Genomic DNA, 113,577 nt, shown 5'->3' on the forward strand with positions numbered 1-113,577 from the left:
ATTACCCCTAGGACCTGCAGCGCTCGCGTCCGTCAAACAAGGCGGCCTTCAATGGAGGCATACGAACGAACTCAACGCATGGGACCGCGATCACTTCTTTCACCCAGCGACGCATGCCGGAGCGCATGCGCGAGGTGAACATTCAACGCGCATAATCGCTAGGGGGGATGGGGTCTACATCACTGATACGTCCGGCCGAATTAGCCTCGACGCCTTCGCAGGCCTTTTTTGCGTGAATGTCGGATACGGCCGCCAGAAGATAGCCGAGGCGATTGCGAAACAAGCGAAGGAACTCGCCTACTATCACGCTTATATTGCCAACGGCACGGAAGTCTCCATCAGGTTATCGAAGATGATCATAGACCGTGCGCCGGTTGGCATGAGCCGGGTCTATTTTGGTCTCTCGGGCTCTGATGCGAACGAGACCACTATCAAACTGACCTGGTATTATAACAACGTGCTCGGCCGACCGGAGAAAAAAAAGATAATCTCTCGCTGGCGCGGGTATCACGGATCAAGCGTGATGACGGGGTCTCTGACGGGGCTTGAACTGTACCACAACGCTTTTGACCTACCGCGTGCGCCGATTCTGCACACTGAGGCACCTTGCTATTTCCGCCGCGCCGACCGGACCTTGACCGAGGAGCAGTTCGCCCAAGCATGCGCGGACAAGCTCGAAGCCCTGATCCTGGCCGAAGGGCCCGATACAGTCGCTGCATTCATCGGGGAGCCGATCTTAGGCGCAGGTGGTATCGTTCCGCCCCCCACAGGCTACTGGAAGAAGGTCCAGTCGGTGCTAGACAAATATGACATTCTGCTCATCGCGGACGAAGTCGTCACCGGGTTCGGCCGTCTTGGGACCATGTTTGGGTCCGAACACTACGGCATTCGGCCGGATCTAATCACCATCTCAAAAGGCCTCACCTCCGCGTACGCGCCGCTATCGGGCGTCATCGTTTCTGACAAGATTTGGCAGATGCTCGTGAAAGGCTCCGATCAACTCGGTATGATTGGTCACGGCTGGACCTATTCCGCCCATCCGATCTGCGCGGCGGCTGGCGTTGCAAATCTCTAGGTGATCGAAGAGATGGGCTTAGTAGCCAATGCTCGCGATACCGGCGCCTATCTCCGCGCGGCACTAACCGAAGTGCTCGGCAGCCACGAAAACGTCGGGGACGTACGCGGGGACGGGCTGATGGCTGCGGTGGAATTTGTTGAAGACAAGGATGACCGCGCCTTCTTCGATTCAACCAAAAAAGTTGGTCAGCAGGTAGCCGCAGCTCTGCTCGAGCGCGGCGTCATCGGCCGGGCGTTGCCGCAAGGCGATATTCTCGGCCTTGCCCCGCCGCTGTGCTTAACAAGGGACGAAGCCGATATCATCATCGAGAACGCCGCGAAGGCAGTCAATGCCGTATTTGCTAAACGATCAGTGGTCCGGTTGAATAGAGACTAAGGTCCTAAGGATGCGAGCAGCCTTCAGAGCATGAGCGTAAGCATGGCTTTACGCGCTGTTTTCATCGGCGCTTGACGTCTATTTTGATCGCAGCTTATGGCGGCGGCATCCACTTTTCGTAGAATGCGTTGGCGGCGCCGTCGAGCGCCGCCCGGTCGATGACGTACGGATCAAACCGCTCGGGACCCGAGAGACGCAGTTTCCGTGCTCCGGAATGCCTTGGAGAGCTTTTGCCCTCATTCTCTCGAACAGTGCGCGTGCAGCTTTCGTCTGATTCTGCTTGACGCCCTGCAATCTCAGGGACTTGCAGGAAGCCCTCAAAGCGTCTTGAATCTGACGCTGCGGTCCAGATTGCATATCTTCTGCCAATTCGCGACAATCAGCGGTCGCTCCAACACTCTCCTAGGGCAGTAAGAAACTCGATTGTCTCAACCCCTCAAGGTCCGCCGCTCGCATCGGTCACGATGATCGGGGCTCCTGGAGCGCGCTGCTCGATATCGAGCTCGAGCCTAAGACGTTGAAGACACCTGTTCCGACCGATCCACGCGCTCCGGCGCAACCGGCATGCTGAACTGGAAGACGGCCCCTCGAGGGTCATTGGCGCCCGCCCACATCCGCCCCCCATGCGCCTCAATGATAGAATGGCAAATGGCCAGCCCCATGCCCATGCCTTCGGACTTGGTGGTGTAAAACGCCTCAAACACGCGATCAGCGCCGTTCGGATCGAGGCCTGGACCCGTATCCCGAAAAGTGACCAATACGTTATTCGAGCCATCTGTCCGCGCACTGATCAGTAACTCGCGGTCACCTTCGTTGATCTCGCTCATGGCCTCGATGGCGTTCATGATCAGGTTGAGAATCACCTGCCGGACCTGGACACGATCTGCCCGGACAAGCGGCAACGCCTCAGGTCGTCGCGTTTGCACCCATACATCATTCTTTGCAAGTTCCGCGCGAACTAGAGCCAGCACCTCTAAGATCAATTCGTCAATAGCGAGAAGCTCCGTTTGCACAGGAGCCTTATTCATAAGTGCGCGGATCCGGCGGATCACGTTCCCTGCGCGCATACTGTCACGGATAATCAAACCGAAGGTCTGCCGAACTTCTTCCAAATTTGGCGGTTGGGCACCGAGCCAATTTAGCCCTGCCCCCGCATTACTGCTGATCGCGGCAATCGGCTGGTTGACCTCATGGGCGATTGAGGCGGCCAGCTGTCCCATTGTCGTGATCCGATTGGCGTGTGCAAGCGACAACAGAGTCTCGCGATACCGTCGTTCGCTTTCACGGGCTTCCGTTTCCGCTCTCTTTCGCTCTGTCAGGTCCAGGACGAAGCCAACACCTTGGTCGTGCCGCGCATCGAATACGGCGAGGCCAATTAGCACCGGCACGCGGCTGCCATCCTTGCGGACATACTCTTTCTCGAACTGTTGAACAGCTCCGGTCCTTTTTGCTTCTGTTCCCGCATTCAGTGTGCGCTCGTGCCATTCTGGCGGTGTCAGGTCGAGACCGTTCACTCGCCCCGCGACGAGATCCGCTCGGTCGTATCCAACCATCGTGAGGAAGGTTTGATTTGCCTCGATGATCTCGCCTCCTTCGCGAATGATAAATATTCCGATGATGTTAGCGTCGAGTAAGCGCCGGATTTTCGACTCCCGTTGCTGAACTTCGCTGTACAACCGGCTGTTTTCCAGCGCTGTTGCAGCTTGCGAGGCAAGCATTTTCAGCACCGAGTTGCGAGCAGCCGAGAATATGCGTGCGGCGAGATTATTCTCCAGATAAAGTACGCCGATCAGCTTGCCCTGCGTGATCAGTGGCAGGCAAAGTATAGAACGCGCTTTGCGGTCGCGGATATACGGATCTTCCGCAAATGAAGGCTCGGCGGCAGCATCTTCGAGAATGACGTTTTCGCGGACACGTAGGACGAAATGCAGGACGGACTCGGGAAGTGCCATCGGAGTTACGGGCAGTTCATTCACCTTTACAAGCAGCGCATCCGCTACCGTTGTGGCTTCCGCCTCGATCCGTGGCTCGCCTCCATGCAGCAGAATTAACAAACCTCGTTCGGCGCCGGCCTGCTCAATGGCAGTCCGCATAAGCGTGTCGATTAGTTTTTGAAGAACAATCTCGCCGGAAATCGCCTGCGACACTTTTGTCACCGTCGCGAGATCAAGATGCTCAACGGGAGCTCCGATCCTCATTCCATTCACGGCAGGAGTGGTCTCCTCATGGGTGAGATGGGGATTCAGCTCCTCAAGCTGACGCACTTTGCCATCTGCTCCCCAACGAAGGTAGCCGCGTCGCGCATCCTGCAGGTAAACCCTGGAGATTCTGCCAAAACCGCGCGCAGCATAAAAGCGCGCTGCAAGTTCGCAAGCGATTCCCTCGTGGTGGGCGAAACCGTTACGTGCTGCCGTCTGGATTGAGTGTTCATACAGTCGCATTGCGTCTGCATCGCGGTATTGGCGCCTTGCAATTTCAGCGCCGACCAAGGCAACCCGATTCTCAAAATTTTCCGGGCAATTCGTCGCCCATATCTCCAGCTGTCTGTAATGGGCATCAATGATATCCCAATGTTGCTGTTGTTCGCTTTCGCCTAGGTTGTCGCAATAACATGAGTGAGACAACGCACCATAGAAGTGAAACTCCGCGGTCAAGGACTCTGTCGGTATAGTCCATAATTTGGGCTCCGCCTTGGAGCGAGCATCAACAGCCGCAGCATAATCGCCGGCTAGAAATCGCGCCTGAAGTTTGCGGATCCAGTAGACGGGTTCGCTAGGTGACAGCTCCGTGCTCCGTGCCAACGATTGCTCGACGTCTCGCTCGTCAAATTCTTGGTCATCTAAGCAACCGAATGAGCGCGTGAGGCCTCGCATGCTTCTAACGATTGCGAGCTGAGCCGCTATCACATCAGCCGCAAACCGGGCCTTTCTATTCCGTACGGTAGCAACGCTTTTCTCTATCTCGTTCTGCACCTCTTTCAGGGGATCTCCGGCCATTATCATATTTGAGGTTAGATGAACCAAGCTGTACGCCTCATAGATGACATCGCCGCTGCTGACCGCAGCTGCGAGCGCTAGCCGAATCAAAGCTCGGCCATCTCTTAGCGGCTTCGTCCAGGGGATCACGTTGCCTCCGAGGGCCAAATAGACAGGCGCCCGAAAACGGGAGTACTCACCGCGATCAACCAGGCCGCAAGCAAGAAGACCTAATTTCTCTGCTGTTTGGTAGTCACCGAAGCGCCCGGCTAAAATTCGACCTAGCCACGCGTAGTGGGCGCAAGAAGCATCAGTATTGCCGTATTCGAGGCTGATGGTGACAGCTCTGCAGATGACCGAAGCGGATAAATTGGCGTCCGTGAAACCTGCGGGCGGAAGAATCCGCGTCAAGACGGCAAGCGTGCCAAGCGAGGTCTGATCTGTCATTCCAGGCAAACTAGCAAGTTCCTCGATTGCGTCGGGCAGCTGTGACCACATCCGCTGATATTCGGCTAATGTTTCCTGGTCCGTCGGATGCTGCGACCACTCGATCCCGACATCGTGAAGATATTCGAGGCCTGTGAGAACTGCCCGCCCGTGCTGACCGAGCGTCAAGTAAAGATCGACCCGCAAACATGCGACCGTTGCTCGTTGGGGCGCGTTCAAGGCGCGCTTCGACAGTGCGGACAGGAGGCTCTCTGCAACCTCCAGTTGGCCTACCAAGAATTCGCATTCGGCCCTGCTTGTCTCCAGTGCGAACGCGAGTTCGTGGCGCCTTCGCCAAGAGTGCTCCGCGAGCAGCGCAGCACCGAGGGTGAAATATGTGAGTGCCGAGGCGTAGGCCGCCGACGCCCTGGCCCGCTGCCCTGCGACCAAATTCAGCTCTGCGAGCTGCTCACGCTCCTGACCGGAGGTAATTAGCGCGACACCTCGATTGAGTTGACTGACGACGTCGAAGATAGCCTCTTCGCGTTTGTGCGCAGGGATGTGTGCCGCGAGCATCCGACCGATCCGCAGATGGGCAGCAGCGCGCGAGGATTCCGGCACCAGGAAGTAGGCCGCCTCTTGAACGCGATCGTGGAGGAAGCGGTAGGCTGTTCCGTGGCGCGCGATCATTTCCTGCCGGATCGCCGGCCACAGGGTGGCATGCACCTGCTCCTGCGAAATTTCGAGCACGATCGCAAGCTCCGCCGTTCCGGCGATGTTGCCGAAACAGGCCAGCTGTTGCAGCGCGTTCTGCGTTTGCTCGGGCAGGCGGATGAGCTTGCCGAGCATCAGATCCACGACGTTCTCGGTGTACGCTTTGGCGTGAATGCGCTCGAGATCCCATCGCCAGCGCGCCGACTCGTGATCGAACGTCAACAGCTGCTCTTCGGCCAGTTCAGAAAGGAATTGAATGGCGAAGAACGGATTACCCATCGTCTTCTGATGCACCAACTTTGCAAGCGAGGCAGCGCGTTTTGGTCCGCAGCGAAGGGTATCCGCGACCAACTGCGCGACATCGTCTGCAGTGAGCGGCGAGAGCGTGATCTCTTCGAAATTTACGTCGGCTCTCCTGATGGAGTCGAGCTTGCGTTTGAGTGGATGGCCTGCATCAAGTTCGTTGCTGCGGTAAGCTCCAATGAGCAGCAGGTGCAGATCCGACTGGGTCAGGAGATCCTCGATCAAGTCGAGCGTTGCGGCATCATGCCACTGCAAATCGTCGAGGAAGAGCACCAATGGATGGGTTCGCCGGGCGAACACGCCAATAAAGCGGCGAAGCACCAGCTGGAAACGAATTTGCGCTTGCCGGGCTGGAAGCTCGGAAACCGCGGGCTGCTCACCAATGATCAGGGTCAGATCGGGGATCAATTCGACCATCAGTCGTCCATTCGCGCCGAGTGCCTCCCGGAACGCTTGCCGCCAGGTGGCGAGTTCGCCCTCGCTTTTGCTTAGAAGAGGACGGACAAGACTCTGAAACGTCTGCACTAGCGTCGCATAGGGAACGTCGCGCTTCAGTTGGTCGAATTTGCCTGACACCAACTGCCCGCGCGAGGGCACCAGTACTTTGTGTAGCTCCTGGACAAGCGAAGACTTACCGACACCGGAGTAACCGGCGACGAGCACCAACCTCGGCGCGCCGCTCTTCACAGCGCGATCGAAAGAGGCAAGCAAAGTCTCGATCTGAAGGGCTCTGCCATAGAGCTTCTCGGGGATGAGCAACCGATCAGGTGTGTCGTCTGCGCCGAGCTCAAACGGGTCGATGCGACCGTGGTTGGCCCATGCTGCAAGACAGTGTTGCAGATCGCGCTCAAGGCTAGCGGCAGTCTGGTAGCGTTCCTCGGCGGTTTTCGCGAGGAGTTTCATCACAATCTGAGATATCGACTCGGGGAGGTTTTGCGATTTCTCGACGGGCGGTATTGCTTTTCTTGCAATATGACAATGGATCCAATCCAAGGGATCTGAGCCCGTGAACGGCAGCGCGCCGGTCAGCATCTGATAGAATGTCACGCCAAGTGAATAGAGATCACTGCGACAATCGACCGAGCGATTCATTCGTCCGGTCTGTTCGGGCGCCATGTAGGGCAGCGAGCCGGCGATGAACTCGGCAGGCTCAGGCGGCACGCGCTCGCGGGAAAGACGGGAAGCCAGACCAAACCCAGTGAGTCGCGCCTGTTCGTCAGGACAATTGACCAGAATGTGAGCGGGTTTTAGGTCCTTGTGGACCAAGCCGTGCCGGTGAAGCTTGCCCACGGCCCTCGCGATGTCAACAGCAAGGCGCAGGAAGCGCTTGGGCTCCATACGGAGCCCAAGTAAATTTAGCAGTGGCTCGCCGCATGGATCCTCCAGGATCAGCATAGTCCGACCAGCTTCGCGGATGAGTTCCAACGGCCGCACCGCCCATGCCTCGTCTAACTCCTCCCTCAGCTCATACTCATGGGCGAGGCGGTCGAGCGTCGCTGGGTGTTCCGCGATGGGCCGCACAACAAGCACGACAGCCCTGCTGCCGTGGATTTGCCGGCGCCACGCACGGCAGAACGCGCGATCACCGTCCTCCCACAGGGGCTGGATGTCACTGTCGAGATTCGAGCCGAACAAAGTTCGGCTGAGGGGGTCCCGCGGCATTTGCCCGCCCGGTCAATAAGGACTGAGCCAAAACCTGACACATATGGGGCGAGCTTGTGAAGGGAATTCGCAAAACGGCGCGAGTACCGATCAAGGCCGCCAAAGAGTGGACCGCGGCACGCCAAGGTGCGACTTGCCTTCCAACCAAGCCGCGCTAGCTACGGCGCTATTTGTGGCGCGCGTCGCGCGGCTTGGTTGGAAGGGACAGCCCGATCGTGTCGATCCAGCCCAATCCCGCGCGCCGGCCGCCTGCACAGCATCGGCGGCGGGCGCTCCCGACTAGCGCAGTGTGTGGGCGAAGGGTTGTATTTGATAGAGCGGCTCGTGGCCCGTTGCGGGACCACCAGCGGCCCACTGCCCAACGTGCAGCAGGGCCCAGATCGCTGCTACCGCTCAAGCAGACAATGACATGTGAAAGCTGATCGGTTTGCCCATGATCGGCACAACGCGTGAGGCCATTGGGCGCCGGCTTCTGACGGCTGCATCGGCCTGAGCGTCCGGGGCGCGATGCGCAATGCCATCCTATGAGCCAATTGCGAGATCTCCTGGCGCGAACTGAAGCCCCGAGCGCCACAACTCGCTTCGTACAACGTCGTCCGAGTATGTCTTTCGAGCAAGCGGCCATACCATTGACGCGCTCAGTCTTCAGCACCAAACTAACATGGCATTGGGCCGAGAAACGTGTCTTCACAAGCTTCGAAGCCGTCCCGGTGCGCGCTGTCACGGCGTTAACGTGCGCCCGGTCCGTCCCGGTATTATCTGTGAAATGTTGATTATGCTGTCCCGCGAAGCGAGCAGCGTGGCGACACTGAGATCGCCGTACCGAGCTAAGGAAGCACAGAGTGAGCATCCGCACCCAGTAGAACTACGGCCAAGATGATCAGCCCCAGGACCACGTGCAGCAGGTGAAAGCCGGTCAAGAGGAAGTAGAGCGTGAAGAAGGTGCTGGTCTCCAGCCCCGCGCCGGAAGCGACCTCGGCCGCGTACTCGGTTAGCTTGATCGCGACGAACGCCGCTCCGAGCGCCATCGCGAGAGACAGCCAGCGCCGGCAGTGGGCGCGCCGCCCCTCGCGGGCCGCCTTGCCGCCCCGCGCGGCCGCCCAGCCGCTCGTCACCAGCACCAGCGTGTTCAGGCCGGCCAGACCGGGATCGAGCAGCCGCTGACCGTCCGCGAAGATCGACGGGCTCACGGCTCGAGCGACCGAGAAGGCCCCGAGGAAGAGGCCGAAGACGGCGAGCTCGCTGAAGATCAGGACCCACATCATCGGGTCGCCGGGCAATTCGGCAAGTATCCCCCACCCGCCTTCTTGTGCGTCTAACTCCTGAGGCAACATCGACTTCCCAAAGCGGATTCCGTTTACGAACCGGTATCCAAGATCTCGTCACCGCTCTTTGTCCCGCGACAAAGACGGACACCGGCCGCCCGAATTAGGCTCCGGTGGTCGCCGCATATCGTCCGCGGGATCGGAGCCTCATGAGCGAAGCGCAGCTAGGCCTTCTCACGGCCACGCCCATCATCATCGTCTTCGCCGGCGCGCTGCGGGCTATGGGCGTGCTGTCGACCGTGGCGACGGTCTCGGCGATCCTGCTGTCGGTCGCGATCGCCGTCGTCCTGTTCACGACTCAGTAAACCCGGGAAGGTCCTCCGCCATGAACGCTCTCAACTTCGACGTCGACGACATCCTGTCCAGCACATGGGACCGCAAGCTCGCGCAGGATCTCGCCATCGAGATCGAATCCGGCACGGGGGACCGCCGCGGGACGTTCAGCGAGATGCGTCGCTTCCTCGCCGTCAAGGGATATCGCGATCTGCGGCCCCGGCTCGAAGCCGCTCGCGAGGGCGCGGTCGCCGAGAACGCGCTGATCGCGGTCGCCCACGAGATCCGCCGCTATGCGCTCGAACGGCCGGCCCTGTCGGCCGCCGCTTTCCGGACGGCCCCCGCCGACTGCCCGGAGTGGCGCGACGCGCACGAAAGGCTTCACTCTCTCATGATCGGCATTCTCGGAGAGTGCGGCCTCTTCGGCGACGCCGCCGAAGGCGCGCTCACGATGCTCCGCAGTCTCGTCCGCGGCTACGTGCTGCACGAAGTGATGCACACCGTCGTCGGCGTCCAATCCTACGACGACGCATTCGACAAGGCTCTCCAGGTCTTCGTCGCCGGTTTTCCGGCATTCGCATCACCTATGGTCCGCGAAGGCGATCGGGCTCGTCGTTCCCGGACGAAAGAGACGCAAGAGCCGCCGTCACCGGCCGGAACGCGCCAGCGGTCGGAAGAATTCGAGGTAGATGCGGTCTCGATGCCCATGACGAGGGAAACCGCGGGCACGACTCTCGCTCCCGAGGACTTCGGAAGCCTCGGCGACAGTCACCGTTGAGGTATGGCGTGCGATAAGAGCCAAGACGAGCTTGGCTTCTTCAGCGACAAGGGTTGCCCGGTCGTTGCCAATCTCAATGTTGTATTCGTCGCCTTATCGGGGTCGGAAAGCCTAGACCTCTCCCGAGTCCGCTCGGGCCCGGGTCTCGGACGGTCGCTCGCCGAAGAGATGCCGATAATATTGAGCGAACCGGCCCACATTTGCGAAGCCATGATGCACCGCCATGTCCGCAATCGTCTCGCGGTCCGGACGACCGGACCGCAGTGCGCTATGTATCGAACAGAGCCGGCGATGACTAAGAAAACGCGATCGGTCCGACACCAAGTGCGTCGTGGAAGGCCCGATGCAAGGTCCGGCGCGAGATTCCAAGATGGACGGTCAGTTCGGAAACGTGCACAGGCCGCCGGCCCTGAGCATCCAAATATTCTTCGGCCAGTCTCACGGTCTTGAGGGCTGAGAGCAGGGGGCCGTCCGGCCGCTGCGGAAGGCCATCGAGAACGTTCGCCATCATCGCTTCGATGATGGCGCGCTTCCAGAACGCGGCAGCTTCTTCCGTCAACGCGGAATTATGTTCGATCAGCCAGGCGATCAACGACCGCATCTTGGGGATGGTCCGAGCCGTCTCCGGCGTTGCCTTGAACTGCTGCCTCTGTCCGAACGCGGTTTCGCACAAGGCGGGCTCGGCGCTGAAGACCTTCTCCACGTCGGCCAACGACGGAGCGATGACCAACATCGAGGCGCCGCCGTAGAATCTGTTCTCCTGCTCCGAACCTGGGGGCAGCAGCATCACGTCTTTCTGCTGTGATTGGTACGAAGAGCGAGTCACGCGGTCGGTGGCGTGGGTCAGCATACCTACCATCAGCCTGGTGGCGTCGGACGAGCCCCGGGTTCTGATTCCGACATTGATCGTCGCGAAGTCGAGCGGGAGATCTCCGATCCTGGTCTGAATCACATTGCCTTTGAGGCGGCCGCGGCCGATCTGAACGATCTCGCGTCGGACGCCGGGAACGATCTCTCTGAGCTGGTCGATGCTGTCGACGCGGACCCGGCGCAGCGCCGTGGATCGACCCATATCGTTACCTCTCTGTGCGCCCCAGTTCACCACCGATGATCAGCGATTACCAGTTTAGATCATTTCTAATATTGGACGGTGGCACAATCCGGACATCACAACCCGGAGAAAGGAAGGTACCGTAAACCGGCAGCACCCGGGTGCGAATCTAGCCCGGAAAGGAGCGGCATCGTCCCTTCGGTGCCATATGTGAGAGCTTGATATGCTCGATCTCGGATCTGGATACGGAGGCAGAGCCGGTTGGCCACCTGCGCGGCAGGAATTGCACTTTTACTGGCCGCTGCGCCACCGGCTTCCGCGCTGAACTTGGGGGCCGCTTCGGGCTATGGAAATCAGGCAAAAATCCCGAAATCCGATATCATCGAAGCCTGAGCGGTCGCACGTCGCGGCGGAGTTGCGGTAGGGCCGCGAGGGGGAGCAGTCGACTATCGCAGCCGCACCGTCGTGCGCGGACCGGTGGCCCGACCTGGGTATCATGGCGGCGGAGTCCGCTGGGCGCGTCCCGCGCACTACCGCTGGCCTCGAGGCGGCGCCATCGCGGCCGGTGCTGCGATCGCCATGGTGACCGCAGCGACGGCTGCGGCCTGGGCGGGCGCCGCTCCCGCGCCGGGCATGTGCTGGTACTACACTGATCCATCGCGCACCCAGGGTTTCTGGGACTACTGCCGCTAGTCGCGGGCCGATCTCGCAATGACGAGCACACCGAACCGACGGATCCCGAATGGTCACTACGGCCCGGCTCCCGGCGGAATCTTCCGCATGGGATCACGACGCCCGTTTTCCGACAAAGCGCCTATCAGCATTCCTTGACTTCAACGGGAGCAGCGAAATGTACCGACTAATCCTGGCTGCCGTCGTATGCGTCTCCTGCTGCTCTGCCGCGATCGCACAGGAACACTCGAAATCCGCGCTAAAAAAATGGCGGGCCTGTGCCGATGCCGCAGCGACGCGATACGCAAAAGGTACGGAAAGCGCTCCAGTGGTCTCGCGCTACGCAATAATGTCCTGCCGCGCGGAGAAGCAGGTTGACCTTACCGACACTGTCTTTGATGTAGACTTCGCTGACCCCGATGTCAGCGGCGATTTTCTTCAACGCGACCTTACGTGCCGCTGTTGCTGATCTATCCACCGCGCGGTGGATCGCGTTCACTAGACCGCGCGTAGAGAGCGCAAGCGCCCACTTCTCAAGCTTGCTCGTGTCCACGCTCACGTTGATTGTAGACATGGTTCAGTTATTACCTGCTTGTTAGTTGAAAGTTCTGCCCGCTGTGCTAACAGCGCCGCTCATCGAAGACTAAGGAGACGCACCAGTTGAAACGTCCTGCCAAGAAGAAGCCAACGCGACGCGAGTGGACACCTGCTGATTTGCGGAGTCTCAAGAAGCATTCGAAGGATCGAACGCCAGTTCTGAAAATCTCGAAGGAGATGAAGCGCACCATCGGTTCCCTACGTCAGAAGGCCCTTGTATTGGGCATCGGCTTGGGTCACCAGCGCTGATCAGGCGAGAGCTGCGCAGCTATGCGGCGCGGCTACTCTTCCCACGCGATCAGTTCGGTGGGCTCCACTTGGTGGGCTCGCTCGGCTCCGGCATAATCTCGCGCCACCGTTCAGCTTGCTCGATAAGAATCGCGAACGGAGAGCCCGGCACGACTTGCGGCACGGCATGGCGCAGCGTATCCGCGATGCCCGGAATGCGGCTGATGGCATCGAGCTTTTCGGAAGCTTGGTTGATGAGATGGGCGAGTGCGTTTAGCTCGCCCGTAAGCGCTTCATTGTCCATCGTCGTCGCCCGATTTGTCGGCGTCGCACGCAAAGGGCTTCGACCCGTCTCCGCTTCGCAAGTAGTTCAGGGGGACTTCGTGCCCGGCGCGCTCGTTCTCGCCATAGCACCGCGCGGAGCCTACTCCGACGCAGCTCGCGAGTAAGCCCGCCAACACTTCCACAGCATCCCCGATACGGGGCGCGGCAGCGGCGATCTTTTCAAGTGCTTCGGCGGCACGCCCCAGGCGGGCGTCTTCAGAAAGCGCCAGCAGGTCGGTCAAACTCATTGTTTGGTCGGATTGTTTGGTCATCAGCGGTTCTCTCTAAGTGGGGCGGGTTTGCGAGTGTGAACGCGGCGCTGCCCGGATAGGCCCGCGCGAGTGCGGGTTTTGTGCGCTGCACGATAGTAATTGCCCGCAGGTGTGAGTAATCTTCAGCGTCTGCCAAAGAGACGGCTTCAAGTGCCGCGCACAATCAGTTCCCAAGGATGGAAAGGCCGCTCCTCGGGGCGGCCTTTCTGTCAGCACAGGAGGAAAATCAAATGCATCCGAAAGCGCCCGCTTGCCCTGACACCGAAAGGTCGCGTTCGAGAGCCATTTGGTTGCGTCAACTCGCAGAAGGTGCCGGAGACTCGGATTCCCGCATAGACTCGAAATTTTGACGGACGAGTATGACGAGCTTGCGAGGTCAATCGGATTTGAAGACAGCGAAGTTGATTAGGACAGGTGTTCAGCGCAGCGCTCCTAGCCGTGGCATGGGCCATCTACGCTCGCAGCGCAGCGCTCACCGCTGCCGCCCTCGCAATCGCAACCTTGTTTGTTGGTACACCTGTTGAAATTCATGAGGACGCATCGGTAAATGCAGTTGCAGTCTATATTGACCTGTCCGCAGTGTGATCACCGCTCGGCTGAGACAATGCCAACTGACGCCTGCCAATTCTTCTATGACTGCCAGGGCTGCGGCATCCGATTGAAGCCTAAGCAGGGCGATTGCTGCGTGTTCTGCTCTTTCGGTTCAGTTCCTTGTCCGCCAGTTCAGAAGAACGGGAAAGGCGCCTGCTGTAACTGAGCCCTTGTTGCGACCGCGCGGCCTAGTGGAGCGTCGCGCGAACGCCGCGCAGACCCGGGACCGGGTAGACCCGCGCGGCGCATGCCCCATCTGGAAGGACAAGGGCCGCGCGCCCGCACACGCGGCCCTCACCTATGGGTGAAATCGTCCCCGTAAGATTGCGATTTGTTGCGCGGCCTGTTTTCCCCGTCCTCTGTCGCTTCCGCCTGACGGCCTGAACGGCTGATAGCCAAGCAGTCGGTCGGTCAGTGCGTATCTCTATATACGCACTAACCGACCAACCGACCTGCGAGGGTCGGTTAGTTAGGGCGGTCGGTCTGAGATCAGCTAAGTAATTGTGAAGTCGGTTAGTCCGGTCGGTCGCTCTTCAGACCGACCGACCACACGTAAAGCGACGGACTGCAAAATCGGACCAACCGACCAGCTAATTTATTGTTCTTGCGATTAATTATGACGCTGCCGCCTCCGAGGTCGGTTTGTCCCGAAATCAGACCAACCGACCAAGCGGGCCGCTATCGCATACGACAAAGGGCGGCCCACATGGACCGCCCCCCATGTGACACCGCACGACCTCCGCCTGCGCTTCTTTGCACCGATGAAGGAATTCACTCACGAATTTATCGCGCGCCTGAGCCAGCTCGACTATGCGCGTGCGATGGCCTTTATCGCGTTCGACGAGGCGACCGGCGAGATGGTGGGCGTGGTCCGCCTCCATTCGGACTCGATCTACGAGAGCGGCGAATACGCGATCCTGCTGCGGTCCGACCTCAAGGGCAGAGGGCTTGGATGGGCTCTGATGGAATTGATCATCGACTACGCCAGAGCGGAAGGGCTGAAGGCCATATCGGGCGACGTGCTGAAGGAGACCACCGTGATGGTCGAGATGTGCCGGCAACTCGGCTTCGAGGTCAGGCCGGATCCGACCGAGCCTGACATCTGCGACGTCCGGCTCAAGCTATGAGCGCGCTCGCGCGCTTTAGGAGCCCGCTTCGGCGGACGTTGCGGCGGACTTCTCCGCCGTCGTTCGCAAGTTCTTGGCGACGATCGCGACCAGCGGCACGAGCACCGGCACGAGCATGCTGAGCGGATGCTGAACCGCGCCTGACACTTGAGCCTGAAGCGCGCGCGCCTCAAGCTGAGGGGCTTCGATGGATGCGCCGTGATTTTCATTGGCAAGCTCAATGTCGCGGCCGGACGGGGCGCACCCGGCGATGACGAAGAGGACCGCCGCGAAACGCTCGATGGCGTGCGTCACGTCTCCGGGTTGATCCATCGCAAGGAAGCGGCGCAGACTTCGCCATATTCTGCGGTTTAGAAAACAAATTGGGATTGGATCAATGTTGGAAGACGTCTTCGCTTTTGCAGATGAGGCATTGCCCGGCACAAAGGTAATGCCGCCATACTCCGAGGCCCAATTTCTGGCCGAACTCGGAAACCGTGTGCGCAGCGCGCGTATGCATTGCGAAATGTCGCGCCGGGAACTTGCTCGCAAGTCCGGCATCTCCGAGCGGTATATTGCACAGATCGAGGGCGGCAAAGGCAATGTCTCCATCGTCCTGTTACTCCGACTTGCCTCGGCGATTCACCACACCCAACCGAAGGCGCGGCGGAATGGAGCTTAAGAGAGACGTGTCGACGGCACCAGTTCCGACTGTTCGAAATTCGCCCAGGTCTCAAGAAAACATCGGTTGTCCCACCTTTCGTTTTCGACGCAGCTCAACGTCGCCATGCCCCCCTCGTCGCAAAATCGGGCCATGAACTGGATTGCAGACTTTTGGTCGCGACTTCCAAGTCCGCTAGGGTGGCGGGAAATTGCGACGGCGCCGTTTGATCGCGAGATCGAGCTGGCCGTCATCAGCGATCACGTCGCCCCGCTGAAGCGAGCGTGCCTGCGCCACGGTAACGGCTGGCTTGATGCCGAAACACTGAGACCCGTAACCGTGACCGCGACGCATTGGCGCTACCGGATGCCAACCACGCTGCCGATGAGCTGCTGCTGATGAAAGAACCGCTGTTTATCAAACGAATAGCCATAGTCTGGTTTGCGGGATCCCGATTCGGTTCTCGGCGTAAGCGCCCGAACTGGACGCTGCTGATATTATTCACCGCGATCATGTTCGCGTTGCTGCTGCTGGCGCGCTGACCGCGGCCCACGGCGCTTGCAGGCCACCGCGAGGCACAAATACCGCCGCATCAGATGCAGCGGCGTCCGCTCTAGATAATCTTGGTATTTGGCAGTTCAGCCGGTATCAGATCACCGCCTGTTGTTTCCAATTCTTCGCCCAGTCGCGCCTGCGCCGCGTCTCGGATGCGGGCCGCAATCTGCGGCTCCCGGTCCATCAGGCTGTGCAGGTCGGAAGCGTCGAGCGCAAGCAGGCGGGTCGTTTGCAGCGCAATCACGGTTGCCGAACGGCGCGATTGCCGCAAGGCGGCGATTTCGCCAAAGAAGTCACCAGCGCCGAGATGGACATGCTTGTGGCGCAGCCTGATCTCCACCTCTCCATCCAATATCAAATACATCGAATGCGCAGGCTCGCCGCGACGGGCAATAGTCGTTCCCTTGTCCACCTTCTGCGCGCGGAGAATCTTCATCACATCTGCGATCTGTGCAGCAGTTAATTCGCTGAACAAGGGAACCCTCGCCACCAACCCCCAGGTGACGACAAAATCCCTGCGATGCACTTCGTTGGCAAATGCCGTCGCCACGATACCTACTGGCAGCGCCACCATCAGCAGCCCGACGAAGATCGTCAATCCGGCTATCAGCCGGCCACCCGTGGTTATCGGTACGGCGTCGCCATACCCTACCGTTCCGAGCGTCACGATCGCCCACCACATCGCGTCGGGGATGGTGCCGAACCTGTCCGGCTGGGCGGCACCTTCGGCGAGATGCATCAGTGCAGCCGCCATCAGCGTCGCGCCACATAGAATCACAAAGCAGCCGACCAGCGCCCGACGCTCGGCATAGAGCGCCTCCAGTAACGAGCGCATCGCGGGAGAACAGCGGGTGAGCTTGAAGAAGCGTATCAGGCGCAGGACCAGAAGTGCTTTAAAATCGGCCGCTATGAACAGGGGCAGCCAGAATGGCAGCACCGCAGCGAGATCGATCAGCCCGGCTGGACTTGCCGCCAGACGCACGCGTGAACGGATTGCGCCGAACCGTCGCCACCTCGGATGTTCGATCGCCGTCCACAGCCGCGCTGCATACTCGATCGTGAAGGTGAGCAGGGCAGCATACTCGATCGCCTGAAACGCCTTGGCATACTGGCCTGCCAGCCTCGGCACGGATTCCAGCACGGTCGCGGCGAGCGTGACAACTATGAGCCCGATCAGTGTCCAGTTCACGACCGCACCGAATCTATCGACGCCGGAGCCCTGATCGAGGATGCCGTATAGACGTTGACGAAATTGCGTTCCCTGATGAAGGCGAGACACCGTTACCTCTCCGCCGACGACGGCTTCAGACCGAGCGGTCCTGCGGCGGATCATCATCAGCAATTGCGCGCCAGGCGGCGCCGTCGAGATCGTCGTACTGACCGCTGCGGAGCGACCAGAGGAAGGCGACGAGGCCGGCTCCGCCGAGGGCCAGCGCCAGCGGGACCAGGATGACCAGGATTTCCATCACACGATCTCCCGCGAGCCGCTGCGCGCCCGCAGCGAGTTCAGCATCACCAGAATTGAGGATCCGCTCATCGCCGCAGCCGCGATCAGCGGCGTTACCACGCCGCTGATCGCAACCGGCACCGCCAGCACATTGTAACCGATCGCAAGCCAGAGATTTTGCCGCATCAGATGCAACGCCTTGCGTGCCGAATCGATGGCGGCGACGACCGGCGCCAGCGGCCGGCCGAGGAAGACGAGATCGGCGGTGGCCTGGCTGAGATGCGCGGCCGAGATCGGCGACATCGAGACATGGGCCGCCGCGAGCGACGGCGCGTCGTTCATGCCGTCACCGACCATCAGCACCTTTGCGCCGCGCTGCTTCAATTCCTCGATCCGCGCGATCTTGTCGGCCGGCGTGACGCCGGCCCGCCACTCGGCGATGCCGAGCGCATGGGCTGCCGCAATCACCGCGGGCTCGCGATCGCCGGAGAGGATCTCGATGCCGATATTGTGCGCCTTCAATGCCGCGATCACGGCTGGGGCGTCCGGGCGAAGGCCCTGCCGCACGGAGAAGATGAATTTTTCGCTTCCCCTGCTGAAGGCCACGATGGAGGCCTCGGGATCGAGGTTGTTCCCGCTGACCAACGCTTCTGCGCTGCAGAAGGTTGGACGGCCGAGGCGGATCTCAACGTCGTCAACTGTGGAACGCACGCCCTGCCCGGCCTCTTCGACCGCATTGAGGATCGGCGATTTGGCACCCGCGGCCTGCGCGACGGCAGCCGCGACAGGATGATGGCTCGACAACGCGAGCCGGCCGGCGAGTTGGAAGATATCAGCGGGAATGTCGGCCGCGTTCGTGACTTCGAGAGCCGGCAGCGTCAGCGTGCCGGTCTTGTCGAAGATGACATGGTTGACTTCGGCCAGGCGCTCGATGGCATCGCCGGAATTGAGCAGCACGCCGGACTTGAACATCGCGCCCGAGGCGATCGCCTGCACCGTCGGAATCGCAAGCCCGAGTGCACAAGGACAGGTGATGATGAGGACCGCAACGCCGGTGATGATCGCATCATGCCAGCTCGCGCCGGCGATGACCCAGCCGAGAATAGTGATGAGCGCGGTCGCATGCACCACCGGTGCGTAGAGCCGCGAGGCACGATCGGCGAGCCGCATGTAGCGCGAACGGGCCTGCAGCGCGTTGTCGAGCAGCCGCGTGATCTCGGCGAGCAGCGTCGCTTCCGACGCCGCCGAGACCCGCACCCGCAGCGTGCCGGAGATGTTCATCGAGCCCGCATAGATCGGCGTGCCCTGCTCCGCAGTGACATAGAGCGTCTCGCCGGTGATCAGGCTTTGATCGATCTCGGAACGCCCCTCGATTACGGTGCCGTCGATGGCGCAGCGCTCGCCTGGCCGCAGCAACACGATGTCGCCGGGATGGATTGCAGCGACAGGCACCTGTAAAATCTCATCAGACCCGACGAACTTGGCCGCAGTCTCCGCCTTCAGCGCCGCGAGATTGCCCGCGACCGCGCGAGTCCGCCGCCGCATGTTCTGGTCGAGGAAGCGGCCGACCAGCAGGAAAGTCAGCAGCATGATCGCCGCATCGAAATAGGCGTGCTCGGCGTGGCGGACGGTCTCGACCACGGACATGCCGAGCGCGAGGCACACGCCGATCGAGATCGGCACGTCCATGTTGGTGGTCTTGTTGGACAGCGCGCGCCAGGCCGAGCGGAAGAACGGCTGGCCGGCATAGGCCACCGCCGGCAGTGCGATCAGCGCCGAGAGCCAGTGGAAGAAGTCGCGCTGCTCGGGCAGCATGTCCGAGACGTTGCCCGACCATACCGGGATCGACAGCATCATCACGTTCATGGTGGCGAACGCCGCAACGCCGAGGCAGCGCAGCAGGAAGCGCGATTCCGCGATCTCGGTCGCTTCCGCGCTCTCGGTCTCGTAGGGATAGGCCTTGTAGCCGAGTTCCTCGAGCCGATCGATGAAGCGGACAGGATCGAGCGTGCCCTCTTTCCATTCCAGCGCGACGCGCCGGTCGGTGAAGTTGACCCGCGCCAGCGTGACATCAGGAATGGCCGACAGACCGCGCTCGATCTTGGCCATGCAACCCGCGCAGTGAACGCCCTCGACCGCGAGGTCGATGTGCTGAAGGCCAGCGCCCACGGCGCGGACATAGTGAGAGAAATCGCGTGTCACCTGCATGGTGGGATCTCAGTTCAGGATCACGCGGTTACGCGACAGGAACACGCGGTCGCCCTTGGCATCGCCCTCGATGACGAGATCCCACTGACCCGGCGCGACCGATGCGGCATCGCCGCGATAGATGCCGCTGCCCGCCTCGGATAGCTCGACCGCGAGGTCTGCGCGCTTATCGGTCGGCCGCTCCAGGCGGCCCTCGAATTTCAATCCGGTCACCGGCTGGCCCGCCGCATCGCGCGCGTCGAGCTGGAGCACGGCGTGGCCGTCGGCGCGCCGCTCGATATGCGCACTGACTTTCCAGTTGCGCGCGACCTGGTCCCGTGCCGCCGAGATCTCGCGATCGTAAGTGAGGCCCGCGGCATAGGGGCTGTCGACGTCGGTGCCGGGCAGCGTCGCGATCGCGAGCTTCATCATGGTGACGTTGACGCCGATTACGACGCCGAAAAAGGCGACCAGCATCAGGAACACGTTGGATCCGGTCAGCGGCTTGGTGGCCATGGCAGTCTCCTGGTGTTACGGCGAGACGAAATTGTCGGTGGTGGTGGCAACCTCGCCGAGCCCGATATCGGTGACGTGGAAGCGCACGGGGATCGATTTCTCCGGATTGCTGTCAGCTGGCGCGGTGACGAGCAGCCGCAGCTCGCTGGTGGAGTCGCGCGGGATCACGATCATCGGGCGGTCCGGCGTCACGGAATCGGCACCGACGACATGTATGGTCAGATTAGCCGGGCCGTCCGCATCGATCGCGACGACGCGATCATATCCGCTCTTGTTCAGAAGACGTACCGTATAGGCGTTTCGAATCGAACCGTCGCTGAGCTTGACCGCGACCGGGTTGCGGTCGTGCAGCACGTTGAGGTCGAGCAGAGTGCGGGTCGCCAGCACGTAGAGCATGATGCCGCCGACGGCCGCGATGATCGCACTGTAGGCGATGGTGCGAGCGCGGACGATGCGATAGATCGGCGCCTTTCCGTCCAGGCGGCGCTGGATGTTGATGTCGTTGTCATAGCCGATCAGCCGCTTCGGCCGGCCGATCTTGGTCATGACGTTGTCGCAGGCGTCGATGCAGAGCCCGCACTGGATGCATTCGAGCTGCGGCCCGTTGCGGATGTCAATGCCGGTCGGGCAGACCGCGACGCATTGATAGCAGTCGACGCAGTCGCCGACATGCGCGCCGAGTGCGCGCAGCTCCGCGGCCTTCTTCACCGAGGTGCGCTTCTCGCCGCGATCGTAGCGGTAGGTGACGTTGAGCGCCCACTCACCGGTGAGCGCGGCCTGGATGCGGGGCCACGGGCACATATACGTGCAGACCTGCTCGCGCATGAAGCCGGCGAGCACATACGTCGTCGCCGTCAGGATGCCGATCCAGATATAAGCGATCATTGGCGCCTGCAACGTGAGAAGCTGCTTCACCAGCGTCGGCGCATCGTTGAAATAGAGCACCCAGGCGCCGCCCGTCCACCAGGCGATCATCAGCCAGATCGCATGCTTGAGGGCGATCTCGGAGGCGCGCTTGAGCGTCAGCGCACCGCCCGCCTTGTCCTTGCGCATCCGCTCGCGGCGGTCGCCTTCGACGAAGCGCTCGACGGCGTAGAATAGGTCGGTCCAGACCGTCTGCGGGCAAAGATAGCCGCACCAGATGCGCCCACCGACCGAGTTCATCAGAAACAGCGCCACCGCGGCGACGATCAGCAGGCCCGTGAAGTAATAGACCTCCTGCGGCCACAGCTCGATGAAGAAGAAGTAGAAGCGGCTGTTGGGAAGATCGACCAGCACCGCCTGGCTGGGCGCGCCGACGCCGCGGTTCCAGCGCACGAAGGGCAGGAAGTAATAGACCCCAAGGCAGAATGCCATGAGGCCCCATTTGATCCGGCGGAAGGTCCCGGAGATGCTCTGGGGATACACCTTCTTCTGGGCCACATAGAGCGGTCCGTTATCGTCGTCCGATGTGAGCTCGTTCGGGTTCACGGTCTTGTTCATCGCCTGGGACTTCTCAAGGTGCGATTCAACCTAGCCCCGACCACGCCGCGTCAGTTGATCCAGCTCAAGCGGAGGCGTTTCTGTTCGCTCCCGCCCCTCAACTATTTTCCGCCGCCCAGGGAGTGGACGTAGACCGCCATCGCCTTGATGGTGGAAGGATCAAGCCGTCCTTCCCAGGCCGGCATGACGCTGGCGCGGCCCTGGCTAATGGTCTCGATCAGGGTCGCCTCGTCAGAGCCGTAGAGCCAGATCTTGTCGGTCAAATTGGGAGCACCGAGCTCCGGGTTGCCCTTGCCGCCATCGCCATGGCAGGCGACGCAATTGTCCGCAAAGATCTTCTCGCCCCTGGCGGCGTCATAGCCCTTTCCGGTTGAGAGGCCCGACAGCGACCTGACGTAATTGGCGACCGAAACGATCTCGTCGCTCTTCAGCACGCCGTCCTTGCCGAAGGCGAGCATCTGGCCTTCATGGGTCTTGGCATGACCGGAGCGGGCACCAAACTGGATGGTCTGCATGATCTGGTCGAGCGTGCCGCCCCACAGCCAGTCGTCGTCGTTCAGGTTCGGATAACCCGTGGCGCCGGCGCCGCCGGAGCCGTGGCACGGCGCGCAATTGTCGCCGAACACGGTCTTGCCCTTGGCGCGCGCGAGCGCCAGCAAGGCCGGATCCTTCTCGATGTCGGCGAGCGAGGCCGCGCCCAACGCCGCCATCTTGTCGCCCCTGATCTTCTCGAGATTGGCGAGCTCGACCGCGACGTCGGCGCGCGTCGAGTAGCCGAACAGCCCTGTGGTATTGCTGGAGATCAGCGGCCAGGCCGGATAGACGATCCAGTAGCCGATCGCCCAGACGATGGTGAGATAGAAGGTGATCACCCACCAGCGCGGCAGCGGCGTGTTGAGCTCCTTGATGCCGTCCCATTCATGCCCTGTCGTGGATCTGCCGGAAACGGAATCGAATTCGCCATGATGTTCGGTCATGATGTCTTACTCCTCCCGCAGCGGCAGCTGTGCCGCTTTGTCGAACTCAGCCTTGTTGCGGGGCCAAAGTGCGTAGGCGATGATCGCGAGAAAGATCGCGACGAAGACCGGCGTCCAGATCGTGGTCACGAGACCCGAGGCGAGATTGTCGAGTGTCAGAATGGCTTTCATCGGTGGTGCCTTCTCAGCGAAGATTGGCTTTCTCGTTGTAGATCTTGAAGTCGACCAGCGTGCCGAGCATCTGGAGATATGCGATCAGGGCATCCATCTCGGTCGGCGTGCCGGCCTTGCCGTCAAAATTGCGCACGACCGCCTTGGCGTAGCGTTTGGTGAAGGCGTCGGTGCCGGCATTATCCGGATCGGCCTGGGCCTTCATATCGGCGGCCGCGCTGGCGATCTGGTCGTCTGTATAGGGAACGCCGACCGTCCGCAGGGTGCGCATATGGTCGCCTATCGTCCCAGGATCGACTTCTGTCGAGCTGAGGAAAGGATAGCCCGGCATGACCGATTGCGGAACGATCGCGCGCGGATTGCTCAGATGAGTGACGTGCCAGTCGTCGGAATACTTTGCTCCGACACGAGCAAGGTCAGGACCGGTGCGCTTCGAGCCCCATTGGAACGGATGGTCGAACATGCTCTCGGCCGCGAGCGAGAAATGACCGTAGCGTTCGACCTCGTCGCGCAAGGGACGGATCATCTGGGAATGGCAGAGATAGCAGCCTTCGCGGACGTAGACGTTGCGGCCCGCGAGCTCCAGCGGCGTATACGGCCTGATGCCATCGACCACCTCGATCGTGCTTTTGAGGTAGAACAGCGGCGTGATCTCGACGAGACCGCCGATCGCGATCACCAGCAAAATGCCGACGACCAGGATGATCGAGTTCTTTTCGAAGACTTGGTGACGTGTCCAGAACGACATGGGAAGCTCCTCATTCCGCCGCCTGAAGAGCGACGGGCATCTGGACTTCCTGTTCGCCTGTGCGAACCGTCATCCAGAGATTGTAGGCCATGATCAGCGCGCCGATCAGGAACAGCGCGCCGCCGGCGGCACGGATGACGTAGAAGGGATGCATCGCCTCGACGGTCTCGATGAAGGAATATTCAAGAAAGCCGAGCGAGGTGTAGGCGCGCCACATCAGGCCCTGGAGGATGCCGGACACCCACATCGCCGAGATGTAGAGAACGATGCCGAGAGTGGCGATCCAGAAATGCCAGTTGACGAGCTTCAGGCTGTAGAGGCCCTTGCGATTCCAGACCCACGGCACCAGGCAGTACAGCGCGCCGAAGGAGACGAAACCGACCCAGCCGAGCGCACCGGAATGCACGTGGCCGATGGTCCAGTCGGTGTAGTGGCTGAGTGAATTGACCACCTTGATCGACATCATCGGTCCCTCGAAGGTCGACATGCCGTAGAAGGCGACGGAGACGACGAGCATGCGCAGCACGGGATCGGTGCGCAGCTTGTCCCAGGCGCCCGACAGCGTCATCAGGCCGTTGATCATGCCGCCCCACGAAGGCATCCACAGCATGATCGAGAAGGTCATGCCGAGCGTCTGCGTCCAATCCGGCAATGCCGTGTAGTGCAGATGGTGCGGACCTGCCCAGATGTAGAGGAAGATCAGCGCCCAAAAGTGGATGATCGAGAGCCGATAGGAATAGATCGGCCGCTCCGCGCGCTTCGGAATGAAGTAGTACATGATGGCGAGGAAGCCCGCGGTCAGGAAGAAGCCGACCGCGTTGTGGCCATACCACCACTGGAACATCGCATCCTGGATGCCGCCCCAGGCGATATAGGATTTGGAGCCGAAGAACGACACCGGCAGCGCGGGGTTGTTGCCGAGATGCAGAACCGCGATCGTCACGATGAAGGCAAGATAGAACCAGTTCGCCACGAAGATGTGCGGTTCCTTGCGCTTCAGGATGGTGCCGAGGAAGACCAGCAGATAGGTGACCCAGACGATGGTGAGCCAGAGGTCGGCATACCATTCCGGCTCGGCATATTCCTTGGACTGCGTGACGCCGAGCAGATAGCCCGTGCCGGCGATGAGGATGAAATAATTGTAGCCGAGCACGACGAACCAGGGCGCGAGATCGCCGACGAGCCGCGCGCGGCAGGACTTCTGCACGACGTAGAACGATGTCGCGATCAGGACGTTGCCGCCGAAGGCGAAGATCACGGCGGAGGTGTGCAGCGGCCGCAATCGGCCGAATTGAATCCACGGCAGGTCGAAGTTCAGCGCGGGCCAGGCCAGCTGCGAGGCGATGATGAGCCCGACCAGGAAGCCCGCGATGCCCCAGACCATCGCCATGACGGCGGAGAACTTGATCGGGCCCATGTTGCAGTTGGGACGACCATTGATCTCCGCAGGCGGCAGCGCCGCCGGACGATCGTAATAGCGGTTGATGATGAAGAACACCGCGGCCAGACTCGCCGCCGCACTCAGTCCGGCGTGAAAGGCGAACGGCGCGTCGAGCGCCTTGGCCGAGGCGATCAGGCACAGGAAGGCAGTGACCGCGAACAACGCCGCCAGGCCGCTTTCACCTGACGTCATGGACTTGGAGATGGAGGGCTGGGGCATCGCGGATTCTCTCTGAAAGAACACGCCGCCAGAAACCACATTCACCCTCGCCGAGAATTGATTGAGATCAAGATTGGTCTTTGGTTCTTCGTATGAGCGGTATTTTGGTAACGGCCCCGTCCATTTAGGGCGCAGCCAGATGAAGTGCTCCTGCTGCCCCCGCGCCGTCATTGCGAGGAGCTCTTGCGACGAGGCAAACCAGGATTTCGCCGTGGCGGCAGTCTGGATTGCTTCGCTTCGCTCGCAATGACGGAGGCTGCAACCCTACCGCTTAGCTTGAGACACTCACGCGCTCGCGGTCGCCTTCAGCGCCGTGATGACGTCCTCGCGCGCGACGATTCCGACCAGCTTTTGAGTGCTGTCGAGCACGATGATGCTCCGGATGCGGTGCTCGACCATGATCTGGAGCACGCGAGTCAAGCGCGTGTCGGGACTGACATAAATGAACTCGGGTGTCATGACGTCGCCGACCTTGCGGCTCATCAGGTCGTGATAGCGCGGCAGCATCTGGCTCGGCGTGAAGGCAAAGCACTTCAGGATGTCGAACTTGGTGACGATGCCGACCACCTGACCGTCATCCTCGACAGGATAGGAGTTGAAATCGTCCTGCTCGAACATCTCGCTGAGCGCGAGCAGGTCATGGTCGCGCTTCACCGTTTTGACGTTACGCGTCATGTAGCCGCCGACGGTCTGCTCAAGGAATTTGTACACGGCGCGTCCTCATCGATTCGTCTTGAGTTCGAAGCGTCAGTGCGACAGCAGCACACATCGGGCGGTTTGCGTGACTAGATATTGCGTGACGCCGCCGAGGATCAGCTCGCGGAAACGCGAATGGCCGTAGGCGCCGGCGACGATCAGCCCGGCCGCGATGTCGTCGGCAACCTTCTCCAATCGTTGGGCGGCAGTTTCTGCTCCACCCGCTCCCGAGACCCGCGCTGTCGCGGTGACGCCGTGGCGGGCGAGCCAGGCGGCAACGTCGCTGACCCGCCCCACCACGGCCGAACGGTCGTCATCGTCCTCCGGAATTTCTACGATGGTGACGTCCCTCGCCTTTCGGAGCATCGGCAGCGCATCGGCCACGGCGCGGCGCGCCTCGGGCGTGTCCTTCCAGGCTACGAGAACATTGCGCAGATCGAGCCAGGTGATCCGGTCAGCCACGGCCAGAAGGGGTCGGCCGGCCTGCATCACCAGATCCTTCGGGCTTACCAGCGAAAACGCATCGGAGAAGGCCGGGCTCTGTCCGCCACTGACCACGATGTCGGCGCAGCGCGCCTGCGCCAGGACGAATCGCGCGGGAAAATCTGCGGAGCTGCGCCATTCCGCGCGCCCGGCGCGGGTCCTGGTGGCAGCGTGGAATTCGGCCTCCAGATCGGCAAGACACCTCTTGACCGAGACCTCCTCCTGATCGATCAGGCGTTGGGCCGCAGCGCCATCGGTGAAATAAATCGGCGGCGCGAACTTCACTGCGGCGACCCCGACGAGTGCGGCCTCGTATCGTTCGGCGAGCTCGCCCGCAACCTGAAGGCGCGCATTGTTGGGCTGATTCAGCGCGAGGCTCACCATCACGGTCGCGTATGTCATCGGGCGTCTCCGCTGGACTGTGCTTTGACGAAAATTGTAGCCCCGCGGCGATCCGGCAGGATGAGCTAGATCAAATCGCCCTCGCCGTGCCGCGGGAAATCCGCCAACGGAATCAGACATCGGAACTTGCCACCGGGGCTTCCTTGGGCGAAATTGCCGGCAGCTCGCGGCGGTTCGCCCCCGGACAGCAGAATAGGGAGCAACCACGTGTCGCCGACCCGCGTAACGCATCCGCCACACGATCATCGCGGCGAGCATTTCCGGGTCCGGATCGAAGGATTCGGCGTCGGCACCTGGGATCTCGACCTCACGACGCGCGAGCTGGAATGGTCGGAAACCGCGCGGATGCTGCTCGGTATCGAGCGCGGCAGACCTGCGACCTACGATCTATTCCTGTCGCGTCTCGAACCCGACGACCGCGCGCGCGTCGAGACCGCGATCAAACAGGTCTCCGAACGCGGCGGCGGTTTCGACGTCTCCTTCAGAATTGCCGGGACGTCCGACCGGGGCAAATGGATCAGGGCCCGTGCCGGCCTGATCAGGGACGATGCCGGTGTCGCGCGCCATCTCAGCGGCATCTTTCTCGACGTCGACGCGGAGAAGCAGGTCGAGGAAACCCTGCGTACGCGCGAGACCCACCTCCGTTCCATCCTTCATACCATCCCCGACGCCATGATCGTCATCGACAGAGGCGGCATCATGCAGCTGTTCAGCACGGCGGCCGAACGCCTGTTCGGCTGGTCCGAGCAGGAGGCGATCGGCCAGAACGTCAGCATGCTGATGCCGGAGCCGGATCGCACCCGCCACGACGGCTACATTGCGCGCTATCGCTCGACGAAGGATCCGCACATCATCGGCATCGGCCGCATCGTGACCGGCAAGCGCCGTGACGGCACCACGTTCCCGATGCATCTGTCGATCGGCGAGATGCAGTCCGGCGGCGAGCCCTATTTCACCGGCTTCGTTCGCGACCTCACCGAGCACCAGAAGACGCAGGCGAGGCTGCAGGAGTTGCAGTCGGAGCTCGTCCATGTCTCGCGACTGACCGCGATGGGCGAGATGGCCTCCGCGCTCGCCCACGAGATCAACCAGCCGCTGGCGGCGATCAGCAACTACATGAAGGGATCGCGGCGGCTGCTCGCCGGCAGCACCGATCCCAACACTGCGAAGATCGAAACCGCGTTGGACCGCGCCTCGGAACAGGCGCTGCGCGCCGGCCAGATCATCCGGCGCCTGCGCGACTTCGTCTCCCGCGGCGAATCCGAGAAGCGGGTCGAGAGCCTGTGGAAGCTGATCGAGGAGGCAGGCGCGCTCGGCCTTGCCGGCGCGCGCGAGCAGAACGTGCAGCTCCGCTTCAATCTCGATCCCGGCGCCGACCTCGTCCTCGCCGACCGGGTGCAGATCCAGCAGGTTCTGGTCAATCTGTACCGCAACGCGCTGGAAGCGATGGCGCAGTCGCCGCGGCGCGAGCTGATCGTCACCAACAGGCGCGTCACCGACGACATGATCGAGGTCGAGGTGTCGGACACCGGCTCCGGCTTCCGGGAAGACGTCATTCCAAACCTGTTTCAGACCTTCTTCACCACCAAGGAGAGCGGCATGGGCGTGGGACTGTCGATCAGCCGCTCGATCATCGAAGCTCACGGCGGCCGCATGGTGGCCGAGAGCAACGCATCGGGCGGCGCGACATTCCGCTTCACTTTACCGGCAGCCGATGAGACCTGAGCAATGACGACCAAGGGACATGTCTACGTTATCGATGACGACGAGGCGATGCGGGACTCGCTCAACTTCCTGCTGGATTCCGCAGGTTTTGGCGTCACGCTGTTCGACAACGCGCAAAGCTTCGTCGACGCCCTGCCCCGCCTCGCCTTCGGCTGCGTCGTCTCCGACATCAGGATGCCGGGCCTCGACGGCATCGAGCTGTTGAAACGGATGAAGGCACAGTACTCGCCCTTCCCGATCCTGATCATGACCGGCCATGGGGACGTGCCGCTCGCGGTCGAGGCAATGAAGCTCGGCGCCGTCGACTTCCTCGAAAAGCCGTTCGAAGACGACCGTCTCACCGCCATGATCGAGACCGCGATCCGTCAGGCCGTGCCGGCGGCCAAGAGCGACGCCATCGCCCAGGACATCGCTGCTCGCGTCGCTTCCCTGAGCCCCAGGGAGCGGCAGGTCATGGAAGGCCTGGTCGCGGGCCTCTCCAACAAGCTGATCGCCCGCGACTACGACATCAGCCCGCGCACCATCGAGGTGTACCGCGCCAATGTCATGACCAAGATGCAGGCGGGCAGCCTGTCGGAACTGGTCCGGCTGGCGATGCGTGCCGGCATGCTAAAGGATTGAGGCAGGTCAAAACGGCTCCCCCCCGTCCGTGCTACGCGATCGGAATGATCGAGATCGTCTCGCACCAACGGCGGCCAATGGCATCATCCGCACAGCCTATCGTCTACGTAGTCGACGACGATGAGGCCGTGCTGGGATCGCTGCGCTTCCTGCTGGAAGCCGATGGCTTTGCCGTGCGGACCTTCCGGAACGCCACCGCGCTGCTTAACGCGACGAGCCTGCCCGGCGCGGATTGCTACGTGATCGATTATAAGATGCCCGATATCAACGGCATCGAGCTCGCCGACCGCTTGCGCCAAACCGACGGCGCCGCCCCGATGATCCTGATGACCGGCGATCCCGACCGCAATATCTCGGCCCGGGCGGCAGCGGCGGGCGTGAAAGACGTGATTTTGAAGCCGCTTCTAGATGAAAACCTGGTCAAGCGCATCCGCCGCGCTATCCAGGAACGGCACGAAAACTGACTTACGGGATTCTACGTAAGGGCACCTCCCTAAGATATCGCTCGAAATTTTCAGGCTGCGCAACCCCGCGTAGCAATGCGTCATCACAACGGAGATGACGCAGATGCTGACCCAGATACTCAACACCAAGACGATGAACACCCGGATCGGCGGCCAGATTGCTCCTGCCCATTCCCTCACCGACCAGTTTGGCGCGATCACCGGCCACGTCGGCCTTCTCGCCACCGAGTTTTCCTACTGCAAGGACGAAGAGATCTACGGGGAGGACGAGCCGGCCGAATACGTCTATCAGGTCGTCACTGGCGCTGTCCGCAGCTATAAGCTCCTCTCGGACGGTCGCCGCCAGATCGGCGCCTTTCATCTTCCCGGCGACGCGTTCGGCCTCGAATCGGTGCCCACCCACCGCCTCGCCGCCGAAGCCATCATCAACACCACCCTCCGCCTCGTGAAGCGTGCGAGCCTCGAAAAGGCCGCCGGCACCGACGTGCAGGTCGCCCGCAAGCTTTGGGCGATCACCGCAGGCGAACTTCGCCACGCCGAAGACCACATGCTGCTGCTGGGCCGCAAGACCGCGATCGAGCGTGTTGCGACCTTCCTGCTTGAAATGGACCGCCGCCTCGCGGTTGCCGGCATGATGGCACTGCCGATGTGCCGCCGCGACATCGGCGACTATCTCGGCCTCACGTTGGAGACCGTGTCGCGCGCGTTGTCGCAGCTTCACGCCCAGGGCATCTTGGGCTTCTCCGGCGCCCGCCAGATCGTCCTGCGCAACCGGGCGCGCCTGCACAATCTCGACGCCTGATTTCTTGTTTCTCGCCACCTGTTTGGCCGGCTGAATTCGTTCAGCCGGCCGTTTCTTTTGTCGCGACGCCTAGCCGGCATCGGCTTCCGCCGTATGCACGCGAACTTCGTGCTCGCAGCGCGCACCGCGTTTCCTGAGAAAATCGGCGACATCCCCGACCCTGCCACACGCCCCATCCTGTTCGTTCGCCGTGCAGACCTCGACGATCGGGACCTGCGATGCTCGGGTCAGGAAAGGCAGCGCCTCCCGAGCCGCCAGGTGCGCTTCCCTTGTGTCCTTCCAGCCCACGAGGATGCGATCGACTGTCCGGCGTGTCACGCCGTCCGGCACCAGAAGCGCGGGACGCTCCATTCGAATCGCGCCGACAGGATCGACGTTGTGGGGATGAGCGTCGTCGAGCTGCTGGCGCTTGAGGACGACGAGATCGGCAGCCCTGGCCTGCTCGACCAGACTCCGTCGGAAACTCGATTGCCGAGCGCCACTCCACCATCTCGGCCGGCGAACGGACAATCTGCCTGAACCACGCCTCTTTGGCTGCAGCGCTGCCCGAAAGCGTTCGAGGTCCTCCGACGCCATCTGCTCGATGATAACGCCCTCGACCGCGAATGTGGGCTCTACGGCGATCGCCGAGGCGGCGAGGATGAACGTCCCAAAGCTGCTCGTGAGGCCTTCCGCGATCGCAATCTGCCCTTCTTCCTGCTGTTTCGGTTCAAGCTAGACCATGACGCTGACGAAAACATGCATGTCCTTCCTCCGTGCATTGAGGCAGGAGGGCACTGTACCCCTGCATCAGCCAGCGCCGGGCTTGACACATATCAAGCGAGCCAGTTCTTCCCTGCCGAGACATCGCGCGAGATCGAGAGCGGATTTCCCTCGCGCTCGGCTCTACGCTTCCATGCGGTGCTTTGCGATATCGCCGACCGGATGCCTCGTGAGATCCCCGGTCAGCTCCGCCACGATCCGCCGCTTGACGCCGGGATGAAGCTCCGAGCAAAGTGCAGCCAGCGTCCGCGGCGGCGCGACGACGATCAGCGCGATCGATCGTTCGCTGCGGACTACGCGCTCCGCGGCCGCCGCCACGTCGCTCACGAAAGGCCGCTCTTCAAAGGAACAGCGACCTTTCCTGCGGTCGCCGAACACAACTACAAAATGCGGCTTTTGATCATTACACGCCCTCGTTGCTGATAGTTTGCGGCTTTGGCGTTCACCCCGGAAGATGCTTGATCCCAATCAAGGTCCGAGCACCCACAGTGCGACAGGATATTGAGCGGCCTGGGCAAGTAAGCGAGACGGAGACATGTCCCGATTTATCGTTCGTTTCCTCAAGAACATCGTTGGCGACAGAGGTCAACTTTTTGAGGCATGCCAACACACGACAGACGTCGACGCACATGACGAAGCCGAGGCTTTGCGATTGGCCAAGCAGCAGTTCTGCGCGTTGCGGGCGGTGGGCGACTGGACGCTGCATGCGGACCGCGTTGAGGTGAAGTCGGCCGACTTTCCGTCCTGAACCCGATCTGATGGGCAAACAGAGCGGCACGCCTCTCGGGCTTTACCCCCCGGTCACCGGCTTGCGGTCGTGACCGTCGCATCCGAGGCGCTGGTCAAGCCCGGCGCGACGCGTCAGGAAGTCGAGGAGACGCATGGCGTGGCCATCTACATGGGCGGCGGGCCCTCGCTGATGTATGCCGCGGAAAGCAGGCGTCGAAGATCCCACGCGGGCCGGCACCTAATTTTGTCGAAGATTAGATCGTTTCTCCTCGGCCTTAAGGCGATTGCGTTGCATTCCCGTCGGTATCCTGACGGAGCAACGGTCGACGCGCGGATCACCTTCCGTAGAAGATTGCATCTCAATCAGCAGTTGATGCATGGCTTGGCCCAAGGTCGTACGCAGCAGAGCATGGACGACCGTTGCGGCATCGGCCGTCCCCGCGCTCTTCAGCTATTGTGGTGGTTGATGACATGCATACGCCTGGACGACGTTGCCTTCGGGACATCGACGCAAAATGAATGAAGCCGAGCTATCTTCGCATCGGCGCCTCGGCTGTCCAATTGATCATTTCCTCTGCGATCCGGGCAAACGCGGCATCGAAAGCCGCAACCGCGGCTGTCGGTTCAATCCTGTCGAGTTTCTCGCTCGTTTCCAGCAGCCTTGAAGTGATTACCTTGCTGTCCTTATCGACGATCCTCACCGAGAATTCGATCTCTACGCGCGGTTCACCTCCCGTTGCAATGCGAAAGCGCCTGATATCAATGAGTAGCTGGTTATCCGCCTGCCCCAAATCAGCCGTACGCAGCGGGGCATGGGCCATGTCGTAGTTTTCAAAACTGTCGATCAGCCGCGCCTGCACCAGCTTGGGAATGCTGTCGGCCCACAGGAAGTCCGCAAAGCCCGGATTATCGCCGCCTGATGCAAACAGCATGCGCTGGGTCTGGAGCATCGCGACCGCGGTCGGCTCAGGAATGGCCAGTGACGCCGAGAATGTCTTGCCGGCCGGTCCGAGGTTTTGTGGCGCATGCAAATCATAGGTGATCTTTTGTGCCGGCGCGCCGCCACCGGTCATCTTTTCGAGGCCCGCCAGAATACCGTCGAGCTTGCCGGTATTGCGCGCGAGGCCGTCGGAGAAGGTCTTGAAATTGGCGATAGTATCTTTCAGCGGACCGGAATTGTCCTGCAGCACCGAATCGACGCGCCGCAACGCATCGCGCGCCGCCTGCGTCATGCTCTGGCCTGCGCCGGCTTCGGCCGTCAAGGTCAAGGTCTCACTGGATTCGCCGACGATCATGCCGCCCTCCAACGTCACTACAGGCACACCAGTCAGCCCTTGGAAATCGAGGCCGACCTCGGTATCGGCGCGCACTGGTGTGGTCGAAGCGACCGATATCGTCGCATTAACGAAGCGCGGATTGTCCGATGCAAGCCCGAGCTGGGTGACCTCACCAACGCGGATGCCGTTGAACAGAACCCCGGCGCCGACCAGAAGCCCGGGCACCGGACCGTGGAATTGCACGTGATAGCTCGCGCGGGGCCCGATGCCGCCAGTGTTGTTCAGCCAATAGACGAAGCCGAACACGGCGAGGATCGCGGCCAGCACGAAACTGCCGATCAGCACGTAGGGAGCGCGGGTTTCCATGTCTCATCTCATCTCGTGTTGAAGCATCTGCGAGCGCTTGCCGTGGAAATAGGCACGCACCCAGGGATGCTCGGATTGCAGCAGTTCGCGCATCGGGCCGATCGCCACGATCTTGCCGTCGGCGAGCGCGGCGACGCGGTCGCAGACCGTAGTCAGACTCGCAAGGTCATGAGTGACCATGAACACGGTCAACCCCAGCGTCTTTTGCAGCGTCCCGATCAACTCGTCGAAATCGCCGGCGGCGATCGGATCGAGCCCGGAGGTCGGCTCATCCAGGAACAGGATCGGCGGATCGAGCGCGAGCGCGCGGGCCAGCGCCACGCGCTTGGTCATGCCGCCGGACAGCTCGGCCGGATATTTGTCCGCATCCTGCGCCCGCAGTCCGACCATCTCCAGCTTGGCGATCGCGATCTCGTCCATCAGCTCTTTCGACAGCACGAGATTTTCGCGCAACGGAAACTGGACGTTCTGTCGGACCGTGAGCGACGAGAACAATGCCCCCTGCTGGAACAGGATGCCCCATGTCGTGGCCGCGCGTTTCGTGCGGCCGCCGATCGGCTGGCCCATGACTTCGATGGTGCCGCTTCGGCGCGGGATGAGGCCAATGATGGTTCGCATCAGAACCGACTTGCCGCCACCAGAGGCCCCCACCAGCCCGAGGATCTCGCCCTTGCGAACATCGAGCGACAGATGGTCGAGCACGGTCTGGCGGCCGAAACCGACCACGAGGTCGCGGACGCGGATCGCCAACTCTTCTTGCGATTCGCCCATTGTCACATTCCGATCGAGGCAAAGAAGATCGCGAACAGGCCGTCGAGCACGATCACCAGAAAGATCGATTTCACCACCGACGTCGTGGTCTGCCGTCCCAGCGACTCTGCGCTGCCCGTGACCCGCAATCCTTCGCTGCAGGCGACGATCCCGATCACCAGCGCCATAAACGGCGCCTTCAGGATGCCCACCTCGAAATGGGTGACGGAGACGGCCTCGTGCAGCCGCGCGATGTAGATCGCCGGCCCCATGTCACCATAGAACTGAGCGACCAGGCCGCTACCGTAGAGCGCGGCAATCGAGCCGATGAAAGCAAGGATCGGCAGTGCGATGACCAGGGCCGCGACGCGCGGCAGGATCAGGACGTCGACCGGATCGAGCCCCATGGTCGAGAGCGCATCAATCTCCTCCCGCATCTTCATGGAGCCAAGCTCGGCGGTATAGGCGCTTCCCGAACGGCCAGCGACCATGATGGCGACGATTAGCACGCCGAACTCGCGCAGCACCAGGATGCCGACCATGTCGACGGTGTAGGACTCCGCGCCGAACCTCCGGAAATGGAACAATCCCTGCTGGGCGATGATGGCGCCGATCAGGAAGGTGATCAGCACGACGATGGGGATGGCCTGCCAGCCGATGCGATAGAGCTGGTAGATCAGCGATGTCAGTCGCAGCGAGCGCGGCCGGCGCAGCACGCCGATCACGGCGATGAACAACGCGCCCAGCATTTGAAGAAAGATCGTGATGTCTTCGCGCGCCCCGACCGTGGACTTGCCGAGATCGCTCAGCCTGAGCAAAATCGGGTTGGGTGCAGGCGTCGGCGGCGGCTTATGGCGGTTGACCTGACGCACCTCGTCCATCAGGCCGCTGAAATTGTCGGCGACACCGACGAATCGGGCCGATCTGCCTGACGATGCCGCCCTGCGCGATAGCTTCTCCAGGACCCAGGCGCCGAGCGTGTCGAGCGCGCCGACGCCCGACATGTCCAACGTCACTGCCCTGGATCGATCGACATCGGCGCCGACCGAACGCGAGAGCGTTTCAAGCGTAGTCACATTCGCTGCGGTCCAGGGCCCTTCCGGGCGCAATTTCAGCACATCGCCGGATGGCGTTGCCAGCAACAGCGGTTCGGAGTTCACGCTTCCACCTCATCGGGACAACCGGGTCCGCATTCAGCTGTCAGTTCTAGGCCAGCGTGTGGCGGCGGGTTTGACCTGCCTCAAGACCGAGACGACGCTGCCTGCTTGACGCAAATCAAGCGCGGACGCGCGGGCGGACCTTAGGTTCACTCCATTCAATGGAGAGATCAAATCGATGCTCGACAGCGTCAGGATGCCCACCGGACCTACATGACCGACTTCATCCGCGATCCCAAGACCGGCGGCTGCGCCCAAGGCGTTCCGCCCAGCAATCTGGGCTTCCGACTTGTGATCGAGCCGTCGCAGCCCGCCGTCGCAGGCATCGCCACCAGCGTCTCAAGGCTCCTCCGCAGGAGCTGAACTCTCGCTATCGACTGCTTGCGCCAGAGCAACGTCTTTCGCTCACGGCTCCGGTAGACGATCGGGATCAGAAGGAGACAGAAGATGCGATCGGATCTGGCGCAATCGTACGGACAGGATAGGCTTCCCCGCTACACCAGCTACCCCACCGCGCCGCATTTCTCACCGGCGATCGGCGAGGCCGACTACCGGACCTGGCTCGGATCGCTTTCGCAACGGCAACCGGCCTCGATCTACCTGCATGTACCGTTCTGCCGCTCAATGTGCTGGTACTGCGGTTGCCATACATCGGTGACGAAGAAGGATGACCCTATCGCGGTCTACACCTCCGGACTACGTACGGAAGCGCATCTCGTCGCCGAGGCCATCGGGCACCGCCTTCCGATCTCGCATATCCACTTCGGCGGTGGCACCCCCACCATCATGACGCCGGAAACGTTCGCCGACCTGGTCGGGACGCTGCGTTACTCCCCGACGCCGAGGTCGCCGTGGAGATCGACCCGCGCACGCTGACGGAGCCGATGGCGGAGGCGCTCGGCTTCAGCGGCGTCAACCGGGCAAGCCTTGGGGTGCAGAGCTTCGATCCCGAGGTCCAGCGCGCGATCAACCGCCTGCAGAGCTTCGAGCAGACGGCCAGGTGCGTCGAGCTTCTGCGGCGGGCCGGCGTCAGCAAGCTCAACTTCGACCTTCTCTACGGTCTGCCGCTGCAGACGGTGGATTCCTGCCTCGATACGGTGGCCAAGTGCATCGAACTCCGCCCCGACCGGTTCTCCGTGTTCGGGTATGCGCACATCCCCTCCTTCAAGAAGCATCAACGGAAGATCAACGAGAACGCCCTACCGGACAGTGTCGAGCGACATCTGCAGTCGGAGACCATCGCACAAGCGCTGATGGATGCGGGCTACGTCCGGATCGGCTTCGACCACTTCGCCTTGCCTCATGATAATCTCGCAGCGGCCAAGCGCGACGGTCGGCTGCGCCGGAACTTCCAGGGTTACACGGATGACACCGCCGAAACGCTCATCGGCTTGGGTGCGAGCGCCATCGGACGGATGCCTGATGGACTCGTGCAGAATGCCGTACCGACACGCGATTACCTCACGCGCATCGCCGAAGACCGACTCGCCAGCGTCAAGGGCTATGCTTTCACCGGCGACGACCGCTTCCGTGCGGATCTCATCGAGCGGGTGATGTGCGACATGGCGGTGGACCTTTCACGGATCGCGCGGTCGCACAACCAGGACCCCAAGACGGCCGTCATAGACCGCGCTCGGCTGCTCAGCCTGATCGCGGACGGCGCCGTGACGATGAAGGACCGACCGGATCACGGTCCGCGGCGGCGCCGAATTCCTGGTACGGAGCGTCGATTCCGCGTTCGATGCCCACCTGGCGCGATCGACTGCCACGCACAGCCGAGCGGTTTGAACAAGTCCACTGGATCCAGAGTGCTCGCGATCTGCGCCAGCTCAAGGGGTGTCGGGATCTCGATCGGTCTCGGACGGCTTCTCCGGAGGGACTTGCGCCTCCGCAGTCCACCATCCGCCGGCGCGCGTGCGGATCTCGGATCTTCGAGAACGCCCGCAGCAATCGCAGCGCTTGCAGATCTTCACGAATGCTCATCGTCACGACCAAGTACCAGCGAAGCCATCATGGGCTCTCATGATGCTACTGCGTGCCGGTATATTGCAGGCGGAGCCGCCGGCAGGCGCTTGATGTTGCCCACGATGGATCGTTCTCCCGTCGCCGATCCCGTCAGTTCGGTGCAGTACCGCCCTGCGGCCCGCAGCGAGCCCGGAGAGAACCTCGGCCGTCCGATTGTTGCGGTGGCCGATCTGAACCGGACGGTTTTGGCGCGCCCGCTGTCGTGGGCATAAACGGCCCACTGGTCGCCCTTCCCGGAATAAGGCGCTTATCCGGACGTACAACGCGTCGGCGGCGCTCCAGATGGTGACGTGGACGACCACCCACTAGTCGTGGCCAAGCAGGTCCAGCGTCTCGGACGGGTCCACGAAGTCGATGGTCACTCGCACCCGCTGCTCCTCGATCCCCAGCGCCGAGACCTTCAGGAATCCGGCGGGATCTACTCGCACCAGTCCCTGATGGCTGACCGCCCCAGCCGTCGATCCGGACGGGCGCTCCGACCTTGATCTGCACCGCATCGGTCGAGACCCGATCCGCCACGACCTCCAGGTCAGCTGGCTGCCGATGTAGACCAGCGGCGGGCGCGAGCACCCGGACGCAGCTGGCCGGCTCCGCGGACGGCCGGGCGTTTGCCGGGTCCATCAGCCGCGCCGCCAGGGTGCCCGCTGGTCTGCCTTTGGCTTGGCCTGCTCCTGCTTCTGGTCGGGTGGTGCCCTTCGTGTTCCGCGGCCGATTGCGCCCAGTCGGCGTGCCGGAGCGTCGTGACGAGTAGCGCGGCGGCAAAGGTGAAAGCGCTGGCAAGCTCCTGATCTGAGGATCCAACTCTTGGATGAGCGCTCCGGCCGCTTGATGCACGTCGATCCGGCAAACGATGCGCTCGCGGCCCGGCTGCGATCACTCGTTGCGCTGTGTCAATACTACCTCTGCGGTTCTCTGCTCCGATGTGCCACATTCACAGGGAGAATGGACATGATCACCAGAACGCTGATTCCCATCGTAGCCGCCGCCGCGCTTGCTGCGCCCGCCATGGCCCAAAGCACGGACGGAAAAGAACGGTCATCACTATAGCGGCCATCGTTCTCAAGTCCCTGACGGAATGCGCGCCGGCCAATTTCGAGGCAAATTCCGCAAAGAGGTGCATTTCGGTTTGCGTTCGATCGAGGAATTCATTGCCGAGGATAACACACTCCTCGAGCATCAATTTCTGGGCACCAAACAGGAAGCTCGCGGCACGCTCTTTCGCCCTCGCCATTTGCGCTTCGGCCTCCGTCGTTGCCTGCTTCGGGTTCGCAGTAGCCGCTTCGGAAAATTCTGGCCTGGACATGTTGACCTTTGGTCTTGGATGCACCTGATTTCTACGTTCTAGCGCCCAACCACACATTGAGCTGTATCAAGTGGAGCTCCGATGATCCCGCGGGCAATCACGTCATAAATTGCCCTCCATTGATTGAAATCGTGGATCCCGTGATGAAGCCGGCTTCCTCGGCAACGAGGAATACCACCGCGCGGGCGATTTCCTCGGGCTCGCCGAGGCGGCTGACGGGGATCAACGGCAGGATGTTTCTCTCCAGCACGTCCTTGGGCACCGCCTGCACCATTTCGGTATTGATATAACCGGGACAGATCGCATTCACGGTGATGCCGCCCTTGGCGTTCTCCAACGCCAGGGCCTTGGTGAAGCCGATATCGCCGGCCTTTGCCGCCGAATAATTGACCTGGCCGAACTGTCCCTTTTGGCCGTTGATCGATGAGATGTTGACGACCCGGCCGAATTTGCGGGCGCGCATGCCCTCGATCACCTGTCGGGTCATGTTGAACAGCGAGCCGAGGTTGGTGTTGATGACCGCATTCCACTGATCGATCGTCATCTTGTGAAACGCACCGTCCTTGGTGATGCCGGCATTATTGATCAGCACGTCGATCGGACCGAGGTCGGCTTCGACCTTCTTGACACCAGCGACACAGGCATCGAACGAGCTGACGTCCCATTTGTAGACGGGAATGTCTGTCTCGGCCTTGAATTTCTCCGCCGCCGTGTCGTTGCCGGCGTAGCTTGCGGCAACCCTGTAGCCAGCAACCTTCAAGGCCTTGCTGATCGCTGCGCCAATGCCGCGCGTTCCTCCCGTTACCAACGCTATCCGTGCCATCATCTCTACCTCGGTTATTCGTCACGCTCAGGCTGCACGAGAGTTCGATAGAGCCATTGATCCAGCGCAATGGCGGGCGAATTGCTCTCGTCGCGATCGTTCAACTGAAATCTGGTCGGAGGAGGTTGCCGCCTTCACGTGGCTAATCGCGGCGCACGATAGCCCAATTGAGGCACATCAACGCAGTGCACCGCTGGGACGATGCGCGCGGGCAATGGGGGCGCAAAGACGGTCGGGAAGCCTGGGACGGCTAGCGCTGCACTTCGCATCCCGCTGGTGGCGTGATGCGCCGCAGCCCCCCGGCGGAGGCGTGTCACGCCACCATGCAACACCAACTGCCTTTTGGCGAACCGGTTCCCGCCTCTCCTTCAGATTACGCCGCCTCATGTTGGGGTGCGAGCGTCGTGAAGGAAGCAACGACACGAACGCACGTAAGCGCCCCCCCAGCAGCTCGAATTCGAGCATCTTTCCTACAAACATGACGGAAAGGACTTGAATCGCACCCTTGCGTCAGGTTGTGCGAAGTCGGTGCAAGGTGCTTTCCCCAACCTCGCAAAGAGCAACTCACAGGCGCTCTGACGACGCAAAAAGAAGAGTTCGTGGGCTGATGCCGCTGCTACTCGTTCTAATGTCTATTTTCCTTAGTACGGGTGCGATAGTCTACGCCGCTTGCCGATCTCAACGCCGGCGAGATCGGCGCATGCACAGGCACAATCGCGCCAATTCGCTCAGCTCGCCCCCCGCATTCAACTACCAAAGCGACGGGCATTCTGATCCTTCAGCCGTCCGCTGCAGCCTCACTCGTGAAGGCCAGGCGACACGCGCCGCCGCTAAAGCGAGCGCCTCAAGTTCTGGATTCGGTGCTTCTCGATCGGCTGCTGATCGATTTGATCGATGCCGCGTGGCCGATCCAACGCGACGGCGGACAGATGCGAAAGGCAGTCTCGACCGGTCGGGCGGTTTTTGCTAGACTTTCCTGTAATGCGTCACGCTGGCGCGAATGGCTGACCAGTCACATACCTGGAACATTTCAAAGATTTGCACTGCGCAAAAGTCCTCGAAAGCCTATGCGATCAATCAAAGGTCGTAGTGAGGCAGTAAGTCTACTGTAAATCGTACAAGTGAGGCTCTTATCGTGACCAAGCGCTCTGAACCCCGGAAGGAAGCCCCAAATGTCGTCGGGCCTGAGGTGAGGCCGAGCGTCTTCGTTGTCGACGATGACCTCTCAATGCGCGAATCGCTGGTCAACCTATTTCGTTCGATCGGTCTAGATGTCGTTGCTTACGGATCCGCCCGGGAAATGCTCCAGAGCGAGCTCCCTGATGTTCCTAGCTGCCTTGTGCTTGACATCAGGCTGCCGGGATTGAGCGGCCTTGAGTTCCAGAATGAGTTAGCCAAACTGAAGATTCACATTCCCATCATTTTCATCACCGCTCATGGCGATATTCCGATGACCGTCAAAGCCATGAAGAGTGGAGCAATCGATTTTCTCAGCAAGCCGTTTCGCGATCAGGAACTACTCGATGGCGTAGTCGCAGCCATCGAACAGGATCGGAAGAGACGAGGTGTAGACAAGGTGGTCAGCAGGCTGCAGTCCTTGTTTGAGGCACTAAGTCCACGAGAGCAGGATGTGTTGAAACTGGTCGCCGCCGGCCTATTGAACAAACAGGTAGCCGCGGAACTCGGGCTCGCCGAGATTACAATCAAAATCTATCGCGGCCACGTGATGAAGAAGATGGGAGCTCGATCGCTAGCCGATTTGATCAGGATGGCTGAGAGGCTGGGAATTGGGACCGACCGTTTCAGGGTACAAACCTAAGTATGATTTTACAATTTCGTCGTACACGCGCACCCTTCTGCTGGCCGTCATGCTTCGGCCAGCGCCTTCGCCCAACTAAGAACAGGTCGTCTTGTCTAGGTATTCAGCTGTTTCCGTTGTTGACGACGATCCTTCGATTCGTGCCGCACTGAACAACCTTTTGAAATCGCAGGGCCACATCGTTCATACGTTTGCATCGGCTGAGGAATTCTTGCGGTCGTCTCAATTGAACGACACGTCCTGTGTCATTGCAGACGTGCAGATGCCCATGATGAGCGGCTTTGAACTTTTGGAACAGATGCGAGCCCAGGGCCATGCTGCACCATTCATCTTGATGACTGCCTTCGCAGATGATCGCACGCGAGCCCGCGCGTTGAGCGCGGGCGTAACCGGTTTTTTTGTCAAACCCTTTCCCTACCTGGAGCTGAGCTCCTGCCTCGATGCATCGCTTCGCGAGCATCGGGGTGGAACGAACGCGTGAAAGATGGGGAAGCAGTCTGGACCAAGCCGCAGCCGCGCGGCGCTTACGATGTCGATCAATGCGCGATTGCCCGTGCTTACCGCGTGCCAGTGGCGACCATCGCCTTTCTTGCCGCATTCCTGTCGTTGTTGTTGCATCTGGTTAAAGCACTTGCAACGTCGGGCTCCTGACAAAGCGCCTTTGGTATGATCGCGCAATCAGACGAGGCGAGGCCCTCATCGCTTTAATGAAGGAGCGCCCTACCTTCACTGCTAAGATCCTTGCTGAGCTTAGCGCGAAAGTGCCACGGCAGCGGCTTGCCGGCAGGACCTCGTTAGAACAAAGAATTCACCTGAAACTTGTGCGGCCGCTCCAGATAGGTCGGGCACCGGAGTTTGTGGGAGAAGGACGCAACGATCGCGGCCAAAATCCCGCAGTCTGTCGAGACGATCGCTTCGGAATTCACGGAAACCGCAAAGACACCGCATTTTGGATGTTGGGCTTTCGAAGGATCGAGTGGTGTACGCCAAACTCGCCAACTTGCGTTCGCTCCCAGCAACCCTTCGGCGGGCCGAAGCACCCGAAACCTACGCATCCGTTGCAAGGGCAACACAAATGCCACTGGTCGAAGCGATCTCAAGCCACGCCTTTGCTGCCGAACGCATCCACGCCGACCACTTTCCGGCGCCGGTCACGGCCCAAACGCATGGCCCAAAGCGGCGGCTCTGGACGCGCGATAAGCCCGCGTGCCGGGCCAGATCCGCGGCGGCCGTGTCACTTCTACTCGCCGCGAGTGAGCGTGGGGAAGCAACACACGCTTCCGGCTGACGGGCTCCGCCGTCGTCGGGAGCGCATCGGCCCCTCTGGTCGCGATGAACTTTGTCAGCCCACATACTTCCCCATTTCCAAGCTAACCGCGCAGTGTGCGCAAATTGTTCGATCGCGCGCGGCTAGCCGCGAGCGGTAACCGCTTTTACCGCAAAGCCAGCAGTATTCCCTTATCCGGCACAACGTTCATGCCCTATGATGGGTATTTTGGCTCCGCTCACAGTCCGGCAGATTGCGTGCGAAAGGTATTAATGGACGAGAGCAGTGGCACTGATCTTCCAGCCGCCATTCTCGTCGAAACCGTGCAAGGAGAGGGAGGCATTAACGTCGCTGGTAAGGAATGGTTGCAGTCCATTGAGGCTTTGGCAAAAGAGGTCGGAGCTATTTTCATAGTTGACGATATCCAAATGGGCTGTGGCCTTACAGGCAAGTTCTTCAGTTTCGAGTTCGCCGCGTTGCCGCCAGACATTGTTGTAATGTCGAAATCGCTGAGTGGGTACGGTTTGCCACTATCGATGCTCCTGATCAAAGAAGCGATTGACGCATGGGAACCAGGCGAGCACACGGGGACGTTTCGAGGAAACAACCTTGCACTCGTTTCTGGCAAAGCGGCTTTGAATCTGTATTGGCGCAACCAGACGTTCTCGCAACAGGTCCGACGCTTGGGCGCATTTATGCGGCGTCGACTCGATGCTATCGCGCACCAGCACGGAAACAAGTTTGCTGTTCGTGGACGGGGCATGATATGCGGATTCGATTGCAAAACGACCGAAATCGCAGAGGCGACGTCACATAGAGCGTTTGAAAAGGGATTGATTATCGAGCGATGCGGACCGACCGATCAGGTTGTAAAGTTCTTGCCTGCACTTACGATCGACCAAGAAACGTTGGGACAAGGCCTAGACATATTCGAGGAGTCATTGACCGAAACGTTGAATTCAGCCCGAGCAAGCCAAACTTGTAGGCACACGAGAGAAACTGTTGCTAGCGACCGCATCGCCGCACAAGTCACTGGCGTGTGTCCTCGCTTGCCGCCGAAATGGTCAGGAGTTTTGAGGCCATGATCATGAAGGTGAAGCCTGAAGGCCAACGCTATCTGTGATCCGCCGAGTCGGCTGATCCGCGGAGAACGCCTGCTGCCCTCCTCGGTCCACAACACGTGAGTGCGAGCAGCACCTTTGACCGTAGAAGCTCGCAGTCGCGAGCGACTCTGGTCGAGCTGGCCTATCTAAGTTTCCAGTCTGAGGTCTGCCGAAGGTGAGCTCGCAGCGGAATGGAGTCAAATGGTGTGGTATGGCTTCTTGGTGGCCACGTGCCCAGCCGCACGGGTGCGGACTTTATTAGGACCGTAGATTGTGCAGCAGCGATCCAGCCTGAGCCGTTTACAGTATAGGTGCAGCAACAATCACTCCGGCGGCCGGCTTTGCGACGAAAGCCGTCAAGGAACGAGCGGTGGGGATGTCCCGGGTTCGTTGAATTTCTGAAGAGGTCGGCGTTGCCCACCTTGAGCCGGTAGGCTCGGGGTGCTGATTCCAAAGGAGAGCAACGCCATGACGAGAGATATCACACCGGCTGGTTGGCCGGCGACCGGCGCTGTGGACGGAGCATTTGCGGAAGTGCAGGCGAGTGCCCGAGTTCAGCTATCAGAAGCCCCTATTTGGCGTGAGCGCCTCGACGGCAAGCGAAGGTGACGGACCAAATGTCAACTATGCTGGGCCAACCGAAGAAGCCCGACGCATCTGCCGGGTCCGAGATGCGTCGGGCTGAGTGGGAGACTGAGCGCGACAGTCCTCCTCCCAGAACCGTGTCTGCAAGTAGTATGCCGTGCCCGTACTGCTACACCAATATATCAAATTAGATATCTGCCCTGCCACAAAGTTCCGCGAGGCATTCAAAGACGCTCGGCCAGCTCCATCTTCAAGGCCTGACTATTCCCGTTCCAAAAACTACCGCCATCACCTTTCGTTTGGATCAAAATTGAGGCAGAAGAAGCGGACAACGGGCCGCCGGCTCATCAACAACAGATATCTAGATGTTTGATGCATTGCTACGCGGGACTGGAACGATCCCCCCGAGTTCGCGCACGACAGAGGCAAACGATCGAGATCTAAGCTTAGATTTCGCGAAAGGTGCGCTCATTGTTTTGGTGATCGTTGGGCACCTGATTCAGTATGTCATCTACCGAGACGACGGGTTTTGGTATTCGCCGTACTACAAATCGATCTATATGTTTCACATGCCACTCTTTATGGCGATAAGCGGATATCTTTCTTCTCGATCGCTGCTGCAAAAGTCGTTCACTCGAGCCGCCAGCGACCGTGCGAAGCAGCTCTTGCTGCCGATGCTGTTTTGGTGGACGTTCATGGAGACAGCTAAGCTGGCGGCATTGTGGCGCGCAACCAGCGTAACGAGCGGACTTTTGGAATTTGTAGACGATTTCGCTGGCACATACTGGTTCATCTGGGCGACGTTTGTTTCCTATCTTCTCCTCAAGATTTCTACCAAGCTCAACCACCAATCGTGGGTCATATCTGGCTTGGCCATACTGGTCGCACTCGCGCCTCTGACATTCTCCATATCACCCCTGATCAGATTCACTTACCCGTTCTTCTGCTTCGGCTTCTTGCTTGCTCAATCGAGAGAACGATGGACGAGTACATCGCGACATCACAAGCCGCTCCTGATCTTATTTCTCTCGATAGTGACTTGCGTATGCTTTCTAGCATGGGACAAGGACACCTATGTCTACAATAATCTTGGGGTAATCCACGATTTTCGGTCGGCTAAAAACGTGCTTCTGATGTTTGTTGGCTCTGCAGCGGCCTCAGCAATCGCTATCGAACTCCTGCTGCAATGCTGGAGCATTGGCCGTTCAAATCGAATGGCCCGCTTTATCGCTGTGGAGTTGGGCCAGACCACGCTGCTGCTCTACCTGGTCCAGGGTACCGTGTTCCGTCTCATGGATTTCGTACAGTTCGGAAACCTTTGGGATCTCACGACCCGGTCGATCATCGCGGGTATGCTCGGGGCAACGATTATTGCGATCGCGCTAACGGTGCGCTCGATTGTTCGCGGCGTTCCATATCTATCGCAACTCGTCCTTGGAATGCCGCCACGCTCAGGTCTTCCGCAAGCAAAACCTGTAATGAACTAGCTGTATGCATTTGTACGGCAGAGTATTGCGATAGCATCGACTTGTGACGCCGCAGGAATAACGTTCGAACCCAGATCCGGCGGCGACGGCGTGCCGCCGGTCGAGCCGGTCATCGGCATAAGAGCAACCCCATCGAAGCGTGCATTGGTGAGGGTTTGCATGGCACCGGCGAACTCAGCCCATTGCGTCCATCCAAATAAGATCGACTGCCCTGAGATTAGCTTCGCTGCACCAATCGTCTAGCCGCCGGGTTTCGACCCAGATCTGGCGATCGAACCTAATCCAATCACACTCGGCGAGATGTTTTTTCGAGTGCCGTACTGAACCCGAGACGTAAGCGCTGTACGCATCCGGTGACGGCCCCTGGTCAGGTCGCCTTGGGCGGATGGCTGATTTGCGCTCAAGCAGCGTGGGCGACGCTCTGGGGGCGCCAATTCCAAGGTAGAAGTTCATGGATGCGCTTGGCGGGTTGATCCGGCAGGCGGGCCAGCACGTCGGCAAGCCAAGCCTGTGGATCAATGTCGTTGAGCTTGGCGGTGGCGATGAGGGTGTAGATCGCAGCCGCACGCCGGCCGCCCTCATCGGAGCCGGCGAAGGTCCAATTTCTTCTGCCGACGGCGACAGTCCGTAGCTCGCGCTCGGCGGCATTGTTCGACATGCACAGGCGCCCGTCATCAAGGAAGCGAGTAAATGCATCCCAGCGGCTGAGGCAGTAATTGATCGCCTTGGCCGTATCATTGCTCCTGGAGAGCTTGGCGCGCTGTTCGCGCAACCACGCCTGCAGCTCGACGATCAGAAGGCGGCGGCTACGCTCCTGGCGCACGCGCAGGCGCTCCTGCGGAGCAAGACCGTTGATCTCACGTTCGATGGCGAACAGGATATCGATGCGCTTGACCGCTTCGGCCGCAATCGGCGCCTTGCTGAGCCGTGCGAGATCAAAGAACTTGCGCCTGCCATGCGCCCAGCATGCGGCCTCGACGATTTGGCCTCCTTTGCGATTGGGCTCGTAGAGCCTGCTGAACCCGGCGTAGGCGTCGGCCTGCATCAGTCCGGCATAGCCCGCCAGATGCTGTTCCGGATGTTCGCCGCTGCGATCCGGTGAGTAGAAGAACACGGCCGCCGGTGGATCTGGCCCGGCAAACGGGCGGTCGTCCCGTACATTGTCCAGAGCCGGCCGGTTCGCGTCTTGCCCTTGGCCAGGACCGGCACCGTGGTGTCGTCGGCGTGGACGTGCTCGGCCGCAAAGACATGGCTCCGGATCGCATCGACCAGCGGCATCAGGGCTGCCGCGGAGGCACCCACCCAGTCCGCGAGCGTCGATACGTCGAGGTCGATGCCTTCACGTTGGTAGACATCGCTCTGACGATTGAGCGGCAGGTGCAGGCCGTACTTGGCGAACAGGATATGGGCGAGCAGCTTCGGCCCTGTACGCCCCCGCGCAATCGGGTGCGAGGGAGCCGGTGGCTGGGTGATCGCTTCGCAGGCCCGGCAGACGAACTTCTCACGCACATGCTGGATCACCTTCCACTGGCGTGGAACGAGCTCCAGCGTCTCGGTCATGTCCTCGCCGAGCTTGCGCAATCGGTTGTCGCCACAGCATGGGCAGGTCGCCGGCACCGGATAGACAATGCGCTCCCGCAGCAAATGCTCCGGCAGCGGCCGGCGCGCCGGCTTGCGGCGCTCGAACGATGGCACCGTAATCTTGCCGGCTGCCGCCATCTGCACCGCTGTCTCGGCTTGTGCGGCGTTCGCCTCGAGATCGGCGAGCTGCAGCTCGAGCTGGTCCAGCAATGCGCCGCGCTCCGAGGACTGTCCGAACTGCTCGTGCCGCAGCTTCCTGATCGTGAGCTTGAGCTTCTCGATCAGCAATATCTGCGCCTGGGCATCCGCCTCTGCGGCCAGGCGGGCCGTTCGCTTGGCGCGCAGCATCGCCTTCAGCGTGGTCACATCGTCAGGGAAAGAATTATCGGCGCCCATGCCAACCAGAGAATCATAACTTGCCGTCGCTGTCCGAACCGCCGATCGTGGTATCGACTCAAATCCTGGCGATCAGCCGGCCGCCTGCGGCCGCCACGTGTGTTGCGGCATCCGCCAGTCAATGCCCTCCAGAAGATAGCCAAGCTGGGCCGGGGTGATGGTCACCACGCCATCCGCCGGCGACGGCCAGAGGAAACGGCCGCGTTCCAGCCGCTTGGCGTAGAGCGACATGCCCAACCCATCGTGCCAAAGGATCTTGATCAGCTTGCCGCTCTTGCCGCGGAACACATAGAGGTCGCCGCCGTGCGGGTCGCGCCTGAAGGCTTCCTGCACCAGCACGGCCAGCGAGTTCATGCCGCGGCGCATGTCGGTGTGGCCAGTCGCAATCCACACCCGCACGCCCGACGGAATGGGGATCATCGCGGCCGCCCATCTGCCAGCGCCGCGACCGCGACCTTCAGCGTCGCCGCATAGACCGTGCCCGTGATCCGTATCCGAGTTCCGGCCGCAAACTCGATCTCGATCGTTCCGCCGTCGGCCGACCGGACTGGACCAGGCATCGCTTCCGCGACCACCATCGCCGGTACGAAGCCCGTTTGATCGGCGGCTTCCTTCGACTCGGGGCGAAACGACCGCCGCCATCGCAGCAGCAATGAGCGCGAAACGCCATACCGCCGCGCAGTCGCCGCGACTTGCCGCGGCGCCTGCAAGCTCTCCATGACGATCTTGAGCTTCTCGTCCTCGGACCAGCGCCGCCGCCGGCCGGTGTCCACTACTTCGAGCCGTTCGATTTGGGCACTGCGCCTATCACTGTCCATAAGGACAGTTCTCAACACCGCGCCTCACTTGGCAAGGCGGCCTTCAGCGGCTTTCAATTACCCACATTTAGTCGAACGGGCTGAGGGAGCGCACAAACATTGCAACGCAGGAATCGACCGTGATTCCTTGTCTGGCACCGATTCGCAGGGGGCGGTGCCGATGGACGAAGAAGCCGACGCATGGTTTGATCGCGAGCTCGCAGGCTGCAGCCTTGCCGACGAGCGCCTGAACAAGCGGCTCCGCAAACTGGTAGCGCAGATCGGGAGCGCCATGGGCGAAAGTATTCCGCTGGTGTGCCAGGACTGGGCCAACACCAAGGCTGCGTATCGTTTCTTCTCCAACGACCGGGTCAGTGAGGCGGACATTTTGGCCGGCCACTTTCAATCGACGCGTGAGCGCACGATTGCCACCGCCGGTCCTGTTCTAGTGCTCCATGATACGACCGAGTTCAGCTATCAAAGAGAGAACTCAGACGCGATCGGGATCACCAAGAGCATAAACAGCGGCCGGGGCAAGGCGGGCCGCCTGAGATCGCACACGGTTTGCGGCATCCTGATGCACTCGAGCCTGGCGGTGACAACCGATGGGCTGCCGCTTGGACTGACGGCCGTCAAATTTTGGACTAGAAATTCAAGGGGACCGCCGCACCTAAGAAGATGATCAATCCGACCCGCGTTCCCATCGAGAAGAAGGAGAGCATTCGGTGGCTGGACAATGTCCGGCAATCCACGGAGTTGCTGGGCGATCCGGGACGATGCGTTCATGTCGGTGATCGCGAGAGCGACATCTATGAGCTGTTCTGCGCGGCTCGAGAAGCTGGAACGCATTTCGTGATTAGGACTTGCGTTAACCGTTTGGCTGGGGATGGAGATCACACGATCGCCGACGAAATGGACGAGGTCGCCGTCAAAGGACTGCATTGCATCGACGTCAGAAACAGCAACGGTGATCCCGATGAAGCCGTCCTCGAGATCAGATATCGCAAGATTCGCGTCTTGCCGCCGATCGGAACGCAGAAGCGCTATCCCGCGCTGACCTTGACCGTGATCCATGCCGAAGAGCGCGTGACGCCGAAGAACAGAAAGAAAATCGAGTGGAAGCTGATCACAGATCTGCCTGCTAGCGCCCGCACCGACGCCATTGAGAAGCTCGAATGGTATGCTTTGAGATGGAAGATCGAGGTGTTCCACAAGATCCTCAAATCAGGCTGCAAAGCTGAGGAGTCGAAGCTTAGGACCGCCCAGCGTCTGACCAATCTGATCTCGCTCTTTTGCATCCTGAGTTGGCGGGTCTTCTGGATGACGATGCTCAACCGTTCCGCTCCAGACGCGCCGCCAACCCTCGCGTTGACCGCGACCAAAATCGGCGTGCTCGATCGCCTCGTCAACGACAAACCCAAAGCGAGACAGAAGACGCTTTCGCACTATCTCATCAAGATCGCCCGGCTCGGCGGTTATCTCGCCCGCGCCAGCGATCCGCCTCCCGGCAATGCGGTCATGTGGCGCGGGCTGTCGCGCCTCACCGACATCGCGTTAGGCGCCTTGGTCGGAGGAGAATTTGTGGGTAATTGAAAGCTTCAGCGGACGGATACGTTCGAACCCGATAAGCCAGCGATCCATTTCGAGGACGCGCTTCTAACACTTACCCTGCTTGCGGCGCATTCGAGCGAGGAGCACGTGGTTTAAGGGCCCGGGTCGACCTCTCCACGAGCAGCTCATCCGACTTCTTTCTGCCGAGGGGCTGCAAATCAAATGTGATAATGAGGTAGAACGCAGTTGATCCGTCAGCTCAGGCTGGTGTCCCAGAAAGCTTGCTCAAGAACCGGGACTTTGTCGCGGGCATCGATAAGAGAAGGGCGCTCGGGACCAGCAAACCACCAGTTTCAACGGCTCCGGCATCTGCTCAGGCGGCTTGTTCACGCACATGCGGGCTTTGCCCGGTCATAGCACCGCCAATCCAAAGACATGCTTGCGAGCGCGGAAAAGACCGCGGCGGAATGGTCGCCGAACCGAGCCCCGACCTTCTGAGCCATATCGTCGGCGCGCTAGACACACCATTGTTGTTGATTCCGTGACCGAGCAATGAACCGCCAGATGCTTTTCTCTACTGAATTCGTCGTCCGGGGCATATGGCGACAGTGATCGCCGCGATAATCTTCTTCAGGTCCCATATAGCACTGGCCTCATTCATGCAGCGTTTTTTTGTGAACTCAAACAGCACAGAGTCAACATGCGGGCCTTCACTTTTGCTTGCCAGATACCAACTTGATTGTCGACAAATGGATCAATGATGATAAGTACTGCGCGACAGAGAAGGACTTTCAATGCTTTGTTTGCCCGGCTTGCTCGCGGTTGCACTGGATGAACAGCAAGACTGGAACACTCCTAGGCAAGGACACGAAATGAGGGAAACTCGCTGGCTCACTGCGCGAGTTGATCACGCGGTCACTGTGGAACGCTTCTCGGCCAAACGGTTCTGCTTACCTCCGCTCCGCGCCGCAGTTTCATTAGTCGCACCCACGCAATAGAGAAACGCCTGACGAAGGCTGAACGAAGTCTCCCGGACTACAAACTTTCGTATAGTGCTTCAAAACCCTTTCGATGTGGAAGGTTTACCTCCGTACAGTTGAGCGATTGATGCAATGCCTATACAGAGTCCAGAACTCGGCAGTTCGAGAGCGTGACGCTTCCGCATTCGAAAAGGCCAGACGCGATTGACGTCGTCGATCGGGGACCAACATTAGCCTGTGCAGAGCAACGATTTGTCAAACCAAGAGAGCAAACGGCGGGTCGCTCTAGTTACCGGCGTGACTGGACAGGACGGCGCTTATCTGGCCGAATATCTGCTGTCGCTGGGCTATGTCGTGCACGGCATCAAGCGGCGCTCGTCCTCGTTCAACACCGCGCGGGTCGATCATCTCTACCAGGACCCGCATGTCGGCAACGTGCCGTTCCTGATGCACTATGGCGACATGACGGACTCGACCAACCTGATCCGTCTGGTGCAGCAGATCCGGCCGACCGAGATCTACAATCTTGCCGCCCAAAGCCACGTCGCGGTAAGCTTCGAAAGTCCGGAATACACCGCCAATGCCGACGGCATCGGCGTGCTGCGGCTGCTGGAAGCGATCCGCATCCTCGGCATGGAGAAGGAGACGCGGTTCTACCAGGCCTCGACCTCCGAGCTCTATGGCCTGGTGCAGGAGGTCCCGCAGAAGGAGACGACGCCGTTCTATCCGCGCTCGCCCTACGGCGTCGCCAAGCTTTACGGCTACTGGATCACGGTGAACTACCGCGAAGCCTACGGCATGTTCGCGTCCAACGGCATCCTGTTCAACCACGAGAGCCCGATCCGTGGCGAGACCTTTGTGACCCGCAAGATCACCCGCGGCGTCGCGCGTATCGAGGTCGGGCTGGAAGAGACGCTCTATCTCGGCAATCTCGAAGCCAAGCGCGACTGGGGCCATGCCAGGGACTATGTCGAGGGCATGCACAAGATCCTGCAGGCCGACAAGCCCGATGACTTCGTGCTCGCCACCGGCGAGACGCGCTCGGTGCGCGAGATGGTCGAGCTGTCGTTCGCGCATGTCGGCCGCCGCATCGCATGGCGCGGCAAGGGCGTCGAGGAGACCGGCGTCGATGAGAAGAGCGGCAAGACGGTCGTGAAGATCGATCCGACCTATTTCCGCCCCACCGAGGTCGATCTCCTCGTCGGTGACGCCGGCAAGGCGCGCGAGGTGCTTGGCTGGAAGCCGAAGCGGAGCTTTGCAGAGCTCGTCGCGGAGATGATGGCGAGCGATCTGGCGGACGCAAAACGGGAAGCGGCGAGTGGCATACGCACCGTTTGAGCTGACAGGCAAAAGCGTCTACGTCGCCGGCCATCACGGCATGGTCGGCAGCGCGATTGCGCGCCGGCTCGAACGGGAGGACATCAAGCTCGTCACCGTGGACCGGCGCGAGGTCGATCTCTGCAACCAGGCCGCTGTGTTCGACTGGTTCGCTAAGACGCGGCCGCAAGTGATCTTCCTCGCCGCGGCCAAGGTCGGCGGCATCGTCGCCAACAACACGCTGCGCGCGGAGTTCATCTACGACAACATCACGATCGCGGCCAACGTGATCCAGGCCGCGCATCAGAACGGCGCCGAGAAGCTGATGTTTCTGGGGTCGTCCTGCATCTATCCGAAACTGGCACCACAGCCGCTGCGCGAAGATTCGGTGCTCACGGGTCCGCTGGAGCCGACCAACGAGCCATACGCGATCGCCAAGATCGCCGGGATCAAGATGGCGGAGGCCTATCGCAGCCAGTACGGGTGCGACTTCATCAGCGTGATGCCGACCAATCTCTACGGCCCCGGCGACAATTATCATCCCGAATTGAGCCATGTCGTTGCCGCGCTGATCCGCCGCTTCCACGAGGCGAAGGTTGCTGGCGCAAAGAGTGTCGCCGTGTGGGGCACCGGCACGCCGCGGCGCGAGTTCCTCTATGTCGACGACATGGCGGATGCCTGCGTGCACCTGATGAAGAGCTATTCGAGCACGGAGCTGATCAATATCGGCACCGGCCAGGACATCACCATCGCCGAGTTCGCGCGGGTCGTGGCCGAGGTCGTCGGCTACAGCGGCGAGATCGCCTTCGACAGCTCGCGCCCCGACGGCACGCCACGCAAGCTGCTCGACGTCAGCCGCCTCGCAAGCCTCGGCTGGCGCGCGAGGACTTGGCTTGTAGATGGAATGCGACAGACCTACCAGGACTTCTTGGCGGTATCGGGTACATCGGACAAAACGAGAGACTCATGCAGCTGCTAACTGCTGACGGCGCTCATTGTGCGATTGCCGGAAAGTTGCTTTAGGATCTCCCGGCGGATTCGACAGGGCTCCACGCGTTGCTTGGAGCTCGCGCACCTCGGGGTGCCGCGTGCCCGATGGAGGGCAGGAACGGCTAGACTGGCCGATAACTATAGTGAGCGAATTGGTCAGGCGCGCCTTGCGGGACGCTCTGTTCTGAACTTGAGGTAAACTGATTAAATGTGCGGAATTGTCGGCATCTTGGGGCGCGGTCCGGTCGCGGATCGTCTCATCGATTCACTGAAGCGACTGGAATATCGCGGCTACGACTCAGCGGGCATTGGAACGCTCCAAGGAAACCAAATCGAGCTTCGACGCGCCGAGGGCAAGCTGAGGAACCTTGAGGCACGCGTTCGCTGCCATCCGCTCTCAGGCCATGTCGGGATTGGGCACACGCGCTGGGCTACTCATGGCAAGCCGACGGAGCACAATGCTCATCCGCATGCAACGGGCAATGTTGCAGTCGTCCATAACGGCATAATCGAGAATTTCCGCGAGCTGCGCGCGGAGCTAAAACGGCATGGCGCCTGTTTCGCCTCTGAAACAGACACCGAGGTGGTAACGCATCTCATCGACTTTTATCTGAAAGACGGCTGCTCGCCGCAGGAGGCAGTAAAGGCGTCGCTGCGGCGGCTAGTCGGCGCGTTTGCGCTTGCAATCCTGTTCAAGGGTCAACACGATCTCATGATCGGTGCGCGCAAGGGCTCACCACTCGCGATCGGGCATGGCGAAGGCGAAATGTATCTCGGATCGGATGCTATCGCGCTCGCGCCCCTTACCGGCTTGATCACCTACCTTGAGGACGGCGATTGGGCTGTGCTCAACCGCAACTTCAGCGTGGTCTACGACGCACAAGGCACAGTTGTCCGCCGGGAGGTGATGAAATCTGGCGCGTCGTCGGTTCTCGTCGAGAAAGCAAACTACCGCCACTTCATGGCGAAGGAAATCCACGAACAGCCAGAGGTGATCGGGCAGACGCTGGCGCATTACGTCGATATCGCCACCGAGAGCGTGGCACTGCCGCAGGAGCTTCCGTTCGACTTCAACGAGATCGGACATATCTCGATCACGGCTTGTGGTACGGCAGGCTACGCCGGCCATATCGCCAAATACTGGTTCGAGCGGCTGGCTCGTATTCCAGTGGAGCTCGATGTCGCCTCCGAATTTCGCTATCGTGAGGCGCCGATGCGCAAGGGAAATCTTGCTATCTTCATCTCGCAGTCCGGCGAGACGGCCGATACGCTGGCCGCGCTCCGCTATGCCAAATCGCAAGGCCTGCATACCCTCTCGATCGTGAACGTACTGAGTTCGACCATTGCGCGCGAAAGCGGGACAGTGTTGCAGACACTCGCCGGACCTGAAATCGGCGTTGCCTCGACCAAGGCGTTCACATGCCAGCTGGTCGTCCTGGCGGCGCTTGCGGTTGCTGCTGGCAAGGCGCGCGGTGAATTGCCGGAGAGCGACGAGGTCGATCTCGTGCGAGCGCTGATCGAAATTCCGCGGCTAGTTACAGCGGCGCTTGCCAGCGAGCCGCAGATCGAGAAGCTCGCACGCGACATCGCCAAATCGCGTGACGTGCTATATCTCGGTCGCGGCACGTCGTTTCCACTGGCCCTGGAGGGGGCGCTGAAGCTGAAGGAGATCTCCTATATTCACGCCGAGGGCTATGCGGCCGGTGAGCTCAAGCACGGCCCGATCGCCTTGATCGACGAGAGCGTTCCCGTAATCGTCATTGCTCCCTGCGACCGGGTGTTCGAAAAGACCATCTCGAACATGCAGGAGGTTGCCGCACGCGGCGGCAAGATTATCTTGATAACGGACGCTCGGGGAGCCGCAGAGGTATCCATGGATTCACTCGCGACGATTGTGCTGCCGGAGATGGGTACGACATTTACGTCGATTGTCTATGCGATTCCGGTGCAGCTTCTGGCCTACCACACGGCCATCCTGATGGGCACGGACGTCGACCAACCCCGAAATCTCGCGAAATCGGTAACCGTCGAATGAGGCAAGGTGACCACCCCGTCAAGCCGATTGACAGATAACGCTCGCACTTTGCGGTTACTTCAAACTCGGCAGAGCTCCCGCGAGGGAGATATATCCCTCGCGCGAGCCCACGTGCGCTGTCAAGAAAACTGAACGGGGCACGTCTTGAGGCTGCATGAATTCCCCAGGTGGACCTGGTGTATCGCAGCTCGCCAAACCTAGCGAGCGGTTGAAAAGATTGAATCGTGCCTGGTGCACCGAGCGACGGGCCAATGCATGACCACGGCCCAGGCCATCGATGCCTCCGATCGATCAGCCGCGACTTCACGCACCGCTAGTTTGCGCGGATGAGGTACCGCGCGCAAGCTGTGCGAGCTCCGTCTCGAGCGTAGGGTTGCGCTTGAACATGGCGTCGATCAACGCTTGCGCCGGCTGCTCGGCCGCTTCCACCCACGTGGCCTTCTCCGCTCGTGCGGAGGGCGCGAAGACACGCTTGACGACGGTCGGCGACCCCCTCAGACCGCATTTGGCCATGTCATCCACGCGGGCAGTTTGAGCGCTCCATTTTACGATTGAGGCACGGGCCGCACGCAAGGCATCGATCATTGCACCGCGACGAATTTGATTGCTTGCCTCTAACATGCTGACGAGACAAGGAAGCTTGGAACGCAGCACCTGGACTCCTCCTTCGCAGCGCCGTTCCGCATCGATCGTGCGTACTTTGAAGTCTAACGCTTTGATTGTGAAAACATATGTAAGCTGCTGGACCCCGAGCCTCTTCGCAATGCCAGGTCCCACCTGCGCCGTATCGCCATCGATAGTCTGCTTGCCGGTGAATATGACGTCTGGTGGGCCATATTCCTTGCCGATATTGCGAATCGCGCACGCCAGCGCGTAACTCGTCGCCAGCGTGTCGGAGCCCGCGAAACTACGATCAGTGAGCAGGACAGCACGATCGGCACCAAATGTCAGCGCCTTTCGGAGAGATTCTTCGGCCGATGGCGGCCCCATTGTGAGAACAGTGATTTCGCCGCCGAACTTGTCTCGTAGCTCGAGCGCAGCTTCCAGTGCGAACAGATCATATGGGTTGATGATTGTCGGCACGCCCTGACGCATGATCGTATTCGTGACAGGATGCACGCGGATTTGTGCGGAGTCGGGCACCTGTTTGATGCAGACGATGCTGTGCATATGCTTCTCCTAAGATGTTGAGCAGGCTCCCCACGAATAGCAACTGTCATACCACCCCAGGCATTTCGCCCATGAGACGAATGCAACGGCTGGCGACTGACGGTGAGACCGTTGTCGGGACTGCGACGGGCTGCGCAAAGCGGACGTGATCTCTCTCTGATCTGAGTCGCGGCAGAAACGGCGCGGCCGCGATCTTGCGCTAGTTCGACACCTAATCACTTCTCATCGGGCGAATACATTGCAAGCCGATGACTAGCACGCGGCTGACGCGAAGAGGGCTTACGCTCCCGGCATGGCCACCCCCAAGCAGAGCACATCGGTTTCGTATCCGCTTCATGGACCAGAGTACCGCCTCTTGCGCACGCTCTCCTACCGCGCCCGACGATCGAGAGAGACGCGAGCCGACTTTTTATTCAGAAGCGCTTGATCTCGATACCGTGCCTTCTCAAGGCATAGCCAATCTGGCGCGGCGTCAGTCCAAGCAGGCGCGCCGCCTTGGCCTGTACCCACCCCGACCTTTCCATCGCCGCGATTACGCGCTCGCGATCTGTGACCTTGGCGGCACCTATGCTAGGTCGGCCGGGTGACTCTAGCGGCGTCAGTTCGCTACCGACCGGCTGAACGTGTGCCACAGCTTGTGTCGGCGGCATGCTCAGCCTCGCGGGAAGTGAGATTATCGGGCTCTGCTGTCGCGCCACTTGCTCCGGCCCGGGCTTCCATAGCGTGGCGGACAGGCATTGCCCGTGCCAGCAGGCAAAATCGTCTCTTGCGATCGACGATCCGTGCGCCAGGGTCGCGGTCCGCTGCACACAGTTCTCCAGCTCGCGGACATTACCGGGAAATCCGCAATTCATAAGAACGTCAATCGCACTTGAATCGACGACCAGAGCACGGCCGTTCTCATTGTTGAAGTTCTTCAAGAATCGAGCGGCGAGAAGCGGAATATCAGTGCGTCGTTCGCGCAGCGGCGGCAGTAGCAGAGGAACCACGCTAATGCGATAATAGAGATCGGCACGAAAGTCCTTCCTTGCCACCGCCTCTTCAAGATTCTTATTCGTGGCTGCAATCACGCGGACGTCGACTTTGATCGTCTGATTGCCGCCCACCCGCTCGAACTCCTGCTCCTGAAGCACGCGCAGGAGTTTCGCCTGAAACGAAGCCGAGATCTCGCCAATCTCATCCAGAAACAACGTTCCCTTGTCGGCGAGTTCGAAGCGACCCTTGCGCGCGTTGAATGCGCCCGTAAACGCCCCCTTCTCGTGACCGAACAATTCGGATTCCAGCACCGTCTCGGTGAGGGCTGCGCAATTGAGTTTGATAAAGGGGCGTTTGGCGCGGCCTGAACGCTCGTGAATAGCCTTCGCGACCAGCTCTTTGCCGGTACCCGATTCGCCACGCAACAGAACGGTGCTATTCGATTTTGCGATCAGCTCGATCTTCTCAAGCATCGCGCGCAGCGCCGGACTGTCGCCGATAATTCCCTCGACTTGGACCTTCTTACGCTCCCGCCCATGAGGCATGAGCTCGGACGACAGCTGCTTCTGCATCCGGAACTCCTCATCCATAAGCCGCCCGCGGTCGCGCACAAAGGTGCAATGCAGCTTCGCCGTCTGGCCCAGAAGGCTTGCGACCATCGTCAGCAGGCCGAGGTCGTCCTCGAGCTGCGCACGCGTCCCGTTGTCTGCGATGCGGTCGATGCTCAGCGCACCCACAACTTTCTCGTCAATCTCTATGGGAACGCCGATGAACGCAACACACGTATTACCGGCTGCGTCTAGCATCTCGACGTCCGAAGGACTGAAGATCGAATGCAGCGCTACGTTCTCGACGACGAGGGGCCGCCCCGTCGCCACAATTTGATCGATTGCTCCTTGCGGCAAGCGGCCCCCGCAACGCGCGTCGCGCCCTTCGCTCCGGACGTCATCTACGATGATCTGGGGCATCCCGTCATGTTCGAACAGACATACGATGCCGCGCCGCATCTGCATGAGCGAGGGCAGACGCTCGATGACGCTCGCCAGCTTGGCTTCGAGCCGGCATAGGCCGGTGAGCGTGTGCGCTATTTCAACGATCGTGCTTAGCGATTTCTCTTGCGACGGCAGAATAGAAGCGGAAGGGTCCGCGTCGGAGGTTGACTTTGGTCTTTCGCGCAGGGAAACGCTGTCCAGCATAATGACTTCTCCGTTCCTATCTTGATCCTCCCCATCACCTCGATCGGACTTGTTAGACTCGTGTTGCATGCCTGCCTCGATCTGACAACCAGTTCTCAGGGCGGGGGCGAGAGATGACGCCTCTTCATGGCACCCCGGCAGCACTTGCAGTGACTAGATCTTCCGCCTTATTCTTTCCAACTCACTGCGCGGATCAGCCCCGGCCAACATGGCTTCCATCGATGAAGCTCAGTTAGCCGGGTTCGCCAGGGACGGATTCACTCACAAGTGTTGCCCGCCATTGATCGGCACTTCGGCGCCAGTGACATAACTTGCCGCATCTGAACATAGGAAGTAAATGACCTTGGCGACCTCTTCGGGTGTACCCACCCGGCGTAGTGGGATCATTGGCACAAGATGCGCTTCCGTGTCAGGCGACAAAATGTCCGTCTTGATTTCGCCGGGCGCGATTGCATTGACGCGAATGCCATGTGAGGCGTAATCGTGCGCCATTTCGCGCGTGAGACAAGCGAGCGCAGCTTTCGACGTGGCATATGCCGTGCCTGCAAATGGATGCACCCGCGCTCCGGCGATCGAAGTCACATTGACGATCGAGCCTGAAGCCGCTTTTAGCTCATCGAACAGACCTTGAGCGAGCAGGATCGGCGCCACGAGATTGAGGTGGAACACGCTCATCCAGGTATCGACTGAGGTCGCCAGCGACGTAAGCCGGGCACCGTTTGGCGCTTTTGGTGAGTTTCCGGCATTGTTTATCAGTCCCTGCAGCGGTGCGCCGGCAAGGCGCTCCTTTATCTGGGCAATCACGCGCGGTAGCGTCCGATGATCGCTTAGGTCGACTTCGATATAGCTATCCCCCTCTGAGTCCCATGGGCAGCGCACCGCGTCGAATGGTTGGCGCGCGCAAGAAATGATGCGCCAACCAGCTTCCGAGAACAATCTTCCGGTGGCGCGACCGATACCGCGCGATGCCCCGGTCAATACCAGCGTCTTCCGCTCACGCAGCGGACGGCCCGCTCCATCGGCGTGAATTGGACCACGCGGGTCCGTTTCCGACGATTTAGCTGCGACCGCATTGTCATCCGATAGACCTGGATTCACACGCGACTCCCTTCCGCTCCCCTCGGCTGTGCACCTGTGCAGGATCCGGGCCAGAGCGACGCAGGGCACAGGTGGCGCGCTTTTAGGACGCAAATGGCAGGTTCCGAACATCGACCTGTTTGCTTTTCGACACCGGCAACGCCGCAGCAATGGCTGTCGTCGAGCTCCCGCGTTCTGCCCACTGCGTGCGCCACGCCTTCGAGACCGAGAGGCTGGGGTTTCCATGGCGAGCTCACTGCGTCACCACTCCACGAGTGGTCTGTGGCTCATGCGCGCTGACGAGATAGATTAGCTGCCTTTGGCGGAGATCAGGATTCAATGGCCGGTTCGTCCAAGTTTGTCTTCGTCTGGTCACGCGCGGCCGCACATACGGCTCTTGAGCAATATCGATGGGCCACCGGCCGCGCGGTTCATCAGACCTCCGTTCGAAAGGACTCTGCGAGCGAGCATGAACAAGACCGTCGTCCAGAAAACGAGCTGGCTGCAAAAGGGTTGCCCAGCAAAGGCAATCCATCTACCGGCTGCGCCTCCTTGCTGCTGGGACATTCTGACGTGACTGTCTGTTACGTCAGATTTCCTCGGCGACCCGGACCGCCATTGCCGTGCTTTTCACCGTCTGGCCAGCGATGGCGCATTTTGGCCGGAGGATGACAGAGCCATAACCTTTCTGCGCGGCCTTCGACTTACACCGGAGGGCCCGAAGCATTGCGGGGCAAGGCCGCCGGCGCCCGCTGGCATTGGCCTTACGCTTCTGAGTCATTCGCCCTCCCACCGCACCGCATCCGTGGTAGTGCGCCGGTCAGCCGTCGCTTGCGGGACGGAAGTCGCCATCCAACGTTCCTGCGACACGTTGCGAAACTCGACGGTTTCGAAGCAAGCAGCATCAGACCGATGATCTAGCCCGCCATTGTTCAGGCCCACATTCTGGCGCTTCAGCAAGCCGCGAAATGCTCGTTTGGATTATCGATCATGGTCAAGCGCTTCGGATTGCTCTGGTCGAATTCAATAATCCGTGGCACGAGCAGACGGGCATAGCGCGTGAAGGCGCTGGTGGGGGGAAAGCGGATCACGGTAGCGCAGCGCGCAAGAAGATACATGTCGATGAGAGCGGAAGCTCCACCTTCAATTCCCATTTCCGCACTATGCAACGGCCCTGCCCGATCGGCCTGGAAACGTTTTGGTACGGCGAAGACATCGGGAAACAGACCCGATAGGCGATCGAGCACCTGTGCACTGTCCGTGCACAGAAAGACCTTTACGGGCTTTGGATATGGCAAAGCTTTGGCTTTACGGATTGCCATGCAGACCTGACTAAGGGCGAGCTCCGAATCAGCCCAGTACGGCGCATGCTCCATGATATCTTCGCCATTGCCGTGCCGAACATGAACGCCAATGATGCTATGGCCGCTAAAATGTTTCTCATACAAGTCGTCGATCCGCGCTTGTATCTCAGACCTGAGCTTGATGTTCCGAAAGATCAGTCGTTCGGCTTCCTCGCCACAACGCCACATCAGGCAGGCGTCACAGACAATGGTGTTGGCTTCGTTATCTTCTCTTGCTTGGAACAGCTCGGTCAGTTCGTCACGTTCTCGGAAGATCTGCTCATCCGGACGATTGATGCAGTCGACCGATGGCCTATTCCACCACCGCGGGAAGAACGGTCCGGGAAACGAGAGCTGGTTGATCCGGTCATCGCAAATCACCGGTACCCCAGCGATGTCCTCAACCGGCTCGAAGAACACCGGAAAGGCGTTGCTGAACGGTCGGTCGATGTAGCAGGAACCGCGCCAGTCAACGACGAGCGTCCGCCCGGTCCGCTGCGCGTACGACCAGGCTGACGCCAGCGACCAGAGGCAGTCACCAAAGCCGGTACGCCTCCGAGAAATAACAAAGCGTTCCTTGGTCAAGTCATCAAACCCTTCTCGTTGCGCAAGATCAGTTTTGTGTGGCGCCACCTACTCATCTGCGATTCCGATCCACGCCAATGGACGGCTGGTCACCTGGGCGCAAGGCAATCAACCTGCAAGCCCTCCTCCACGGCACCGCGATTGGCAGGTCATGCAAGAGGCCTCCAAAGAGCCCTCTTCCGCATTGCTCACCTTCTACGATCACGCAGTCTGTGACGGATGCAGCCGAATACGGCGCAGATCCCAGAGCCCGCGCAGTTCGTTCACGAGAGCTTCTCGCCTAGTCCTGTCAGAGGTGACCCTGGCGAGAAGATCGGCAAGAACAGCTTCCTTCTCAATTTGCATCAGCATGTCGAACAGGTCATGCGAGATGCGCACGCTGTCCTGGCTGGAGTGACCCATGCGGATCTCGCAGACTGTCTCGTGGCGTTCTCGGCCCGCATGAGCGCGAACTCGGTAAAGAGATACATGGGGCGGCAGTGATACAGCAAGTGCTGTCCAGCTTTCGAGCATTGTTGCCCGCTTCTTGACGAGGAATGAACCGACCACAAGGCCATCAAGCTCGGTCGACAAAAACGCCGTAATCGCATCGGCAACGGAATCTACGATCGGTTCGGCATTGTTGTTGAACGACGTATTAAGCAAAATCGGGACGCCTGTCCGGCTCTTGAACGCGTTGATGAGTTCCCAATAGGAGGCATTGTTCGTGCGGGAAACCGTTTGCAGCCGAGCCGTACCATCAATATGCGTGATCGCGCCCAGCAAAGCACGCTTGGATTCACGCACGCGAACGACGAAATTCATGAAGGGGTATTCTGCGCGACCATCCGGCAGCTCAAAGAACGCGCCCGCATCCTCCTCCAGAACCGATGGCGCAAATGGTCGATAACTCTCGCGCTTCTTGACCATCGCATTGATCCGGTCCTTGTTCGCCGCGGGCCTCGGGTCCGCAAGAATACTGCGGTTGCCGAGCGCACGAGGGCCGAACTCCGACCGGCCCTGTACCCACCCGATCACGGCGCCATCAGCCATCCACTCGGCTGCTCTGGTTGCGACGTCAGCGGTCCGCTCAATCTCGAGGTGTCCGGCCCATCCCTTCAGTTCCTGTTCGATGCTGTCGTCGCTGCCGACATCTGGCCCCCAATAAACCGACTGTAATCGCTCGCGGGGCGCAGGTTGCCCCGCCTCGTTCGACACCATCAGTGCCGCGCCCAATGCGCATCCGGCGTCATGCGCGGCCGGCTGCACGAAGATGTCTTCGAACAGGCCTGAATACAGGAGTTTTCCGTTCAGCGTGCAGTTGTGGGCTACCCCGCCAGCGAGGCACAACCGTTTCATTCCGGTCGACTCACGGTAATGCCGAAGAATGTGAAACACGATCCGCTCCAGCGCCTCCTGCAACGATGCGCTCACGTCTCGATGCTGTTGGGTGAACGGCATTCCCTTTCGCCGGATCTCGATACTGCGCAGCAATGCCGGGCCGATACGTTCGAGGTGAACGCGGTAGCCACCGTTTGCGGAGAGCTCATAAAATTGCGAAAAGAGCTCGCGATAGCGTGCGGGATCTCCGTAAGGAGCCAGTCCCATAACCTTATACTCGTCGAACAGGCCGTAGCCGAGATATCGGATCGTCTCCAGATAGAACAGTCCGAGAGAGTTATTCTCTGGAAACGTCATAAGCTCGGTCATTTCGCTGCCTGACCCGACAGCCAAGAGACCCGACAGGAAGTCGCCACAACCGTCGATCGCGAGGACCAGACTTTCTTCAAAACCCGACATGGCCAGAGCGCTCACGGCGTGGGCCTGATGGTGGCCTACGAATGACACCCGGGAAGGATCCACTTGGGTACCGAACTCCGTGGCTAGAAGGTGCCGTAGCAGCAGATTCGCGTCTAGGGGAATTGAGATTTCCGGTTGTGAGATGAACAACCGTTCGAGCATTGCATTGCAATAGGCTTCAGTAGCGTAGAACGCAATACGATCGACGTCGCGAAGCTCCACACCCGCGGCTGCAAGACAGTATTCGATCGCACTGCTCGGGAGCTTGTTTGAATGTTTGATCCGGTTGAGGCGCTCCTCTTCCACGGCAGCGATCACGCGCCCGTCCTTGACAAGTACCGCGGCGCCGTCGTGCAGAAACGTGTCCGGTAGTCCAAGGGGGTTTTCATAGACCTTGTCGAGGCCGCCACTCAATCCTAGACACAGCATCTTGTTCTCCGTTAATCCTGAGAGGCCTGTCGGCCTATTTCGTATCGCTTGCTTTGGGAGTAGGCCGCACGTCCCCGCGGGGCCGAGCAGGCATCGCTAGCTGACGAGACGCATTTAAGCGTCGCACGCGATTGGAAGTTCGCTACGCCCGATATCTCCTCTCGCACACGCGATGCTTCGCTTTAGGTCTTGTTCGTCTCACCGCATCAAGCGCTGCCGAAGCAGCACGGCCGAGACGAGGAAGGGAAATGCTGCGAAGATGCAAAGTGCGCCCACATGCAATCCGACGCTCTCGACCGGCCGACCGAGCATTGCTGGACGAATGAGATCGACCGAATGAGTCAGCGGCAATAAGGCCGCGATGCGTTGAAATGAACCGGGCAACTGGCTCATTGGGAAGATCGTCCCGCTCAAATACATCATGGGCGTGAGAATGAGCGACTGGTAGAAGATGAAGTAGTCGTGGCTCGGTGCAAGTGCTGAAACGACCATTGCAAGGCTCGCGAAAGTAACGCCAGTGAGGGCGATGGCTGGTAACGCATAGGGGATGGATGACCACTCTGCGTAACCCAGCGCGACGGCGACAATCGTGATCGCCGTCCCGGCGAGCAAGGCCTTGCTCGCTGCCCATGCCACTTCACCAAGAACAATGTCGCCGAGCGTAAGGGGCGTACAGAGCATTGCCTCCCACGTGCAATTTGTCTGCATGCGAGCGTAAGCCGCATAGATCGTTTCGAAGGTTGCGGAGACCATCGCGCTTGTGGCGACCATGCCAGCCGCCAGAAACGATATGTATGAGGTCCCCTCAACGCCACCTATGATCATTCCAAGGCCAAAACCGAGACCGAACAGAGAGCTCATCGGCTCGGCCAGATTCCCAAGAATCGATGCCAGAGCGACTTTCCGCCAGACCAGAAAATTGCGGCGCCATACCGCGATCCAGTTCCATGGATTAGCAGGGAGCGCCGGCGCAAAACGTTGCCACATCGTTCAGTCCTTTATCTCTCGCCCGGTTAGCCGCAAGAAGACATCCTCCAGATTTGGAGGACGCTGCAGAAGGCGGAGATCCGTGCGGTTGGCAAGCCGGAGGCGCACCTGCTCTGGATCCGTGACATAGCAGAAGAGCGTCTCCCCGCTCACCTCAGCGCGCTGCACTTGGGGTCTGACCAGCGGCAGCAGTTCATGCGGATTACCGCCGTAAATCTCGATCACGTGGCAGCCGATCTGCTGCTCGATCAGCGCGTGAGGCGCACCTTCGGCGATCTTGCGGCCGTGCTCAAGCACGCACAGGCGGTCGCACAATCGCTCCGCCTCTTCCATGAAGTGGGTGGTGAGAAGGATCGTTTTGCCGCGCCCTAATAGCGAGCGCAAGCGTTCCCAGATCAGGTGACGGCCGTGCGGATCGAGGCCCGTCGTCGGCTCATCAAGCACCAGGAGCTGCGGGTCGTTAATGAGGGCCCGCGCCAGCGTCAGGCGTCGCTTCATGCCGCCGGACAGTTCGGCGACGCGGGCATCCGCCTTGTTCTCCAGGCGCGCGAATTCGAGTAGGGACGGCGTGACCGCTTTCACCTCAGCCGCGCTCATGGCGAAGTAGCGCCCGAAAACGAGCAAGTTTTCGCGCACCGTAAGCTGAAGATCAAGGTTATCGAACTGTGGGACAACCCCGATCCCCCGCCGCGCCAAGCGCGCCCGTGCCGGCACTGGCTCCCCGAGCACGCATATCTTACCTGCGTCGGGCGACGCAACACCCAGGATCAAACGCGCAAGCGTGCTTTTACCCGCGCCGTTTGGTCCCAGCAGACCGAAGCACTCTCCCGGCGCGACCGTAAACGAGAGAGCGTCCACGACGAGCCTGTCGTCGTAGAACTTGCTCACCTGGAAAAGTTCGACTGCCGCGGCTGACATTTGTTTACGCCATCGCGACGGACGTTGTTCGCGCCGCTTTCTCGCTCGCGCGCTTTTTTGTCCAAAGCAGGCCGTCACACCATACGTGATCGACGCGTCCCCACTGGCACGCGGCGGCAGCATCCGGGAAAAAGCCGCGTCCATGCAGATTGGCGCTGGTATTGCAAAGCAGCGGAATGGCTGTGAGCTTCTCGTACTCGACGAGAAGCTCGGCCACTTTATGCTGAGAGGTTCTGGAAACGGTCTGTAGACGAGCAGATCCATCGAGATGCACGACGGCGGGAATTTTCTCGCGCCATTCCGGTCGGGTCTGGTGATCGAACAGCATGTACGGATCGGGTATCCCAGGGCTAAAAATCTCCGCCGCACGATCCTCCAGGCATATCGGCGCTACCGGCCTGAAATGCTCACGAAGTTTGATGTCGTTGAGATGATCTTTCATTCCTTCCCAGCTTGCAGCCGCGAGAATGCTTCTGCCACCCAAGGCTCGTGGTCCGAGCTCGGCACGCCCGGCAAGGAAGATCACGGGCTTGTCGCAAGCGAGGATTGCCGCAAGTTCGCCCATAGTGCAGGGCGCGCCCTCCCATTCGGGCGGGACTTCGCTGGGACGAAGGGCCGGTCCACTGTAGACCGACCATTCCAGAGCTCTAAAGCCCTGCTGTGCCGCCAGTGCAGAGCAAGCAGCACCAATGGCTGAGCCGCTGTCGTTCGGAAAGGGCGGCACCCACACGATATCGAACAGGCCTATCGCACGAAATGCACTATTCCACTTAATATTCAGGCCACAGCCGCCGGCTATGCAGAGGTTACGCGCCCCCGCAAGATCCGAATGCCGCTCCACAACATCAGCAATGGTGCGAACCAGCAGACGCTCTAGGAAGACGTGAAATGACGCAAGGACGTCTTCGGCTTGCTTTCCCTTCAATCGCACTGCGCACGCATCGAAGAAGTCGTGCAGAGCTTCAAGTGGCGATTGTGAGCTGTTGATCTCTTCAGGCTCAGGACAAGCGCCCTCAGCATCCGCGGCAAAGTGCGCCTCATAAAGTTCCTGAAACGTCTTAATACTGTCCTCGTCGGGGGATCCCAGGGCGATATAGGCCATCAGCTTGCCGGCAATACCGAGATCCCAGCTGGTCCGGTCTGCCCGCCTGTAAGGTCCAAAGTGATGTCCTGCCGTCGCATAGGCGTGACCTATCATCGGAAACAGGCACTCGATGAACCGGATGCCGTGAGGCTCGACATAGTAGAGGCGTGGAAACATGCAGCCGTCCCACACCAAGCAAAAAGCAGATTGTGCGGATTTGGCAAACGAGCTGGCGCAGTATGCGGATGCTACGTGCCCGGTGACATGGGGATAGCTTTGATAGGGATATAGCTTCCCGTCAAGCATGAGGCCGATGCGATCGCGGGACGTCAGGGGGCTATCGCCTTGCCGTTCGACATACGGCGCGCCCTTGAGCTTGATCGTCGTCGTCCCACTAAGGACTTCAAACTGGGACTCGAACTCTCCATCCCAGCCATCAATGACGAACTGATCAACATCGTTCGGATCCAGCCCGTGCTCCGCCAAGGCGCTAACAACCGCATCCAGGTTTTCAATGGTTTGATAACGCGGATTGTTGTTCAGCTTCTCCTGTTCGATACAAAACACCACCCGGCCGTCCTCGATCAGAGCGACTGCCCCGTCATGCGTCAACTTGATACCGCAGATACGCATAGTGGCTCCTTTTCAAGCTCGGCCGTTGGGAGGGATCGAAGTTCGCTCCGGATTGCGAAAGCGGACCAACAAGCAGTCTTCGTCAGTCGACTGCCCCTGGCACTGCACGCGTTCGACCTCAATGAGCGCTTCAGTCAAAATCGTGATGACTGTCTCGGCGCCAGCGACATGCCCCCATCGCCTGCAGGTCGCATCACGTGCAGATCCGAAGACCAGATGCCCACGTGGAGCAAGCATCTTCACCATCTTGTCGATTGCGGTACGCATCCGTGTCATGTCTTCGAGATAGTAGAGAACTTCGGCCACCACGATCAGATCGAACAGCTCTTCGGTCGAGAACTGCAGAATATCGGTCGCCGCCCAGCTGATATGTGACCACCTCTTGGTCCGCTGGACCGCTCGACCGATCGCTCGCGGCATAACATCGATGACTGTGAGCCGTTTGCAGTGAGGAGCAAGCTTGTCTGTGAATGCACCGGCCGCGCACCCGATCTCGAGGCCGGCTGAGACGGCGCCGTTCGACAGCGATAGCCGTAGCAACTGGGTGTGACGCTCACGTTCGAACGGATTGTCGTCAAGCCGCCACGGGTCATCGTTTGCCAGCTCCCGCTCCAGCGACTGATATGTCTTGTCCACGCTCACCACTGAATCCCCCTACAAAGCTGCTCAGTCAGTCTCGGCCACAATGCCACCAGGCGCGATCAGCTGCGAGGGAGCGCGCGAAAGACCTGCCCCGCGAATTGAGCCAGGCGTTTCCGATGCCTGGTTAAGGCTTGGTCCAGTTGTCGCGTCTGCGATCGAGACCTTCGATTCATCGACGTCTGACGATTTCGCTACTTTGCGCGAGAGCCAGTCGCTGTTGCTCAAGGTACAGAGCGCATAGGCTTTCATCGGGAGCAGGAGGAAGATGTTGATCGGTGTGTGCAGCGAGAAGCCGATAAATCGAAGCTCACGGGCACGAAGGGCCGCTACGCTGCATCGAATCATGGTCATCGCGCCGATGGTCAGACCGGTCCACCAGGGCACGGTGCCGGTGAGCGCGAGCTGAGCGAGCGCGGCAATCGTTGAGATGGCGAGCAGCAGCGGCCCGAGGTTCTGTCCGAGCACGTCGAGCGTAAGGTACCAGTCCAGGCTGGGCAACAGGTGCAAACCGAGCAGCGTGTCGCGGTAAGTGCTCCGCGCCCAGCGGAGCTGTTGCCGCAGATATGGCAAGAGCCTGTCCGGGACCACCGTGGCGGCGATGGCGTCCGGAACGTACTCGGTTCGAAACCCTGCCTTGAGCATGAGGATCGTCAGATGGCGGTCCTCACCGAAGTCGCTCGGCTTTCCCCGGAAGAACTGCGTCTCGTACTGGTCGAGCAGCAAGAGCAGCGCGGAGCGGCGGTACATGGCACACGGCCCGCAGCAGCACATGACGGCGCCAAAGCGCGTCTGCGCCGCGCGCTCTTCGTTGCAAGCCAACCAGTACTCCATGTCGATCAATCGGGTCAGCCAGCTGTCGCTCCGATTGCTGGCGGTCAATTGCCCCATGGCCGCGCCGATGGCTGGATCCTGCATCTTGCCTACGAGCTTGCTGACCACGTCACTGGCGATTTCCGTGTCGGAATCGACGTTGAGCACGAGATCGCCGAACGACCGGCGTATCGCTGCGATCTGCGCCTTGCGCTTTCCAACGTTGCTTGGCAGCAGAATGACCGTGAACCTCGGGTCATACGCGTAGCTCCCATGGACCGGGGCCACTGCACCGACATTTGCAGAGCCGTCATCGACCACATAGACTTGCAATCGGCCTGGGTAATCCTGGCTTGCGAGAGATTTCAGGCAGGCCGCCAGCGTCCGCGGATCCTCGTTGAAGCAGGGCACGATGACATCCACGCTGGGCAGAGCTTCGGTGTCGACGAGGTCGTACGGCGGCAGTGAGGCGTCGGTTCGCAGCGCATAAAGCGCCTGCGCGCTCTTATGGACGCTGGAGAGCAACGCGTAGGAGGCAACAGCAGCGGTGCTGATGGTGGCAAGCAGGCTCATGGGAATTGATCTATTCAGTGAGTTTGAGGAAGCGACCGGATTGCAAATCCAAGGTCATGCAGTGCTGGAATAAGCTGGGCGAGCGCCGTCACAGTCTGGTCGCGCCGCCCAGAGTGAGGGGAGCGTTCCAACTCGTCGGGAGGGCACCCGTCGTGCAGGAGCACGATTGCCCCCGGCCGGACCGAGGCCAGCACCGCGGCAACAATCGCCTCGCCGCCAGGACGAGACCAGTCTTGCGGGTCCACTGACCAGTGCAGGGCTGCCAGTTCGGCCTTCGCCGACGCGGCGAGGGCCTCCTTGGTCCAACTCCCATACGGCGCACGCATGTGCCGCACAGAAGCTCGGGGGCAGGCCATCACGATGACCTTGTTCGTCGTGAGGATCTCATATTCCACCTCATCCGGCATGCATTTGGATAAATCCGGGTGCGTCATTGTGTGGTTTGCGAGTTCGTGCCCTTCTGCAATGATGCGCTGGATCAGCTCCGGCTGGCCCGCTGCATATGCACCAATCACGCAGAAAGTGGCGGGGGCCCGATGCTGCGCCAGCACATCCAGGATAGCCGGCGTGCAATGCGGGTTGGGACCATCATCAAACGTCAGATAGACACAGCGCTCTCCGCCCAAGTCGGCGCAGTCGCTCCGCGCTTCAGTCTCGTTGGCTGCGGTGGTCACAGTTCTGGCCCGTTCCGTTCAATCATCTCACCGGCCGGCCATTCGCTCATTGGCCTCGCAATCGGCAGAACGAGGCCGACCACGTCCTCCACGCGCGTCGGAGGCACAGTGAGATAGATATCCGGACGAGCTGACCGGACACGGAGCCCTGGCAGAACAGTCGCCAATCCCTGTCGCCCGAGCAGCCTGGTAATATGTTTCTGCAGGGCGGATCGGACCGTGCCAAAGCCGAACGGCACCCCAAGGTCTCGCAACACGGGATACATCACGCGGATGGAGTGGCTGATGCCGAGCCCCTCGAGATCCGGGCGTACCCCGTACAATCCGAGTTCAGCCACAAGCAGGTCGACCTCACCCACTTTTATGAAGCGGCGCAGTGCGCCGATGTGAATCGCGATGCCACGATCATCGTAGCCGATCGCCCGAATCTCAGGCCTTGCGCCGGCCCAGCTTCGATGACCTTCAAAGGGTTTTGCATTGAATGCCCCGGTCGGACCATAGGTCTTCCGGAAGAAGTCGGACAATTCAATATGGTCAGCAAGTTGAAGCTCATTCTCCCAGCACAGCCTCCAACGAACTGGAGGGCGCGCCGAAACACCTCGTGTGGATCCGGGCGCGATCATTTCCATAGAGAGTAATTCCTGTTCATTATCTGGCTCCTGACGCAGGCCAACAGTTCGCTGCGCTCGAAAGGCTTGCTCAAGAACTGGAGTCCAGCTTGGAGGGGTCGACTCATATCGTCTTCGGAGTTGTCTGTGAGCACAACGGTGGGAATCACGCCTCCGGATCCAGCCAGATGATGGAAAATCTCACAGCCACTCATCACGCTCGACTGCATGTCCGCGATCAAGCACGACGTGATCAAACGGCGGCCCGATTTCAAGAACTCGTCTGCGCTCTCGAAGGGTTCGGGTACGTAGCCCGCGGAAAACACCACATCTGTCAGAGCTTCACGCACTGACCGATTTGCATTCACAATGGATACGACGTCGAGCGTGTGCGCAACTCGCATCAGATTCGCCAAGGACGCCTTCGCTTGCATGTTCCGCACGATTTCTCCGCAGCAACGACGCAATCGGATGCGACCAAACCTCGTTTGGTACCCGCAACCGAAGGGGTCCAACTGGAGGGAAATATACGACCAGCTTGAGCCTTGGCTCAATTCTACGGCGGTACACGGCCGGTATAGAATGGGTTGGCGAAGCCATACGAAGGTTTGCTCGTCCTAAACGCCGACGCGCATTTGCGGATCCCCCACCGTGCTAGCTCGCCGAGATATGACTTGCGCAACACGCACGAAACTGCGACCGCACGCTTCAGATGTCTTGATCGATCCCTGGCGCTGGGCTGAGACGCGCTACGATATGTAACCATTCTGATAGATCTGACATCTCGCTAAACTATCCTTTGCTATTCTCATTCGGTACAAGTGGTAAAATCGATTGTATCGATAGAACACATTCATACCGTGGATCACTCAAGATTATGCGTTTCAAGGGACTCGATCTGAATCTCCTCGTCGCGTTCGACGCCCTGGTGACGCAAGGCAATCTCACTGCGGCGGCAAGAAGCATCAACCTCAGTCAACCTGCCATGAGTGCTGCCGTCGCGCGGCTTCGCACTTACTTTCGCGATGAGCTATTCACGATGAGGGGCCGGAAGCTTGTCCCAACACCGCGGGCTCAAGCGCTCGCTGCCCCGATTCGCGAGGCTCTCGCTCACATTCAGCTCTCGATCATTTCTCCGGACGGCTTCACTCCGTCTCAATCGAATCGGCGATTCAGGATTATCCTGTCCGACTTCATGACTGTCGTGTTTCTTCGACCTATCGTGGACCGCGTCGCGCGGGAAGCTCCGACAATCAATTTCGAGTTGCTGCCGCCGGTGGAGGAACCCGATGAACTTCTCCGGCGCGGCGAGGTCGATTTTCTCATGTATCCCGAGATGTTCATGTCGAGTGCGCATCCCAAGGCGGCTCTGTTCGAGGACACTTTCGCTTGCGTGGGCTGCCCGATGAACAAGCAGCTGGCGCCGCGACTTACGTTCGAGATGTACACGTCGATCGGGCACGTGGAAGCCCAGTTCGGGCGCACCCTGAGGCCCCTCTTCCAGGAATGGCTCTTGCTCGAGCATGGTTTCAAGATACGCACCGAGGTCGCGGTGCAGGGTTTTGGTATGATTCCGCCTATGTTATTGGGCACCAACCGTATAGCGAGCATGCCCTCAAGACTGGTCAGCCATTTCGCAAACACGATGCCCCTGCGGGTCATCGAACCTCCGCTGCGACTTCTCACATTCACCGAGGCCGTCCAATGGCCGGCCATTCATAATACTGATCCTGCAAGCATTTGGATGCGCAACATGTTCTTGCAACAGGCATCCTTGATGGTCTCTCGGACCGAGACCAACCAACGTCACGGCCTATTCTAGGATTGTTCGGCCGAACCAGATCTACGCCAGCCTCGAAGCTCCAGAGCTCGCTGGTGTTCGGCCTTTCAACCTTGGCGCGCTTGAGCGTAGTTTGATCGCGTCGACGGCGCCGTGGATCCCGCGCTGCGGTGACGATCGTGCCAGGAACAACCTGGATCCACTCGCCAAGAGCTCGCGACATTGTCCCGCTGCGCGCGTGCTTGGAGGATGAGTTTTGATGATGAGAGGACGGCAACTGTGCCAATGTATGGCGCACGGAAGCGCTCGCCGCTCCCATTTGCCAAGCCCTGCTCCACCTGCAGCTCTTGATCATCTCGGGCGACATGATCAATCCAGCCACATCGGATCGTGGGACATCCTTTGGGATCTGGCGACAGTCGTGTTACTTTCGAAAGTGTCGTGGCGGGTGGCGCGCGGGATGCCGCCGCCGTCAGTTCCGAATTACGGCCCCTGCCGCTGACCCGGAAGAGCTACTTCGGTGCGATAACATGATTTGCCTATCTTACCCCAAAGCATCTATGTCCAGCGCACGCACACCAAAGCGATCTTGTTCGAGAATGAAAGTGAGTGAGCTTCCGGACGAGCAAGCCATTACCCGCGACAGCTGGACGGCGCTCGCAACACTGATCCAGCTCACGTGTGGATATGCGAGCTATTGCTGTAGGAGCTATGACACGTCCTTGTTTTCCCAAGGCGGTGGCTGCGCGGCGCCGGCGCTCGTTGACCCGTTTTGAGCGCCTCCACGTTCAACGGATACTCGAGCGTCCTTCGAGGCTCGGTCCTCATCGCGAGTAACGTTTCGCCAGCCGCGCGGGGTGCGCTTGCGTTGAGAAACATGCCGGGAATGGTTTTGCGGCGCGCCTTATCCGACGCTTTGCGTCGCAGACTTGCCCGTTGAAGAGTAGCCATCATCTTGGCGCATTCCCAAACCCGATGTTGCCACGCGCGAACAACTCCATCGCGCCCACAAAGCCATCTCAACAGGACTAGCAGCGTGTCGAAAACGGTGTTAGGCGCCGAGCGGGCGGCCACGCCACGATGTGGTGGTAGGAATACTCTGCGTGATTGACCAATCAACATTTGGCTCGACGATAGATCACAGCAAGGATTGCGACTGAAAGAGGCCATCTGATCAGATCAGTCCTGTGTCCGGCCGCAATTCCTTAAACTGTGTCGCAAGAGCAAGCGGAGCTGCATGTACCTGCTTTCGCTTCGCGTGGCGATCAGATAGCAGATGGCCACTGCTGCGGCAGCGTCCAGCAAAAATTGCACGGTTTCGGTTAGGCAGCGTTGGACAAAAGGGAAGCAAACGCCGTGTTGCACAGCGGCACCACACGAACGCACCTGTCACATTCTTTCGCCCAAGTCGCCGCTCCGTCTACTTTTTGCCCCACCACAGCCAAACGGCTTCGTCACGTGCAGCGAAGGTGCGGCAAATCAAAGGAGCTTACTGTTGGAGAAGCCAAGCGGAGTCTACGACCCCGAGGATCTCGCGAGCTTGGGAAACCTTTTTGATCGAGCAATCGCGTCTTTACCGACATGCATGCGAACCAGCGAGAATCGCGTGGCGATCGCCAGACTTGTGATGCACCGCGCAGCGAGGGCCGAATTGGCGTCGCTGGCGAACTTGATGCTTGCGCTTGTCTCGGCTGGTTGATCAACAGCTTGCGCTCAGTGCTCCTGGGGTTCGCAGCAAGAGACCATCATCTAGATCGTTGAAATAACTTGATTCTCACGTGACGTCAGGTTGTAGGCTTGCAAATTGAGGACCATGACAAACGCCACACCACGACGGCGCCGATGGCGCATTGGAGAACTTGCAGAGGCGACCGGCGTAACGGTACGCACTCTGCATCACTACGAACATACCGGGTTGTTGACGGCCGCCGAACGTACCGATGGCGGTCACCGCATGTACGATCGTGAAAGCCAACAACGCGTCTCTCAGATACGGGCGCTACGTGAGCTCGGCTTCTCGCTTCCTGAGATCCGCAAAGCCATCGAGGGACAGACGTCTCTCACGGACTTAGTGCGCAACCATCTGGAGCGAATTGAAGTTCAAGTCGCGCGGGCGACATTATTACGGGATCGATTGCGCAATATGACGACGCAAGGTGAGACAGAAGTTAGTGTCGACGAGCTGCCGGCCACGTTGGATGCAATGTCGCGGATTGAGGAGCGTACCCCCTCGACCATCTGCACGTGCGCCTCTAACGCCAGCCGCGAAGATCGGTGGCGGAAGATTCGGGACGAGCTACGAAGCTGCATGGTTCGGGGCGAGCCGCCATGCAGTGAGCGACCAAATGCGGTCGCGCGTCAGGCCCGTTCGCTGCTGACTGAGATCGCAGGAGTTGACTCGACTGTCTCGATGATACTGAAGGTGCTGACGCGATTGACCGAACCACACAATCTCGCCGGCTGGGATGCGAGCCTCATGCGATACCTGGATCTCGCCCTCGCCGCGCTGGAGAACCGGCTCGGAAAGAATTGACGCGCCGGCTGCTCGAACTCGGTTGCTCGAATGTCTGTAACTGAATGAGCTGATGCTGATCCTTGTCTGACTGAGGATCGTTGGCCCGCAGCAATTCGCCTGCGAATGTGCGTCGTCGGCACTCTTTGGGGACTTTCGCTCTGCCAAGCTCGACGAGCACGCTTCGAAGTACTTGATTCGTACGTAGCGTCAAACTGTACCTTCTAAAAGCATCGACGCAGCGGCGGGGCGAGCGACAGCGCGCCGGCTAGCCCAATGGAGACTCCAATGATCTGCATCACTTTCGGAAGTTCCCGGTGAGAGCGCTGGGCGAGAACAAGTCAGTGGACGAAGTCTTTGGCCATTGCCGGTGACTCCGCAAATGGCACGCTCTTTACCTTCATGCCGGACTCGACGAAGAATGCTGCAGGGGCAGCCGCTGTCGCCAAGCTCAAGGGTGCAAGCCAATCTGCCGCAGGTTGCACGCTACGCTTATGCCGCAGTTCAAGGATGGGCAAGCTCCGTCAGACGGGCGGGCACCTTCGATGCCAGGCGGGTCGCTGCGGCCGAACCTCGGGCTCAATCGAAAGGGCTATTGCCACGGTTCGATTCGACTCAAAGGGAGACAATGCCGCTCCTGGTCCATCGTTTACCACTGGCGCGACAATACCGTCGAAGCGGTCGCCGAGACCTGACCGCACGCACTAACATCGCACGGAGCGTTGAATGATGAACCATCGGCGGCCTGGCGATTACGCGCTGGTCACGTGCGTCGCAGTCGCCGCAGTCGCGGCATTTCTCGCCCTCGCGGCAATGCTATCACGGCTGTCGTGCACGCCCGAACGGCCGCCCGAAGAGTACGTTCCCATTCGTCTGGTACCACTGGAGTGAGCATCACTTCCACAATCGTAAGGCCGACGAACATCGGCGGCTTCTTCCACTTAGTGAAACTGACGCGCACCTCGCTCTCGGGAGTGAGCTGCCACGTCTTTAGAAGGAACGTAACTTTTGGCAAGATGTCTGTCTGCGGATTACGCGAGTTCAAGCCATTGGCAGCGCTGTTCGGCCGAGTGGACGTGGCGTTCCCTCCCCTCATGAAACAGGTATTCGCTGGGATAACGCCGTGCGCCCGCCTGATCCGCGCTGATCGCTGCCGGACTCTGATCCGGTGCGGCGCTTAGATCTGAGCCCGCCTATGGCAGCCCACCCTCACATTGATGCACGCCTTGCGCTTTCCGGCTCCGAACACAGCGAGCGCATCACGTAGGCTCGATGAAGTCCGTCAGCTGCTCTCGTCGACAAAAGGGAGAACATCAAATTGGATGCAAAACTGAAAACTATGCTTTCCTCGCTCTCGCCGGCGGCTCGCGAATTGGATGCTCTGCCGTCCGGGCGGCCCACCCCCGACAAGTAAGCGCGATTTTCCCCGCACGTTGACGCCGTCGTTTTTGATGGGTTGTCTTAGGTATCGGGCGATACCGGGCCGTTCAGACAGTGGCGGCTTTGTGGAAGTTGAAGGGCAGCAGGTCGACAATATCGGCGTCGCCGGCGCGCTGAGGCAATTCGGTGAGGACGCGGCGCAACCACGCTAACGGCTCGACACCTGAGGCGCGGCAGGTCAGCATCAGGCTGTAGACGATGGCACTGGCCTTGGCTCCGTCTACGGTATCGCTGAACAACCAACTCTTCCTGCCAGTTGCAAAAAGCCTGATGTCGCGCTCCAGAAGATTGTTGTCGATCGGCATGCTGCCGTCACCGGTGTAGCGCGTCAGATATTCCCATTGGTTTCTGGTGTAGGATACGGCGTCGCCGAGCTTGCTGTCAGGCAAGACCCTCGGTGTCATTCGGCCTGCAATATTGACCCCCTAAGCCGGGGGATCGGCGTCCAAAATTGACCCCCTACAGGTTGGTCTGTTGCGCTGCCTGCTTCGTCATGAAGCAGGTGGTCGGGGATGCTGATCGTGGAGACAATCGCCCGGATACGGCGCGAGCACTTCATCAAGGGCAAGACGATCAAGGAGATCGCCCGTGACCTGAAGGTGTCGCGGAACACAGTCCGGAAGGTGCTGAGATCGGGAGAGACCTCATTCGAGTATGAGCGTGTTGTCCAGCCGCGGCCGAAGCTGGGACGATGGGCAGCAGAACTCGACGGGTTGTTGTCAGGGAACGCGGGCAAGTCCGCTCGCGAGCAACTGACATTGATCCGGATCTTCGAGGAGCTGCGTGAGCGCGGCTATGACGGCGGTTACGACGCCGTGCGGCGCTACGCCAGGCGATGGAGCAAGGAGCGCGGACAATCCACGGCCGCTGCCTACGTCCCGCTTAGCTTTGCGCCCGGAGAAGCTTACCAGTTTGACTGGAGCCACGAGGTCGTCCTGCTCAATGGCGTGACGGTGATGGTGAAGGCCGCCCATGTCCGGCTCTGCCACAGCCGGATGCTGTTCGTGCGTTGCTATCCGCGCGAGACACAGGAGATGGTGTTCGACGCCCACGACCGGGCGTTCGCCCTGTTCAAGGGCACCTGCGTGCGCGGCATCTACGACAACATGAAGACGGCGGTGGAGACGATCTTCGTCGGCAAAGGGCGTCTCTACAATCGCCGCTTCATGCAGATGTGCAGCCACTACCTGGTCGATCCGGTTGCCTGCACGCCAGCGTCGGGCTGGGAGAAGGGCCAGGTCGAGAACCAGGTTGGGCTTGTCCGGGAGCGCTTCTTCACGCCGCGGCTGCGGTTCAAAACCCTCGACGAGTTGAACGCGTGGCTGCTGGACAAGTGCATCGCCTACGCCAAGGCGCACCGGCATCCAGAACTGGCCGAACAGACGGTCTGGGAGGTGTTCGAAGCCGAGCGACCGAAGCTCGTTCCCTATGCCGGCCGGTTCGACGGATTCCACGCGGTACCGGCATCGGTCTCGACGACCTGCCTGGTGCGGTTCGACAACAATAAATACTCGGTCACGGCCAGCGCTGTCGGGCGGCCTGTCGAGGTTCACGCCTACGCCGACCGCATTGTGATCCGTCAGGACGGACGCATCGTTGCCGAGCATGCTCGCTCGTTCGGCCGCGGCGAGACGACCTATGATCCCTGGCATTACGTGCCGGTACTGGCTCGCAAACCCGGTGCCTTGCGCAACGGCGCTCCCTTCAAGGACTGGGTGCTTCCGGCTGCGATCGAACGTGTGCGGCGTAAGCTTACCAGTGCCGACGATGGCAACCGGCAGATGGTCGATATCCTCAACGCGGTTCTGACCGACGGCTTGCCGGCCGTCGAAGCAGCCTGCGCCGAGGCGATCGCTCACGGCGTTCATTCCGCCGATGTCGTGCTCAACATCCTGGCCCGCCAGCGTGATCCTGCGCCGCCAGCCAACATTCTCACCCCGGCCGCACTGACATTGCGCCACGCCCCGATCGCCGACTGTGCCCGTTACGACAACCTCAGGAGAACCATCTGATGGAACGTACTCAACTCTTCGACCTCATGGGCGAACTCAAACTCTAGGGCATGAAGGCTGCCTTCGACGAGATCATGGCGACCGCTGTCAAACGCCAGCACGAACCCCAGCGCATTGTCGGCGACCTGCTCAACGCCGAGATCAACGAGAAGCAGGCCCGCTCGATCAAGTACCAGCTCACCATCGCCAAGCTGCCGCTGGCCAAGGATCTCGAGGACTTCCAGTTCGAAGGCACACCCATCAACCAGACGCTGGTCAATGATCTCGCCGGCGGCGGCTTCATCGCCCAGCAACGTAACGCCGTGCTGATCGGCGGTACCGGCACCGGCAAAACACATATGGCCATCGCAATCGCCAGAAGCTGCATCCGATCCGGTGCCCGCGGCCGCTTCTACAACGTGGTCGACCTCGTCAACCGTCTGGAGATCGAGACCCGCAATGGACGGCAAGGTCGGATCGCCGAGCATTTGACCCGGATGGACTTCATCGTCCTCGACGAACTCGGTTATCTACCGTTCGCCCAATCCGGCGGCCAGCTCCTGTTCCACCTCGTCAGCCGGCTCTACGAGCGCACGTCCATCGTCGTCACCACCAATCTCGCGTTCGGTGAATGGCCCAGCGTGTTCGGCGACGCCAAAATGACCACCGCGCTTCTCGATCGCCTGACCCACCATTGCGACATCGTCGAGACCGGCAACGACAGCTGGCGCTTCAAAAGCCGCGACGACGATCACGCAACCCGCGCTCGCACCGTCTCCGCAACCCCGACCAGCTCCGACGGTGCGAGCGCTACCGCCAAAACCCGCCGCTCGAAGGGGTCAAAATTGGACGCCGATACGGGGCGCATTGCCTCATCAAGAATGTTACTGGACAACTTCTCGCCGATGACTGCAGCGGCGCCACCAAATTGCTTCGGTGGCCTCTATGGCGGGAAAGATCAGCATGGGCGCGCGGCGCGAGGTGTTGTCGGCGGTGACGGAGCGTTACCGGTCGGCCAAACGGGCGGAGAAGGGGCGGATCCTCGACGAGCTGTGCGCGACGACGGGTTGGCATCGCAAGCATGCGGTGCGCGCACTCCGGCGGCGCGCACCGGTTGGGCCCGGCGCGGTCGAGGCAGCTCGAGAGCGCAAGCGTGGATATGGTGCGACGATCAAGGACGCGATGACCGCGCTGTGGGAGGCGTCGGATCGGGTGTGCGGCAAGCGGCTCAAGGTGATGATCTCGACCTTGCTGCCGGCGCTCGAGCAGCATGGTCGATTGCAGCTTGGCCAAGCGGACCGTGATCGTGTTCTGGCCATCAGCGCCGCGACCATCGATCGCCTGCTCGTCGATGTGAAGATCGCGGCGAGCGGCGGCAGGCGGCGCCGTGCTGGATTCTATTCGGCAATCCGGCGCGAGGTCCCGATCCGCACGTTCAATGACTGGAACAGCCCGCCGCCGGGTTTCTGCGAGGTTGACATGGTCGCCCATGGCGGCACGTCGGTGGCTGGCTCGTTCATCCAGACCCTGACGATGGTCGATGTCGCCACGGGCTGGACGGAGTGCCTGCCGTTGTTGACGCGGGAAGGTTCACTCGTCGTCGAGGCGATCAACCGCGCACAGAGCCTCTTCCCTTGGCTCTTGCGCGGGGTGGACTTGGACAACGACAGCGCCTTCATGAACGATGTCGTGGTGCCATGGTGTCGCGAACAGAAGCTCGAAGTCACACGCTCGCGCGCCTACAAGAAGAACGATCAGGCGTTCGTCGAGCAGAAGAATGGTGCCGTCGTCCGTCGCCTGATGGGCTACGGCCGCTTCGATGGCGTCGAGACGGCCCGTGTGATGGGCCGCCTCTACGCGGCGGCACGGCTCTACATCAACTTCTTCCAGCCGTCGTTCAAGCTGAAGGAGAAGCGCCGCGAAGGGGCTAAAGTGATCAAACGCTATCATCTCCCATCGACGCCCTATGAGCGTGCATTGGCCCATCCCAAGGTGCCCGCGGCCGTGAAGCGGCTGCGCGATCAGTATCGCTCGCTCGATCCAGTCGCGCTGTTGGCCGAGATTCGCGCGACCCAGGACGAACTCGGCAATCGCGTCGATCGTCGTGCCGGACAGGCGCGCGGCCTGCAACGCGCCAGCACGAGCACCGCGCCAGCGACCGCAGCCAGTTTTGCGAGGACGCTCGGCAAGACGACGACATCCGGCGAGCCGCGTGCCACGCACCGGCGCAGCCGTCGGCCCTATAAAACCAGGGTTCGCATGCCGTCCAAGCTCGACCCGCATATTGCTGCGATCGAGGGCTGGCTCGCGACGCAACCGCAGCTAACTGCACTCGCCATCGTCGGCCGGCTGAGCGAGAAACACCCCGAGCAGTTCGGGACGAGACAGCATTCGATCGTGCAGCGTCTGCTGAGGGCGCTTAGACGGAAGACGGCCGAGCAGTTGGTCGCGGAGGAGCCGCTCGGCGAGGCCACCACCGCTGCCCCATTGCCCGGGGCTGTGGACGGCTCGGGCTATGTAGGGCCCGACCCGCCCACAGCCCCTCTCGTCGAGCAAGCCGGAAAAGCCACTTGGCGCGGCCGATCAGTCGAGGTCGCATCGACCAGTCCAATGGCGCCATCAGGGTAACATTCGCTGATGCGGCAATACGCGGGGTCAAATTTGAACGCCGATTGACAACCCTCGGAGCCATGTCATCAAGCCATACCTTGAGAGCATTGAGGATGGGGACACTATGTTGCTGGCGGAAGCGGCGAATGCAGCCGGCCTGTGTTTCACCCTTCTCCGGTATTCCGTCCCGCGCCTGCCTTTCAACCCGGTAGAGCTGGTCGAAGAGCCGCAGCGCCTGCTCCGGCGGACCGCCGCCTTTCTTCCTCGCCTTGAGGGCATCGACAAAGCGTCGCCTGGAGTGGGCCATGCATCCAATGTGGGTGGCCCCTTCCAGCGTACGCCATGCGGTATAGCCGTCACTCATCACAATGCCACGGTAATCGCCGAGGAAGGCTTGCGGGTGGATTTGGCCGCGGCCCGGCTGATAATCCAGAAGAACGATCGGCTCGTGGCTGCCCTTGCCGCTGCGATAAGCCCACATATACGATATGCTCGTGGCCTTTTTGTCCTTCTCCTTGAGAACCTGAACCGTCGTCTCGTCGCCATGGATGAGAGGTTGTGATCTGAGCCGCAGCTTCAGGGCATCGTAGACGCGATGCAGATGCTTCTCGCTCGAGCCAATCACCCAGTGGCCCAAAGCGCCGCGGCTGACAGGAACACCTGCACGTTCGAAGGCCTGCGCCAGGCGGTAGAGCGGCGTGCCATCGACATATTTGTGAACCAGCGCGAACGCCAGCGTTGAGGCCGTGGCAACGCTGCCCGGCAACGGTTGCGTCGGCATCGGCGCGGTCACGACAGGGGCGTTGATCCCGGTGCGATCGCAATGGCGGCACGCATATTTGAAGCGCACATTCTGTAAAACCTTCGCCTTCACCTCGATATGAAGTTGCTCGGTGACGGCCTCGCCCATGCGATGCATCTGGCCACGGCAGCAAGGACACGCCTTCTGATCGTCGGGCAGGTCATACTCGACGCGCTCACGCGGCAGGTTCGCCGGCAGCGGCCTGCGGCCGCGCTTCTTTCCCGTTGTGTTTTCAACGGGAGGCAAGCCCGTGTCCGGAAGTTCGGCGTTATTGTTCGTTTCACTGCCGGCGTCATCCTCATCGGCGGCCTGCTCGGCTTCATTGAAGAGACGATCGACGTGCTTTTCGCTGCGCGGTGCAAAACGATGCAGGCGTGCCAGCGCCAGTTCTTCCTCGAGTTTGACGACGCGGTCGACAAGCTGATGGTTCTCCGCCTGCAGCGCAGCAATGCGCGCCAACAGCACTTCAACACTCGGATCGCCGGCTCGATTCATCGGATTCTTGAATCTGAACCGTACCGACGCGTCAACCGCTCAACTCGAGAGCTCAGCCGGCAACCTGATATTGCCGCACCGGATGGCGGACCATCGCATCGATATCGATGCCGTCAAGGATCCAGTGCAATTGCTCGGTCGTCAGCGTAACGACCGCCTCCTGACGGCGCGGCCATCGGAACTTGTCCTCAGTCAGCCGCTTCAGGACCAGCACAAAGCCGGACCGGTCGAAGAACAGCAACTTCATCCGGTCGCAACGGCGATTGCGGAACGCAAAAACCGCTGGAGTGAATGGATCGAGCGCCATCGTCTCCTGGACTAGGACCGCAAGGCCGTTAATGCCAGCCCGGAAGTCGATCGGCTCACGGTGCAGATAGACCTGCAGGTCACCGCCCAGTCTGAACATGGCCCAGTGCTCCGATGATCGCCGTCAATGCATCCACATCGCCGCATTCGAGCGCGAGCTTCACGCCGTTCGGCAGCGACACGCTCACTTTGGCCGGAGAACAAAAAGCTGCAGGCCCTTTGGGTTCCGATCCACGCAATTCATCACAAGCCGGCAAATTAACCCTCGCCACGCTGTCTTGCCGCGACGGGGCTCGATCGGCGGCCCCCTCAAGCTGAACCGGGACGAAGGCCGGGCGTGAGGACGGCGGCAGCGACATGGCCGCGGTGTGCTTCTTGATCCACTTCCGAAGGAGGTTCGCGTTGACGCCATGTTCGAGTGCAAGCCTCGATACCGAAATCCCTGGCTCAAGGCAGGCCGTGACAAGGCGCTCTTTCGATGCCGCCTCGTAGCGCCGGCGACCGTTCCGGCCAACAAGCCTGACCCGCAGTTTCTGATCATCCACTGCCATCACAAGGTGTCCACCTATTTTTGGTGGACACCTCATGCATCAGAGCACTCAAAAGCAAAAGGTGCAGAGAAATTCGCGCTTACCCCGACAATACTTGCGTGAAACTAAATACGAATGAGAATCCATTTCCTTTGCCCGCCATCGTGATGCGAAGCGCAATTGCAGCTCTTGAGGTGCAATATCGCTATCCGGAAGACGACAATATCAGCTTGAGACAAGCGGCCGCAGCGGCCTACGGGATTGCCACTGATCGCGTGATGGCTGGCAATGGATCGTCTGAACTCCCCAGTCTCATTTACAGAGCCTTTCTTGCCCCGGGCGACGGCATCGCGATGATGTCGCCCGGCTTCTCGTTCAATCGCAAGCTTGCCATGCTGCAAGGGGCCCGGTTCATTGAAATTCCCTGGTCTGAACCCGACTGCTTGCCGATGGACGAGCTGCTTTTCGGTCCGGCTAAACATGCTAAGTTCATTCTGCTGGCCAATCCGAACAATCCGACCGGAACCTTTGTTCCGCTCGCTGAGATCGAGCGTCTCGTTATTGATGATGAGGCATGGGAGTTGTGGGCGCAGTGCCTCTCACCCACTGAGCGGCTGGCGTATATTCGGAAGCATCGCTCTCAGTTCCCGTTCGCAGATTACGATGAAGTGATAGCTGTTGTACGAGGTCGGCGCTTCACCGGTTGCTCATCGGAGCTCCTTCAATGGCGTCACAGGATAAGAGCAAGGACCTGGCAAAGCGCTTTGCTCTTCTCGGTTGCGGTGTGGCTGGGCGCCATATGGCTTGCGGTGCGCTTCATCCGCTGAGATCAGCAGCCCGCTTTTCGCCCAGGCCTATGCAATCTGGTTCGCACGCGAAGGTGCATTGCGAGGCGTGATTCGCAACGCCGCAACCTGACGCAGGGTTCGGTTCAAGCATTCCTTTCGGCCCAAATGTTGCGATGCAGTTACAGCTATTCGTGCGGATGTTGTTAAGACGCGCGAGGCTCGGGGGCACTCAAGACATGAGAGTAGAAATGAAGAACTTGTTGCTTGCGACTGCAAGCATTGTGGCGCTCGGCGCGGTGGCGCCCGCATTCGGCGCGGATCTTGCTGCGCAGCCCGTCCAGCCTCTCTATGCCAAAGCCCCGCAGCCTGTTGCGGCTACGATCTACGAGTGGAGCGGCTACTACGTCGGTTTGAACGGCGGCCTGGGCTCAAGCTCGAATTGCTGGGACTTCAATGGCGGCACGCCTGAGGGCTGCCATGACGCGACCGGCGGTACCGTGGGTGGCCAGATCGGCTATCGAGGGCAGATCGGCCAGATCGTGCTTGGTGTTGAAGGCCAGGGGAACTGGGCTGATTTGAGCGGGTCGAATGACAGCGTCGCGTTTGCGGATAACAACCAGACCAAGATTGATGCGTTCGGCCTGGTAACGGGGCAGATAGGTTATGCCTTCGACAACGTACTGCTTTACGCCAAAGGCGGCGCCGCAGTGACGAGCAACACGTATCAGATTAGCTCGACCCTCACCGGCGCGCAGCTTGGGAGCAGCCAGCACGTTCTTCGGGGGGGCGCTTTGGGAGCCGGCATCGATTACGGCTTCGCACCGAGCTGGTCGGTCAGCCTCGAGTACGACCACCTATTCATGCAGCCCGCAACGGTGCACTTCCCCGCGCCCGCAGGCGGAATCGATCGCATCCGCCAGGATTTCGATCTTGTGACTGCACGGCTCAACTATAAGTTCGGCGGGCCCTTTCTTCTGAAATATTGATCAGCAGTACGAACGGCGGATCGAACGCCCCGGCCCAAGGCCGGGGCTTGCTTTTGCAAGGGCGGGCTTGCTGGATCAAGCAATACCGTTATCGCAGGCGACTAGGTGGTCGCAATCCAGGCCCAAAAACCGCTCCCATCTTGGTCGAGCGGCGGCATCCACAACGAAGCACGCTTGCGAAGATCACTGTCATCGCGCGCGCGTCAGCGATGCGCCGAATAGTCTGCCGTCATGCCCAGTCCACGTCGGATTTAGGCGATCGTGCGAACTTCTCCCGCCTCGAAAACACGACCAACCCTCGGCGGGATGCGCATCTATGCCCCCCAAGACAATCGCGTGATGACAGGCTTGTCAGCTATTCGCCGCAACAGCATCTTCTCCACCTTGGGCTGAACATGTCCTCGCTGATTTTGTCATGTTGCCACGCTGATCAGATCGCTCGCTCGTGACTTCGGCATAGGTCGGTACGGGCCAGCGGCGCCGAAACGTCAGATAAGATCGAGGCGAATCGCCTTGGCAAGGCAATGGGTACGGCTGTTCGTCTCTAGCTTTCGCATCGCGTTCTTCAGGTGAAAGTTCACCGTATTCTCGCTGACTCTCAGGATGGCTCCGATTTCCCAGGATGATTTCCCCTCTCCCACCCAGCGGAGGCAATCCTTTTCTCGTTCGGATAGAACCACTTGCATATGGCATTTCCCCTTCTATGACGGCGCGATTTCTGTGAATGCATGATGAAACTGCCAAGCCAATGCGTTGAAACGACTGAGGCGATACTGAGGGTCAACATCGTCGAACCTGGATGCAAAGGATACGAGGGATAGCTGTCCAAATGGTCCGAACAGTGGTACGGTTACGCCGCGCTTCAGACCGGCCTCTTTGGCCTCGTTCAACACACGCATTTTGCCGGGTTGCAATTGATATTTGTGAGCGAGTTGATCCCATAGAAACTGCGCCGACTGCATCGTCGTACGCCGAACCACAGGATCGATGGCATTGTATCGGCGTTCAGCATAGCGCTCGCACCCCGCGGAAGGAAAGTTCACTGTCACGGCGGCTGGCAGATACTCTGGCCGGCGGGTCGGCTCCGCGTCCGTCAGCGCCCCGTAAGGGACTTGACTGAAGCCCTGTTCGCTCGAACAGCTCACAAGCAGAGCGAACAACACCTCGGGAGATTGACTCTGTTTTGCGCATTCGATGAAGCAAAATAGGTCCATTTGGTGCCTCGCGCCACCGACTTAGGCAAACCGGTGCTGCGTCTTTTGAGTGGATCGACTTGGGCAGGGGCCCTGCGCCACTTCAGCCTCCTCTTGCTTGGAAGTGCTCGACCGAGCGCGACAGTCATACTTCTCGTCATGAGCTGCAATCGATTGGCTGAGATCGGATAGCTGCTCGATAGAGAACATTGTGCATGCGCCTCTTCGGGAGGAGGCGGACCTCAAGCATCCAGCAAATGTCGTACCAGCTGGCGCGCCAGGAGCGCTGCCGCAAAGCAGGAGTGCTGGAGAACTGGCCGCACCACGTTCACTGCTAGAATTCGGACATTCGTCGCAAGAGAGACAACCTTGTTGGGGCTAGCTGAAGAATATATGCTGCATCGGCAAGTACGCGAACGATCGTTTACGAGTTGGCCAGCCTCCCGCCTCTGTTCCGGGGGTCAGCCGAGCTAGCGTAGACCCGGCGCCCGCGTCATCAAGCGAACGGCGAAAGCATTTGAAAGCTGTCATCGCAGCAGGTCATTCCGAGCGCAGGCGGCGGGTGCCTCCAAAGAGCAGTTCATCCCTACCCTATCACTGCAACTCGCCATAGAGTTTCAATCGCGCCCGTGGAATTTCGAGATCTACACTGGGCTATCCCTGCGTCCCAGCACCGAAGCCTCCGCCAAGCGGCAGACCGCACTCAGAATCAAGCAGTCAACGCTCAGCCGCTGCCTACGCAATCTCGAACACAAGCTCGGCAGCACGCTCCTCCGAGCGCACCAACGGCGGCACGCGACCGACGATCCAATGTCAGGAATTCCTCGGTGCCGCCCGACGCATCGTAGCTGATAGTGAGGCAATGGCGGCACGCCTCAAGATTAGCTCGCGTGGCGAGAGCGGCGATTGGTCATTGGCATTCACACCTCCTCTCAACGGGCTACCCTCCTCGAGCACCGGAACCGCTTCCCCGACGTCGAAAGGCATCTGGTCGACGGATCGAGCGACCATCTAACTTTGACCTCACCAGCTCCGCCATGACCTAGCCTTCCTGGCTGGGCCGAACCCAAGATGGAGTGACAGGTCTGGACTGCCCGCTTAAGTGAGACACGTTCGAGGATGATGTGTAGCAGCACAATCGCCCCTCTGCCGGCGCTCGTACTCGCATTGCCACGCGGTCTTCAGTCCTGAGACCACGGCAGGCGACAGGTTGGGACTGTTTGCCCCGCAACGCCGCCACAGCGCCTCCCGGAGTGATGCCGGCCTGGATCGTCCGCCGGGCCATGACATGCCGGACGACACGGGCGCGAACGTCTCAAGTCCTTCAGCGTGGCAAGAAATGTCTCAACTTCGATCTCAATACCGTGTGCCAGAAGCTGCTGCGCACGACACGCACCCTAACATTATGAGTTCGAACATCGTGAGAGGCATTTCGTGCAGCTCCCCTTCCTACTCCAACGTGATGCGCAACTTCGGGAGGACTCCGCGCCTTAAGCCAAGCCGATGCAGCGTATCGAGGGCGATTCAGGACGCCACCTTCTTCCCGTCGCAGCCAGCATGGATTTGTCGCGTCTGCAACAATGAGCCTGTCTTGGGAGGTTGCCCACGTTCGTTGCTGTCGCATCCAGTTGGACACTGGAGATGGCTGTCTTTTCCATCCGCACGCCACACGCGTCCTTCGGCCATACCGCACCGTTAGTCGGCTCATGGAGCAAGTGCCCGCACTCCTTCACTAAGCGCACAGCGCACTCCTCAAGCCCGCCTCAATGGGTTGCGGCTAAGCGCTAACGACAAAGCCCATCATCGGGAGCGATAAGAGGAACGCCGTCCAGAGTCCTATGCGCAGCGACTGCCGTAACAAACCCAGATGATCCGCCCCAAATTCTTGTGCGATAAAGGGGGCGACGGCCGCCAGCAGAGTGACCCAAAGCCGAGGCTGAAGACATAGACTCTGCCGGCCAACTCTGCCGCGGCGATCGCCTCAATCCCGATGCGTTTAACAAAACCATGATCGGTCGTCATCATCGCGGTTGCCCAACCTGAGTCAGCACCATCGGCCACGCAAGCTTCGCGGTCTAACAAATGAGGTAGGCACATCCCACGCGGCGTCCCGGCGACATCATGATCAGTAGACAATCTCGGCCGTAAGACGAGGCTCTTCGCCTCATCAGCTGCCGCACCAACCATCGAAAACCGTACGTGAAGTTATCGGACAGATCCTCCACGCATTCGCGCACAAAGACGTTCACTCTACGGGGACTTATACTGCTCATGTAGGGCCCTCGCTGAACCACCCACCAAGCCGATCGCGCGCGAGGAGCTCACCTATTGATTTATGGCATCTAGGCCAAGCAGCATAACGCCTCATCTTCGAGCGAATGCGAAACGCGGTTCTGGGTGGCGGTCCGCATCATCTTCTTCCTCCTCGTGCGACCGATGCTCGATTCTAGAGGCTGATGGCGAAGAGCCGACACAATTTGTTGGGCCGCTCCCTAGGTAAATTCTAGGGCGCGCGTACCTGGTCAAGCAAGACCTAGTCACTGTGAGCAAAATGGCACGCCTATTGCTTTGAGGTAAACGAAAGAAGTGTAGCGAAGGCAGAGGGAGCCTTTCAATCACTTGCCGACAACTGTTTGGCGAGTGATTCGGATGAATGTGCGGCTTCAGGACAACTTTTTTAACAGGCAGATCACAGCAACTGCGCGGTCCCGGCGCTTTTCTCGGCCTGACATGGGGGAGAATCGAGTTGCTTGTCTACCAACGTGAGCTAAATGTAGCAACGACTGGGGGTTTTGCGGCTGGCACGGGGATGCCACTCGCCAAGTCAATCCGTTGCCGATGCTTACCGCAGGCAGCGTCCACTCTGGTAAAATCGGTAGGGACCGGACTCGAATTTATGCGTGATATGCCAGTATTCCACCGCAGCGCGCTAACGAGTATGCAGCTACCTGATGGACGCGCCCTTCGAAGCTATGACACACAAACTAGATGAGGGCCGCAGACCATCGGTCGTCTTTGTTGGCAGGAATAGCCGTGGCAACTGGGTCGCCCGCGAGCAGAGCGGTATTTTTGGAGGCCTCTTCCTCACCCGTGCCCAAGCGCTCAAATACGCCTTGGCGGAAAATAACCATCATCCAGAAGCCATTGTCGAGATTTCAGTCGAAATGGATCTGGATATCCCCGGAGAGCGGACGGAGGCGGTTTCATATGCCCCCCCAATTGGTCGCGATTCGAGATTGTCTTGCCAGTAGACGGAGATCATCGACAGGGATCACCTCACGTAAATTGCATATTGCGAACAGGCTGACAGTGTCTCGTGTCTTCACGCGCTGTCGCCCCTACCGCAAGAACGATCAGGCCTTTGTCGAGAAGAAAGATGCCGTCGTCCGTCGCCTGATGGGCTACGGCCGCTTCGATGGCGTCGAGACGGCGCGCCCGATGGGCCGCCTCTATGCGGCGGCACGGCTCTACGTCAACTTCTTCCAGCCGTCGTTCAAGCTGAAGGAGAAGCGCCGCGATGGGGCTAAACTGATCAAACGCTATCATCTCCCATCAGCGCCCTATGAGCGTGCATTAGCGCATCCCAAGGTGACCGCGGCCGTGAAGAAGCGGCTGCGTGATCAGTATCGCTCGCTCGATCCAGTCGCGCTGTTGGCCGAGATTCGAGAGACCCAGGACGAACTCGGCAATGACGTCGATCGTCGTGCCGGACAGGCGCGCGGCCTGCAACCCCCAGCACGAGCACCGCGCCAGCGACCGCAGCCACTTTTGCGAAGGCGCTCGGCAAGACGACGACGTCCGGCGAGTCGCGTGCCACGCACCGGCGCACCCGTCGGCCCTATAAAACCAGGGTTCGCATGCCCTCCAAGCTCGACCCGCATATTGCTGCGATCGAGGGCTGGCTCGCGACGCAACCGCAGCTAACTGCACTCGCCATCGTCGGCCGGCTCAGCGAGAAACACCCCGAGGAGTTCGGGACGAGACACCATTCGATCGTGCAGCGTCTGCTGAGGGCGCTTAGACGGAAGACGGCCTAGCAGTTGGTCGCGGAGGAGCCGCTCGGCCAGACCGCCACGATGGCGCCGCAACCGCACGGACAGAGCCTGCTCGCAGGCTCGATGATCCGTTCCACCCGAGGCAGATGGGCAGGCAAGCAGCCGCGATTGCGATGAGACCCTTGATCCGGCGCGCTCCGCGATCGGCCCTGGATCACAGCCTCGGCTCTCTCCTGCGCCGCGTCCAGGATGCCTTGCGCGATCTCCACGTCTTCCAGCGGCAACTGATACTGATTTGGCCGCAGCTTCTCGGACTTCGCGCCGAACTTCTCGCGTCGCAATTCCCCGAGAATGACCTCCAGCCGACGTCGCGCTTCCTCCGATGCCGCCAGTGCCTCCTGATGCTCGCTCAAGGCTGAGTGCGTTTGCGCCAAAATCGCCTTCAGGCGTTCGTTCTCCGCGCGCAGCGCCGCAATGCTCATGCGCCATTTCGAGCACATCACCACTGCGCGTGCCACGTTCAAAATAGCTCCCGAGTCAATCTGCCGCAGTTATCCGGCCGCCTGCGGACGCCGCGCTTCTTGCGGGCGAACCAACCTCCAATCCCGCCCTTTGAACAGGGCTGCGAACATCGCTGGCGATATGCGCATCACGCCGTCTGCGATCGTTGGCCAAACGAACCTGCAGCCTTCGAGGCGCTTATGAACTAACACCAGGCCCGTTCGATCCCAGACCACAATCTTGATCCGGTCCGCTCGTTTCGAACGGAACACGAAGGCTGCGCCGCTGAACGGGTCGAGGCGAAGCATCTCCTGCACCTTTGCCGCAAGTCCATCGTGGCCACAGCGGAAGTCGATCGGCCGCGTCGCGATGTAAATCTTCAGATCGGCACCGGCTGCGATCATCGTGACGCTCGCATTGCGCGGATCACCCGCGGTGCGAGGCGTCGCAGCCGACATTCGCGCCGCTGGTCGTGGAAAGCGCCTTGGAGGAGGGTCACGTTCCGGCGATCAAGCTTGAGATCGCGATCGGCGATGTGGTGCTGCGGACCGACGCAGCCATAGATGGCGAGCAGCTGTCCCGCCGCTCCGTGCTTGCGCGCCACCTCGGACACCTGGGCACCGGGTGGCAGACTCTCGGCGACGATCCGAGCTCTCTCAGCCTCCGAACGCACGCGGCGTCCCGACGGTCCTTCAAGGACCTCCAGCCGGCTCACCGGCCTTACCGATGAGCCGTCCAAATGGACGTCCTTTTTGCTGTCCAATCGACAGTCGGTCGATCCACAGCCGGCCATCGGGATTGAGCATCACCTCGACGATTGCCGGATCTTCTAAATACCCTGCGATGGCGGGCCCGAACGCGTACGCAGCATACGCGCTCCGCGCAAGTTCGCCTCTGAATCAGAATGGATCGCAACGATTTGCCCCAAGCTGCTGATGCCGCTTCGGTGCCCTCATCTGAAGGCAAATAAAAGATAGATCGCGTGTCACCGCAACAGAGGGAATATGCCGTTCGTAGTGTAGCGTAGAGAAAGGAAAATGTGAAAAGAGCGCCGGCTTGACGCGCCGACCCCTCGAGGGCGAGGCGAGAAATCAGTAATGAGCAATGGTCTGGAGCTTACTATTTTTACGCCTCTCCCGGTCGCGGTGTTTACTCGGGCTCCATTGGTTCTCCTGAACCACTGTCGCTCCCTCGCGTGGGCACGATTGAGGTCCCACTTTTTGAGGAAGCTCAACCCGGGGCTAATGAACCACATCAGCCGGCGGGCAACCGCAGGCACCAATGCCGACACTGGTCGGGTGCACTACCGTGAGCCTAGTGACCCTGCACCATTCCCCCTGGGATCAGGGGGCCCAGTACTGCACGACGATTGCCAACGCAGAATGCAGGCATTCAAAGGTGATTTCTAGTCCGCAATGGCCGAGCTAAAATCGCAGATCTACTTGAGCTGCGCGTGTAGCGAGACATGGTCGAGTTCACCTTCCCACCACGACACAAATACCGCGGCAATACCGTTCCCGATGATGTTGGTAAGCGCGCGCACCTCGCTCATGAACTTGTCGATCGAGAATACGATGGCAATGCCCGGGACGAGGTCAGGACTGACCACGGTCAAGGTTGCGGCCAGGGTGACGAACCCAGCACCGGTAACACCACTTGCGCCCTTCGAGGTGAGCATCGCCACAACGAGTATCGTGAGCTGCTGGCTGAAGTCGAGATCGACCCCGAGCGCCTGCGCGATGAACAAGGTCGCCAACGTCATGTAAATGTTGGTCCCATCCAAATTGAAAGAGTATCCTGTCGGCACCACCAGGCCCACGACCGGCTTGGAACAGCCCAGCCGTTCGAGTTTTTCCATCAACTGCGGCAGCGCGCTTTCGGATGACGACGTTCCGAGCACGATCAACAGCTCATCCTTGATGTAGATGATGAACTTTAGAATAGAAAAACCGACCAAGCGCGCGACCAGGCCGAGCCCAATGATCACGAAGAGCCCGGCTGTCACATAGAACAGCGCAACCAAGCCGATGAGTTTACCGAGCGCGGACGGTCCGAATTCGCCGATAGTGTAGGCCATGGCGCCGAACGCCCCGATTGGCGCTGCCTTCATTACGATCCTAATGACACCAAACACCGCGTGTGCAGCATCGTCGACCAGGCTGCGCATCCGCTCACCCCGCTCGCCAAGCGCCATCAGCGAGAATCCGAATAGGATGGCAAACAGCAGCACCTGAAGCACGTCGCCTCGGGCCAGAGCGCCAACTACGCTATCCGGAATAATATTGAGGAGGAAATCGACGGCCTTCTGCCCTTCCGCTCTTTTGACGTAGTTGGCTACCGCCGCGGCATCAACCCTGGGAGCGAGCCCATGGCCTACCTGAACGAGATTGCCCATCACGAGACCCAAGATCAGCGCGAAGCTTGACACGATCTCGAAGTAAAGCAGCGCCTTGACGCCGACACGGCCGACCTTTCGTGCATCCTGCACATGCGCAATTCCGGACACAACAGTGCAGAAGATGATCGGCGCGATCACCATTTTGATCAGCTTGATGAATCCGTCACCAAGCGCCTTGACCCAGCTGCTCGTCCCCACAGCAGGCCACAGCCAGCCAACGAGAACGCCAATCAGGATCGCGATGACTACCTGGATATAAAGAACATTGTACCAGGGGCCAGATGGCTGGAGCGGGGCGGCGGCTTTGACAGAGCGGCGCTGACGGTGATTGTACATCACGCTCGACCCAGCGCCGTGGTACCAAAGAGTGGTGACAATGAAGGCTCGGCCCCGCTCAGTGTGCCCTTAGCGCGGCGCGCACAGGGCACTGACCGCTTTAAACAGCCCGGTCCGTTCCCGCGGTTTGCCGCCTCTCCCGATTCGGCTTGCCGCCAACGCGAAACGAAGTTCTGAATCTCGCCTGAAACCAGCGGTAAAAGCTTGAGAAAGCTTGCTTGAGAGTTGGAATGCATCAGCGTCCCCATTTCTATCTTTTTACTCCAAGAACCCACCAGCATCTTATAAGGCGCCACAACTCTAGCACCGAGCACCACTCTTCACCTGGACAGGCATTCTCGGCGCCATCGCGCCGGAGCGCGACGTACCTTTAAGAAACATTCACCCTAAAGAACTTGTGGTGGTGCAGCTCGCCTGCGTTCACCCGATTACTCGTCCTATCCTCACTTCAGGTGAATGCCCCGCTATCCTTAAAGACATCGACTTGGATCGCAAAAGCACAAAGGCCGAGAAGACATGGCAATCAAAATTGCTCACGCTGCCCTTGGCGATCTCGGTTGCGGCTTTTCAGAAGCTGCGTTTTTTCCGTTTCGAACAATCTCGTTCGCGCTTTTCGCGTCGAGCTCTGTTTATCCTCTCCGCATCTAGGGCTTTGGCTTCGTCGCTCACTGCCCAGGAGCTGTTCAGAATTTTCGGCAGCACGTTCTCGAGTTTCGCCGTATGGCCGATAAAGGCCAAGCGGCCCTCACGATCGACCACGAATGACGAGGGAATGCCGAAAGAAAAGCTGGGATCCATCCAAAGCTTGTTCATTTCGCCGGCGTAGTCGAATGCGATCGGGAAGTTCAGGTTTGGCAAGCTCTTCGTCAACCAATCGTCCAAGCTGGCTCGCGCTTCATCTGCCGACGAAGCTTGTTCCATAGCCGCGATGCCTACCACCTCAACTCCGTTACTCCTGTATTTGCGTTGCAGGGTCACCAAACCCGGCATCGAGGCGATACATGGTGGACACCACGTCGCCCAAAAGTCGATGATGTATACCTTCCCAGGTTCGAACTTTGTAACGGGCTGGCCACGTAGCCAGTTCTCAACTTTGATGGAGGGAGCCGGCGAACCGACTGTCAGCACATTCTCCTCACCGACTTGACTTGCGCTCTCAGTCAGACTGGTCATTGCTCAAACTCCCTTTACCTGGCTCTGCGGAGAACAACAGCAAGCCGCATGCCAGCCAGCACTCATTGATAATGCGCATTTTCCTATCATTCCTGTCGAACCTGCGACGCATGTTGCATATCCGACCAGCTGTTTGGAGCTTCTCAGCCAATCTGTCGGCCGCCGTGCGGACGTTCTTGACGCCTGTAGGCCGAGAGCCGGAGGTCAGGCGGAAGGCCGAGTTCACCACTCCACATCTTGAACGGTTTCCAGGGTGACCATTTCGGCGCTCCGGATCACGACGTGAACTGACCTGCTTTGGCCCGTCGAGTTGCGCTTGACGGCGATCTCACTCTCCAATTCAACTCTTTGAGCCAAGGGCCAATGAACCAGACCGGGGCGACCAGCTGCAGCACAACTTGATACCGAACGCCGTCTGATGCGCGCGATTGAGGGGTAGTGTCCGTCCTTTGCCGGCCATTGCTCGAGAATTAACCCCGTCCCGTACTCGACGAGGAAAGCCGACCCGAAATGCAGAACGTTGAGCACACCGTTTCTTGCGCGCGATCATTCGGGCGGAAAGTAATCTCTGATGATCGCATAGCTGAGGACGATTGGCTGATCCGACCACCGTCACAACGATCCACGGCAGCGACAGGAATGGCCGATACAATATCAGCGCGAGTCCGACTGCAATGAACAGAGCAGCTATGATTGCGAGCAGCTTTTGCATGTTCTTGCCAAGCCGGCGCAGCGAATCGGCGAGCGCGCCGAGCAGCAATGCGGCAACGCTTAGGGCGATCGCCATGACGAGACTGCAGGGCCCACGCGACCCGCTACATGTTGAAGAGATCGGCGCAATTTCCAGAGCCGCCCATCCGCATAGACGATCTTCAGGCTGACTGTCCCTGGGGCTCTTCGCAGTTGCCTCTTGCTGTGGAACCACAACTAGATCGAAGCGCCCGGGAAGGCACTGGATGCGGCAAGCACCTGAAATAGACCGCGCGAGCCTATCCATTTAAGCAATGCCTCGGCTGGTGCGGTTGCCGTTACCGCGCCCAGTGCACCCAGCATGATCATATAGCCGTGATGAGCGCCACGCGCTCTCTCGGAAACCAGAGCACGAGGTCGCCGACGGACGAGCGACTTCGCGGACCGTGCGTGCACCCTTACTTGAAATCGAGAAAGTTACCGATCCAAAGAAGAGGCGCAGGTGCAATCTAAATGGCGCCTTCGCGCCGCCACATCGCGAAGGACCCCCGCGCACGCACCGGCCTTATTTCTGTGGGGTGATGGGCCTCATATGAGGTGCAGCAGCTCGTGCGCGCGTGACCGAATACACCTGCGCCTCACCGATTTCCGGCATGCACCACCAGCGTGCGATATGACTAACAACCGTTCGCCTGCCGCGCGTTGAGCGCGGCTCGCGGCCGTTGAAAAGTATCTGCTTGCCTTGTGCGACCACTCGCTTGTCGGGAGCCCTCAGGGAGACTGCCGGCCGCACTGGCAGGCGGCGTGATCCCGTTGTTTCGCGAGAACGCCGCGACCTGCCAATGCCCTGCGCGAGCCTTCAACCAAATTTGAATAGCACACCGTAACCGCCGCGTGGGTAGCTCCACTCGATATCACCTCCTTCTTCGCAGATCACCCTGCACGTGCCGCACTCCATACACCCGTCGACCGTCACCTCAACATGACCTTTATCGCTGAGCTCGTAGCACCGTGCAGGGCATGCCTTCAGCATCGATAAGAGCCGCGAAGATGGTGTGCTGTGCGGCCGGACCTTGATATGGGCGCGGCCGGAATCCACGAGATAGCGGTTGTAGAATAGTTTGTCCTCGACACGTCGGGAGGGCTCGCTCGACATTCTTTCTGGCTCCGTCGTTGGTCGTAGTCTTTGGTTTGTGATCACCGCCAGGCCCGGGCAATGCGCAGGGCATCGCTGAACAGTCCACTCCACGATCGCGCCTTGATGAACGAGCTCAGTATGAGCTTCTCTTTCTCAAGCTTTGGTGTGCCGTCCACGCGCACGTAATCCTGCATCGCCTTGGAGAAGAGCTGCGGATATGTGAGAAAGAAGTTCTGCGAGTGGGTATGCATCAGTGCCGGCATATCCTTGTACTTCTTCAGGTCCTTAATCACGAAGGAATCATTCAGTAGTTTTTTGTAAAGCGAGAGATTTTTGGCCGTCATCGGATCATTTCGCGATTTGACAAGGCAGATCGCTTCCGCGGCGATACGGCCTGACGTCATCGCCAGATTGGACCCCTCCCGATGGATGGCGTTGTTGAGCTGGGCGGCGTCTCCGACAACGACCCAGCCCTCACCACAAAGCTGCGGGATGGCCTTGTATCCACCTTCGGGGATCAAATGCGCGGAATATTCCTTTACTTCCGAACCCTCGATCAACGGCGCGACGGACGGGTGACGCTTGAAGCTCTCGAGCAGGCCGTAAGGCGTCTCGCCGGTACGCTGGAAGTCGGCAACAAGACAGCCGATGCCGAGCGAGATGCATTCCTTGTTGGAATAGATGAAGCCCATACCGGTCATGCCGCGGGAAATGGTTCCGGCGGCTTCGATGACGAGCCCCTCGTCGCCTTTGAGATTGAAGCGAGCATCGATTGTCTCACGCGACAGGAAATGCATCTCCTTGACCGCGAGCGCGAGCTTGTCCGGTTTCGGCCGCCCTCTTAAGCCCGCACCCGTCCCGAGCACTCCGTTTACCCCCTCGGCCAGCACGACGACATCTGCATGGATTTCACCCCCATCTCGGTCAGTGCGCACCCCGACGACCCTCCCATGGGAATCCTGGAGGAGCTCGGTCACTGTGGTCTCGCACAGCACCGTAGCGCCGGCCTCGCGGACCTTCTGCGAGAACCATTTATCGAACTGCGCGCGGATGATGGTGTAGCGGTTCGGCTTCTCCTCGTTGAAATCATCGGAGCGATAGTGAATCCCCGTGTGCGAACGCTCGTCCACGATCCAGAAGCGTTGCTCGACGAGATGCCGCTCAAGCGGCGCATCTTCTCGGAAATTTGGGATTAGCTTCTCCAGCATATCGGCATAGAGGATGGCGCCTTGCACGTTCTTCGACCCCGAATACTCGCCGCGCTCCAGCTGCAGCACTTTCAGGCCCCGCTCGGCCATGGTAAGCGCTGCCGCATTCCCGCCCATGCCTGCACCGACGACGATCGCGTCGAATCTTTCCTCGATCATGAACAAGCTCCCCTAGCCAGCGATGCGGTCGTGCGAGTGCGGCGACAGCTGCGCGCGGAATGCAGAGGTCAATGCGGGCAACAGTCGAATAGCGTCGGCGACGATGCCGATATGGGCGAAGTCGAAGATCGGAGCGTTCTTGTCCGTGTTGATCGCAACGATGAGGTCGCCCCCCTCCACGCCAACGCGATGCTGGATCGCGCCGGAAATACCTGCCGCGATATAGAGCTTTGGCCGAATGGTTTTCCCGGTCTGGCCGATTTGTCGGTCCGAGGTGACCCAGCCCTTCTGGACCAGCGGCCGCGAGCAGCCATATTCGGCGCCAAGCACGTCCGCGAGCTGCTGTACCAGTTGGAAGTTCTCAGGCGATCCCAGACCGAGCCCTCCAGCGACGACCACGTCGGCATAGGCAAGGTTGGACTTTGTAGAATCGCGGTCCGGGAGGAACGACAGCACTTTTGTGACGATATCTTCTTCTGCAAGCCCGAGCGGATGCGAGATGACGCGCCAGACGGCGCCGGTCACGCGCTTCGGCATCGGCATCACGCGCGGACGGACGGTTGCCATCTGTGGACGATAGTTCAGTGTGTAGATCGTGCACAATAGTGAGCCGCCAAACGTCGGCCGGGTCGCTGCAAGCGAGCCGTCGGCATCGACATCGAGCTCGGTGCAGTCGGCAGTTAGCCCGGTGAGCAGTGTGGTGGCCACTGAGCCGGCGAGATCGCGGCCCAGTGTAGTTGCCCCTAGGAGTAGGATTTCCGGCTTGTACGTACTGACCAGCTCTGACAGGGCCTTGGTGTAGGATTCATTGCGATAATCGGCCAAGAGATCATCCGCGACGATATAGGCGACGTCGGCGCCGTAGCAGAAGGATTCGGCGATCGCCTGCTGCGTTGTCTCACCCACCGGGCCGATGACAACCGCGGCGAGGTCAACGTTGAGCTTGTCGGCGAGCCGGCGGCCGGCACCCATCAGCTCCCAGGAGACGGGGTGCACTATCCCGCGTTCCTGCTCGATGAAGACCCAGACGTGCCTATGCGCCTTGAATCGTTCGGGCAACTCCCTCTTGGTCGCCGCGCGACCACCACCCGCGGCCGGAGCGGCGCTTTTGGGCGCGGTGCTCATCATCTGTACTCCCATCCGTGTTCAGTAGCGGCTCGCCAGCGAAGGGTGCTCCGCCTGTTTGAATTCGCGCGTGAAGATTGCTTCAGTTAAGAGTTCGGCCGCGTGCCCGCCGCCATTTTTCAACACCGCCTGGCAGCAGCGCGGGGCCGAGGCACCCATTGCTGGACCTTTGTCGACGAGCCCCGAAGCACGCGCTTCGGGTTCTTGCCGGGTTCGGCATTCTGGGGCCACCATTTGGCAATGGTACTAGTGAGGCACGCAACCGCGCGGTAGTCACTCGATCCGATCGATTGGTCCCCCTCATCTTCGAGATGCAACCAAGTTGGAACAGATCGAGGACCTGCCAGGGGTGCGGCTGGTGCCATTGTCGGCTGCGAGCTTGCCGGTGAAAACGCGATCCATTACTCCGAATGCCCTCGCAATATTTCCGATTGCAGCGACACGTCCGCAACTCTTGGCGAAGGCACGAGGGTTGGCGGTGAAGCCGCCCGTCAACGGCACCGTGAGACCGGCGCTGGAGAGCAAGGGCTCCCCCCCGCGAAACCTCGGCCATTGATCGGCCAATGGGAGTGATTTCGTCGACGAATCTTTGGCGCGGATCAAGCGCAGCTTTCAACTCAGCCAGGCCGGAATATGCAAGCGTCACTTTGGCGTCGCGACGCATCATGATGCCGACAGGCAGCGCGCGCGAAACTGCGCGGCGTCCAAAATAAACTCGATGCGGACCAAGATGTGCATTCGCTTCTCCACACTAGCTGAGCATATCTCAGCAATTGTCGTACCAATTGCGCAGACGATAAAAATTGACCGCCAATACAGACTCTTACTGAAGGAAATCGGATTGGCAGCCTCTCACGAGGATCGGAACATTCGATAGCCGTGCTGCACCCGTGTCCGGAATGCGACAGACGACATTCATCCGAATCTTGCTGCGCTTTCCTCGTCAAATATGCGCTCCCCGGCTGCCGGCGTACCATTGCAGGAGCTAGGTGCACCATGAGCACCAGCTTGAATCGATGGAAATATCAGGGCTGAGCCGTGATTACCTTCAGGAGCCGAGTGCCCAAGCTGCGGATCCGCGAGGCCGTAACTGCAACTTTCATTTGAATTCGACGACCTGGGAGGGGGGCAGGTTCTCTGAACCTTCACGCTCCAGAGCACGAGATACAAACTCAATTCACTCCAAGGAACTGAGCTGCACCAATGCTGGATGCTTGTTCGATTGTGGTGCGGCCGCATCCTTCAAGACTTTGAACACGCGCTGTTCGATCGGGGAGGACGTGACGAAATCGGCATAGGCGCGCTCAAGCGTGGCCTTGCAACGCGAGGCGATGTCAGGATCGGATGCACCGGTAAACTCCTCGCCGGCGAGATATTCACCCATGCGACGCAGAATATGAAGCCGCGCCACGTCGATGATTTTCGCATCGTACTCGACGCCGAGCAGTGCAAAAAACTCCTCTGCCGCGGAGGCCTTGTTCAATTGCGAAAGGATCCCGTCCATCGTCATTCTCAACCTCCATCTAGATCCGCGAACAGAAACCGTCCTGGCTTGAATGTTCCAACCTGATCGCGCGAAGCGCATGGCTGACCACCTGATCGCCCTCGGTTGAAGAGCGAGCTCTCGCGAATGTCGCGCCAGATCGCCACCACCGTTTCCTGGGAAACCGGGCCTTTGTGCTCGACGGCATGCTTACGGACGCGCGCGAGAATCGTCCCGGTTTGGTCGGCAGTGACCGAAGGCTGCAATGCTCGCCGATCACAATGCGGTGGGAGCGGCCGAGCAACCCCGGGTCCAACGCTTGGTAGGCGGGCCGGTCTTTTAAGAGCCCATCGAGGTCAAGACATGCCCGCCGACAAGCGCTTGTTGAGCGGAATGGTGGGCACGCTGCGGCTGCACCGGCGGCCGCGACTTTTTCCAGTTCGGAGAGCAGCACGTCGGTATCACGGCCGTAGATCTGGCTGAGTGCGACGGCAACTTCCTCCAGCGGCGCATTGCCGGCTCGCTCTCCCAATCCAATGACCGTCAGAGGGGCGTGCGTCGCACCGGCCTTGATCGCCGCCAGCGTATCAGCCGTCGCCGGGGCAAGATCGTCTTGGCCGTGGAATTCGAACTCGAGATCGGTGCTGGCGCGCAGTGCGGCCATGAGCGTTAAGGATGCGTCAGGATTGAGCAGGCTCAGCGTATCTGAGAGACGAAAGCGCCGCGCGCTGGCCGCCTTGGCGCTTGCGATCAGCTCGATCAGGAAGTTGAGATCGGCACGCGAGGAGCCTTCGCCACCCAGCGCTACATCCAGTCCCTTGTCGCGAGCGTGGGCCACGACGCGCTTCATCCGCTCCAGCGCGGCCAAACGGCCGCCACCGAGTTTCGCGCAATCTGCACGTCGGACGAGGGAATCGATAGGATTACCATCGAAATACCGGCCACGATGATGCAAACGGCAGCATCGCGCCAAACTCAAACGTTCGCGTATGAGTGAGGCGTAGCTCCGCTTCAGCAGATTGCCAGCAGGAATAGCCCTGCGGTTTGTCGTCCAATGATGGATTGGATTGAGAGATCAGGTTTTTCAAGTAGTTGGAGGCGGTATGTGCGGACGTGTGCACCGGGAGATCAAAGCAAATCTCATCACAGGTAGCATGAGCATGTCCTCTGAGTTGGAAAAAATGCGTTCGGCGGGCGCGGGCACCGTTGATTGGTTGCGCCAACGTGAAGCGCGATGTGAGCGCGCGCCACGGAATTCGATCAGAATCAAGATATTGAATCAACGGTCGCTGTTATACCGATACGGGCGGCACTTCGTTTCACGACTTGGAGAGCAGCAGCTTGAGCGCGCTGATATACGCGTTCCAGTCCGTTGACGTCGCCGTCGAAGCGCAGGCCTTCCGCGCGATCGCTTCCGGATTGCTGGAGACGATCTCGTTTGGCTTCTTGCGCCCGTTCGCGATCAGTGGACCGTAGATTTTCCAGCTTCCCCATACGCATGCGAGTGAGCCCGTCCTCAGACGCGTTGGCGACCCGCGCATCGACGTACATCGCATAGGTTAGGATACGGGTCGCGAGCTGCCAAGCGTAATCCGATGGCGTGCGGTTCACGATCTCGTCCTTGGTCCAGAGTGCGCGGCACGTCAGGCGCGTCGCGGCCGGTGCCGACGCACTGGCGCCGACCCAGCTCGAGCAACGGATCGTCTCCTTTGTCATGGCGTAGCCTGGCTCGATTTCGCCGGTCACTGGATTTTCGACATATTTCATGTTGTCCCAATCGGGCACCCACTGGCCGGTAAGGTCGACGTTGCCGGGATAGGTCTGGGCGCAAACGCCCAGCCGTGCGCGCAGGCCGTTCGCTTCGCTGCCCGGCGACTGGGCGCCGTGCAGCGCCTCGACCGCTGTCCCCATGTGCAGCCCGAAATAGAGGTTCCGGTTCCAGAGCTCGGTCATGAACCGAGGATCCGGATTGGCGTGCGCGGCAAGGTTACTTTGCGTCGCCTTGTCCCCGAGGATCTGCACGCCGGCCGTGCAGCTACTCGACGTCACCCATACCGGCATGCTTGCATGGGTCTTCTTCTGCTTCGATAGATAGGTCGCGTCGAGGTTGTTCGGCGACGGTTGCGCGTCGTGCAGCCGCCAGAGCCCGGCGATGGTGGCGAGTCTCCGGTCGACGGCATCGCGCGTCGCGCGCCCACTGGTGCCGGTGAAGGGCTCCACCTCGACGCCGTCATTGTCGGTGATGCGTTTGCGGATTTCGCCGGCCAGGGCGTCACCCTTGGCGAGAATGATGGTCTTTGCCCCCAGGTCATGGGCGCCGAGCGTGATGGTGTCGTAGGGCGTGGCGGCCCACAGTTCGCTGTCGAAGTCCTTGAGCGGCTCCAGGATCACGATCTCCGCATCCTCCCACGTGCCGGCCGGGCCGGGGGACTGGACCAGATGGTTCCAGGTGATGTGCAGCGTCGGCCGGTCGCGGAAGTCGGGCTCCACGTTGGGATACTTTCCGGTGATACTTACCTCGATCCGTGCAAAGCCCACGTGCGAGCCGATCGTCCCGCGCGGCGTGAAGATCTGATCGACCGTCAGTCCTCCCTTCTTGATCGCATGCACCGCATAGAGATGCGTGAGCGCTTCGCTCCAGGACATGTTGCGGATCTCATCGCACTTCTGCGCACGCGCCCCGCCGGCGGTGCACAGGACCGCGATTGCGGCCAGCGCTGCGATGGCCAGGGCTCTCGCGCAGGAGCTAACCGATGTTCTCTCCTGCTCGGTGTGAATCTGTTCCGTCATTGGGCCGTTCCCTCAATTCCCTCAATGCACCGATCATTATCGGCATGTACGAAATCCGAACGCATGCCACGCGGACGAACGCGTCCGCGCCCAGGCGTCGCGTGGCTAGGCAAGGTCAGTTCGTTTGAAGAGAAAGCCTAGCGCAACGAGAGCCGCCCCATGTCCCCGCATCACAGTTGCTGCCGCGGATAGCAGCGCACGCGCTCCGGGTATGTGGCGACTTTGGTGATCCGCAGGGCTTGGGGTATGTCCTCGCTCCATAGCGGTGTGTTCATGTTGGCGCCGCCGGCGTTGTTCGGGCTTCGCGTGGCGTTGCCGGCGAGCTTCTGCGCCGTGACGCGGTTCACTTGCGAATGTCCGCCATAGTCCCGGTTCGCCGGATGACCGTCGACGCTGAGCAGGTAGCCATTGACCCGCGCCGCGGACGAGCGGTCGTATCTCCGCATCGACGTCCGCGGGTTTTATCCGGCACCAGCCGATGATCCTGGCCCCAAGGCCCGCTTCGGCGACCGCTCGGATCGCGGCAATCTCTTCCTGACCCATCGCCGGCGTGCCGGCCTGGATCTCCGTGACTCCGGCCGCAGCCAGCGCACGCGCGATCGAGACCTTGTCCGGTGTCGTGAAGGCCACGCCGGGTGTCTGTTCGCCGTCGCGCAGCGTGGTGTCATTAAGGACTATGGACCTCGACCGATCTTTGTCGGGCCCGGTGATTGCGGCAGCGAACGCCATCAGCGGCTCCGTATGTTTATTCCGTAAACTGTTCAGCAATTGCTGTGCCAACGCGCTCGAATTCCCGAGAACCTGTGAATGACGTCGAATTTCAGATTAGTCGGGTGTGTCGCAAATCCGACAGGGTGGAAACCGCGGAGCGCCAGGTTCGGTGCGCTTACGACCGAGCTGAAGGCAAGCGCCGAGCTTAGAAGCATGTTAGCCGGGCAACGGTTCAAGCTGCAGCAGTTCGGGGAAGCCGCGTGCATTCCGGCGCTTATCGAAGAAGATTCATGAGCCATCGGGTCGTCCAACCACAAGTCGGCGTTCGTAAAAAGTTCAGCGGGGCGCGATGGAGAGGGCGGATGTTGGCCTCGATCGCGCGTCAACATAGAACATCTTGGCGTAAATGTGACGGTCGCATCCGCCAGTTATCAAGCCCGATATCGGCGCCGCCGCGTCCTGCTTAGGCCGCCTGCGCGAAGTTGTTTACCCGGTGTCTTTTTAAACCCTCACTCTGGTCCTGTGACAGTTGGCCGAAAGCTGTCCGATACACCGGGACTGGCGCCGAGGAGCGGGCATCCATTGTGAGCTCAGCCATGCGAACTTGGGGTGGCATGGACGGGGTCATCGAGACGACGCAGATGATCCCGCCGGCGTCCGGCCATCCGGCTCTCCCCGCTCTCCTCACCGAAGCAAAGATCAAAATCATTGCATTCCGTGCAGACCGGCGCGGTACACATCACCAGACCGTCATCTTCGCATAGCGTGCGATAGAAGAAGCGCTTCCAGCGCATGTTCTTGGTGTTGCGAGCCGCCAGCGGCCCGAAATGGCGCATCAGGAGGCGGGACAATTCGTCCCGCTCCCGCAGACCGAGATCTTCCCACAGGTGATTAGGCTCCATGGCGCGCCGCGCGATCATCGTCGCGAGCCAGCCGCCGACCTCGCCATGAGTGGAACGTTGCGCTAGCAGGAGGTCTCGCACCATAATCGTCTCGTCAGGAGCCGGTAACCCGGACTGTTCGCGCCAGGTACAACTCCTGACCGGTGTGGATGGAAAGTACTGCACCAAGAGCGCATCGAGCTCCTGGTTAGTCAAGCCAGCCCGTTCGGGAAGTTGGCTGCCATCCATAGCGGATGCGGCGAGAACGCAAGCGAGCACATGGCGATCGAAATCCTCATCGTCGCTGATGTCGACTTCTGTTAGATGGCGCCCGGTCAGAAGCCCGTAGAGCTCACTTGCATCGCGCGGCTCGCGGACGTGAGCTGCTGATACAGGAGATGACATCGTATTGGCCAATTCGCTTTGTGTGCCAATCATGAAGGTCCCCCAGCTTCTGAGTGGACGATGTCGGCCTTCCCCGGTCGAGAAGGCCGACAACATGAACTATGCCGAAGCAGCGGCGAGCTCGGCGGCGGTCTTGCCGACCAGGCTCTCGTCGACAGGCTTGATGATGCCGTGCTCCATGAGCATATCCTCGAGCTCCTCCATGCTGATTGGCGTCGGGATGGCGCCTTGTCCCGCATTATTGTGGATCTTGCTCGCGAGATTGCGATAGTGATCCGCCTGCTTGGACTCTGGCGCGTATTCCAGCACAGTCATGCGGCGCAGCTCCGCGTGCTGCACGACGTTGTCGCGTGGCACGAAGTAGATCAGCCGGCTGCCGAGCTTCTTGGCAAGAGCATCTGCCAGCTCCAGCTCCTTGTCGGTCTGGCGCTCGTTGCAGATCAGGCCGCCGAGGCGCACGCCGCCGGAATTCGCGTACTTCAGAATACCCTTCGAGATGTTGTTGGCGGCATACATCGCCATCATCTCGCCGGACATCACGATGTAGATTTCCTGTGCCTTATTCTCGCGGATAGGCATCGCGAAGCCGCCGCAGACGACATCGCCCAGCACGTCGTAAGAGACGTAGTCGATGTCCTCATAGGCGCCATTCTCCTCCAGAAAGTTGATCGATGTGATCACGCCTCTTCCGGCGCACCCGACCCCCGGCTCTGGACCGCCGGACTCGACGCATCGAATGTCCTTGTAGCCGAGCTTGATGACGTCCTCGATTTCGAGGTCCTCAACGCTGCCGGCATCCGCCGCCAAGCTCAGAATGGTGTCCTGCGCTTTGGCGTGCAGGATGAGGCGGGTCGAGTCCGCTTTGGGATCACAGCCGACGATGAGAATCCTTTGGCCCAGCTCAGCAAGAGCCGCCAGCGTATTTTGCGACGTTGTCGATTTACCGATGCCACCCTTGCCATAAAACGCGATTTGTCTCAGCGAAGACATGTTGCTCTCCATCAACCGATTGCCAATTTTGCGCGCCGAACGCGCGAGGCTGTTTCTCTCTCAGAAACGTGGGCACACGGGTTTCGGGAAGGAGGCCATCGCTCGCCATCGGCGTCGGCGTGCCCTCAGCCCTCACTCCTTGTTGCTGCATCCAGTTAGCAACTGGCGTGCCATTCGTTCGCACGCGCGTTAAGCATCTGACTAGGCTTGACTAATAGCGCAGCGTCCGAGACCGGAAGCTGTGGCGGACCCGACAGAGGCAAGGACTCTGACAGAAACCCGACAAAGCCTGGCGCGTGGATTCGTGCAGATGGGGTTCGAGCACACCGCCATCATCAAAGGCGAATGTTCCACGACCGGCATGATGGGTACTTGCCGTCAGATGGGTGGCATATCGCTTGCTTTGCCAATCGCGGAACGCTGTTTCCGTGTGACGCGATGTTGTGAGGACAATATGCCTGGAATTGGAAGTAAGTTGCCGCCGTTCGACATCACAGGCGTGAAGCCCGGCTTTCACCTGCCAGAGGAGAACGGGCAGAGTGCCTTCGAGACGCTGACTGACAGGAGTTTCCCGGAGAATGGAAAGTCATCTACTTTTTCCCGAAGGATTTCACATTCGTCTGCCCAACCGAAATCGGTGAGTTTGCTCGCCTATCCAAGCATTTCGCCGATGCGATGCAATCGTGCTTGGTGGCTCGACCGATAGCGAGCTTTGCAAGCTCGCCTGGCGGCGTGAGCACACGGATCTGCACCGTCTATCGATCTGGCAGTTTGCCGACACCAAGGGCGCACTGGTCGATGGCCTTGGAGTGCGATCGCGTGATGGCATCGCGCATCGCTACACGTTCATCGTCGATCCTGAGAACACGATCCAGCATGTCTATGCGACAAGCCTCATGTCGGCCGCAGCCCGACGGACACGTTACGCGTTCTGGATACGATACAGACTGATTAGCTCTGCCCTTGCAACCGCGAAATCGGCGGCGACACGCTTAAAATTGCCTCAGGCAACATATCGAAAGTGCAGCAAGGAGCAGCTCCCGAATTCGAAGGACGTCAGACTCAATCGTTTTTGGATACAGACGATCTTACCGCAAATGCGGCCTGCTGCGAGCGAGTACGGCACGCAATTCAATTCTCATTGCCGCCATGCCGTCTGCCGCGGCCGCCGCGCTGTCCGCGCGCGGCAGTCGCTGCGGCGAAATCGACAGTCTCGATGATGACGATGAACAAGGTTCACCACCGCTCTTGCTCACCTCATAACAAATCCCGCATACAAGAGGATGCCGGCGCGTCTCCGCATGAACATACAAAATACTTGTACGCTTCTGCGCCTACTCGACGCACATCTCCTGCCGGTTCCTTTATATTGTCGCCGTAGGCCGGACCGCGGCTATTCCCTTCTTTCTGCGCCTCGCCGGCACGTCGCAGCCCGTATTTGGGCTCGGCAGATCTATATTCAGCGATGTAAGCCGCACTATGTGACGAACGAGCCGGGCTTATCAGTCTCTGATTAAAACCATGACACTCGACGAGTTTTAGGCCAAGTGAGCCGGTCTATCAGGAAATCGGTCAGCTCGTTCATCGCGCGAGCTGACCCTCGGGCGCAGAACCTGAAACGATCGGATGGCCCGGCGGTCGTAAGCCGCCTGGCCGTCTCGATCATCACGCCGGTCAATTTCCGAACCTTGACGCGTATCTCAGCGCTGGTGACCCAAGCCAATCCCCAAGGTACGTGCTTTCTGTCTTAGAGAGCCCTCGGATCGCTTCATAAGCTTTGAAACCCTAGCTACAGGGGTGCGGGCCTTTGAGTGCGCTTTGAGCAGCTTGACGTCATCCTTACTATACTCTTTGCGCTTGGTGCTTTTTGGCACGTGTTCTCCGATTCCGCTTTGCACATTTGCCTGTAGCGCCTTGTTTTGGCGAAGACGCAACTGCTTTCCACTACCATATCAATGGTCATCGACAACTATTCAAGCGGATTTTTCTCTTGTAGATAAGAACCGGGACTACACGCGAATTTGTCCGCTGTCCTCTGGATCTATATCCGCGTGACAAACCTGATTCTCAACGTGCACGTCAGCGCCTTCAACATGGAAGCAAGCCATAGAGAAGGGACACTCGATGCGTCTTCGAAAAACAGTCCCTTCTTGCTTGAACGCGCCGACTTCACTCACCAGTTTCGTAGTATGATATTTCCAAGCCCCAATACTATTGATGGAGTAGAGCGGATGGGCCGGGACAGTCGCACTGCCTCACTTGCGCGCGCGTCATCAACCGGCCTTCACAGCGAGTGCACGGCGGCGGACTTAATGACGAGTACTCACAAAGGCAAATCTTGCGAAGCCTGAGCGTTACTCCTCGTCAGCAGATCGGGCACGGCTCGCTGATCCAATTTAATCTACCGCAGTATCCTTGGTTTAATAAGCCACGTTGACGTTCCCAGGCGATTCCGTCCTCACGAACAGTTCTGCGAGACCATCGCCGGTCCCCCGTCTCATGGACCCGATGAACGAGTGAGCGACCTGCTCGTGATATTTCCCGGGCCGGGCACTACGGCATGGCAAGCAAGCCGCGGGCCTAGCCGTCCTGTGTGAGCTTGGCACCGGCAGGCGATTGCTTGATCGACTTGCCAGAGCGCTTGGCCAGCACAATGCCGGCGCGCTGCGGCTCATTCGTGAGCTGTAACAGTGACCTCCACCGTCGAGCAGATGCAGGTCGAACTTCCAACCCGGCGGAACGGATTCTGCGTCATGTCGGACGACTCGCAACAGATCCAGGCAAGATGTGGAACTTTCTGCCGGAGCGTCAGGCAGGGCTCAGAGGCTGTATCAATAGCGGCGAGCGTCTACTCGATCTCCGTCAAGGCGCCTTCGAGCACCATCTCCACATCCATTGCCAGAACATCTCCACATCTATTGCCAGAACAAACGTTCAGGGTCGGCGTTCAGAACCGCTGTCGCCAGGCCAAGCCGTTGATGGGTTGAATGCCACTCCCAAACGCCCGTGCGGTGATCGGAGCAGCTGCCATGCCGCCCCAGTCCTATCGTGGTGCAGCAGCGCGACGTCGACGAGGCCGCCCTCCGCATTGATATTGCCTGAGCAGCACGGGCTCTCGACCAGATAGCCGCCAGCAACCGCTGTCACCTTTGGCGAGACATATCGGTAGTGCTCGCGCTTCTTCAGCGCGCGCACGATCCGCCACCGGTCGACCTCGTTGGGATGCGCAGGCAATCCGGAATGATGTCGCCTGATGATTGCGGCGCTCATTGCGCGATATCCTAGACTGCAGAGATTTCTGCCTCGAGGCAGCCAACCACCAACTGCTTGCCGAAGTCGACCATATAAATGGGTAGGTTCGCTTCCGTATGGCGACCGACCTGGACGATCTCACCAATGTACCCGACGCTGACCAGACACTCTTCCGCCGACGCGTCGGGAAAGGAACCGTCGTTGAGCAGATCGATTGCGGCCTTGACACGTTGGCCTGACCGGTATTTTGGCAATCTTGGTTCGATCATCGGGGTGCCGCTCCTGGCAAGAACGGCTCCTCGCCTTCGCGGTTTCGCGTGACTAGATCGAGTTCCTTGCATTTCATGCCGACGCGATTGCCGGAGTTGAGGAATTCGACTCCATAGATATAAAATTGTTGCAGGAATGTGCCGATCGAGATGACATAGCCAAGCTCGCCTTTCTTGACCAGAACCTCACCGATCTCCTTGCCCACATAGGTGCCGTCGTTGCGGATAGTGCGGTTGGCCCGCACGTTGTCACCATAATCAAAGAATGGGGCGTCCGTCAGCTCGACGATGTCACTATCACGGGCGATGTTGCTCATGCTGCCGTCCCTGTTCCATAGTTCAACCGTACCGCGCCCGGCCTTACGGACCGCCCTATCATGATGCTCGATCAACCCCCGCCATTCCCGCACGGCGGCGCTTGCGATCACGGATCGCATGAGCCTGTCGGGATCCCGGTGCAGCAACATCAACGCCCGCAACCTAAACTCCAGATGCTCCAGATAACTATCGTGAGCCCATGGTTGATGTTGAAGAAGCCACCGACGCGGCACGCGCGTCTGTCATCGAGGGAGGCGTGCTTGAGCCGGCGGCGAGCCGCGTGCTCCAGCGCGGGATGCGCACAGCCGACAGAGTCGACCTGATTACCCCGGCAACCCAGGGCATTGTGGACGTCATCACTCACGGTCCCGCCCATACGCTCGAGCGTGCCCAACAACACCTTGGTGCCAGCCTTGTCCGCGGGACAAAGCCCCAGCAGTCTCCCGACAGCTGCCGTCCATCCCGAGTTGCCCGAGACGGATCTGCAAGTCGGCAATATGCGTTGAGCGAGAACAGGAAGACCCACACGAGGTGGTCTCATAACAGCCGAACTCCGGCTTGGTGGCGCCGACCGCACCGGTGGCAGGAAATTCGATTCCGCATCACGTGATCGGGTGCGAACGCCTTGGCATGGCGCAGGTGTACTTTCTGCACCTTCATCGAGGTGAAACCCTGCCGCCCTGGGATGATGCTCGGCCGGCTCGACACCGTGCGACCAAGACAGGACTCGGTGAGGAGGCCCTCGTTTTCTCTCGGACGACCGACTGAAGAAGGCCTCGGGCATGAATGTCGACTGATCAATGATGGCCGCAGGTGACTGGATTGATATCGCGGAAGACGGGTCCTGCGCTCCTCGTGGGCCCATAGGCGAAATCGATCCTCGACGCTCAAGACAGCGGCCTTTGGGCCGACAAGAATAGCTCGACGCGCTCCCACCGACGTGCGCGTCGCCAGAATATGGTTTGGCAACTGGCGAAAAGGTTGGCGACCAGGGCGAGCCGTCCACCCGGTCTGAGAAGGCGAAAGCCGCGGCCGGCGCCTCGTCAAGGCGGGCATCATCCGCCCGAGTTTCTGAACCGTTAGTGTCGTAGTGACATCCATCGTGGCCCTCAAGCAGGCTCCTGGTGACGCGGCAGCGCCGTGTCGAGCACGCATGTGTTGTCAACCGGGCAAACCGCCACGCATTGCGGCTCATCAAAGTAGGCGGCGCACTCGGTGCATTTCTCAGGATCGATCAGGAAAACGCCGGCTCGTTCGGAAATAGCGAGATTCGGGCATTGCGTTTCGCACGCCGAACAGCCCGTGCATTGCGAGGCGATGATCTTGAACGGCATTGTCTGACCCCATCCTCAGGCGGCGGAAATCAGCGTATTGTGGCGGGCCGCCGCATCGACCCGCTCAACGTGCTTGATCTTCCCCTCATTGACTTTATCGAGATAGAGTTTGAACCAGGCGATCGCCGAGCCATCGATGAACTCGCCGGCATACTGATCGACCGGCTCGATTCCGGCCTTGATCAATTCGGCCTTCGGGCAGCCGCCGATCTTTGACACGAACACGGCATGGCAATCGTTGATGGCGCCGATGGCGACTTCGAGCTTGCTGTCCTCGCCATGGCCGCCCTGGCAATAGGGTTGAATAGGACGATGGCCAACGAATTTTGCGCCTGAAGTCGAGAGCTCGTAGATCTGGAACTCCTTGGCATGACCGAAGTGCTGGTTGATCAATCCCGAGCCCTTGGTTGCAACCGCCACCAGCACCTTGATTTCGCTGGACGCGCTGGCGAGCTCCGCAAGCTGCTCCTGCTTGGCCGCAAGCTTTGCAATGCGCGCCTTCTCGACTTTGGCCTGATACTCCTTTCGGGCCTGTTCATCATATTTGAAGTCCATGGCCATGATCTGTTCAATGGTGAATTCGCCGCCGCGGTCCTCCCCGAGCAGTCCGACGGCGTCGGCGCGGCACTGGCGACAGTGACGCATCATGTTCATCTCGCTTTCGCAGCTATCCTGCAATGCTGTCACTTCCTGTGCCGTCGGGGCGCGTTGCCCGCTGCGACCGAACACGGTGCCGTGCTCGGGTGACGAAATCAGCGGCATCACGTTATGCAGGAAGGCGCCGCGGGACTTCACGGCTTTGTTAACCTCAACCAGATGCTGATCGTTAATCCCGGGAATCATCACCGAGTTGACTTTGCACAGGATGCCGCGCGCGGTGAGCATCTCCAGGCCCTGGAGCTGCCGATTGCTGAGGATGCTTGCAGCTTCAATGCCGGTGTAGCGCTTGTGGCGGTAAAAGATCCAGGGATAGATCTTTGCGCCAATATCGGGATCGATCATGTTGATCGTGATCGTCACGTGATCGACCTTAAGTCTTGCAATCGTGTCGACATGATCAGCTAGCGCCAGACCGTTCGTCGAGAGGCACAGCTTGATGTCTGGCGCGAATTTATTGACGAGCTCGAACGTCTTGAATGTCTTGTCCGAATTCGCCAAGGGGTCGCCAGGGCCAGCAACGCCGACCACGCTCATCTGAGGGATGGCGGAAGCGACCGCCAGCACCTTCTTGGCGGCCTGCTCCGGCGTCAACTTCTCGCTGACAACGCCGGGGCGCGATTCGTTGGCGCAATCGTATTTACGATTGCAGTAATTGCACTGGATATTGCAGGCCGGTGCGACCGCGACATGGATCCGGGCATAATGGTGGTGCGCCTCCTCGCTGTAGCAGGGATGGTTCTTCACCTTTTCCCAGACCTCCTTCCGCACATTGCCGATGCCGGCCTGAGATCCGCACCTGCCCTTGCCGCTGCCATCGACCGTACCGCAGCTGTTGTGCTTAGTCATGACTTGCATGGTCTCGCTGATCTCGCCGCCGCCACAAGATACCTGGTGTTGCGCTGAAGTACTCATTCTTCCAATTCTCTTCGCAAGCCGAATCCTTCCAGCAAGCATCCCCAGAGTCGTTTCTGAAAAGCCAAGAGCAACTGGCGTGCCATACCTGCCACAAACGTATTTTGTGGTTCGCTTCAAGCAGTTAGGTACCGCCTGCTCGAATGTCAGTTTTATCAACTCATGTTGGAAAGCTGACAGAATTGCGATCACAAGAGCGCCGGCAGCGCTATTGTGACGGCGGGTACGCGGGTTCATCTATGCCCTTGGGCAAAGAGCATGGCGGCTGGTCGTTGAAAGTTGATCTTGTCGCCGAAATGTGACGCGTATGCAAAGCACAATCCGCCAAAGACGTTCGGGAGCTTTGAAGGACAACTTGAACCGGCGATCCTTCCTAGCATTACAGTTGTCCTTTTGATTTGACATGAGCGCGTTGAGCGGCAGCCTGATGAGCTCTGCGCCAGAAAGACCATGCGATGATGCGTGCGGGTTGAATACGCTTTCGAG

At 60.0% G+C, this 113,577-nt stretch carries 97 protein-coding genes and 14 pseudogenes; 38 read left to right on the forward strand and 73 right to left on the reverse strand.

Annotated features, from left to right (window positions below; all coding sequences use genetic code 11):
• Positions 1-61 precede the first annotated feature (61 nt).
• Positions 62-1,453, forward strand: a pseudogene (locus tag ABIA96_RS29980) (aspartate aminotransferase family protein); the annotation flags it as partial.
• A gap of 509 nt (positions 1,454-1,962) precedes the next feature.
• Here ABIA96_RS29980 and ABIA96_RS29985 read toward each other — a convergent pair.
• Positions 1,963-7,533 carry a trifunctional serine/threonine-protein kinase/ATP-binding protein/sensor histidine kinase gene (locus ABIA96_RS29985; protein ID WP_354069888.1) on the reverse strand — a complete coding sequence of 1,857 codons (5,571 nt, stop codon included), beginning with the start codon at positions 7,531-7,533 and terminating at the stop codon, positions 1,963-1,965.
• A gap of 836 nt (positions 7,534-8,369) precedes the next feature.
• Positions 8,370-8,867 (reverse strand): annotated as a pseudogene (locus tag ABIA96_RS29990) (cytochrome c oxidase subunit 3); the annotation flags it as partial.
• 140 nt (positions 8,868-9,007) lie between these two features.
• Between ABIA96_RS29990 and ABIA96_RS29995 the strand changes: the two are divergent.
• Complete coding sequence (locus tag ABIA96_RS29995) at positions 9,008-9,163, forward strand: hypothetical protein (protein ID WP_291619024.1); 156 nt, start codon at positions 9,008-9,010, stop codon at positions 9,161-9,163.
• A 20-nt stretch (positions 9,164-9,183) separates the two neighbouring features.
• The gene (locus ABIA96_RS30000; RefSeq protein WP_354052007.1) at positions 9,184-9,909 is read left to right on the forward strand and encodes a TetR-like C-terminal domain-containing protein; all 726 of its coding nucleotides are present in this window, start codon (positions 9,184-9,186) and stop codon (positions 9,907-9,909) included.
• Positions 9,910-10,020: 111 nt separating this feature from the next.
• Here ABIA96_RS30000 and ABIA96_RS30005 read toward each other — a convergent pair whose 3' ends face one another.
• On the reverse strand, positions 10,021-10,230 hold the full coding sequence (locus ABIA96_RS30005) for a helix-turn-helix domain-containing protein (protein ID WP_354052009.1): 210 nt from the start codon (positions 10,228-10,230) through the stop codon (positions 10,021-10,023).
• Positions 10,205-11,011: an AraC family transcriptional regulator gene (locus ABIA96_RS30010; protein WP_354052010.1), complete on the reverse strand. Its 807-nt coding sequence runs from the start codon at positions 11,009-11,011 to the stop codon at positions 10,205-10,207. Before ABIA96_RS30010 ends, ABIA96_RS30005 begins: the two co-directional genes overlap by 26 nt.
• A gap of 426 nt (positions 11,012-11,437) precedes the next feature.
• Between ABIA96_RS30010 and ABIA96_RS30015 the strand changes: the two genes are divergently transcribed.
• Positions 11,438-11,653, forward strand: coding sequence for a hypothetical protein (locus tag ABIA96_RS30015; protein ID WP_354052011.1), 216 nt, complete (start codon positions 11,438-11,440; stop codon positions 11,651-11,653).
• A gap of 238 nt (positions 11,654-11,891) precedes the next feature.
• Here ABIA96_RS30015 and ABIA96_RS30020 read toward each other — a convergent pair whose 3' ends face one another.
• A complete protein-coding gene (locus ABIA96_RS30020; protein WP_354052013.1) occupies positions 11,892-12,206 on the reverse strand; it encodes a hypothetical protein in 315 nt (104 codons plus the stop codon).
• A gap of 86 nt (positions 12,207-12,292) precedes the next feature.
• Here ABIA96_RS30020 and ABIA96_RS30025 point away from each other — a divergent pair, with 86 nt between their 5' ends.
• Positions 12,293-12,478, forward strand: a complete 186-nt coding sequence (locus ABIA96_RS30025) for a hypothetical protein (RefSeq protein ID WP_354052015.1) — start codon at positions 12,293-12,295, stop codon at positions 12,476-12,478.
• Between the two features lie 49 nt (positions 12,479-12,527).
• Here ABIA96_RS30025 and ABIA96_RS30030 read toward each other — a convergent pair whose 3' ends face one another.
• Both ABIA96_RS30030 and ABIA96_RS30035 read right to left on the reverse strand, forming a co-directional pair.
• A complete protein-coding gene (locus tag ABIA96_RS30030) occupies positions 12,528-12,761 on the reverse strand; it encodes a hypothetical protein (protein WP_354052017.1) in 234 nt (77 codons plus the stop codon).
• Positions 12,751-13,053, reverse strand: coding sequence for a hypothetical protein (locus ABIA96_RS30035; RefSeq protein WP_354052019.1), 303 nt, complete (start codon positions 13,051-13,053; stop codon positions 12,751-12,753). Before ABIA96_RS30035 ends, ABIA96_RS30030 begins: the two co-directional genes overlap by 11 nt.
• A 547-nt stretch (positions 13,054-13,600) precedes the next feature.
• Between ABIA96_RS30035 and ABIA96_RS30040 the strand changes: the two genes are divergently transcribed.
• Positions 13,601-13,810 carry a GDCCVxC domain-containing (seleno)protein gene (locus ABIA96_RS30040; protein WP_354052021.1) on the forward strand — a complete coding sequence of 70 codons (210 nt, stop codon included), beginning with the start codon at positions 13,601-13,603 and terminating at the stop codon, positions 13,808-13,810.
• A 553-nt stretch (positions 13,811-14,363) separates the two neighbouring features.
• Positions 14,364-14,771: pseudogene (locus tag ABIA96_RS30045) on the forward strand (GNAT family N-acetyltransferase); the annotation flags it as partial.
• Positions 14,772-14,786: 15 nt separating this feature from the next.
• On the opposite strand, the gene ABIA96_RS30050 reads toward ABIA96_RS30045, so the two are convergent.
• Positions 14,787-15,065, reverse strand: coding sequence for a hypothetical protein (locus ABIA96_RS30050; protein ID WP_502918858.1), 279 nt, complete (start codon positions 15,063-15,065; stop codon positions 14,787-14,789).
• 82 nt (positions 15,066-15,147) lie between these two features.
• On the opposite strand from ABIA96_RS30050, the gene ABIA96_RS30055 reads away from it, so the two are divergent.
• Positions 15,148-15,432, forward strand: coding sequence for a helix-turn-helix domain-containing protein (locus ABIA96_RS30055; RefSeq protein WP_354052024.1), 285 nt, complete (start codon positions 15,148-15,150; stop codon positions 15,430-15,432).
• Positions 15,433-15,764: 332 nt separating this feature from the next.
• Positions 15,765-15,953 (forward strand): hypothetical protein, encoded by a 189-nt coding sequence (locus tag ABIA96_RS30060; RefSeq protein WP_354052025.1) that lies wholly within the window; start codon positions 15,765-15,767, stop codon positions 15,951-15,953.
• A 71-nt stretch (positions 15,954-16,024) separates the two neighbouring features.
• Here ABIA96_RS30060 and ABIA96_RS30065 read toward each other — a convergent pair whose 3' ends face one another.
• The 11 genes from ABIA96_RS30065 to ABIA96_RS30115 form a co-directional block, all read right to left on the reverse strand.
• Positions 16,025-17,302 carry a cyclic nucleotide-gated ion channel gene (locus ABIA96_RS30065; protein WP_354125634.1) on the reverse strand — a complete coding sequence of 426 codons (1,278 nt, stop codon included), beginning with the start codon at positions 17,300-17,302 and terminating at the stop codon, positions 16,025-16,027.
• Positions 17,271-17,432, reverse strand: a complete 162-nt coding sequence (gene ccoS, locus ABIA96_RS30070) for a cbb3-type cytochrome oxidase assembly protein CcoS (RefSeq protein WP_148752182.1) — start codon at positions 17,430-17,432, stop codon at positions 17,271-17,273. Before ccoS ends, ABIA96_RS30065 begins: the two co-directional genes overlap by 32 nt.
• Positions 17,432-19,621, reverse strand: a complete 2,190-nt coding sequence (locus ABIA96_RS30075) for a cation-translocating P-type ATPase (protein ID WP_354052029.1) — start codon at positions 19,619-19,621, stop codon at positions 17,432-17,434. Before ABIA96_RS30075 ends, ccoS begins: the two co-directional genes overlap by 1 nt.
• Positions 19,622-19,630: 9 nt before the next feature.
• Positions 19,631-20,116, reverse strand: coding sequence for a FixH family protein (locus tag ABIA96_RS30080; RefSeq protein ID WP_354052030.1), 486 nt, complete (start codon positions 20,114-20,116; stop codon positions 19,631-19,633).
• A 15-nt stretch (positions 20,117-20,131) separates the two neighbouring features.
• Positions 20,132-21,598, reverse strand: a complete 1,467-nt coding sequence (ccoG, locus tag ABIA96_RS30085; RefSeq protein ID WP_354140629.1) for a cytochrome c oxidase accessory protein CcoG — start codon at positions 21,596-21,598, stop codon at positions 20,132-20,134.
• Positions 21,599-21,699: 101 nt separating this feature from the next.
• Entirely contained in the window at positions 21,700-22,575 is an 876-nt protein-coding gene (ccoP, locus tag ABIA96_RS30090) for a cytochrome-c oxidase, cbb3-type subunit III (RefSeq protein WP_354052034.1), read from the reverse strand.
• 6 nt (positions 22,576-22,581) lie between these two features.
• Positions 22,582-22,746, reverse strand: a complete 165-nt coding sequence (locus tag ABIA96_RS30095; protein WP_354052036.1) for a cbb3-type cytochrome oxidase subunit 3 — start codon at positions 22,744-22,746, stop codon at positions 22,582-22,584.
• Positions 22,747-22,759: 13 nt separating this feature from the next.
• A complete protein-coding gene (gene ccoO / locus ABIA96_RS30100) occupies positions 22,760-23,494 on the reverse strand; it encodes a cytochrome-c oxidase, cbb3-type subunit II (RefSeq protein WP_354052038.1) in 735 nt (244 codons plus the stop codon).
• 10 nt (positions 23,495-23,504) lie between these two features.
• On the reverse strand, positions 23,505-25,154 hold the full coding sequence (gene ccoN / locus ABIA96_RS30105) for a cytochrome-c oxidase, cbb3-type subunit I (RefSeq protein ID WP_354052039.1): 1,650 nt from the start codon (positions 25,152-25,154) through the stop codon (positions 23,505-23,507).
• Positions 25,155-25,439: 285 nt separating this feature from the next.
• Complete coding sequence (locus tag ABIA96_RS30110; RefSeq protein ID WP_354052041.1) at positions 25,440-25,865, reverse strand: CBS domain-containing protein; 426 nt, start codon at positions 25,863-25,865, stop codon at positions 25,440-25,442.
• Positions 25,866-25,901: 36 nt separating this feature from the next.
• A complete protein-coding gene (locus tag ABIA96_RS30115; protein ID WP_354052043.1) occupies positions 25,902-26,735 on the reverse strand; it encodes a universal stress protein in 834 nt (277 codons plus the stop codon).
• Positions 26,736-26,942: 207 nt separating this feature from the next.
• On the opposite strand from ABIA96_RS30115, the gene fixL reads away from it, so the two are divergent.
• From fixL to ABIA96_RS30135, 4 genes are all read left to right on the forward strand, one after another.
• The gene (gene fixL, locus ABIA96_RS30120; RefSeq protein ID WP_354052045.1) at positions 26,943-28,460 is read left to right on the forward strand and encodes a sensor protein FixL; all 1,518 of its coding nucleotides are present in this window, start codon (positions 26,943-26,945) and stop codon (positions 28,458-28,460) included.
• 3 nt (positions 28,461-28,463) lie between these two features.
• Positions 28,464-29,081 carry a response regulator FixJ gene (fixJ, locus tag ABIA96_RS30125; RefSeq protein WP_354052047.1) on the forward strand — a complete coding sequence of 206 codons (618 nt, stop codon included), beginning with the start codon at positions 28,464-28,466 and terminating at the stop codon, positions 29,079-29,081.
• Positions 29,082-29,125: 44 nt separating this feature from the next.
• A complete protein-coding gene (locus tag ABIA96_RS30130) occupies positions 29,126-29,545 on the forward strand; it encodes a response regulator (RefSeq protein ID WP_354052049.1) in 420 nt (139 codons plus the stop codon).
• 103 nt (positions 29,546-29,648) lie between these two features.
• Positions 29,649-30,347: a helix-turn-helix domain-containing protein gene (locus ABIA96_RS30135; protein WP_354052051.1), complete on the forward strand. Its 699-nt coding sequence runs from the start codon at positions 29,649-29,651 to the stop codon at positions 30,345-30,347.
• A 69-nt stretch (positions 30,348-30,416) separates the two neighbouring features.
• Here ABIA96_RS30135 and ABIA96_RS30140 read toward each other — a convergent pair whose 3' ends face one another.
• Both ABIA96_RS30140 and ABIA96_RS30145 read right to left on the reverse strand, forming a co-directional pair.
• Positions 30,417-30,923 carry a hypothetical protein gene (locus ABIA96_RS30140; RefSeq protein WP_354140630.1) on the reverse strand — a complete coding sequence of 169 codons (507 nt, stop codon included), beginning with the start codon at positions 30,921-30,923 and terminating at the stop codon, positions 30,417-30,419.
• Between the two features lie 309 nt (positions 30,924-31,232).
• Positions 31,233-31,487 carry a host attachment protein gene (locus ABIA96_RS30145; protein ID WP_354052055.1) on the reverse strand — a complete coding sequence of 85 codons (255 nt, stop codon included), beginning with the start codon at positions 31,485-31,487 and terminating at the stop codon, positions 31,233-31,235.
• Positions 31,488-31,644: 157 nt separating this feature from the next.
• Between ABIA96_RS30145 and ABIA96_RS30150 the strand changes: the two genes are divergently transcribed.
• The gene (locus ABIA96_RS30150; RefSeq protein WP_354052056.1) at positions 31,645-31,857 is read left to right on the forward strand and encodes a hypothetical protein; all 213 of its coding nucleotides are present in this window, start codon (positions 31,645-31,647) and stop codon (positions 31,855-31,857) included.
• 81 nt (positions 31,858-31,938) lie between these two features.
• A pseudogene (locus ABIA96_RS30155) lies at positions 31,939-32,046 on the forward strand (carboxymuconolactone decarboxylase family protein); the annotation flags it as partial.
• A 322-nt stretch (positions 32,047-32,368) separates the two neighbouring features.
• On the opposite strand, the gene ABIA96_RS30160 reads toward ABIA96_RS30155, so the two are convergent.
• From ABIA96_RS30160 to ABIA96_RS30170, 3 genes are read right to left on the reverse strand one after another with little or no spacing between them, the layout of a single operon-like run.
• Complete coding sequence (locus ABIA96_RS30160; RefSeq protein WP_354052058.1) at positions 32,369-33,481, reverse strand: ABC-type transport auxiliary lipoprotein family protein; 1,113 nt, start codon at positions 33,479-33,481, stop codon at positions 32,369-32,371.
• 3 nt (positions 33,482-33,484) lie between these two features.
• The gene (locus tag ABIA96_RS30165; RefSeq protein ID WP_354052059.1) at positions 33,485-34,252 is read right to left on the reverse strand and encodes an ABC transporter ATP-binding protein; all 768 of its coding nucleotides are present in this window, start codon (positions 34,250-34,252) and stop codon (positions 33,485-33,487) included.
• A 2-nt stretch (positions 34,253-34,254) separates the two neighbouring features.
• Complete coding sequence (locus ABIA96_RS30170) at positions 34,255-35,391, reverse strand: ABC transporter permease (protein ID WP_354052060.1); 1,137 nt, start codon at positions 35,389-35,391, stop codon at positions 34,255-34,257.
• A gap of 210 nt (positions 35,392-35,601) precedes the next feature.
• Here ABIA96_RS30170 and ABIA96_RS30175 point away from each other — a divergent pair, with 210 nt between their 5' ends.
• Positions 35,602-35,751, forward strand: coding sequence for a hypothetical protein (locus tag ABIA96_RS30175; RefSeq protein ID WP_502916571.1), 150 nt, complete (start codon positions 35,602-35,604; stop codon positions 35,749-35,751).
• 84 nt (positions 35,752-35,835) lie between these two features.
• Positions 35,836-37,176: pseudogene (gene hemN / locus ABIA96_RS30180) on the forward strand (oxygen-independent coproporphyrinogen III oxidase).
• Positions 37,177-37,718: 542 nt separating this feature from the next.
• Here the strand turns inward: hemN and ABIA96_RS30185 are convergent.
• The 3 genes from ABIA96_RS30185 to phbB form a co-directional block, all read right to left on the reverse strand.
• Positions 37,719-37,841 carry a hypothetical protein gene (locus ABIA96_RS30185; protein ID WP_354052062.1) on the reverse strand — a complete coding sequence of 41 codons (123 nt, stop codon included), beginning with the start codon at positions 37,839-37,841 and terminating at the stop codon, positions 37,719-37,721.
• 524 nt (positions 37,842-38,365) lie between these two features.
• Positions 38,366-38,716, reverse strand: coding sequence for a hypothetical protein (locus ABIA96_RS30190; protein ID WP_354052064.1), 351 nt, complete (start codon positions 38,714-38,716; stop codon positions 38,366-38,368).
• Positions 38,717-38,813: 97 nt separating this feature from the next.
• Entirely contained in the window at positions 38,814-39,539 is a 726-nt protein-coding gene (gene phbB / locus ABIA96_RS30195; RefSeq protein ID WP_354069892.1) for an acetoacetyl-CoA reductase, read from the reverse strand.
• Positions 39,540-40,728: 1,189 nt separating this feature from the next.
• Here phbB and ABIA96_RS30200 point away from each other — a divergent pair.
• The 5 genes from ABIA96_RS30200 to nolL all read left to right on the forward strand — a co-directional run bounded on the left by ABIA96_RS30200 (position 40,729) and on the right by nolL (position 45,800).
• Positions 40,729-41,358 (forward strand): response regulator transcription factor, encoded by a 630-nt coding sequence (locus ABIA96_RS30200; protein WP_354052104.1) that lies wholly within the window; start codon positions 40,729-40,731, stop codon positions 41,356-41,358.
• A gap of 91 nt (positions 41,359-41,449) precedes the next feature.
• The gene (locus ABIA96_RS30205; protein WP_354140631.1) at positions 41,450-41,839 is read left to right on the forward strand and encodes a response regulator; all 390 of its coding nucleotides are present in this window, start codon (positions 41,450-41,452) and stop codon (positions 41,837-41,839) included.
• A complete protein-coding gene (locus tag ABIA96_RS30210) occupies positions 41,836-42,009 on the forward strand; it encodes a hypothetical protein (protein WP_354052067.1) in 174 nt (57 codons plus the stop codon). Before ABIA96_RS30205 ends, ABIA96_RS30210 begins: the two co-directional genes overlap by 4 nt.
• A gap of 732 nt (positions 42,010-42,741) precedes the next feature.
• On the forward strand, positions 42,742-43,710 hold the full coding sequence (locus ABIA96_RS30215; protein WP_354052069.1) for an aminotransferase class III-fold pyridoxal phosphate-dependent enzyme: 969 nt from the start codon (positions 42,742-42,744) through the stop codon (positions 43,708-43,710).
• 968 nt (positions 43,711-44,678) lie between these two features.
• Entirely contained in the window at positions 44,679-45,800 is a 1,122-nt protein-coding gene (gene nolL, locus ABIA96_RS30220) for a nodulation factor fucose acetyltransferase NolL (protein ID WP_354052071.1), read from the forward strand.
• A gap of 400 nt (positions 45,801-46,200) precedes the next feature.
• Here the strand turns inward: nolL and tnpC (ABIA96_RS30225) are convergent.
• From tnpC (ABIA96_RS30225) to tnpA (ABIA96_RS30235), 3 genes are all read right to left on the reverse strand, one after another.
• Positions 46,201-47,777, reverse strand: a protein-coding gene (gene tnpC / locus ABIA96_RS30225) for an IS66 family transposase (protein ID WP_502918859.1) whose coding sequence is annotated in 2 segments (ribosomal slippage) — positions 46,201-46,961 and positions 46,961-47,777 — 1,578 coding nt in all. Because the reading frame shifts where the segments join, the coding sequence is not laid out codon by codon here.
• Between the two features lie 72 nt (positions 47,778-47,849).
• Positions 47,850-48,197, reverse strand: coding sequence for an IS66 family insertion sequence element accessory protein TnpB (tnpB, locus tag ABIA96_RS30230; protein WP_247457801.1), 348 nt, complete (start codon positions 48,195-48,197; stop codon positions 47,850-47,852).
• Positions 48,194-48,595, reverse strand: coding sequence for an IS66-like element accessory protein TnpA (gene tnpA / locus ABIA96_RS30235; RefSeq protein ID WP_354052074.1), 402 nt, complete (start codon positions 48,593-48,595; stop codon positions 48,194-48,196). Before tnpA (ABIA96_RS30235) ends, tnpB (ABIA96_RS30230) begins: the two co-directional genes overlap by 4 nt.
• A 160-nt stretch (positions 48,596-48,755) precedes the next feature.
• Between tnpA (ABIA96_RS30235) and ABIA96_RS30240 the strand changes: the two genes are divergently transcribed.
• The 5 genes from ABIA96_RS30240 (at position 48,756) to glmS (ending at position 55,447) form a co-directional block, all read left to right on the forward strand.
• Positions 48,756-49,256 (forward strand): IS4/Tn5 family transposase DNA-binding protein, encoded by a 501-nt coding sequence (locus ABIA96_RS30240; protein WP_354052076.1) that lies wholly within the window; start codon positions 48,756-48,758, stop codon positions 49,254-49,256.
• Positions 49,253-50,167 (forward strand): IS4 family transposase, encoded by a 915-nt coding sequence (locus ABIA96_RS30245; RefSeq protein ID WP_354052078.1) that lies wholly within the window; start codon positions 49,253-49,255, stop codon positions 50,165-50,167. The genes ABIA96_RS30240 and ABIA96_RS30245 overlap by 4 nt, the downstream gene beginning before the upstream one ends.
• Positions 50,168-51,357: 1,190 nt before the next feature.
• Positions 51,358-52,443, forward strand: coding sequence for a GDP-mannose 4,6-dehydratase (gene gmd / locus ABIA96_RS30250; protein ID WP_354052080.1), 1,086 nt, complete (start codon positions 51,358-51,360; stop codon positions 52,441-52,443).
• Positions 52,424-53,401, forward strand: a complete 978-nt coding sequence (gene fcl, locus ABIA96_RS30255; protein WP_354052082.1) for a GDP-L-fucose synthase — start codon at positions 52,424-52,426, stop codon at positions 53,399-53,401. Before gmd ends, fcl begins: the two co-directional genes overlap by 20 nt.
• 219 nt (positions 53,402-53,620) lie before the next feature.
• Complete coding sequence (glmS, locus tag ABIA96_RS30260) at positions 53,621-55,447, forward strand: glutamine--fructose-6-phosphate transaminase (isomerizing) (protein ID WP_354052083.1); 1,827 nt, start codon at positions 53,621-53,623, stop codon at positions 55,445-55,447.
• Positions 55,448-55,750: 303 nt separating this feature from the next.
• Here glmS and ABIA96_RS30265 read toward each other — a convergent pair whose 3' ends face one another.
• From ABIA96_RS30265 to ABIA96_RS30325, 13 genes are all read right to left on the reverse strand, one after another.
• Positions 55,751-56,617, reverse strand: coding sequence for an electron transfer flavoprotein subunit beta/FixA family protein (locus tag ABIA96_RS30265; RefSeq protein WP_354052085.1), 867 nt, complete (start codon positions 56,615-56,617; stop codon positions 55,751-55,753).
• 413 nt (positions 56,618-57,030) lie between these two features.
• Positions 57,031-58,788, reverse strand: a complete 1,758-nt coding sequence (gene nifA, locus ABIA96_RS30270; RefSeq protein ID WP_354052087.1) for a nif-specific transcriptional activator NifA — start codon at positions 58,786-58,788, stop codon at positions 57,031-57,033.
• A gap of 261 nt (positions 58,789-59,049) precedes the next feature.
• Entirely contained in the window at positions 59,050-59,886 is an 837-nt protein-coding gene (locus tag ABIA96_RS30275; protein WP_502916570.1) for an SDR family NAD(P)-dependent oxidoreductase, read from the reverse strand.
• 932 nt (positions 59,887-60,818) lie between these two features.
• On the reverse strand, positions 60,819-61,793 hold the full coding sequence (locus ABIA96_RS30280; RefSeq protein WP_247457876.1) for a nodulation protein NodZ: 975 nt from the start codon (positions 61,791-61,793) through the stop codon (positions 60,819-60,821).
• 201 nt (positions 61,794-61,994) lie between these two features.
• Positions 61,995-64,001: a carbamoyltransferase family protein gene (locus ABIA96_RS30285; RefSeq protein WP_354052089.1), complete on the reverse strand. Its 2,007-nt coding sequence runs from the start codon at positions 63,999-64,001 to the stop codon at positions 61,995-61,997.
• A 198-nt stretch (positions 64,002-64,199) separates the two neighbouring features.
• Positions 64,200-64,988, reverse strand: a complete 789-nt coding sequence (locus tag ABIA96_RS30290) for an ABC transporter permease (protein ID WP_354052091.1) — start codon at positions 64,986-64,988, stop codon at positions 64,200-64,202.
• 3 nt (positions 64,989-64,991) lie between these two features.
• On the reverse strand, positions 64,992-65,906 hold the full coding sequence (gene nodI, locus ABIA96_RS30295) for a nodulation factor ABC transporter ATP-binding protein NodI (protein ID WP_354052093.1): 915 nt from the start codon (positions 65,904-65,906) through the stop codon (positions 64,992-64,994).
• 4 nt (positions 65,907-65,910) lie between these two features.
• Complete coding sequence (nodU, locus tag ABIA96_RS30300) at positions 65,911-67,623, reverse strand: nodulation protein NodU (RefSeq protein ID WP_354052094.1); 1,713 nt, start codon at positions 67,621-67,623, stop codon at positions 65,911-65,913.
• Between the two features lie 12 nt (positions 67,624-67,635).
• Positions 67,636-68,265, reverse strand: a complete 630-nt coding sequence (gene nodS / locus ABIA96_RS30305) for a nodulation methyltransferase NodS (protein ID WP_247457881.1) — start codon at positions 68,263-68,265, stop codon at positions 67,636-67,638.
• A 24-nt stretch (positions 68,266-68,289) separates the two neighbouring features.
• The gene (gene nodC / locus ABIA96_RS30310) at positions 68,290-69,648 is read right to left on the reverse strand and encodes a chitooligosaccharide synthase NodC (protein WP_354140632.1); all 1,359 of its coding nucleotides are present in this window, start codon (positions 69,646-69,648) and stop codon (positions 68,290-68,292) included.
• Positions 69,649-69,662: 14 nt separating this feature from the next.
• Positions 69,663-70,322 carry a chitooligosaccharide deacetylase NodB gene (gene nodB, locus ABIA96_RS30315; RefSeq protein WP_354069876.1) on the reverse strand — a complete coding sequence of 220 codons (660 nt, stop codon included), beginning with the start codon at positions 70,320-70,322 and terminating at the stop codon, positions 69,663-69,665.
• Complete coding sequence (locus ABIA96_RS30320) at positions 70,319-70,951, reverse strand: NodA family N-acyltransferase (protein WP_354052098.1); 633 nt, start codon at positions 70,949-70,951, stop codon at positions 70,319-70,321. Before ABIA96_RS30320 ends, nodB begins: the two co-directional genes overlap by 4 nt.
• Complete coding sequence (locus ABIA96_RS30325; RefSeq protein ID WP_354052110.1) at positions 70,942-71,364, reverse strand: response regulator transcription factor; 423 nt, start codon at positions 71,362-71,364, stop codon at positions 70,942-70,944. The genes ABIA96_RS30320 and ABIA96_RS30325 overlap by 10 nt, the downstream gene beginning before the upstream one ends.
• 443 nt (positions 71,365-71,807) lie before the next feature.
• On the opposite strand from ABIA96_RS30325, the gene ABIA96_RS30330 reads away from it, so the two are divergent.
• Positions 71,808-72,752, forward strand: a complete 945-nt coding sequence (locus ABIA96_RS30330) for a LysR family transcriptional regulator (protein ID WP_354052100.1) — start codon at positions 71,808-71,810, stop codon at positions 72,750-72,752.
• Between the two features lie 1,771 nt (positions 72,753-74,523).
• Positions 74,524-75,243, forward strand: a complete 720-nt coding sequence (locus ABIA96_RS30335; RefSeq protein WP_354052102.1) for a MerR family transcriptional regulator — start codon at positions 74,524-74,526, stop codon at positions 75,241-75,243.
• A 1,466-nt stretch (positions 75,244-76,709) separates the two neighbouring features.
• Here ABIA96_RS30335 and ABIA96_RS30340 read toward each other — a convergent pair.
• Positions 76,710-77,066 (reverse strand): annotated as a pseudogene (locus ABIA96_RS30340) (IS66 family transposase); the annotation flags it as partial.
• Between the two features lie 108 nt (positions 77,067-77,174).
• On the opposite strand from ABIA96_RS30340, the pseudogene istA reads away from it, so the two are divergent.
• The 3 genes and pseudogenes from istA to ABIA96_RS30355 form a co-directional block, all read left to right on the forward strand.
• Positions 77,175-78,665 (forward strand): annotated as a pseudogene (istA, locus tag ABIA96_RS30345) (IS21 family transposase); the annotation flags it as partial.
• 59 nt (positions 78,666-78,724) lie between these two features.
• Positions 78,725-79,396: pseudogene (gene istB / locus ABIA96_RS30350) on the forward strand (IS21-like element helper ATPase IstB); the annotation flags it as partial.
• Between the two features lie 439 nt (positions 79,397-79,835).
• Positions 79,836-81,281 carry an integrase catalytic domain-containing protein gene (locus ABIA96_RS30355; RefSeq protein ID WP_354140633.1) on the forward strand — a complete coding sequence of 482 codons (1,446 nt, stop codon included), beginning with the start codon at positions 79,836-79,838 and terminating at the stop codon, positions 81,279-81,281.
• A gap of 46 nt (positions 81,282-81,327) precedes the next feature.
• Here ABIA96_RS30355 and tnpC (ABIA96_RS30360) read toward each other — a convergent pair.
• The 3 genes and pseudogenes from tnpC (ABIA96_RS30360) to tnpA (ABIA96_RS30370) all read right to left on the reverse strand — a co-directional run.
• Positions 81,328-82,560 (reverse strand): annotated as a pseudogene (tnpC, locus tag ABIA96_RS30360) (IS66 family transposase); the annotation flags it as partial.
• A 52-nt stretch (positions 82,561-82,612) separates the two neighbouring features.
• Positions 82,613-82,966 (reverse strand): IS66 family insertion sequence element accessory protein TnpB, encoded by a 354-nt coding sequence (gene tnpB / locus ABIA96_RS30365; RefSeq protein WP_354140634.1) that lies wholly within the window; start codon positions 82,964-82,966, stop codon positions 82,613-82,615.
• Positions 82,947-83,417 (reverse strand): IS66-like element accessory protein TnpA, encoded by a 471-nt coding sequence (tnpA, locus tag ABIA96_RS30370; protein ID WP_354140635.1) that lies wholly within the window; start codon positions 83,415-83,417, stop codon positions 82,947-82,949. Before tnpA (ABIA96_RS30370) ends, tnpB (ABIA96_RS30365) begins: the two co-directional genes overlap by 20 nt.
• A 38-nt stretch (positions 83,418-83,455) precedes the next feature.
• On the opposite strand from tnpA (ABIA96_RS30370), the pseudogene ABIA96_RS30375 reads away from it, so the two are divergent.
• Together ABIA96_RS30375 and ABIA96_RS30380 are read left to right on the forward strand one after the other, a co-directional pair.
• A pseudogene (locus ABIA96_RS30375) lies at positions 83,456-84,031 on the forward strand (aminotransferase class I/II-fold pyridoxal phosphate-dependent enzyme); the annotation flags it as partial.
• A gap of 401 nt (positions 84,032-84,432) precedes the next feature.
• Positions 84,433-85,170 (forward strand): outer membrane protein, encoded by a 738-nt coding sequence (locus tag ABIA96_RS30380; protein WP_247457888.1) that lies wholly within the window; start codon positions 84,433-84,435, stop codon positions 85,168-85,170.
• A gap of 488 nt (positions 85,171-85,658) precedes the next feature.
• Here ABIA96_RS30380 and ABIA96_RS30385 read toward each other — a convergent pair whose 3' ends face one another.
• From ABIA96_RS30385 to ABIA96_RS30395, 3 genes are all read right to left on the reverse strand, one after another.
• Entirely contained in the window at positions 85,659-85,856 is a 198-nt protein-coding gene (locus ABIA96_RS30385) for a response regulator transcription factor (protein ID WP_354053215.1), read from the reverse strand.
• Between the two features lie 15 nt (positions 85,857-85,871).
• Positions 85,872-86,384 carry an autoinducer binding domain-containing protein gene (locus tag ABIA96_RS30390; protein WP_354053216.1) on the reverse strand — a complete coding sequence of 171 codons (513 nt, stop codon included), beginning with the start codon at positions 86,382-86,384 and terminating at the stop codon, positions 85,872-85,874.
• A 1,756-nt stretch (positions 86,385-88,140) separates the two neighbouring features.
• Entirely contained in the window at positions 88,141-88,224 is an 84-nt protein-coding gene (locus tag ABIA96_RS30395) for a hypothetical protein (protein WP_247458304.1), read from the reverse strand.
• A gap of 1,090 nt (positions 88,225-89,314) precedes the next feature.
• Here ABIA96_RS30395 and ABIA96_RS30400 point away from each other — a divergent pair.
• Genes ABIA96_RS30400 through ABIA96_RS36645 form a run of 3 tightly spaced genes read left to right on the forward strand, consistent with a single transcriptional unit; the run spans position 89,315 to position 90,400 of the window.
• Positions 89,315-89,614 (forward strand): hypothetical protein, encoded by a 300-nt coding sequence (locus ABIA96_RS30400; protein WP_354053217.1) that lies wholly within the window; start codon positions 89,315-89,317, stop codon positions 89,612-89,614.
• A 58-nt stretch (positions 89,615-89,672) separates the two neighbouring features.
• Entirely contained in the window at positions 89,673-90,287 is a 615-nt protein-coding gene (locus ABIA96_RS30405) for a hypothetical protein (protein ID WP_354053218.1), read from the forward strand.
• Positions 90,221-90,400 carry a hypothetical protein gene (locus tag ABIA96_RS36645; protein ID WP_502916599.1) on the forward strand — a complete coding sequence of 60 codons (180 nt, stop codon included), beginning with the start codon at positions 90,221-90,223 and terminating at the stop codon, positions 90,398-90,400. Before ABIA96_RS30405 ends, ABIA96_RS36645 begins: the two co-directional genes overlap by 67 nt.
• Here the strand turns inward: ABIA96_RS36645 and ABIA96_RS30410 are convergent.
• The 17 genes and pseudogenes from ABIA96_RS30410 to nifH all read right to left on the reverse strand — a co-directional run bounded on the left by ABIA96_RS30410 (position 90,397) and on the right by nifH (position 106,346).
• The gene (locus ABIA96_RS30410; RefSeq protein WP_502917565.1) at positions 90,397-90,840 is read right to left on the reverse strand and encodes a transposase domain-containing protein; all 444 of its coding nucleotides are present in this window, start codon (positions 90,838-90,840) and stop codon (positions 90,397-90,399) included. The genes ABIA96_RS36645 and ABIA96_RS30410 overlap by 4 nt on opposite strands.
• 69 nt (positions 90,841-90,909) lie before the next feature.
• Positions 90,910-91,263 carry an IS66 family insertion sequence element accessory protein TnpB gene (gene tnpB / locus ABIA96_RS30415; RefSeq protein ID WP_354070291.1) on the reverse strand — a complete coding sequence of 118 codons (354 nt, stop codon included), beginning with the start codon at positions 91,261-91,263 and terminating at the stop codon, positions 90,910-90,912.
• Positions 91,260-91,652, reverse strand: a complete 393-nt coding sequence (locus tag ABIA96_RS30420; RefSeq protein WP_354053220.1) for a transposase — start codon at positions 91,650-91,652, stop codon at positions 91,260-91,262. Before ABIA96_RS30420 ends, tnpB (ABIA96_RS30415) begins: the two co-directional genes overlap by 4 nt.
• Positions 91,618-91,730: pseudogene (locus ABIA96_RS30425) on the reverse strand (P-type conjugative transfer ATPase TrbB); the annotation flags it as partial. The pseudogene ABIA96_RS30425 and the gene ABIA96_RS30420, both read right to left, overlap by 35 nt.
• 567 nt (positions 91,731-92,297) lie before the next feature.
• Positions 92,298-93,593: a C4-dicarboxylate transporter DctA gene (gene dctA, locus ABIA96_RS30430; protein ID WP_354053221.1), complete on the reverse strand. Its 1,296-nt coding sequence runs from the start codon at positions 93,591-93,593 to the stop codon at positions 92,298-92,300.
• 567 nt (positions 93,594-94,160) lie between these two features.
• Positions 94,161-94,766, reverse strand: a complete 606-nt coding sequence (locus ABIA96_RS30435; protein WP_502916601.1) for a TlpA family protein disulfide reductase — start codon at positions 94,764-94,766, stop codon at positions 94,161-94,163.
• 340 nt (positions 94,767-95,106) lie between these two features.
• Positions 95,107-95,553: a hypothetical protein gene (locus ABIA96_RS30440; RefSeq protein ID WP_354053222.1), complete on the reverse strand. Its 447-nt coding sequence runs from the start codon at positions 95,551-95,553 to the stop codon at positions 95,107-95,109.
• Positions 95,554-96,315: 762 nt separating this feature from the next.
• Complete coding sequence (locus ABIA96_RS30445; RefSeq protein WP_247457897.1) at positions 96,316-96,612, reverse strand: ferredoxin family protein; 297 nt, start codon at positions 96,610-96,612, stop codon at positions 96,316-96,318.
• 41 nt (positions 96,613-96,653) lie between these two features.
• Positions 96,654-97,961: an FAD-binding protein gene (locus tag ABIA96_RS30450; RefSeq protein WP_354053227.1), complete on the reverse strand. Its 1,308-nt coding sequence runs from the start codon at positions 97,959-97,961 to the stop codon at positions 96,654-96,656.
• A 12-nt stretch (positions 97,962-97,973) separates the two neighbouring features.
• Positions 97,974-99,089, reverse strand: a complete 1,116-nt coding sequence (locus ABIA96_RS30455; RefSeq protein ID WP_502916602.1) for an electron transfer flavoprotein subunit alpha/FixB family protein — start codon at positions 99,087-99,089, stop codon at positions 97,974-97,976.
• A gap of 1,174 nt (positions 99,090-100,263) precedes the next feature.
• Positions 100,264-100,596, reverse strand: a complete 333-nt coding sequence (gene nifW, locus ABIA96_RS30460) for a nitrogenase stabilizing/protective protein NifW (RefSeq protein WP_354053223.1) — start codon at positions 100,594-100,596, stop codon at positions 100,264-100,266.
• A gap of 2 nt (positions 100,597-100,598) precedes the next feature.
• Positions 100,599-101,517: pseudogene (locus ABIA96_RS30465) on the reverse strand (hydroxymethylglutaryl-CoA lyase-like TIM-barrel protein); the annotation flags it as partial.
• 318 nt (positions 101,518-101,835) lie between these two features.
• Entirely contained in the window at positions 101,836-103,179 is a 1,344-nt protein-coding gene (locus ABIA96_RS30470) for a hypothetical protein (protein WP_354053224.1), read from the reverse strand.
• 350 nt (positions 103,180-103,529) lie between these two features.
• Positions 103,530-103,805 (reverse strand): hypothetical protein, encoded by a 276-nt coding sequence (locus ABIA96_RS30475; protein ID WP_354053229.1) that lies wholly within the window; start codon positions 103,803-103,805, stop codon positions 103,530-103,532.
• Positions 103,795-104,088, reverse strand: a pseudogene (locus ABIA96_RS30480) (hydroxymethylglutaryl-CoA lyase-like TIM-barrel protein); the annotation flags it as partial. The gene ABIA96_RS30475 and the pseudogene ABIA96_RS30480, both read right to left, overlap by 11 nt.
• 572 nt (positions 104,089-104,660) lie before the next feature.
• Positions 104,661-105,389 (reverse strand): nitrogen fixation protein NifQ, encoded by a 729-nt coding sequence (locus ABIA96_RS30485; protein ID WP_354140636.1) that lies wholly within the window; start codon positions 105,387-105,389, stop codon positions 104,661-104,663.
• A gap of 66 nt (positions 105,390-105,455) precedes the next feature.
• On the reverse strand, positions 105,456-106,346 hold the full coding sequence (gene nifH, locus ABIA96_RS30490; protein WP_247457901.1) for a nitrogenase iron protein: 891 nt from the start codon (positions 106,344-106,346) through the stop codon (positions 105,456-105,458).
• A 454-nt stretch (positions 106,347-106,800) separates the two neighbouring features.
• Here nifH and ABIA96_RS30495 point away from each other — a divergent pair.
• Positions 106,801-107,301 (forward strand): annotated as a pseudogene (locus tag ABIA96_RS30495) (redoxin domain-containing protein).
• A 1,979-nt stretch (positions 107,302-109,280) separates the two neighbouring features.
• Here the strand turns inward: ABIA96_RS30495 and ABIA96_RS30500 are convergent.
• The 6 genes from ABIA96_RS30500 to nifB all read right to left on the reverse strand — a co-directional run bounded on the left by ABIA96_RS30500 (position 109,281) and on the right by nifB (position 113,091).
• On the reverse strand, positions 109,281-109,616 hold the full coding sequence (locus ABIA96_RS30500) for a DUF3024 domain-containing protein (RefSeq protein WP_502916603.1): 336 nt from the start codon (positions 109,614-109,616) through the stop codon (positions 109,281-109,283).
• Between the two features lie 11 nt (positions 109,617-109,627).
• Positions 109,628-109,867, reverse strand: coding sequence for a nitrogen fixation protein NifZ (locus ABIA96_RS30505; protein WP_247388549.1), 240 nt, complete (start codon positions 109,865-109,867; stop codon positions 109,628-109,630).
• Positions 109,864-110,184, reverse strand: coding sequence for a nitrogen fixation protein NifZ (locus ABIA96_RS30510; RefSeq protein ID WP_247457904.1), 321 nt, complete (start codon positions 110,182-110,184; stop codon positions 109,864-109,866). Before ABIA96_RS30510 ends, ABIA96_RS30505 begins: the two co-directional genes overlap by 4 nt.
• Positions 110,185-110,333: 149 nt before the next feature.
• A complete protein-coding gene (locus tag ABIA96_RS30515) occupies positions 110,334-111,380 on the reverse strand; it encodes a 4Fe4S-binding leucine-rich repeat protein (protein ID WP_354053226.1) in 1,047 nt (348 codons plus the stop codon).
• Positions 111,295-111,519: a 4Fe-4S binding protein gene (locus ABIA96_RS30520; RefSeq protein ID WP_247457905.1), complete on the reverse strand. Its 225-nt coding sequence runs from the start codon at positions 111,517-111,519 to the stop codon at positions 111,295-111,297. Before ABIA96_RS30520 ends, ABIA96_RS30515 begins: the two co-directional genes overlap by 86 nt.
• Before the next feature lie 15 nt (positions 111,520-111,534).
• Positions 111,535-113,091, reverse strand: coding sequence for a nitrogenase cofactor biosynthesis protein NifB (gene nifB, locus ABIA96_RS30525; RefSeq protein ID WP_354053228.1), 1,557 nt, complete (start codon positions 113,089-113,091; stop codon positions 111,535-111,537).
• Between the last annotated feature and the right edge of the window lie 486 nt (positions 113,092-113,577).

Source organism: Bradyrhizobium sp. LB11.1 (assembly GCF_040549385.1).
Classification (GTDB): Bacteria; Pseudomonadota; Alphaproteobacteria; order Rhizobiales; family Xanthobacteraceae; genus Bradyrhizobium.

Bases quoted from the DNA above. Each gene is read 5' to 3' on its own strand.
- ccoO (WP_354052038.1), bottom strand. From the start codon at position 23,494: ATGTCGTTCTGGACACGTCACCAAGTCTTCGAAAAGAACTCGATCATC.
- fixJ (WP_354052047.1), top strand. From the start codon at position 28,464: ATGACGACCAAGGGACATGTCTACGTTATCGATGACGACGAGGCGATG.
- ABIA96_RS30505 (WP_247388549.1), bottom strand. From the start codon at position 109,867: ATGATCGAACCAAGATTGCCAAAATACCGGTCAGGCCAACGTGTCAAG.
- ccoN (WP_354052039.1), bottom strand. From the start codon at position 25,154: ATGCCCCAGCCCTCCATCTCCAAGTCCATGACGTCAGGTGAAAGCGGC.
- ABIA96_RS30400 (WP_354053217.1), top strand. From the start codon at position 89,315: ATGGACGCGCCCTTCGAAGCTATGACACACAAACTAGATGAGGGCCGC.
- ccoG (WP_354140629.1), bottom strand. From the start codon at position 21,598: ATGAACAAGACCGTGAACCCGAACGAGCTCACATCGGACGACGATAAC.
- ccoS (WP_148752182.1), bottom strand. From the start codon at position 17,432: ATGGAAATCCTGGTCATCCTGGTCCCGCTGGCGCTGGCCCTCGGCGGA.
- ABIA96_RS30420 (WP_354053220.1), bottom strand. From the start codon at position 91,652: ATGGCCGGCTGTGGATCGACCGACTGTCGATTGGACAGCAAAAAGGAC.
- ABIA96_RS30385 (WP_354053215.1), bottom strand. From the start codon at position 85,856: ATGCAAGTGGTTCTATCCGAACGAGAAAAGGATTGCCTCCGCTGGGTG.
- tnpA (WP_354052074.1), bottom strand. From the start codon at position 48,595: ATGGACAGTGATAGGCGCAGTGCCCAAATCGAACGGCTCGAAGTAGTG.
- ABIA96_RS30040 (WP_354052021.1), top strand. From the start codon at position 13,601: ATGCAGTTGCAGTCTATATTGACCTGTCCGCAGTGTGATCACCGCTCG.
- ABIA96_RS30055 (WP_354052024.1), top strand. From the start codon at position 15,148: ATGTTGGAAGACGTCTTCGCTTTTGCAGATGAGGCATTGCCCGGCACA.
- ABIA96_RS30190 (WP_354052064.1), bottom strand. From the start codon at position 38,716: ATGTCCAGGCCAGAATTTTCCGAAGCGGCTACTGCGAACCCGAAGCAG.
- ccoP (WP_354052034.1), bottom strand. From the start codon at position 22,575: ATGACCGAACATCATGGCGAATTCGATTCCGTTTCCGGCAGATCCACG.
- ABIA96_RS30140 (WP_354140630.1), bottom strand. From the start codon at position 30,923: ATGGCGTCGGAGGACCTCGAACGCTTTCGGGCAGCGCTGCAGCCAAAG.
- ABIA96_RS30130 (WP_354052049.1), top strand. From the start codon at position 29,126: ATGATCGAGATCGTCTCGCACCAACGGCGGCCAATGGCATCATCCGCA.
- ABIA96_RS30390 (WP_354053216.1), bottom strand. From the start codon at position 86,384: ATGGACCTATTTTGCTTCATCGAATGCGCAAAACAGAGTCAATCTCCC.
- ABIA96_RS30135 (WP_354052051.1), top strand. From the start codon at position 29,649: ATGCTGACCCAGATACTCAACACCAAGACGATGAACACCCGGATCGGC.
- ABIA96_RS30150 (WP_354052056.1), top strand. From the start codon at position 31,645: ATGTCCCGATTTATCGTTCGTTTCCTCAAGAACATCGTTGGCGACAGA.
- nifA (WP_354052087.1), bottom strand. From the start codon at position 58,788: ATGCTGGACAGCGTTTCCCTGCGCGAAAGACCAAAGTCAACCTCCGAC.
- dctA (WP_354053221.1), bottom strand. From the start codon at position 93,593: ATGTACAATCACCGTCAGCGCCGCTCTGTCAAAGCCGCCGCCCCGCTC.
- ABIA96_RS30440 (WP_354053222.1), bottom strand. From the start codon at position 95,553: ATGGCGATCGCCCTAAGCGTTGCCGCATTGCTGCTCGGCGCGCTCGCC.
- ABIA96_RS30245 (WP_354052078.1), top strand. From the start codon at position 49,253: ATGATCAATCCGACCCGCGTTCCCATCGAGAAGAAGGAGAGCATTCGG.
- ABIA96_RS30450 (WP_354053227.1), bottom strand. From the start codon at position 97,961: ATGATCGAGGAAAGATTCGACGCGATCGTCGTCGGTGCAGGCATGGGC.
- ABIA96_RS30515 (WP_354053226.1), bottom strand. From the start codon at position 111,380: ATGAGCCGCAATGCGTGGCGGTTTGCCCGGTTGACAACACATGCGTGC.
- phbB (WP_354069892.1), bottom strand. From the start codon at position 39,539: ATGGCACGGATAGCGTTGGTAACGGGAGGAACGCGCGGCATTGGCGCA.
- tnpB (WP_354070291.1), bottom strand. From the start codon at position 91,263: ATGATCGCAGCCGGTGCCGATCTGAAGATTTACATCGCGACGCGGCCG.
- ABIA96_RS30475 (WP_354053229.1), bottom strand. From the start codon at position 103,805: ATGCGGAGATACGACCGCTCGTCCGCGGCGCGGGTCAATGGCTACCTG.
- ABIA96_RS30455 (WP_502916602.1), bottom strand. From the start codon at position 99,089: ATGATGAGCACCGCGCCCAAAAGCGCCGCTCCGGCCGCGGGTGGTGGT.
- ABIA96_RS30080 (WP_354052030.1), bottom strand. From the start codon at position 20,116: ATGGCCACCAAGCCGCTGACCGGATCCAACGTGTTCCTGATGCTGGTC.
- nolL (WP_354052071.1), top strand. From the start codon at position 44,679: ATGTTTGATGCATTGCTACGCGGGACTGGAACGATCCCCCCGAGTTCG.
- ABIA96_RS30325 (WP_354052110.1), bottom strand. From the start codon at position 71,364: ATGCAAGCGAAGGCGTCCTTGGCGAATCTGATGCGAGTTGCGCACACG.
- ABIA96_RS30435 (WP_502916601.1), bottom strand. From the start codon at position 94,766: ATGACCAGTCTGACTGAGAGCGCAAGTCAAGTCGGTGAGGAGAATGTG.
- nifW (WP_354053223.1), bottom strand. From the start codon at position 100,596: ATGACGATGGACGGGATCCTTTCGCAATTGAACAAGGCCTCCGCGGCA.
- ABIA96_RS30330 (WP_354052100.1), top strand. From the start codon at position 71,808: ATGCGTTTCAAGGGACTCGATCTGAATCTCCTCGTCGCGTTCGACGCC.
- ABIA96_RS30265 (WP_354052085.1), bottom strand. From the start codon at position 56,617: ATGCACAGCATCGTCTGCATCAAACAGGTGCCCGACTCCGCACAAATC.
- tnpA (WP_354140635.1), bottom strand. From the start codon at position 83,417: ATGGCAGTGGATGATCAGAAACTGCGGGTCAGGCTTGTTGGCCGGAAC.
- ABIA96_RS30510 (WP_247457904.1), bottom strand. From the start codon at position 110,184: ATGAGCAACATCGCCCGTGATAGTGACATCGTCGAGCTGACGGACGCC.
- ABIA96_RS30035 (WP_354052019.1), bottom strand. From the start codon at position 13,053: ATGACCAAACAATCCGACCAAACAATGAGTTTGACCGACCTGCTGGCG.
- ABIA96_RS30095 (WP_354052036.1), bottom strand. From the start codon at position 22,746: ATGAAAGCCATTCTGACACTCGACAATCTCGCCTCGGGTCTCGTGACC.
- ABIA96_RS30520 (WP_247457905.1), bottom strand. From the start codon at position 111,519: ATGCCGTTCAAGATCATCGCCTCGCAATGCACGGGCTGTTCGGCGTGC.
- ABIA96_RS30075 (WP_354052029.1), bottom strand. From the start codon at position 19,621: ATGCAGGTGACACGCGATTTCTCTCACTATGTCCGCGCCGTGGGCGCT.
- nodC (WP_354140632.1), bottom strand. From the start codon at position 69,648: ATGAGCCTGCTTGCCACCATCAGCACCGCTGCTGTTGCCTCCTACGCG.
- nifB (WP_354053228.1), bottom strand. From the start codon at position 113,091: ATGAGTACTTCAGCGCAACACCAGGTATCTTGTGGCGGCGGCGAGATC.
- glmS (WP_354052083.1), top strand. From the start codon at position 53,621: ATGTGCGGAATTGTCGGCATCTTGGGGCGCGGTCCGGTCGCGGATCGT.
- ABIA96_RS30500 (WP_502916603.1), bottom strand. From the start codon at position 109,616: ATGAGCGCCGCAATCATCAGGCGACATCATTCCGGATTGCCTGCGCAT.
- nodU (WP_354052094.1), bottom strand. From the start codon at position 67,623: ATGCGTATCTGCGGTATCAAGTTGACGCATGACGGGGCAGTCGCTCTG.
- ABIA96_RS36645 (WP_502916599.1), top strand. From the start codon at position 90,221: ATGCCCTCCAAGCTCGACCCGCATATTGCTGCGATCGAGGGCTGGCTC.
- ABIA96_RS30355 (WP_354140633.1), top strand. From the start codon at position 79,836: ATGACCGCGCTGTGGGAGGCGTCGGATCGGGTGTGCGGCAAGCGGCTC.
- nifH (WP_247457901.1), bottom strand. From the start codon at position 106,346: ATGTCTTCGCTGAGACAAATCGCGTTTTATGGCAAGGGTGGCATCGGT.
- ABIA96_RS30320 (WP_354052098.1), bottom strand. From the start codon at position 70,951: ATGGAAATGATCGCGCCCGGATCCACACGAGGTGTTTCGGCGCGCCCT.
- ABIA96_RS30410 (WP_502917565.1), bottom strand. From the start codon at position 90,840: ATGAGCATTGCGGCGCTGCGCGCGGAGAACGAACGCCTGAAGGCGATT.
- ABIA96_RS30030 (WP_354052017.1), bottom strand. From the start codon at position 12,761: ATGGACAATGAAGCGCTTACGGGCGAGCTAAACGCACTCGCCCATCTC.
- ABIA96_RS30445 (WP_247457897.1), bottom strand. From the start codon at position 96,612: ATGTCGAGCGAGCCCTCCCGACGTGTCGAGGACAAACTATTCTACAAC.
- ABIA96_RS30335 (WP_354052102.1), top strand. From the start codon at position 74,524: ATGACAAACGCCACACCACGACGGCGCCGATGGCGCATTGGAGAACTT.
- ABIA96_RS30165 (WP_354052059.1), bottom strand. From the start codon at position 34,252: ATGGGCGAATCGCAAGAAGAGTTGGCGATCCGCGTCCGCGACCTCGTG.
- ABIA96_RS30000 (WP_354052007.1), top strand. From the start codon at position 9,184: ATGAACGCTCTCAACTTCGACGTCGACGACATCCTGTCCAGCACATGG.
- ABIA96_RS30285 (WP_354052089.1), bottom strand. From the start codon at position 64,001: ATGCTGTGTCTAGGATTGAGTGGCGGCCTCGACAAGGTCTATGAAAAC.
- ABIA96_RS30240 (WP_354052076.1), top strand. From the start codon at position 48,756: ATGGACGAAGAAGCCGACGCATGGTTTGATCGCGAGCTCGCAGGCTGC.
- ABIA96_RS30290 (WP_354052091.1), bottom strand. From the start codon at position 64,988: ATGTGGCAACGTTTTGCGCCGGCGCTCCCTGCTAATCCATGGAACTGG.
- ABIA96_RS30065 (WP_354125634.1), bottom strand. From the start codon at position 17,302: ATGATGATCCGCCGCAGGACCGCTCGGTCTGAAGCCGTCGTCGGCGGA.
- ABIA96_RS29995 (WP_291619024.1), top strand. From the start codon at position 9,008: ATGAGCGAAGCGCAGCTAGGCCTTCTCACGGCCACGCCCATCATCATC.
- tnpB (WP_354140634.1), bottom strand. From the start codon at position 82,966: ATGTTCAGACTGGGCGGTGACCTGCAGGTCTATCTGCACCGTGAGCCG.
- ABIA96_RS30380 (WP_247457888.1), top strand. From the start codon at position 84,433: ATGAAGAACTTGTTGCTTGCGACTGCAAGCATTGTGGCGCTCGGCGCG.
- ABIA96_RS30020 (WP_354052013.1), bottom strand. From the start codon at position 12,206: ATGTCTACAATCAACGTGAGCGTGGACACGAGCAAGCTTGAGAAGTGG.
- ABIA96_RS30485 (WP_354140636.1), bottom strand. From the start codon at position 105,389: ATGATTGGCACACAAAGCGAATTGGCCAATACGATGTCATCTCCTGTA.
- nodI (WP_354052093.1), bottom strand. From the start codon at position 65,906: ATGTCAGCCGCGGCAGTCGAACTTTTCCAGGTGAGCAAGTTCTACGAC.
- ABIA96_RS29985 (WP_354069888.1), bottom strand. From the start codon at position 7,533: ATGCCGCGGGACCCCCTCAGCCGAACTTTGTTCGGCTCGAATCTCGAC.
- ABIA96_RS30175 (WP_502916571.1), top strand. From the start codon at position 35,602: ATGACCGACTTCATCCGCGATCCCAAGACCGGCGGCTGCGCCCAAGGC.
- tnpB (WP_247457801.1), bottom strand. From the start codon at position 48,197: ATGATCCCCATTCCGTCGGGCGTGCGGGTGTGGATTGCGACTGGCCAC.
- ABIA96_RS30160 (WP_354052058.1), bottom strand. From the start codon at position 33,481: ATGGAAACCCGCGCTCCCTACGTGCTGATCGGCAGTTTCGTGCTGGCC.
- ABIA96_RS30115 (WP_354052043.1), bottom strand. From the start codon at position 26,735: ATGACATACGCGACCGTGATGGTGAGCCTCGCGCTGAATCAGCCCAAC.